This is a genomic window from Aquabacterium sp. (assembly GCF_029946005.1).
In the GTDB taxonomy this organism is placed as follows: Bacteria; Pseudomonadota; Gammaproteobacteria; order Burkholderiales; family Burkholderiaceae_C; genus Aquabacterium.
The window spans coordinates 224,514-315,791 of sequence record NZ_JAQSDR010000012.1; the positions used below are offsets into that span (position 1 = coordinate 224,514).

Below are 91,278 nucleotides of genomic sequence, written 5' to 3' on the forward strand. Positions count from 1 at the left end.
TGGTCGAAGTAGGCGACGTTGATGTTGGACCCGATCTTGACCTTGCCGCTGTCGGCGGCCAACTCGCCCAGGATGATCTTGAGCAGCGTGGTCTTGCCCGCGCCGTTCGAGCCGACCAAGCCGACCTTGTCGCCGCGCAAGAAGGTGCCGGTGAAGTTCTTGACGATGTCGCGGTCGCCATAGCGTTTGTTGACGTCTTCGAGCTCGGCCACGATCTTGCCGCCCCGGTCGCCTTGCGAGACTTCCAGCTTGACGCGGCCGATGGTGTCACGGCGTGAAGCGCGCGCGCCACGCAGGTCGTCCAGGCGCTTGATGCGGGCGGTGCTGCGCGTTCGGCGGGCTTCAACGCCCTTGCGGATCCACACTTCCTCTTGCGCCAGCAGCTTGTCGAAGCGGGCGTTGGCCAGGGCCTCGTCGGCCAACTGGCCGGCCTTCAGCAGCTCATAGGCGGCGAAGTTGCCGGGGTAGGAACGCAGGATGCCGCGGTCGAGTTCGATGATGCGGGTGCAGACGTTGTCCAGGAAGGCGCGGTCGTGGCTGATCAGCAGGATGCTGCCCTTGAAGGCCACCAGCAGTTCTTCCAGCCAAGTGATGGCGTTCAAGTCCAAATGGTTGGTGGGTTCGTCCAGCAGCAGCACGTCGGGAGATGCGACCAAGGCTTGCGCCAAAGCCACGCGTTTCTTCATGCCGCCCGATAAGTCGCTGATCATCAGCTCGGCGGGCAGGCCCAGGTGCTGCAGGATCTGCTCGACCCGCTGCTCCCAGTTCCAGCCATCACGGGCTTCGATCTGGGTCATCAGGGCATCGAGGTCGTCGCCGTCTTGGTGGGCTTCGAAGCGGTCGCGCAGCTCGCGGATGTCGCCCAGGCCGAGGCTCACGGCATCGAACACATTGATGCCATCGGCGAATTGTGGCTCCTGTGCCACGTAGGCCAGGCGCACGCCGTTCTGGAATTGCACCACGCCGTCGTCGAGCTTCTCCATCCCGGCAATGATTTTCAACAGGGACGACTTGCCCGTGCCATTGCGCCCAATCAGGCCCACCCGTTCACCGGGTTCGAGGGCAAACGCCGTGTGGTCCAGCAGGGCCACGTGGCCAAAAGCCAGGCAGGCGTTGTTCAAGGTCAGGAGGGCCATTCGTTTGGGTGCTTGAGGGTTCGTGAAGTCGGCATTGTCAGGCCTGCGCCCGCACAATGTGCGGCCATGCTGCCTTTTCTCCCGGATCCTCGCTACCGTGCCCGCCTGTTTTCGGCCCTTTGGGGCTTGGCGGGCGCCCTGGTGCTGGCCGCCGGTTGGTGGTTGTGGCACTTTCCGGCCGACCGCTGGTCGCATGAATCCCATGTGGTGGAATTGACCGATGCCCAGGCGCTGGCCTCGCCACGCGCCACGCCACCCGACGATCTCGACAATTGGGTGAGCGTGAGGTTGCCGCACCGTTGGTCGCAAACGCACCGCGAGCTGACGGGCAGCTTGTGGTACCGGTTGCGCCTCCCCTTGTCGGCATTGCCTGCGCAGACCTGGGCCGTGTACGTTCCCAAGGTGAGCATGAACGCCGAAGTCTGGGTCAACGGCGTGTCGCTGGGGGCCGTGGGTTCGATGGAGCCGCCGCTCACCGCCAACTGGTACACCCCTTTGATGTTCACCGTGCCGCCCAGCCTGTGGCAGGTCGGTGACAACGCGGTCGAGGTGCGGGTCAGCGGTGACAGCGTCAGCCGCTCGGGCTTGGCGCCCGTGTGGATCGGTTCGGCGCGAACCATCTCCAGGATGCACAACCAGCGCTGGTGGGTGCAGGTGATGGGCGTGCACGCGGCCAATGTTGGCTTGATGATGATGGGCCTGTTCCTGGTGGTGCTGTGGATGCGAGACCGTAGCCAGAGTGCGTTTGGCTACATTGGCCAGGCGGCGATCCTGTGGGGCTTGGGCTCGTCGGCCAACATCGTGCCCGATCCTTTTCTGCCCATGGCGGTCTGGGATCAACTCAGTTTTGTGGCGATCGTGTGGGCACAGTTGTCCATGTGCCTTTTTTTCCTGCGCTTTTCGGAGCGCCATTGGGTCTGGGCCGAACGGTTCATCCTTGGCTTCGCGCTGCTGGCGCCCATGGTGGTGATGGTGATCCCCTCGCAACTGCTGGTGGGCCTGATTTACCTGGCCATCTACCTGGTGGCTTTGGTGGGCTTTGCCCTGGCCTTGTGGCATGCCTACGGCACACAGCGCCCGGACCGCAACCTGTTTGCCTTCGGCTCCCTGGTGTCCATCCCCGCCGCAGCCCATGATGTGGCACTGCAGTTGAATCAACTTCCTTTGGAATCGGTGTACATGCTGCCGTATGGCGGCCCGGTGATGGTCGGCTGCATGGCTTTCATCGTGGCCGGTGACCATGCGCGCTCACGGCAAGCGCTGGCCCACTTGAACCAAGACCTGATGGCCGGCATCCACCGACGTGAAGCGGAACTGCGCGACAGCTTTCAGCGCGTGTCATCGTTGGAGCAAGCGCAGGCGGTGTCAGCCGAACGTGCCCGCATCCTGCGTGACATGCACGATGGCGTGGGGGCCCACCTGACCACGGCCTTGCGCCAGCTCAACCCCGTCACACCACAAGCGGTGGACCTGCGCATGGTGACCCGCATCCTGCGCGAGGCACTGGACCAGTTGAAGCTGTCCATCGATGCGATGTCCATGCCGCCCGGTGACGTGGTCGGCCTGCTGGCCAGCCTGCGCTTTCGCATGACGCCCCGCTTCAAGGCGGCTGGCTTGTCTTTGTACTGGGACGTTGATGAGTTGCCAGAATGGCCGGGCGGTACGCAGGCGGCATTGCGCCAGTTGCAGTACATCCTGTTCGAGGCCCTGTCCAATGTGCTGCAGCATGCTGGCGCACAAGAGGTCACGCTGCGGGCCCGCCATGATGGCGACCAATTGCAGTTGGTCTTGCATGATGATGGCCGTGGCGTCTCAGGGGCGGGGCCGCACGCCGAGGGTCATGGCTCGCAGACCATGCGCAGCCGGGCTGGCACGATTGGCGCGGGCATCGAGTTCTTGAGCCCGCCGCAAGGTGGCTATGAAGTGCGGTTGAGTTTGCCCATGAGGAGGCCTGATGAGCCAGGACAGTGAAAACGGATTGACGGTGGTGGTGGTTGAAGACAATCCCCTCACCTGTGAGTTCCTGGTGTCGTGCATCAACGCGCACCCGCAACTGACGGTGGCGGCCTCTTTTGTCACGCTGGCCTCGGCCCGCCAGTGGTTTGCCAAGCATCAGTCCGACCTGTTGCTGGTGGACCTGGGCCTGCCCGATGGCAGCGGCCTGACCCTGATGCGCGAGGTGCATGCGCGTTGGCCGCAGTGCGACATGCTGGTGGTGTCGATGTTCGGTGACGAGGTCAACGTGGTGGCCAGCATTGAGGCGGGCGCCGTGGGCTATGTGCACAAGGACGATGAGGCGGCCGACATCGCCGAGACCCTGCTGGCGGTCAAGCGTGGCGCCTCGCCCATCTCGCCCATGATCGCGCGCCACTTGCTGCTGCGCATGCGGCCTGCCACGCCCGAGCCGGAGCCCGCCGCGGTGAGCCTGTCGCCGCGTGAGCAAGAGGTGCTGCAGCACATTGCGCGCGGGCTGGCCTATGCCGAGATCGCGCGCCTGCAGGGCGTGACCGTGCACACCGTGCAGACCCACATCAAGAAGCTGTATGGCAAGCTGGCCGTGCACTCGCGCAGCGAAGCGGTGTTCGAGGCCAACCGCCTGGGCCTGCTCAACGACACGCTCAGGCGTTGAGCTTGATCAGGCCTTGAGCTGGCCTTCCAGCGCATCCATGAAGCGCGCGGCCACGTCAAAGCCCGCTTGCTGCGTGATCTCCTGAAAACACGTCGGGCTGGTCACATTGATTTCGGTGAGCTTGTCGCCAATGATGTCCAGGCCCACCAGCAGCAGCCCGCGCGCGGCCAGGATCGGGCCCAATGTGCGTGCGATGTGCCAGTCGCTTTCGCTCAAGGGCTGGGCCACGCCCTTGCCACCGGCCGCCAGGTTGCCGCGCACCTCGCCGCCTTGCGGGATGCGCGCGAGTGCAAAGGGCACAGGCTCGCCATCGATGACCAGCACGCGCTTGTCGCCTTGGGCAATGGCGGGCAAGAAGGCTTGGACCATGATGGTTTGCGTGCCATCGCGGGTCAGTGTTTCAGCAATGCTGCCCAGGTTCAGGCCATCGGCGGGCACGCGGAAAATGCCCGCACCGCCCATGCCATCCAGGGGCTTGAGGATGATGTCCTTGTGCGCGGCGTGGAAAGCGCGCACCGCCTTAATGCTGCGCGTGACCAGCGTGGGCGCCGTGAACTGTGGGAACTCCAGGATGGCCAGCTTTTCAGGGTGTTCGCGCAGCGCATGGGGGCGGTTGAACACGCGGGCGCCTTCGCGCTCGGCCTGGGTCAGCAGGTGGGTGGTGTACAGGTACTCGGCGTCGAAAGGCGGGTCCTTGCGCATCACCACCGCGTTCATGGCGGCCAGCCGCACGACGCTTTCTTGCCGCACCTTGAACCAGTGTTCGGCATGGCCGGTCAGTTCGATCTGTCGGGACGCTGCCTGCACCTGACCGCCGTGTTGCCAGACCAGGTCGGGCTGTTCGCAGGCCCAGACCTGGTGGCCCCGGCGCGCAGCCTCTCGCATCATGGCGAAGGTGCTGTCCTTGTGGGTCTTGAAGCTGTCCAGCGGGTCGGCGAGGAAGAGAATGTTCATGGCGAATCTGCGATGTCGGGGGCGGGGGCCCGCCAGTGTTGCACCAATAAGGCAATGATGCCGGCGACCAGGCCCCAGAAGGCCGAACTGACCCCCAGCAGGGTCATGCCCGACAAGGTCACCAGGAAGGTGATCAGGGCGGGTTCACGGTGGCGGTCGTCCCGCAGGGCGGTGGCCAGGCCACCGCCGATGGTGCCCAGCAGCGCCAGCCCTGCCACGCCCATGACCAGCGCTGGCGGGAAAGCCGCCAGCACGCCGGCCACGGCCCCGCCCAACAGGCCCATGGCGATGTAGAACAGCCCGGACATGAGGGCAGCGGTGTAGCGCTTGCGCGCATCGCTGTGCGCGTGTGGGCTGAGCACGATGGCGGCGGTGATCGCGGCCAGGTTGAAGGTATAGCCACCAAAGGGTGCGAGCAGCACGGTGGTCACGCCCGACCACGTCATGAGTGGCGACACCTGGGGCTGGTAGCCTGCCGCGCGAATCGCCGACACCCCCGGCACCGCCTGCGAGGCCATGGTCACAATGAACAGCGGCAGCCCCATGCTCATGACCGCGTTCCAGGACCACCGCGGCATCACCAGCACCGGCGTGGCCAGTTGCCAGCGCAGCTCGGCGGTGTTGAGTTGGCCTTGCAGACCTGCAACCACCATGCCCATCACCAGCACGCCCAGCACCGCATAGCGCGTCCACCAGCGGCGGCCCACCACGTAAGCGCCGAACATGGTCAGCACCAGCGTGGGTTGCAGTGTGGTGTGCGAGAACGCCAGCAGCGCGAACTTGGCCAGGATGCCCGCTAGCAGGGCCGATGCCAGCGACACGGGAATACGCCTCATCATGCGTTCAAAGAGGCGGGTCACACCCGACAGCCACATCAGCACACCGCAGACCAGGAAAGCCCCCACGGCTTCAGGCAGGCTGACGCCACTGGCTGCCGCCGCGATCACGGCCGCGCCAGGGGTGGACCAGGTGATCAGGATCGGTGTTCTGGCCCAAAGCGACAGGCCCAGCGTGCTCAGGCCCATGCCCAGCCCCAGGGCCCCCACCCACGAGCTGATCTGCGCCGGTGTGGCCCCCAGTGACTGGGCCGCGTGGAAGATCAGCGCGATGGTGCTGGTGAAGCCCACCAGCGTGGCCACAAACCCCGCCGAGACCGCCGCCAGCGACGTGTCCTGGCGAATGCGGTTCAGCGATGACAGCAGGGTGCTCAGATCTCGACCTTGGAGCCCATCTCGATCACGCGATTGGTGGGCAGGCTCAGGAAGTCCGCAGCCCCCGAGGCATTGCGGTGCATGCTGGCGAACAGCTTCTCGCGCCAGGGCGCCATGCCGCTGCCAATGGTCGGGATGACGATGTCGCGAGACAGGAAGTAGCTGGTTTCCATCTCGTCCAGGTTGACGCCGTAGCGCTTGAGCAGGCTGAGCGCCTTGGGCACGTCGGGTTCGTTCTTGAAACCGAAATGCAGCATTACCTGCCAGCAATCGTGGCCCAGGGTCTCGATCTGGACGCGTTTGTCCAAGCCGATCCAGGGCACTTCGTGGGCCTTCACGGTGACGAACAGATTCTGTTCATGCAGCACCTTGTTGTGCTTGAGGTTGTGCAGCAGCGCGTTGGGCGTGGTGCCCGCATCGGCATTGAGGAACACGGCCGTGCCCTGCACGCGCGTGGGTGGGCTGGAGAACACCGCGTCCAGGAAAGGCTCCAGGTCGATGGCATCACTGCGCAGGCGTTCGCTGAGCAGCGCGCGGCCTTGCTTCCACGTCATCATCAACATGAACATGATGCCGCCGATCAGCAGCGGGAACCAGCCGCCATCAATCACCTTGATGACATTGGCGCTGAAGAACAGCACGTCGATCACAAAGAAGAACGTGGTCGCGGCGATGCACAAGGGCAGGGCCAGCCTCCAGGCGAAACGAATCACGAAGAAGGTCATCACCGTGGTGATGAGCATGTCGATGGTCACGGTGATGCCATAGGCGGCCGCGAGTTTGCCGCTCGAGCCAAAGAAGACCACGGCCATGACGATGCAACCGTACAGCGTCCAGTTGACGAAAGGGATGTAGATCTGCCCGGTTGATTCGACCGAGGTGTGCATGATGCGCAGGCGCGGCAGGTAGCCCAGCTGGATGACCTGTTTGGTGACTGAAAACGCCGCCGAGATCAAGGCCTGCGAGGCGATCACCGTGGCGAAGGTGGCCAGGATCACCAGCGGATACAGCGCCCAATGCGGGGCCATTTCAAAGAAGGGATTGCTGGCGTTCTCGGGGTGCTTCAACAGCATGGCGCCCTGGCCAAAATAGTTCAGCACCAAGGCCGGCATGGCCAACAGGAACCACGCCAATCGGATGGGTTTTTTGCCAAAGTGGCCCATGTCGGCATACAGCGCCTCGGCCCCGGTCGCGCACAAGACCACGGCGCCCAGTGCCACGAACGCCATCTTGGGATGTTCGTAGATGAAGATCAAGGCGTGGTGCGGGCTCATGGCCCACAGGATCGAGGGGTTGTCGACGATGTGAATCAGGCCCAGCACCGCCAGCACCAGGAACCACACCGCCGTGATCGGCCCGAAAAACTTGCCGATGCCACCTGTGCCGTGCTTTTGCACCATGAACAGCAGCGTCAGCACCACCAGGGTCACCGGCACCACGAAGCGCTCCAGGCCGGGTGCCGCCACTTCCATGCCTTCCACCGCAGACAGCACCGAGATGGCCGGTGTGATCACCCCGTCACCAAAGAAAATTGCCGTGCCAAAAATGCCCAAGCCCAGGAGCATCTGCCGCAGTTTGGGGTGCTGTTTGACCGCCGTGGAGGCCAGCGCCAGCATGGCGATCAACCCCCCTTCGCCATTGTTGTCCGCCCTCAGGATCAAGGTCACGTACTTGAGCGAGACGATGACCGTCAGCGTCCAGAACATGATCGACAAAATGCCGTAGATGCTGGTTTCGTTCAGCGGCAGGTGTCCGTGGGCGAACACCTCCTTGAGCGCGTACAGGGGGCTGGTACCGATGTCGCCATAGACGATACCGATGGCCCCCAAAGTCAGCGCTGCCAGTTGTGAGCGGCTGAGGGGGGCGTTGGAGCTGGTTTGCACGAGTGGTGGACGCGAATCGACGAGGGGCCCATTCTGCCCGCTTATTGCCTGCTTATTCGTAGACTTCCGCGTTGGGGTCTGTTGCTTCCAGCTCATAACTGGCCGCCAGCATGGCCAAACGGCCAATCACGCCATACATGTAGAACCGGTTGGGCGCGCTGGCCCCCGGCTTGGCGCCCAGTTTGGGCATCTGGGTGGGTTCGGCAAAGGCCAGCGGCACGAAGCTGGAGCCGGGGGCGTTCAGGTTCTCGTCGATGCCACGGTCCGAGTGCACGCGGTAGAAACCACCCACCACGTAGCGGTCGATCATGTACACCACGGGTTCGGCCGCCGAGTTGTTCATCTGCTCATAGGTGGGCACGCCCTCCTGGATGATCACGCGGTTGACTTCCTGGCCATCCTTCACCACCGACATCTTGTTGCGCGTGCGGCGGTTCAGGTCGGTCAACTCTTTCGCATCGCGCACGGTCATGATGCCCATGCCATAGGTGCCGTTGTCGGCCTTGACGATGACGAAGGGCTTCTCGTTGATGCCGTATTCCTTGTATTTGCGGCGGATTTTGTTCAGGAGTGCATCGACCTGGGTTTGCAGGCACTCGCCACCAGTGCCATCCTGGAAATCAACCTCGTCGCACACCGAGTACATCGGGTTGATCAGCCAGGGGTCCATGCCCAGCAGCTTGGAGAATTTCTTGGCCACCTCTTCGTAGGCCTCGAAATGCTGGCTCTTGCGGCGCACGGCCCAGCCCGCGTGCAAGGGCGGCAGCAGGTATTGCTCATGCAGGTCGGTCAGGATCTCCGGGATGCCGGCTGACAGATCGTTGTTGAGCAGGATGGTGCAGGGGTCGAAGTGCTTCAGGCCCAGTCGGCGCTTGGTGCGGATCAGCGGCTCAAGCGTCAGGTGACCGCCATCTGGCAGGGGCAACTCGACCGGCTCGGTCATGGTCTCGTCCAGGCTGCCCAGGCGCACGTTCAGGCCGGCGTGGCTGAAGATCTGCACCAGGCGCTCGACATTGGCCAGGTAATGCTGGTTGCGCGTGTGCCCCTCGGGGATCAGCAGCAGGTTCTTGGCCTCAGGGCAGATCTTCTCGATGGCGGCCATGGCGGCCTGCACGGCCAGGGGCATCATTTCCTGGGTCAGGTTGTTGAAACCGCCCGGGTACAGGTTGGTGTCCACCGGGGCCAGCTTGAAACCGGCGTTGCGCAAATCCACCGAGGTGTAGAAGGGCGGCGTGTGCTCCATCCATTCCAGCCGGAACCAGCGCTCGATCGCCGGCATGGATTCGAGCATGCGCTGCTCCAGCTCATTGATGGGACCGGTGAGCGCGGTGATCAGGTGTGGAACCATGGGGCGTGTGTTGCTTTGGCGATTGGGGAAGACCCCCATTCTAGAAACATGCGGACCCGTTCTGGGCGCCCAAATGCAAAAAGGGCGGCTTAAGAAGCCGCCCCTTGACTATCACGGTGATTGAATCAAATCACTTGTGATAGGCCGTTTCGCCGTGGGCCGAGATGTCCAGGCCTTCGCGCTCTTCTTCTTCCGAGACGCGCAGACCGATCACCAGGTCAACGATCTTGAAGGCGATGATCGACACGACGGCAGACCACACCACGGTCAAGCCAACAGCCTTGGCCTGGATGATGACCTGGTTGACGATGGAGTAGTCGGCCGGGGCCACCATGCCCACGGTCACCCAATCAGCGACGGCGCTGGGGCCACCCAGGTTGGGCGAGTTGAACACGCCAGTCAACAGGGCACCCAGGATGCCGCCCACGCCGTGGACGCCGAACACGTCGAGCGAGTCATCCGCGCCCAGCAGCTTCTTCAGACCCGTCACGCCCCACAGGCAGATCAGGCCAGCCAGCAGGCCGATGATCAGCGCGCCGCCGATGCCGACGTTGCCAGCAGCAGGCGTGATGGCGACCAGGCCAGCAACGGCACCCGAAGCAGCACCCAGCATCGAAGCCTTGCCCTTGAGCAGCGACTCACCCAGGATCCAGCCAATCACCGCGGCAGCCGTGGCGGCCAGGGTGTTGATGAAGGCCAGGGCGGCGAAGCCGTTGGCTTCCAGGGCGGAGCCGGCGTTGAAGCCGAACCAGCCCACCCACAGCAGGGCCGAGCCCACCATGGTCAACGTCAGCGAGTGAGGCGTGAACGCTTCCTTGCCGTAGCCGATGCGCTTGCCGATCATGTAGGCACCGACCAGACCGGCGACAGCGGCGTTGATGTGCACCACGGTACCGCCCGCGAAGTCGAGGGCGCCCCATTGCCAGAGCAGGCCGGCCTTGCCGGTCATCTCGGCGGCAACATCAGCGCTGGCGTAAGCGTCAGGGCCCATCCAGAACCAGACCATGTGGGCCATGGGGGCGTAGCTGAAGGTGAACCACAGCACCATGAACAGCAGCACGGCCGAGAACTTGGCGCGCTCTGCGAATGCGCCGACGATCAGGGCGCAGGTGATGCCAGCGAACGTGGCCTGGAAGGCTGCGAACACGATTTCAGGGATGTAGACACCCTTGCTGAACGTGGCGGCGTTGGCGAAGGTGCCCGCCGTGTTGTCCCAGACGCCCTTCATCATCAGCCGGTCAAGCCCGCCGATGAAGGCATTGCCCTCGGTGAACGCCAGGCTGTAGCCGTAGACGAACCACAGGACGACGATGACGGAGAACGTCACCATGACCTGCATCAGCACGGACAGCATGTTCTTGCTGCGCACTAGGCCACCATAGAACAGGGCCAGGCCGGGGATGACCATCAGGATGACCAAAATGGTACAGACCATCATCCAGGCCGTGTCGCCCTTGTTGGGCACAGGCGTGGGTGCGGCCGCTGCCGGAGCAGCTTCAGCAGCCGCTGGGGCTGCATCAGATGCCGCAGGGGCTGCGGCCGAGGGGGCTTCCGCCACGGCGGTGGCGGCGACGGGTTCGGAGGCCGTGGTGTCTTGGGCGTGGGAGACGCCAAATACACCTAGAGCCGCGAGCCCCAGTGCGAGCGACGCAAGGAGTTTTCTCATGAAATGCCTCTTGGAAAATCAAAAATAGGCCACGGAGACGCGCCACAAGGCGCCCCCAGGGGTGTCGTCAGAAAGAAGGGACGGATGCCCCTGGCCTCACAGGGCGTCGGTACCGGTCTCGCCGGTGCGGATGCGGATGACCTGCTCAAGCGAAGTCACGAAGATCTTGCCGTCACCGATCTTGCCGGTGCGGGCAGAAGCCTCGATGGCTTCGATCACGCGGTCGAGGATGGATTCGTCCACCGCGGCTTCGATCTTGACCTTGGGTAAAAAATCGACCACATATTCCGCGCCGCGATACAGCTCGGTGTGGCCTTTCTGGCGTCCGAAGCCTTTGACTTCGGTCACGGTGATACCTTGCACGCCGATGGCGGACAAGGCCTCCCGCACTTCATCAAGCTTGAAGGGCTTGACGATGGCTGTCACCATTTTCATGGGTGGTTCTCCGGTAAGGGTTGTCTGGTGAAAGGATTCGGCAACCATGTCTGCATGATCTGTGCCAACGCGCCAAAACAGGGAGTCGGGACTGCACTTGTCAGGAAGACGCACCAGTGTGAGTTCTTTCGGGCTTTTTCGCACCTTATCGGTGCCCATGTTGTGGCTGCAGCACATGGTGAACTGTCGTGCACAACTATTGTGCGCAGGCCGTGGCGTGGCGTGTACAGCGCCCCCATTGGGGGAAGGGCAGTCAGGGGGAGGCTCGGCACAATCGGCGCGCACTGGGCGATTCCCGTGGGTCCGCCGGTCCCCGAGCCGGTGCACCGCCCGCCGGTCTCTTGCGAGTGCCATGTCTCTAGCCATCGTTCACAGCCGTGCCCTGGATGGGCTCAACGCGCCCGAGGTCACCGTGGAGGTCCACCTGGCCAATGGACTGCCTTGCTTCACCCTGGTGGGCCTGGCCGACACCGAAGTCAAGGAAGCCCGCGAGCGGGTCAGGGCGGCGCTCAGCAACAGCGGCCTGGAGTTTCCCTTCAACAAACGCATCACCGTGAACCTGGCCCCGGCCGATCTGCCCAAGGAGTCAGGCCGTTTCGACTTGCCGATCGCGGTGGGCATCCTGGCCGCGATGGGCCACATCGACGCCCGGCAGTTGGCCGACCTGGAGTTCGCTGGCGAGTTGTCCTTGGGCGGTGAGTTGCGTCCTGTGCGCGGCGCGCTGCCCATGGCGCTGGCATTGCGGCGACGGGTGCAGGGTGGTTTGCTCCAGCGCGGCCTGGTGTTGCCGAAAGCCAGCGCCCGCGAGGCGGCCCTGGTGTCAGGCGTGCCCTTGTTTGAAGCCGGGCACTTGATGGAGGTGGTGCAAGCCCTGGTGGCCGATGATGCGGCCCGGGTGCCTTTGAAGCAGGCTCAGGCCGAGGTCATGGCGGCAGCGCCTGCGGGCGGACCCGACTTGCGCGATGTGAAGGGCCAGTCCGCCGCCAAGCGGGCGCTGGAAGTGGCCGCAGCGGGCAATCACAGCTTGTTGATGGTGGGGCCGCCTGGCACGGGCAAGTCCATGCTGGCGCAGCGTTTTGCAGGGTTGTTGCCGCCTTTGACGCAAGATGAAGCCCTGGAGTCGGCCGCCGTGCTGAGCCTGGCGGGGCGTTTTGAGGCCAGTGGATGGCGCCGACGCGTTTTCAGAAGCCCGCACCACACGGCCTCACCGGTGGCCTTGGTGGGCGGCGGGTCACCACCCAAGCCGGGTGAGATCTCCTTGTCTCATCACGGGGTGCTGTTTCTCGACGAGTTGCCCGAGTTTCCCCGCGCTGCCCTGGAAGCGCTGCGTGAGCCGCTGGAGACTGGTCACATCACCATCTCGCGCGCGGCCCGCCGGCATGATTTTCCGGCGCGTTTTCAATTGGTTGCTGCCATGAACCCTTGCCCCTGCGGGCACTTGGGCAGCCCGCTCAAGGCTTGCCGCTGCACGCCTGACCAAGTCACCCGCTACCAGGGCAAGCTCAGCGGCCCCTTGCTGGACCGGGTCGATGTGCAGGTGGAGGTGCCCGCGGTGTCGCCCACCATCCTGGCGCAGGCCCCGGATGGCGAGTCCTCAGCGCAGGTGGCCGAGCGCGTGGCCCGAGCGCGTCAACGTCAACTGGACAGGCAAGGCTGCGTCAACGCTGTGCTGGACGGCGCGGGGCTGGACAACCTGGCCATGCCTGAACCCGCGGCCATGGCCTTCCTGCAAAACGCCAGTGCGCGCCTGGGTTGGTCGGGGCGGGGCTTTCACCGGGTCTTGCGGCTGGCCCGCACCATCGCTGACCTGGCCGAATCCGACACCATCGGGCTGGCGCACGTGGCCGAAGCGATCCAATACCGACGGGTGGTTCAAGCGCCTTGATCAAAAATCCTCGTTTTGGAGGATCATGTGGCGCTTGATGATCTGGCACCAAGGAACACTCACATGAAAACAGCGTTGATCACGGGCGGCAACAGCGGCATTGGCAAGGAAACCACGCGTGCGCTGGTGGGCCTGGGCTGGCGGGTTTTGATCGCAGCGCGAGATGCGGCCAAAAGCCGAGCGCTGGTGGAGTCGATCCGCGCCGAGAATCCCCGTGCTCAGATTGACTGGTTGTCGGTCGATTTGTCAGACTTCAATGGCATCGAGGCCTTCGCCGCCGAGGTGTCACACCGCCTGCCGGTGATCGACGCGTTGGTGTTGAACGCAGGCCTGTACACGCGGCAACTGACCACCAACCACGCCGGCATCGAACTGATGTTCGCCACCACGCACCTGGGGCACTTTTTGCTGACGCATCACCTGTTGCCCAATGTGCGGGCCTCCAGCGATGGGCGCATTGTGGTGAGCAGCTCGGTGGCGCAATGGATGGGTGGACGAATGGATCTGGACACCATGCGCAGCCCTTCCCGCAGTCAGTTCCTGCAGCTGGCGCCGTTCAAGGCCTATGGCCGCTCCAAGCTGGCCAACATGCTGTTTGTGCGTGAACTGGCCCAGCGCCTGCAAGGCACGTCGATCAAGGTCAATGGCTTTCACCCAGGCGGCATCAAGAGCGATTTCTGGCGCGACACGCCGGGCTGGGTCACCGCGTTGGTCGATCCTTTCCTGGTGTCGGAAGCCAAAGGTGCCAAGACCCAGATCTACCTGGCATCGCACGACGGCCTGCGCACCTCAGGTGAATACTGGTCGAATTGCCGGGTGCGCCAAGGCAGCCCTGCCAACCGTGATCCGGCCTTGGGCCGCCAGCTTTGGCAGTACAGTGAACAGTTGTTCGGCATCACCGATTTCGGCCAAGCGGCCACGGTGATCACTCAAATGAAAGCCGGTTGAGCATGATGACAAGTAAACAATCCTGGGCCGCGCTGCTGTTGGCGGCGGTGTGCTCGGTCAGCGTGGCGCAAGAGCCCCTGGTCCAGGTGAACGATGCCTGGGTTCGGAAAGCGGTCAAGGGCCAAAGTGGCACGGGGGGCTTCATGACGCTGACCAGCAGCGTGCCGCTCACGCTGGTGGGCTTTCGCTCGCCGGTGTCGGCCTCCGCTGAACTCCACGAAATGAGCATGCAAGGCGATGTGATGCGCATGCGTGCCATCGACGCCTTGCCCTTGCCTGCCGGAAAGGCCGTGGCATTGCAGCCGGGGGGGCATCACCTGATGCTGATGGGGCTCACGCGGCCCTTGTCAGTGGGAGATCATCTTCTGTTGACCTTGAAGCTGCGCGACGGCAAGGGACAGATGATCAAGCAAACCATCCGGGTGCCGGTGCTGGCCACTGCGCCAGCCGCGACCGCCAGCTCGCCTCACTGATCTTCCAGGCGACGAGGGGGGTAAGTGTCCCAGCCATGGCAGCCGGGGCACTGCCAGAAGTAATGCTGGCTTTCAAAGCCGCAAGCCGCGCAGCGATAACGTTGCAAGGGCTTGGCCGCCGTGGCCAAGGCATCCTGCAGGCGTTCAATTTCGATCACCGTCAAGGGCACGCCGGTGCTCAGACTTTCGCGGATCACGCCTTGCGCGGCCGACAGCGAAGGCTGATCGCTCAGGTGGTTGATCAGGCGCTGGCGGCGCAGGGTTGGCTCGTCTTGCAGGCGATTGAGCGCGGCCAGCAGGTCCACCGAGGGCGCCTGCTTGTACAAGGCTTCCAGCCTGGCCAGCGCTTCGGCCACGCCACCGCTGGCTTGCGCGTTGGTCGCGTAGTCTTGTGCCACCAATGAGAACGCCTGCGGCTGCAGCGCCATCAACTCGTCCCACACCTTCAAGGCAGCGGCATGCTGACCCTGACGCACGAGGCGGTGCCCCTGCATGACCAGCGGACGCGCGGCCTGAGGTGCCGCTTCACGGGCGCGCACCAGGGCCTGTTCGGCTTCATCATGGCGGCCCCTGGCATCGGCCTCATGCGCCACTTCACACCAGTGGTGGGCCACACGCTGGGCGAACGATCCGGTGCCAGCGGCCTCCAATTGGCGGGCCACCTCGATGGCCGGGTGCCAGTTCCGTGAACGCTCGTGGAGCGTGAGCAAGGCCAGGCGAGAGTCGGTGCTGAAAGCGGTGCCTTCCAGTGCTTTGAATGCGGCTTCGGCGCGGTCGAACAAGCCTGCCTTCAGGAAGTCCTGGGCCAGGGCGTGTTGGGCACGTTCGCGGTCATCCCGGCGCAAATCACCCCTCGCCAACAGGTGCTCGTGAACGCGGATGGCGCGCTCGTATTCGCCGCGACGGCGAAACAGGTTGCCCAGTGCAAAGTGCAGGTCAGAGGTGTTCGGGTCTTGTTGGACCGCTTCGATGAACGCATCGATGGCCTTGTCCTGTTGCTCGTTGAGCAAGAGGTTCAGGCCTTTGAAATAGGCTTGTGGCGAGGCACTGTCTTCACGCTTGATTTGGCGCAGGTCCAGGCGCGAGGCCACCCAGCCCAGCAGAAAAAAGCCGGGCAGGGCCAGCAGAAGCCATTGCAGGTCAAATTCCATGGGGATGCATGCGGCTTTGGGTGATCACTTGCCGGGCTTGCGCGGCGCGGGCATGTCCGGGGGGTGCGGCAACTCGGCGGGCATGGTGGAGTGGCCGCCAGAGCGGCTATTGGCGTGTGTGGCAACCGGGGCCTGAACCACGGTTTTCTCTGGCAGCAAGTGCAGGCGTTGGCGTGCATCGCGGCGATGCCGCCACCAACTGGGCACCATGGCCAGCACGCCGACGGCACAGCCCAGGCCAAACACCGCCAGGACAATGAACACCATCGGGGCCTGCGAGCGGTAGCCCCAGAACCATTGCAACTCAACGAGGTGCATGTTGTTCAGGGCGAAGGCAAACAGGACGAAGAACACCAGGCCACGCAACAACCAGGTCAATAAACGCATGGGTTGGCCTCAGGCTTTCCGGATGAGGGCCTCGGCCTCGGTGGCCGGGGTGATGTCTGCCGTGGAGGGCCCGCCTCGGGCGTCGACTGCTTCTCGCAGCGCCTTGCCGGGCTTGAAGTGCGGCACCAGCTTTTCGGGGATCAGCACTTGCTCGCCCGAGCGCGGATTGCGGCCCATGCGGGGAGGGCGGCGATTGATGGAAAAACTGCCAAAACCCCGGATCTCGATACGGTGACCATGGGCCAGCGCTTCGGACATCGCGTCAAGGATGGTCTTGACGGCGAACTCGGCGTCGCGCTGAGTCAACTGGCCAAAGCGCTCGGCCAAGCGGGCCACTAGATCGGAACGGGTCATGAGGGTGTCACGTCAAAAGATCGGGGGCTGTGATGAAAACACGCGGGTCGGGAAAGACAGCAGGGTGTGCTCATCACAACCCCCACCGGGGCCGCTTTGAGAAAAGACTCAAAGCGACTCGGTGGGGATGGATGGTCTCAGAAAAACGGGATCAGCCGTTGTTCTGGTCCAACTTGGCCTTGAGCAAAGCGCCCAGGCTGGTGGTGCCGGAGCCTTCCTTGGCATCGGCGACGTTCAGACGTTGCAGAGCTTCTTGCTGCTCGGCGCTGTCCTTGGCCTTGATCGACAACTGCAGCGAACGGGTCTTGCGGTCGACGTTGATGATGACGGCGGAGACTTCGTCGCCTTCCTTCAGCACGTTGCGGGCATCTTCCACACGCTCGCGGGCGATTTCGGAAGCACGCAGGTAACCGGTGACGCCTTCGGTCAGTTCGATCTCGGCGCCCTTGGCGTCGACGGTCTTGACCTTGCCGGACACGGTCATGCCACGGTCATTGACCGAGGTGTAGTTCGTGAACGGATCGGAATCCATCTGCTTGATGCCCAGGGAAATGCGCTCGCGCTCGACGTCGATGGCCAACACGATGGCTTCGACTTCCTGGCCCTTCTTGTAGTTGCGCACGGCGGCTTCGCCGGGCTCGTCCCAAGACAGGTCGGACAGGTGAACCAGGCCATCGATGCCAGCGGCCAAGCCAACGAACACGCCGAAGTCGGTGATCGACTTGACGGGGCCCTTGACCTTGTCGCCGCGCTTGAAGTTGACAGCGAAGTCGTCCCATGGGTTCGGCTTGCACTGCTTCATGCCCAGGGAGATGCGACGCTTGTCTTCGTCGATTTCCAGGACCATGACTTCCACTTCGTCGCCCATGTTGACGATCTTGTTGGGCGCCACGTTCTTGTTGGTCCAGTCCATTTCGGAGACGTGCACCAGGCCTTCGATGCCGGGTTCGATCTCAACGAACGCGCCGTAGTCAGCGATGTTCGTGACCTTGCCGAACAGGCGGGTCGAGGCGGGGTAACGACGCGAAACGCCAACCCAAGGATCGTCGCCCATTTGCTTCAGGCCCAGCGAGACGCGGTTCTTTTCGGCGTCGAACTTCAAGACCTTGGCGGTCAGTTCTTGACCAACCGTCACCACTTCGGATGGGTGACGGACACGGCGCCAGGCCATGTCGGTGATGTGCAGCAGGCCGTCGATGCCGCCCAGGTCCACGAAGGCACCGTATTCGGTGATGTTCTTGACCACGCCATTGATGATGGCGCCTTCGCGCAGCGTTTCCATCAGCTTGGCGCGTTCTTCGCCCATCGAAGCTTCAACCACAGCACGGCGTGACAGCACGACGTTGTTGCGCTTGCGGTCCAGCTTGATGACCTTGAATTCCATGGTCTTGCCTTCGTAAGGACTCATGTCCTTGACGGGGCGGGTGTCCAGCAGCGAGCCGGGCAGGAAGGCGCGGATGCCATTGACCAGAACGGTCAGGCCGCCCTTGACCTTGCCATTGACGGTGCCGATGACGAAGTCGCCGGAGTCCAGCGCGGTTTCCAGGGACATCCACGAAGCCAGGCGCTTGGCCTTGTCGCGCGACAAGATGGTGTCACCGTAGCCGTTTTCGACAGCATCGACGGCCACGGAGACGAAGTCGCCCACTTGGACTTCGAGCTCGCCTTGGTCGTTCTTGAATTCTTCGATTGGCACGTAGGCTTCGGACTTGAGGCCAGCGTTGACCACGACGAAGCTGTGTTCGATGCGCACCACTTCAGCAGTGATGACTTCGCCCGTGCGCATGTTGGAGCTCTTCAGAGACTCCTCGAACATGGCGGCGAAAGAATCTGCGCCCGAATAGGCGGCGGTTTGTGCTTGAGACATTGAGGATTTCCTGTGCCGGCTTGGGGCCAGCGGTGCGGCTTCATCGACAGGAACGACGAAGCACGGTTGGGTTGAGAACATGACACCCGGGCTTGCTCTGTACAAAGGCAAACCCTGGCGAAAACCAAACCTTCACCGGGCGGCGAAGGCTGAGTGTCACAGCCTTAAATAGGCTTCACTTCATTGACAACATTGGCTTTGATGTGAGGCCACCCGTCGACCCACCATCCCAACACTGTTTCGGCCGATTGGTCGCTGGTCAGTGCGGAGTTGTCGAGTTTTCGGGCATCTGGTGCAGGAACGAGGGGCGACACGGCGCGGGTGCGATCCCGCAGGTCGCGCGACTCCAGGTCCGCGCATATCTCGTCAAGGTTAGCAGAAAACCCCTTTGAAATCAATTGCTTATGCCGGCGCTCGGCCCGTTCTATGACGCTGGCCGTCAAAAACACCTTGAGCGCGGCATCGGGAAAGATCACGGTGCCCATGTCGCGGCCATCGGCCACCAAGCCGGGCAGGGCCCTGAAACTGTGCTGCAAATCGACCAAAGCCTGGCGCACGCCCGGGATGGCGGAAATGCGCGAGGCCATTTGCCCAGAGGCTTCCTGGCGCAAGTCTTCACTCACTTCTTTGCCATTCAGCCACACATTGTGCTGTTCGAAATGCAGGGGAATGTGGGTGCCGATCTGGCGCGCAATCTTGGTCACGGCCTCTTGGTCATCAGGGTCAATGCCTTTTTCAACCACCATCAGCCCAGTGACGCGGTAGAGCGAGCCGGAATCCAGGAACTGATAGCCCAGGCGGCTGGCCAAGTTGCTGGCCAACGTGCCCTTGCCCGAGGCGGAGGGGCCATCGACCGTGATGACGGGGATGAGGGCGGGGTGGGTGTCGGCGACCTGGAACAGCGCTTCGAAATAATCCGGGAAGGTTTTGCCCACACAGCGGGGGTCTTCGATCCGCACGGAAATGGGCCGACCAGGCGTGGCGGTAGGGGCCAGCGGGTTGAGCGCCGCCAGCGAAAAGCACATCGCCATGCGGTGGTCGTCGTAGGTGTGGATGCTGGCGTGCTGCCAGGCGGTGGGCGGCGTCACCTCGATGAAGTCTTCCCCTTCGACCACGGTGGCGCCCAGTTTGCGCAATTCGATCGCCATCGCCGAGATGCGGTCGGTTTCCTTCACGCGCCAGCTGGCGATGTTGCGCAGGCGGGTCGTGCCGTGGGCGTACAGGGCCATCACGGCCAGGGTCATGGCCGCGTCGGGGATGTGGTTGCAGTCCAGGTCGATGGCTTTGAGCGGCCAGGCGCCCCGGCCCACTTCCAGCCAGTTGGGGCCGCTGGTGATCTGGGCGCCCATGGCCTGCGCGGCCTCGACGAAGCGGATGTCACCCTGGATGGAGTCTGCGCCCACGCCTTCGATGCGCAGCGGTTCGTCGGTCGCCGCCAGCGCGCCCGCCGCGATGAAGTAGGACGCCGACGAGGCGTCGGCTTCGACGTGGATCTCGCCAGGCGACTGGTAGCGGCTGCCCTGCGGGATGATGAAACGCTCCCAACCTTGCCGCTGCACCTGGATGCCAAAGCGCGCCAAGAGGTTCAGCGTGATCTCGATGTAAGGCTTGGAGATGAGATCGCCCTCGACCTCAATGGTCAGGTCTTGCTGCTGCGACACCAGCGGCAAGGCCAGCAGCAAGGCGGTCAAAAATTGGCTGGACACATCGCCGCGCACGCGGATGGCTTGACCCAGGTTCAAGCGCCCACCGGCCACGCGCAGGGGTGGGTAGCCTTCTTGGCCCAGGCACTCGATGTGGCAGCCCAAGGGCCGAAGCGCGTTGACCAGGTCACCGATCGGGCGCTCGTGCATGCGCGGCACGCCGCTGAGGGTGTAGGTGCCGCCGTGGCCGGCAGACAGCAGGGCGAGGACTGCGGTCAGAGGGCGGATGGCCGTGCCGGCATTGCCCATGAACAGGTCGGCGTTGAGCACCGACAGGCGCCCTGCCAGACCTTTGATGCGCACCGTGTCGCCGGATTGCTCCAGTTCGCAGCCCAGCAGGCGCAATGCGTCCAGCATGACGCGGGTGTCATCTGAGGCCAGCAAATCGTGGACGACCGTGGTGCCTTCGCTCAGGCCCGCCAGCAACAGCACACGGTTGGAGATGCTTTTGGAGCCCGGAAGGCGCACGGCGCCACTGATGCCCAGCAGGGGAGGAAGGTCAAGAAATTCGGTGGTGTACATGGAGGGGGAAAGTCAGCCAGCGCTCATTCAACGCTGCGTCTGCGGGCCACTTCGGCCGGGTGAGCTTTGCAGGGTCCACTGGCTGCGGGCGTCGGAGGCCGACTGGATCTGACCCTCCAGCGCAGAGCCGTTCCAGTTGCGCATCTCGTGCTCCATGGCGTCCAGAGCAGCGCGGAAAGCCATGGACTGGCGGAGCACTTCCTCGCGGTTGGACAGCAGGATGTCGCGCCAGATGGTGGGGTCGCTGGCGGCGATGCGGGTGAAGTCCCGAAAGCCCGGGCCCGCCAAAGACAGGAACTCGCGGCCCGAGGGTTGCTCGGCCATGGCATTCAGGTAGGCAAAGGCCAGCAGGTGAGGCAGGTGGCTGACGGCCGCAAAGGCCGCGTCATGGTTCTCCGGGGTCATCTTGAGCACCTGGCAACCCACGGCGGACCACACATCGGTGGCCTTTTGCAGCAAGACGGGGTCGGTCTGGGCCAGCGGTGTCAGGATGACCTTGCGGCCTTGGTAAAGCGAGGCGTCCGAGTGCTCAATGCCCGCGACTTCACGGCCTGCAATGGGGTGCGCGGGCACGAACGAAGGCAGGCGCTCTTTCAGCACGCGGCGGGCCGCATCCACCACGTCGCGTTTGGTGCTGCCCACGTCCATGAACAACACACCCGGATCCACCAGGTGACGGATGGCCTTGAAGGTGCTTTCGCTGGCCGCCACGGGCACGGCGATCAGCACGATGTCGGAGCCGGCCACCGCCAGCAGGGCCGATTCAGCGGCGACGTCGATCACGCCCAGGCGGCGTGCTTTTTCGACGGTGGAGGGCGACTTGCTGTAGCCAACCACACGCTTGACCAGGCCCGCCTTTTTCAAGGCGAGCGCGAACGAACCGCCCATCAGGCCGCATCCGATCAGTCCCAGTTGATTGAACATCGTCATGGTCTCAGTGCACGTCGAGCGGGTAGGTGCCCAGCACCTTGAAGAACGAACATTGCGCGCGCAATTCGCTCATCGCCGCAGCAACGTTGTCTTGGGCCGGGTGGCCAGCCAAGTCCATGTAGAAAACATACTCCCACTGGCCCGAGCGGGCCGGGCGGGATTCGAAACGGGTCATCGACACACCGTGGCGCTTCAAAGGCACCAGCATGTCATGCACGGCGCCCGGGCGGTTGTCCACCGACACGATCAGGCTGGTGCAGTCATGCCCCGTGGGCGCGCTGGCGGGCAGCGACTCGGGCAGGGAAACGATGACGAAGCGGGTGCGGTTTTGAGCCTCGTCCTGCACGCCCGCCTGCAGCACGTGCAGACCATAGCTCGACGCGGCACGCAGGCTGGCCAGCGCGGCGATGCTGGCGTCTTCACCCGCCAGGCGCGCACCTTCGGCATTGCTGGACACCGGGCGGCGCTCGGCACCGGGCAGGTTCTGGCTGAGCCAGCCCTGGCATTGGGCCAGCGCCTGAGGATGGGCGCACACGGTGGTGATGCCCGTGCGCGAGGGCTCTTTGCGCAACAGGTTGTGGCTGACCAGCAAGCTGGTCTCGCCAATGATGGTCACCGGTGATTGCAGCAGCAAGTCAAGCGAGCGGGCCACCACGCCTTCGGTGGAGTTTTCAACCGGCACCACGCCAAAATCGGCCGACCCGGCCACGGTGGCGCGGAATACCTCGTCGATGGACGGGCAGGGCATCGCTTCGATGGACGAGCCAAAGTAGTCCAGCGCGGCCTGTTCACTGAAGGTGCCAATCGGGCCCAGGAAGGCCACTTTCAACTTCGCTTCCAGCGAGCGGCACGCCGACATGATCTCGCGCCAGATGGGCGCGATGCTGTCGGGCTGGATGGGGCCGGGGTTCAGGTTCTTGAGCTTGTCGATGACCTGGGCCTCGCGGTCGGGGCGGAACACCGGCGAGCTGTCGATCTTCTTGACCTCGCCCACAGCCTGGGCGAGTTGCGCGCGCTGATTCAGCAACTGCAGCAACTGCTGATCGACCGCGTCAATGCGTGTGCGCAAGTCACCCAGTTGTTCTTCAACCGGACGTTGATCAGGGCTTGGGTGATCAGCCATGGCGCTGGGCAAACTCTTTCAGGTAGGCGACCAGGGCATCGACACCGGCCAAGGGCAAGGCGTTGTAGATGGACGCTCGCAGGCCGCCGACGCTCTTGTGACCCTTGAGCTGCAGCAAGCCCTGCGTTTTGGCACCGGCCAGGAAGGGCTCGTACAGTGCCTCAGCGGGCAAGAAAAACGGTGCGTTCATGCGCGAGCGCGCATTGACCGCCACGTGCGTGCTGTAAAAGCCTGAGGCATCCAGGTAGCCATACAGGCGATCGGCCTTGGCGATGTTGCGCGCCTCGATGGCGTCCAGGCCTTGCAAGGCACCTTCGTGCTGGCGTTTGATCCACTGGAACACCAGGCCGGCCAAATAAATGGCGTAGGTGGGCGGGGTGTTGTACATCGAATCGTGGTCGGCCACGATCTTGTAGTCAAAGGCCGAGGGCGTGATCGGCAGAGCGTGGCCGAGCAGGTCTTCGCGAACGATGACCAGGGTCAGGCCGGCAGGCCCGATGTTCTTTTGCGCCCCGGCGTAAGCCAGGCCCACGCGCGACCAGTCGATTGGGCGCGAGGCGATGTGCGAAGAGCAGTCGATCACCAGTGGTGCATCGCAGCCCAGGGCTTTCAAATCGGGCAGCTCGTGCAACTCGATGCCGTTGATGGTCTCGTTGCTGCACACGTGCACGTAGGCGGCGTTGCGGCTGAGCTGCCACGAAGCAGGATCGGGCACGGTGGTGTGGCCGTCTGCCTCGTTGCTGGCGATCACGTTCACTTGGCCGTACTTGCGGGCTTCCTTTTGCGACTTGAGTGACCAGGAGCCGGTCACCACATAGTCCATGTGCCCCCCCCGCGATGACAGGTTCATCGGCACGATGGCGTTCTCGGCGATGGCACCGCCCTGCATGAATAGCACTTTGTAGTTGGCGGGGATGGCCAGGATCTCGCGCAGGTCGCTTTCGGCCTGCTGAGCAATGGAGATGAACTCCTTGCCCCGGTGGCTCATCTCCATCACGCTCATGCCCGACCCATGCCAGTCCAGCATCTCGCTCGCGGCCTGTTGCAAGACTTCTTCAGGCAGCGCCGCCGGACCGGCGGAAAAATTGAAAGGTCGGGTCATCTCGGTCAACGCCTGGGCGGCGTCCTTCTCACTTACTTACTTGCTGACGGCGGGCTTGGGCGCAGGCTTGGCGGCCTTGGCCGGCGCGGCTGCGGGGGCTGGCGCCTGACCGCTCAGCTTGCCACCAGAAGCCGTGTCCAGGATGGCGCGCAGGTTGTTTTGCACGGTTTGCAGCTTGGGATCAAGCTGAGGGCGAACATCCAGTACCACCTTTTCCAGGAAGCTGCTGCCGATCAGGTCGGGCAGGGCCGCTTGGTACTTCTTCAGCACGGCCGAGTCGAGGATGGTGATCAGTTGCTTCAACTCGTCTTCGCTGAACTTTTCTTCCAGGGCAGGGGCCACGGAAGAGGCGCTCAGCTTGTTGGCGCTGGCCTTGAACAGGGGCACGGCACCGTCCAGGTACTTCTTGATTTCTGCATCGACCTGCTTGGCCGTGGCCTCGCGCTTTTCAGGTGCCACGGCTTGCGACAAGACTTGCTTGGCACCGCCAACCAGCTGACGTGCCGGCTGTTCGGCCAGGTTTTGTGCGGCGTTGTCGATCAAAGGCTGCTGCGTGACCATCAGCTTTTGAACCAATTCCTTCTTGCTTTGGGCGGATGCCGACAGCGGCACAGCCAGCAGGGAGGTGGTCAGAGCGGTTGCCAGAGCCAGTTTGGTGAATTTCATCGTTGTACCTTTGATTTCGGGGCAGCCAAGCTGCGGGATCATTGGGCAGACCCATCGCCTTCGGGGGCGGCGGTGTCCGGAGTCTCATCTTCACCGCCTTCGGCCGCATCGGCCTGGGCGTCATTCTCGACAATGCGTTGCAAGCCAATCAGCTTGGCGCCTTCGTCCAGCGCGATCAGGGTCACGCCTTGCGTGGCGCGGCCCAGTTCGCGGATCTCCGACACGCGGGTGCGCACCAGAACACCCTTGTCCGTGATCAGCATGATCTCGTCCTCCGGGCGCACCAGGGTGGCCGCGACCACCTTGCCATTGCGCTCGGTTTGCTGGATGGCGATCATGCCCTTCGTGCCCCGGCCATGGCGTGTGTACTCGACGATGCTAGTGCGTTTGCCATAACCGTTCTCGGACGCGGTCAATACGCTTTGCGTTTCGTCCTCGGCCACGAGCATGGCGATCACGCTCTGGCCTTCTTCGAGCATCATGCCGCGCACGCCACGGGCGTTGCGGCCCATTGGGCGCACATCGTCTTCGTCGAAGCGCACGGCCTTGCCGCCATCGCTGAACAACATCACGTCGTGCTTGCCGTCGGTCAGGGCGGCGCCCACCAGGATGTCGCCTTCGTCCAGATCCACCGAGATGATGCCGGCCTTGCGAGGATTGCTGAACTCGGTCAGCGCGGTCTTCTTGACGGTGCCCAGGCGTGTGGACATGAACACGAAGTGATCTTCAGGGAAGCTGCGGAACTCGCCGGTCAGGGGCAGCACCACATTGATCTTCTCTTCAGGCTGCAGCGGGAACATGTTGACGATGGGGCGACCGCGCGAGTTGCGCGAACCGCTCGGCACTTCCCAGACCTTCAACCAATACACGCGGCCACGGTTGCTGAAGCACAGCATGTAGTCGTGCGTGTTGGCGATGAAGAGCTGGTCGATCCAGTCGTCGTCTTTGGTGGCCGTGGCCTGCTTGCCGCGGCCGCCGCGCTTTTGCGCGCGGTACTCGGCCAGCGGCTGGCTCTTGATGTAGCCGGTGTGGCTGAGCGTGACCACCATGTCGGTCGGGGTGATCAGGTCTTCGGTGCCCAACTCTTGTGCGTTGTGCTCAATCACGCTGCGGCGCGCGCCAACCTTGGTTTGACCAAACTCCTGGCGCACCAGGGTGAGCTCTTCCGAGATGATGAAGGTCACGCGTTCGGGCTTGGCCAGGATGTCCAGCAGGTCGGCAATTTGAGCCATGACCTCTTTGTACTCGCCGATGATCTTGTCTTGTTCCAGACCGGTCAGGCGTTGCAGGCGCATCTGCAAGATTTCGCCAGCCTGATCGTCGGACAGGCGGTACAAGCCGTCGGCCTGCATGCCATAAAGCGGCAGCAAACCTTCGGGGCGGAAAGCTTCTCGGCCGCCGGGCGTGTTGCCCTCGGCACGTGACAGCATGTCGCGCACCATCGACGAATCCCAGCTCTTGCTCATCAGCGCGGCCTTGGCCACGGGTGGCGTCGGCGAGGTCTTGATGGTCTCGATGAACTCGTCAATGTTGGCCAGCGCCACGGCCAGGCCTTCCAGCACGTGGCCGCGTTCGCGCGCCTTGCGCAGCTCGAACACCGTGCGGCGCGTGACGACTTCGCGGCGGTGTTCCAGGAAGATCGCGAGCAGGTCCTTCAGGTTGCACAGCTTGGGTTGCCCGTCGATCAGGGCGACCATGTTGATGCCGAAGGTGTCCTGCAACTGCGTCTGCTTGTACAGGTTGTTCAGCACGACCTCGGGCACTTCGCCGCGCTTCAAATCAATCACCACCCGCATGCCGGACTTGTCGGACTCGTCCTGGATGTGGCTGATGCCCTCGATCTTCTTCTCGTTGACCAGCTCGGCGATGCGCTCCAGCAGGCTCTTCTTGTTGACCTGGTAGGGGATCTCGTCAACGATGATCGACTGGCGGTTGCCCTTGTCGATGTCTTCGAAGTGAACCTTGGCGCGCATCACCACGCGGCCACGGCCGGTGCGGTAGCCATCGCGCACGCCGCTCAGGCCATAGATGATGCCGGCGGTCGGGAAGTCGGGCGCCGGGATGATCTCCATCAGCTCGTCGATGGTGGCTTGCGGGTTCTTCAGCAAGTGAAGGCAGGCATCCACGACCTCGTTGAGGTTGTGCGGCGGGATGTTGGTGGCCATGCCCACGGCAATGCCCGACGAGCCGTTGACCAGCAGGTTGGGCACGCGGGTGGGCATCACCAGCGGTTCTTTTTCGGAGCCGTCGTAGTTGGGCCCGAAGTCGACCGTTTCCTTGTCCAGGTCGGCCAGCAACTCGTGCGCGATCTTGGACAGGCGGATTTCGGTGTACCGCATGGCGGCGGCGTTGTCGCCGTCAACCGAGCCGAAGTTGCCCTGGCCATCGACCAGCATGTGGCGCAGCGAAAAATCTTGTGCCATCCGCACGATGGTGTCGTACACCGCCGAGTCGCCGTGCGGGTGGTACTTGCCGATCACGTCGCCCACGATGCGGGCGGACTTTTTATAAGGCCGGTTCCAGTCGTTGTTGAGCTCGTGCATCGCGAACAGAACGCGACGGTGCACGGGTTTCAATCCATCTCGCGCGTCGGGCAGGGCGCGGCCCACGATCACGCTCATGGCGTAGTCGAGGTACGAACGCCGCATCTCCTCTTCGAGGCTGATGGGCAGGGTTTCCTTGGCGAATTGGGTCATGCGAGGCGTCTATCCAGGCGGAAGGTAACTTCGGGATTGTAATTGGCCGCTCTTGTAGTCCCAGCGCAACATCTCGCAACGTGTTTCGCTCTCTTTGAAGGGATGGCTTGAGTGAAATATTGGCTATGGCACAATCGAAACCGTTTTCTCGTTCTAGGGACATCCCTTGTTTTTTGTCAAGCGATTGACCTTCAAGGCCCTGGTAAGAGTTCAATCATTTCTGCCCGAATGGGCTTCCGCGGCGTTGCGCTGCGTCTATTTTTTGAGGATCTGCATGAACAAACTCAATAACGTTGCGGCTCTGTTCGCCTTGGTCGCCATGACGGCCTCGATGGGTGCTTCAGCTCAAAATGTCAACAACTGGGTTTCGTCCGACGGCAAGCCCGTGAAGAACGGCACCAACGAACTGTGCTGGCGTAACAATTTCTGGACACCTGAAACCGGTATCCAGGGTTGTGATGGCGTGCCTCCTCCTCCTGCCGCTCCCGTGGCTGCGGCTGCCCCTGCTGCCGAAGCAGCTCCTGCGCCCGCTGTGGTGCCCGTGCCCGTGCCCCAGACTGAAAAAGTCAGCTTCGCTGCTGATGCCTTCTTCGACTTCGACAAGGCTGTGCTCAAGCCCGAAGGCAAGGCCAAGCTGGACGACCTGGCCGACAAGGTCAAGGGTCTGAACCTGGAAGTCATCATTGCCGTGGGTCACACCGACTCCAAGGGGACTGATGCCTACAACCAGAAGCTGTCGGTTCGCCGCGCTGATGCCGTCAAGGCCTATCTGACGACCAAGGGCTTCGAAGCCAGCCGCGTCTACACCGAAGGCAAGGGCGAAGCCCAACCTGTGGCCGACAACAAGTCCGACGCCGGCCGTGCCAAGAATCGCCGCGTTGAAATCGAAGTCGTGGGCACCCGCACCAAGTAATTGGCTCTGCCTCGACAACTTGTTTGTCATGCTAAAAACCCCGCTCCGGCGGGGTTTTTTCATGGGTGGGCACGGCACAATACACCCCATCAGGGGAGCCCATCAGTGTGATTGCCTCGCGGGGTAAAACACCGCAAACTGCCTGGCACAGGGAGTGTCATTGAATGGAGTGGTTCCAATGGATCACGTTCACGTTGACCCCGTCTCTTCCACCTTGTCCCGGCGTGCCACCGTTGCTTTGATGGTGGCCATGGCCTTGGCGGCCATGGTCGGTTTGGTGGCGTGGGGTCCGGTAGGTTTGGTGCCTCACATGCACCACTTTGTGGATGAAGGCCGGTGGATGGGCGTGCCCAATGGCATCAATGTCCTGAGCCATGTGCCGCTGATCCCGATTGGCTTATGGGGCATCTGGCGTGTCAGCCGTTTGCCCTCAAACGAACCCTTGCGCTGGATCTGGGGCTGGTTCTTCTTGTGCCAGATGCTGGCCACCTTGGGCGGCATGTTCTACCATCTGGCGCCAAGCGATTCGGCCTTCATCTGGGACCAGGTGCCTAAGTCGGCGGCTTGCTCCCTGTTCGCTTTTGCTTTCCTGGCCGAGCGGATTGATCGCCGCTGTGGCGAGTCTGCGGCCATTGCCACCGCCTTGATCGCTTCATTGCTCGGCGGCATCTGGTGGCTTTACAGCCTTCACCACGAAGGCGTGGGCGATTTGCGCCCCTTGATCTGGCTGGAGATGCTGCCAGTGTTGTTGGTGGCCACTGGTGCCTGGACGCTCAGTGGGCATCTGCTTTCAAGGCAGGACTGGATGCGCTCGCAGATCAGCTTTGTCGTGGCGCAAACGGTGGACTGGACCGATGGGGCCGTGTTCGACCTGACGCACCAGGCCATTGGCGGCCATTCCGTGCGACACCTGGCGCTGGCCGCCTGTGTGGGCTGGGTGGCCTATCGCCTGGGGCAAGAAACGGTTCGCCCCAACAAAACGACCGCCTCGAAGGCGGTCGTTGAACCCAGCACGCTGGAAGTGGCGTGAGCCTGGTCAGCCGCAGGGCGGGTTGATCAAACCAGCGCCACGTCCTTGCCACTGAGCCGTTTGGCCAGTTGGGTGGCCATGCGGTTGACGATGCCATAGATCGACAGCTGCGGGTTGGCGCCGATGCTGGTCGGGAACACCGACCCATCGTGCACCGACAGGTTCTTGATCTGCCAATGCACCCCGTCCGGCTTGACCACACCTTGCTGCTCGGTGCCACCCATGCGGCATCCGCCCATGATGTGCGCGCTGCCAGCGCCGGTCAGTTGCGACTTCATGTCGAGCTTCTCGATGCCTGCCTTGGCTTCGGCCCAACTGGTGTAGTGCGTGGCCTGTTCATGCAGAGGCAGGACGGATTTGGCGCCGGCCGCGAACTGGATCTCGGCCATGGACAAGAAGGCGCGGCGGAAGCCGTCCAGCACGTAGTCGGTCAGGGGGTAGTGCAGGACGGGTGAGCCGTCCAGCTTCAGGAACACTTCGCCACCGGAGGCGTCGGCGTGGAAGCCATCGCGGACCAAGGCCAGCATCATCTGGGTGTTGGGATAGTGTTTGAAGCGCTCGGCCAGGGTGGCGCCCATGCCGCCCAGCAGCTTGGAGGTCAGCCCGGGATGGATGGGTGTGGCCTCCAGCTTGTAGCCGATGGGGCCGTCAATGGCCTGTGTGTACAGGAAATGATCGGAGTAGATGGACTGAGGCGCGCCGGCCCAGCCTTCGATCTTCTGCTCGAACACGGCCGATGAAAACGCCACCGGGTGCACGAAGGTGCGCTTGCCCAGCAGGTCGTGGGGATCGGGGGCCTTGGAGCGCTTGAGCAGGGCGGGCGAGTTGATGGCACCGCCTGACACCACGTAGTGCTTGGCCGTGATGTGCATGACCTTGTCATTCACACGATCGCCATTGATGGTCACGCCGACGCACTGCAGGGACTTGACCTCGCCGTTGTCGATCTCGAATTTTTCGGCGCGGGTTTGGTGGAACAGGCGCGCCCCGGCTTCGAGGGCGGCGGGGATGGTGGTCACCAGCATGGACTGCTTGGCGTTGGTGGGGCAACCCATGCCGCAGGAGCCCAGGTTCCAGCAGCCCTTGACGTTGCGGGGAATGACGTGGGCGGCGATGCCCAGCTTGGTGGCGCCGGTGCGCAGGATTTCGTTGTTGGCGTTGGGCGCGGCTTCCCAGGCGGTCATGTTCAGCCGTTGCTCGGCCTGCGTGAACCAGGGCGCCAGGGCTTCGACGTTGAAGTCCTTCAGACCGAAGTGTTCTTGCCAGTACTTCAGGGTGGTGGGCGGCGTGCGGAATGAGCTGGTCCAGTTGACCACGGTGGTGCCACCGACGCAGCGGCCTTGCAGCAAGGTGAGGCCCTTGTCCAGCGTGGCGCGGGTGCCGCCTTCCTGGTAGAGGTCGGCATAGGCTTCAGACTCTTTTTGGTTGAAATCGGAGCTGGTTTTGAGTGGACCTTCTTCGATCAGCACGACATCCAGTCCGGCCTTGGTCAGCAACTCGGCGGTGATGCCGGCGCCAGCGCCCGTGCCAACGATGACGACATCGCAGTTGATTTTTTCAGGCAGGCCCAAAGCGCCATCGGTGGTCTTCCAGCCGCGCTCGATGCCGGCGCGGAACGGGTCAGGCAATTTGCTCATATGTCGAGGGGGCCGGGGTAGCCGGTCAGTGCCCAGTTGTCGGGGTTCGTGAAAAAGGCGATGCAGGTGAGGTCACGCACGGCGTGGTAACTCAGCATCGTGGTGGGCAGCTTGTGGATGCGCATGCTCTCCAGGGCTTCCGAGATTTCTTCGGTGCTGGCCTTGGCCCAGGAACTGCTCAAGCCCGTCACCATCAGCCGCGTGGGCGCATTGACCAGCAAGCCGAGCAGTGCAGCCAGTTCGCCTTGGGCGCTGGCGGGCATGGTCTGGATGACCTGGTTCAGTCGAAGTATCTGGCCTTCGAGCTTGGCTTCACGGGCGGCGGGGTCGGTGGGCAGCATGTCGGCCAGGACCGCGCGAGCCACGGCTTTGAGCACCTGCTTGCCGGAGTCGGTCAAGGCGCCATTGTTGATGCCGCGATTCCAGAAAACAGCGCCGCCCAAGGCAGCGCCGACGGCACCCAGAGCGAGGGCAGACTTGAGCAGCCAGCGCCGCTTGGGCGAGCTGGGTGGGGTGGTGTCGTTCGAGGTCATCCGAATATTGTGCCTTGTGGCCCAGCTTCCCCAACCCCGTGGATCACCGGCGTTCCCACCGCTTTGCGCCGAATCTGACAGGCAGTGTGTGCAAAGTTGCCACATCTCAAGGGAATACCCTTGTCTGACTATGTTGCAAAATGAATGCAGTGTTTCAAGCTTGCGTCTTGAGTGATGTCAAGCCGATGAAATGTCCTGTTTATCAAGTGAGAGGCTCGCAAATGGCAATGTCCAAACCCTGGTTGGCGCAGTACGAAGCTGGTGTCCCTGCTGAGATCAATCCCGGTGAGTACAACTCACTGGTCGATTTGCTGGACCAGGCATTCCGAGAGCATGCTCGCCGCGACATGGCGGCTTTCATGGAGGTGCGCTGGACATTCGCGCAGGTCGATGAGATGTCGCGTGCCATGGCCGCTTGGTTACAGGCGCAGGGCTTGTCCAAGGGCGCACGCGTGGCGCTGATGATGCCCAACGTGCCGCAGTACGTGGTGGCGATCGCCGCTGTGTTGCGCGCTGGTTATGTGGTGGTCAACGTCAATCCGCTGTACACGCCGCGTGAGCTGGAGCACCAGTTGAAGGACTCTGGCGCCGAGGCCATCGTCATCCTGGAAAACTTCGCGGTGACCTTGCAGGACGTCATCGCTCGCACGCCAGTCAAGCACGTGGTGCTCGCCGCCATGGGCGACATGCTGCCGGGTCTGAAGGGCCCGCTGGTCAACTTCGTGGTGCGCCATGTCAAGAAAATGGTGCCGGCTTTCAGCCTGCCCAATGGGGGCCCGATCAGGGTCACGCCATTCAAGAAGGTGTTGTCGCAAGGCGCGTCAAGCAAGTACACCCGCCCCACCTTGACGCCCAATGATGTCGCCTTCCTGCAATACACAGGGGGCACCACTGGCGTGTCCAAGGGCGCGACGCTGTTGCACCGCAATGTGGTAGCCAACATCCTGCAGAACGAAGCCTGGTTCAAGCCCGAGTTGGCCAAGCTGGGCAACCAACCGCTGGTGGCCGTTTGTGCCTTGCCGCTGTATCACATCTTCTCGTTGACGGTGTGCTACTTCATGGGGGCCCGAATGGGCAGCATGAACATCCTGATTCCGAACCCGCGTGACCTTCCCGGCGTGATCAAGACGCTAGGCAACTACCGGGTCAACCAGTTCCCTGCGGTGAATACGCTGTTCAACGCGCTAGCCAACCACCCTGACTTCGGCAAGCTGGACTTCTCCGGTCTGAAGGTGTCGATGGGTGGGGGCATGGCCGTCCAGAAGTCCACCGCCGAAAAATGGGCCCAGGTGACAGGGTGCGCCATCGTCGAGGGTTACGGTCTGTCCGAGACTTCCCCGGTGGCCACCGCCAATCGTCTGGACAACATGGAGTTCAATGGCTCGATCGGCTATCCGCTGCCTTCCACCGAGGTGGCGATCCTGGACGACGACGGCAACCACTTGGGCTTTGGCGAGCCGGGCGAGATCTGCGTGCGTGGTCCGCAGGTGATGGACGGCTATTGGCAGCGTCCTGATGAGACCGCCAAGGTCATGACCACCGATGGCTTCTTTCGCACGGGCGACATCGGTGTGATGGACACCACCGGCCAGACCAAGATCGTGGACCGCAAGAAGGACATGATCCTGGTGTCGGGCTTCAATGTGTATCCGACCGAGGTGGAGCAAGTCGTGAGCATGCACCCTGGTGTGTTGGAGTGTGCGGCTGTGGGCGTGCCCGACGAGAAGGCGGGCGAAGCGGTGAAGGTGTTCGTGGTGCGCAAGGACCCGACCTTGACCGAAGCCTCGGTGGCCGAGTTCTGCAAGGAGCAACTCACTGGATACAAGCGCCCCAAGTACATCGAGTTCCGCAATGATCTGCCCAAGACCAATGTGGGCAAGATCCTGCGCCGCGAACTACGCGACGAGAAAAAGGCCGCCTGAGCCTTGCTGCGATGAAGCGGGTCACTCTTCCTGAAGGAAGAGGGCCTGCAGATCGCTCAGGAAGTCAAAGCCTTTTTCGGTGGGCCAGGCCCGCTGAAGATCTCGTGCCAGCAGGCCCTTGGCCTCGGCCTCTTGCATGGCCTGCTGGATGGCGGTGATCGGCAGGCCGGTGCGCTCGGTGAAGCGCGCCAGCTCGAAGCCGTCCTTCAGGCGCAGTGCGTTGAGCATGTACTCGAAAGGGCGCGCCTTGAGGCTGATTTCATGTTCATTCGAGCAAGCCTGGCCTTGCAACGCCTGCGTCATGTAAGCCTGCGGTTCGCGCCAGCGCACTTGCCGCACGACGCGGTCCGGGAAGCTGATCTTGGAATGCGCGCCTGCGCCGATGCCCAGGTAGTCGCCGAACTGCCAGTAGTTCAGGTTGTGCATGGCGCGGTGGCCTTTGCGCGCATAGGCCGAAATCTCGTAACGCTCCAGCCCTGCGAGGCCGGTGGCTTCGATGAGGCGGTCCAGCATGTCGAAGGCGGTGTCATCGTCCGGCAGGTCCTTGGGGGGCTGTGTGGCGAAGCGCGTGTTCGGCTCCATCGTCAGGTGGTACAGCGACAAATGCGGCGGCGTGAAGGCCAGTGCCTGCTGCAGGTCGGCGTCGAGGTCGGCCTGGCTCTGGCCGGGCAGGGCGTACATCAGGTCGAGGTTGAAGGTGTCGAAGCAGGCTTGGGCCTCTTCGACCGCGGCGATGGCTTGCGCGCGGTTGTGCACGCGGCCCAGAGCCTTGAGCTTGGCATCGTCAAAGCTTTGCACGCCGATGGACAGCCGATTCACGCCAGCCTGGCGGAAGGCCTTGAATCGGTCTTTCTCGAAGGTGCCAGGGTTGGCTTCCAGCGTGACTTCGCAGTCGGGGTCGTAGGCCAGGCGGGCGCGGATGTCGGCCAGCAGTCGGTCAATGCCCTCGGGCGAGAACAAGCTGGGCGTGCCGCCTCCGATGAAGATGCTGTGGATGCGGCGGCCCCAGATCTGCGGCAGGGAGGCTTCCAGGTCGGCGCACAGGGCGTCGAGGTACTGGGCTTCCAGCGCTGGCGACAGGCCTGCCTTGGGACTCGCCATGTTGCCCTGCTGCGCTGGCAGCAAAGGGATTTTGGGAGTGGCGATTTCATGCGAGTTGAAGTCGCAATAAGGGCACTTCTTCAGGCACCAGGGCAGGTGCACATACAGCGACAGGGGCGGCAAGGCTTGCAGCGCGCCGGGACGGTGCAAGGTGATCACTTCAGCAGGCCCCAGCGGGCGGTCATCAACTCGCGCAGGCGCTCGCAGGCCAGGGCGCGGTGGCTGACCGTGTTCTTGACCTCGGGCGCCAATTGCGCGGCCGACTGCTTGTACTGCGGCAGCCACAGCAGCGGGTCGTAGCCGAAGCCGTGTTCACCTTGCGGTGCCTCCAGCAGGAGGCCGTTCCAGTGGCCTTCTGCGATCAGCGGTTCAGGATCTTCGGCGTGGCGCACCGCGACCAGCAGGCAAGTGAAGTGCGCGCGGCGGTCGGCCTGGCCTTGCATCTGCTTGAGCAGCCAAGCGTTGTTGGCGGGGTCGATCAACTCGCGGCCGACGGTGTCTTCGATCTGGCCATGGTCGCAGGCGTAGCGCGCCGAGCGCACACCGGGCGCACCCTGCAGAGCCTGCACGCACAGGCCGGAGTCATCCGCGATGGCGGGGCCTTGGCCCAGTTGCGCCGCATGACGCGCTTTGGCCAGGGCGTTTTCCACGAACGTGACGTGCGGCTCTTCGGCCTCTGGGATGCCCAGGCTGCCTTGCGTGACCAGCTCCAGCCCCAGCGGGCCGATCAGGGCCTGCAGCTCGCGCAGCTTCTTGCCGTTGTTGGAGGCCAGGATCAGTTTCATGGTTGGGCCAACGCCTCGGCTTGCAAGGTCACCAAGCGTTGGATGCCTTGGTCGGCCAGGCCCAGCAGGCTGTCCATCTCGGCTCGTGTGAAGGCCACGCCTTCGGCCGTGCCTTGCACTTCGATGAAATGGCCTGCGCCAGTCATGACGACGTTCATGTCGGTGTCGCAGTCCACGTCTTCCACGTACGCGAGGTCGAGCAGGGGCGTGCCTTGCACGATGCCGACACTGATGGCGGCCACCGGTTCGCGGATGGGCGTGGCCGTGATCTTGCCGTGCGCCAGCAGCCAGGTGACGGCATCGTGCGCGGCCACGTAGGCGCCCGTGATGGCGGCGGTGCGGGTGCCGCCATCGGCCTGGATGACGTCGCAGTCGAGGTGGATGGTGCGTTCGCCCAGCAGCTTGAGGTCGAACACGGCGCGCAGCGAGCGGCCGATCAGGCGCTGGATTTCTTGCGTGCGGCCATTCTGCTTGCCACGCGCGGCTTCTCGGTCATTGCGGGTGTGGGTCGAGCGGGGCAGCATGCCGTATTCGGCGGTGACCCAACCTTCGCCACTGCCGCGCTTGTGTGGCGGCACGCGCTCTTCGACCGAGGCGGTGCATAGCACCTTGGTGTCACCAAAGGCGATCAGCACAGAGCCTTCGGCGTGCTTGGTGTAGCGGCGGGTGATGGTGACGGGACGCAGGGCGTCCACGGCCCGGTCTTGCGTGCGTTGATAGGCAGCCATGGGGGCTCCAGGTAAGCGGGCGTGAAGACGACGGCCGCTTGAACTGGCTTAAGCGGCTGTCAGGGTTTTTGGCCGCCCCGGGCCGAGCGCTTGATCGCCTCGTTGATCTCGCGGATCGAACGTTCGATTTCAGCCTCGTCCAGGTCGTCGGCATCGACATTGTCGCCTGGACCCATGCCGCTGCCCACGCTGGCCTGGATGGTGGACGCGAAAACCTGGTCGCCCAGGTTGTCGGTCGAGGTGGAAGTGCCGCCAGCGACATCATCGTTGCTGGCCGACTCCCACTCCATGGCGATGATGGTGACGTTGTCGCACTTGGGGCCGCCATTGCGCAGCGCTTCTTCGACCAACTCGGGCACGGCGTCGGAGATGGCGCGCGTGGTGAGGTGGCGGGTGATGACTTCGTCATCGACCGTGCCCCACAGGCCGTCGGAACACAGCAGGATGCGGTCACCTTCTTGCAGCAGCAAGGGGCCGGCGGTGTCAACCACCGGTTTGCCGGGGCTGCCCAGGCAGGTGAACAGCACGTTGCGGTTGTAGCGGTCGTTCAGCGGCACGACCGAGTTCAGCGTTTGCTGCAACTCGGAGTAGGAATGGTCGCGGGTGCGGGCGATGAGCTTGTCGCCGCGCACGAAGTACAGGCGCGAATCACCGCAGTGGGCCCAGTAGGCCGCGTTGCCCTGCATGATGCAGGCGACGATGGTGGTGCGGGGCGTGTCGATCAGGCCTTTTTCACTGGCGTAGCGCAGCAACTGGTGGTGGCCGGCCATGACGGCATCCTGCAGAAAGCGCAGGGGATCGGTCAGGGTGGGGCGGGCGTCGCGCTGGTACAGCGCGGCCATGGTCTGCAAGGCCAGTTGCGAGGCGACTTCGCCTTCGGGGTGGCCGCCCATGCCGTCGGCGAGGGCGAACAGGCCCGAATCCCGCGTGTAGCAGTAGCCCATGCGGTCTTCGTTTTTCTCACGGCCGCCCTTGCGGCTGATCTGGTAGACGGAGAATCTCATGCCTGCCTTATGCCTTCGCACCTGATTTGAGGTTTTCAAGCTGGAGCTTGACGCGTTCGGAGAATGTCAGCTTGGAGTAGCGGCGCTCGGTCTCGCGGGCGAGCTCTTTTTGCAGAGCAAACACGCTTTGCGGGCGCGCCAGCGGGTCGAGCGACATGCACCACTCGGTCACTTCCAGAAGGTTATCTGAATACACGTTGCGCAGCCTGGACAAGGACAGGTTCAAACGGTCTTTTTCGAGGCGTTGTGGCGCATCGTTGGGGGGATACCCTTGCATGCAGGCGTAAATGCACGCGCCAATGGCGTAGATGTCGGTCCAGGGGCCCAGCGAGCCGTCGCGGCGGTACATCTCGGGGGCGGCGAAGCCGGGCGTGTACATCGGGCGGATGAAATTGCCCTCTTTGGACAGCACTTCGCGGGCGGCACCGAAATCGAGCAGCACGGCCTTGTTTTCGTTGGTGACGAAGACGTTGGCGGGCTTGATGTCCAGGTGCAGCATCTTGTGCTGGTGGACGATGCGCAGGCCGCGCAGCATTTCATCGAAAAGCGAGCGAATGGTGGATTCGCGGAAGACTTTGTCGCGCTTCAAATCGCGCGCCGTGACGATGAAATCCTGCAAGGTATCTCCTTGCAAGTAATTCATCACCATGTAAACGGTTTCGTTTTCGCGGAAGAAATTCAACACCGACACCACACTTGGGTGCGAAATCTGCGCCAAAGAGCGGCCTTCTTCGAAAAAGCTTTTCAGGCCCAAACGGTACAGGGGCTGCTTGTCGGGTTTGACGCGCGGGATCAACTCTCCCAGGGCACGTTCTGCGAGGGAGGAGGGGAGGTATTCCTTGAGCGCCACGAGCCGGTGTTCGGGGTCTTCAGCGAGGTAAACCACACCGAAACCGCCGGCAGCCAGTTTCTTGACGACCTGGTAACCCCCCACGACGGTGCCAGAAGGCAGCGGAGCGGGTTTTTGCTTTGACATAATCGGGTTTTGTGTCTGGTGTCAAGTATCTATGTCAGTCTACTCCATGACCGGCTTTGCCAGCGCGGTCGCGTCGGTTCCGGAACACAGCGGCGACGCCTCTGATGATGCGGAATCGTCCAGCGCGACACGCTCGGCGGCGAGCACCGCAAGCAAGTCCCCAACCGGTGGGGTCGGGGCCGAGTTGCGCTCGGTCAACAGCCGATTCCTGGATCTGAGTTTCAAGCTGTCTGACGAGTTTCGGGCCTTGGAGCCTGCCTTGCGTGATTTGCTGACAGCTTCATTTCGGCGCGGCAAGATCGAACTGAAGATGCAACCGCAACGGCCGGTCGAAACGGCTTGGCCGCAACCGCAGGCCGATCAGTTGCACAGCCTGGCTCGGCTGGAGGGCATGGTGCAGAACTGGCTGCCCAAAGCCACCCCGCTCTCCGTGAACGAAATCATGAATTGGTGCCGCACCGCCGGCCCGATCGCCAAGCTGGAAGACGTGGCGCTGGACGCCTGCCGCCAAAGCATCGAGGGGCTGCTGGAGGCGCGCCAGCGCGAGGGCAAGCGCTTGGTGGCCATCCTGGTGGAGAAGCTCAACGGGCTGAAGGCCCTGGCGGAGCAGGCGACGCCGCTGGTGCCCCAGGCCGTGCAGCGCCAGCAAGAGCGTTTCGTGCAGCGTTACAAGGAGGCGCTGGAGGCGGTGGGCGGCAGCATCACCGAAGAGGCGGCCCAGGAACGGGCCTTGAGCGAAGCGGCGGCCTATGCCCTGCGCATTGATGTCGATGAAGAGTTGACGCGCCTGAAGGCGCACCTGGACGAGATCGCGCGCCTGCTGAAAAAGGGCGGCGAAGTGGGCAAACGCCTGGATTTCCTGATTCAGGAGTTGCACCGCGAGGCCAACACTTTGGGCTCCAAGGCGGCGGCGCTGGAGTTGACTCAGATCTCGGTCGAGATGAAGGTGCTGATCGAGCAAATGCGTGAACAGGTTCAGAACATCGAATGAGCGCCGATAACGTGTCGAATGAAGCAGCTGTCGCCGGAGGTGACGAAATGGACTACCCGGGCAATCTTTTCGTGGTGTCGGCCCCCAGCGGGACGGGCAAATCCAGCTTGGTCAAGGCCTTGCTGGAGCTGGATTCGCGCTTGCTGGTGTCGATTTCGCACACGACGCGGCCGCCACGCGGCCAGGAGCAAGACGGCCGCGAATACCTGTTCATCGAGGAAACCGAGTTCCGCGGAATGATTTCGCACGGCGATTTCTTCGAGTGGGCCGAGGTGCATGGCAACCTGTACGGCACCTCGCGCCACGCGATCGAGGAGCGCATCAAAGGCGGCGAGGATGTGGTGCTGGAGATTGACTGGCAGGGCGCCCTGCAGATCAAGAAGATCTTTCCCAACGCGGTGCTGATTTTCATCCTGCCGCCCAGCTACGAAGAGCTCTTGCAGCGCCTGCACCGCCGGGGCGAAGACACCTCGGATGTGATCGAAATCCGCATGAGCAACGCCAAGGTGGAGGTTGAACAGGCCCAATTCTTTGATTACGTGGTGGTCAACAGCCTGTTTGAAACGGCTTTGTTTGATTTAAAAGCCATTGTTCACGCGCAGAGGTTAAAATACGCGGCTCAGCGTCGCAACAAGTCCGTCGTGTTCCGCGCGCTCAACCTGGTTTGATCCTGCTCAGACCCATTTTCAGAGGTTCCACCATGGCCCGCATCACCGTCGAAGACTGCCTGATCAAGATTCCCAACCGCTTCCAGTTGGTGCTGGCCGCGACTTACCGTGCCCGCATGCTGAGCCAAGGTCACACGCCCAAGATTGAATCGCGCAACAAGCCCGGCGTGACCGCCCTGCGCGAAATCGCAGCAGGCCAAGTCGGCATCGAAATGCTGCGCAAAGTTCCGACCTGAGATTTTTCCGGCTGGTTTTCACCAGCTTGACGAGCAACGGCCCGCCTTCGTGGGCCGTTTCTATTTCAGCGATTGACACGCTTGGTGTCTGGCCCGCTCGTTCCGCGCTAAAGTAGTTTGCATGACCCAGGCCACTTCCGACGCTGCCGCAGCATCTTTCGCGGCGCTGACCCACAAACTCGACTATCTGGACGAGGCGGACGCACGCCGCGTGCGCGACGCCTACCGCTTCGCCGACGAAGCTCACCTGGGGCAGTTCCGCGCCAGTGGCGAGCCTTACATCACCCACCCGATTGCCGTGGCCGGCCTGTGCGCCGACTGGAAGCTGGACGCGCAGGCCATCATGGCCGCGCTGATGCACGACGCCATGGAAGACTGCGGCGTCACCAAGATCGAATTGATTGAACGCTTTGGCGCGCCCACGGCCGAGTTGGTCGATGGCCTGACCAAGCTGGACAAGCTGCAGTTCTCGACCAAGGAAGAATCGCAGGCCGAGTCTTTCCGCAAGATGCTGCTGGCCATGGCGCGCGATGTGCGCGTCATCCTGATCAAGCTGGCCGACCGCCTGCACAACATGCGCACGATGGCGGCCATGGTGGCGCATAAGCGCACCCGCATCGCCAAGGAAACGCTCGACATCTACGTGCCGATCGCGCACCGGCTGGGCCTGAACCAGACTTACCGCGAGTTGCAGGAGTTGTCTTTCCAGTACATCAACCCTTGGCGTTATGGGGTGCTGACGAAAGCGGTGAAGAAGACGCGCGGCAACCGGCGTGATCTGGTTGATCGCATTCAGCGTGAAGTGGAGCAGGCCTTTGGTGGCGCCGACATGGTGGTTGAGGTCTACGGCCGCGAGAAAACCATTTTCTCGATCTATCACAAGATGATCGAGAAGAACCTGACCTTCGCCCAGGTCAGCGACATCTTCGGCTTCCGGATCGTGACACGCGAATTGCTGGACTGCTACCGCGCCCTGGGCGTGCTGCACCAGTTGTACAAGCCCCTGCCGGGCCGTTTCAAGGACTACATCGCCATCCCCAAGGCCAATGGCTACCAGTCGCTGCACACCACGCTGGTGAACCCGGTGGGCACGGCGGTGGAGTTCCAGCTGCGATCGCAGGCCATGCATGCCGTGGCCGAAAAGGGCATCGCGGCGCACTGGATGTACAAGACGCAAGAGGGCGCAGGTGCGGAGGCTTCGCCGCAGCAGGCGGCCGTGTGGCTGCAGTCCTTGATCGACATCCAGCACGAGACGCGCGATTCGGCTGAGTTCCTGGAGCATTTGAAGATCGACCTGTTCCCCGAATCGGTCTACGTGTTCACGCCCAAGTCGCGCATCCTGGCCCTGCCGCGCGGCGCCACCTCGGTGGACTTCGCCTATGCCATCCACAGCGACGTGGGCGACCACTGCGTGGCGGTCAAGATCAATGGCGAGGCGGCGGCCTTGCGCACCGAGTTGCGCAGCGGCGACGTGGTCGAGATCATCACGGCACCCAGCGCGCGACCCAATCCGGGCTGGCTGAATTTCGTGAGCACGGGCCGGGCCCGTTCCAAGATCCGCCACTACCTGAAGAACATGGAGACGGAAGAGTCTTTGGAGCTGGGCGAGAAGCTGCTGACGCAGGCGTTGCGGGCCGAGGGCCTGGCCATGCCGCCGGGGGACGAGACCAGCGAAGGCGCCAGCGGTGCCACGTGGCAGGCCCTGATCCGCTGGGGTGGCAATCGCAGCAAAGATGATTTGTGCGTGGACATCGGCCTGGGTCGCAAGATCAGCAACATGGTGGCCAAGCGCCTGGCGCAGCTCATGGCCGAGTCTGGCGAAAAACCCGATGCCCTGACCCTGACCCTGGGGCGTTTTGCCGATTCCGAATCGCCCTCGCATGGCGGCGTGGTGATCGATGGCAGCGAAGGTGCCACGATGCAGTTGGCGCCGTGCTGTCGCCCGATCCCGGGCGACCCGATCGCTGGCTACCTTGGCCGTGGCGAAGGCCTCGTGGTGCACACGCAGTTGTGCGGCGTGGGCCGTCGCCTGTTCGATCGCGACAGCGAGCGCTGGATCGACGTGAGCTGGGCCGACGAGCCCACGCGGCCTTTCGAGACCGCGGTTCAGGTGTTGGTGGCCAATGGCAAGGGCGTGCTGGCGCAGGTGGCGCAGTCCATCAGCAGCGCCGAAACCGACATCACCCACATCGAGATGGGCGACGAGCGCCTGGGCGAAACCGCCGAGTTGAAGCTGACCTTGGCCGTGCGCGATGTGGAGCACTTGAACGACGTGCTGCGCACGCTCAAGCGCTGCCCGGTGGTGCTCAAGGCGGGCCGAATCATCCCTGGGGCGTAGCAGGCGCGGGGTAGCTGACCTTCAGCACCTCGACCTGTTCCAGCCCGCCCGGTGTCATCAACTGGATTTCGTCACCCACGCGTGATTTGAGCAGGGCCCGCGCAATGGGTGAGACCCAACTGACTTCGCCCTGCAGGTTGTCGACCTCGTCGATGCCCTTGATGGTGACGGTGCGTTCCACATCATCCTGATTCACGTAGGTGACGGTGGCGCCGAAGAAAACCTGATCGTGACCATGGTGCACCGAAGGGTCGGCCACTTCGGCGATGTCCAGGCGCTTGGTCAGGAAGCGGATGCGGCGGTCGATCTCGCGCAGGCGCTTTTTGCCATAGATGTAGTCACCGTTTTCGGAGCGGTCGCCGTTGGAGGCGGCCCAGTGCACGATCTCGACGATCTTGGGGCGTTCGACGTCGATCAGCGCCAGCAGTTCGTCGCGCAGGCGCTGGTAGCCCTGTGGGGTCAAATAGTTCTTGGTGCCGGCAGGAATGGGCGACGGGGCAAGTTCCTCCTCGTCGTCGTGGTCGGTTTCCTTGGTGAAGGCCTTGTTCATGGGGGGCGATTGTGCCCAATGCTTCACGTCGGGCCGTGGTTTGATGGGTGAAGGGCCTACCGCTGAAGGGTGGATCCCGCAAAAATGAAACCACTGAAGAAAGTGGTCAACGCATGTCGCAAGTCATCCACCTGGGCCCAGGCGCCCGCATGCTCACCACCCGCGAGGTGGCCAGCCGTTTGGGCGTGTCGCTGCGCACCGTGCAGTTGTGGGTCGAGGCCGACATTTTGCCGGCGGCGCGCACGCCCGGGGGGCATCGGCGCATTCCTTACAACGCGGTCGAGGCGCTGGCATTGAGCACCGGTTTGGGCGGTGATCCTTTGGCCGAGCAGGCGCGTCGGCAGGGCAATCCGGCGGCAGTGTTGCCGCGGGCCAGTGCGTTGGACAAGGTGCGCCGGGAGGCTCGCCACCATGACGTCTTGCTGGTCGCTGACGACTCGGAGTGGCAGACGCAATGCGCGTCGGCCCTGGAGGTGTATAGCTCGGCGGTGAGTTTGCGCTTTGCCGAAACCGGCTACCTGGCCCTGTTGCAGATGGGCCAGCGCCCTCCTGATTTGCTGATCACCAACCTGGAGTTGCCCGGCATGGATGGTTTTGCCATGCTGCGCACGCTGGAACGCTGCGAGATGGTCACGGGCATGGCGGTGCTGGCTTTGACGGCCTTGAAGGCGGACGAGATTGCCGCGCGAGGTGGCCTGCCCGGCTGGGTGGAGTTGTTCTCGTGGCCGGTGTCCCCAGAAGCCCTGGCGGTGAGGGTGGGGCGCTGGATGCTCACCCAAAGGCCTCTGCCCGGCGTTCACCCCGACGTTTGACGCCCCCCCCGAAGCGAGGGGAAACGGCGTTCACCCGCAGGAAAGCACCTGCGTCACGCCCGCTGGAATGGCCTCAAGATTCGCTTGTTTTCCGTTGGATGGAATGTGGGCAGTGCAATGAGGTTTGTGTCATGAGTGCGGGTGGTTCATCGAAGGTGTCGGGCAGCAAGTTGGTGCGCCGCCTCATGGCGGTGGTGTACCTGGGGTTGTTCGCGGCCGTGGCCCTGGTGTGGCGCAGCCCGTCCATGAGCCATTGGCTGGACCCGGTTGTGCTGAGTCAGTTGGGCCGCGACTTGCTGGCCTCGCCTCTTGGGCCTTTGGCCGTGCTGGGTGGCTATGTGCTGGCGGTGGTGTTGGCCATGCCCATCCTGCTGATGATTTCGGTGGGCACGCTGGTGTTCGGGCCGTGGCTGGGCATGGTGTATTCGCTGGTGGGCATGCTCAGTGGCGCGGTGGTCACGTATGGCGTGGGGCGCTTGAGCGGGGCTTATCTGCTGGACCGTTTTGGTGATCCCCAGGTGCAGCATTTGGCGAGCCGTTTGAAGGATCGCAGTTTGCTCGCCATCATCTTTTTGCGCGCTTTTCCGGTGGCGCCTTTCCTGGTCATCAATGTGACGGCGGGCGCGCTGCGGGTGCGCTTTCGCGACTATGTGCTCGGCACGGTGCTGGGCGTGCTGCCTGGCACGATCTTGCTGTCCTTGTTCATGGACCGGTTGGTGGCGGCCTGGCGCAATCCGGGCATGGGCACCTACGTGGGGGTGGCCTTGTTCCTGGTGGCGCTGGTGACGGCCGCCAGGGCCTTGCGCAAGCGCTTGGTGTTGGCGTTGGCGGCGGAGCCGAAGGCGGGGTGAGCCGCTGCCAGGTCCGGGCTGCTACAAGGACTGCGTCGCGGCCGGTGACTCGATGGGCGTGTTGTCAAACACCACCTCAACGCGGATCAATGACTTGACCTGTTGACCCTGCACTTCGCCGGGCTGAAAGTGCGCTTGCAGGAATGAGTCCCGCGCGGCATCTTCCAGGGGCTTGGGCAAGGATGGACCGTCAATGCGCACGCGGCGCACGACACCGTTCTCATCGATGAACAAGGCCAGGATGGTGGTGTAGCGTCCGGGCTCCGTGATCTGTTCGGGAAAGGGCACGATCACTGGCGTGCTGGACTTGGGCGGCATGCTCAGCAAGGGACGGGGAAAGTAGTTGTCGCCGGGGTCGGCGAGGGGGGCTGGCGACGCCACTTCAGCGTTGGCCACAGTTTGGTCTTCAGAGATCGGGGCTGTCGGCGCCACGGTGTCTGCGGGCGGCGGGGGCACATCCGTGATGGCTTGGGGGGCAGGGATGGGGGCCTCCATGCTGGGGATGGTTGGGGGCACCTCAGGTGGTGTTGCAGCGCGTGGGTTCAGGCGAGCCTGCATGACGACGCTGGCAACCGCGGTCTTGGGCGCCTGGTGGGCTGTTGGTTGAACAGGTGACGAGGACACCATCAAGGTCAGCGCCGCAGCGTGAATCACCACCACATGGGCGGCGATGACACACACTGATTGGCGCTTCTTGTTCATCATCAGTTCATCAGTTCATCAGTTCATCAGTTCACGCCACGAGGTGCGGTTGGCGCCTGCCGCGGCATTGGTGCTGGTGGTGGGAGGGCTGCTGGTGGTGATCTTGGCGTTGCTGCCCGGGATGATCAGCAAGGACTTGCCGTTGGTCAGCTCGATCCAGGTCAGGCCCACGCCGAGGAACTTGTCGAGGCTGGTGCCGACCACATCGCCGGTGGCGCTGGACGGTGCCGAGCCGGTGCTGATGTCAAAGGTGTAGTTCCAGCCCGAGCCGCCCGAGGGGCTGCACACGCTGCTGCCCGGAATGGCGGAGATGGCGGCCAGGGTGGTGTACTGCAACTGCATGTCCACCGACACCCGCTCGCCCGACGTAGGCATGTCCACGCGCCATCCCTTCTGGGTGGCCCAGTTGACGGCGTTCTTGCTGGAGGTACGCGTTTTCGTCGTGGCGTTGGTCAGGGTTTGGGTCACCATGTCCGTGCGCTGGCGAACGTCGCCCAGGCCCGTGGCAGCCAGGCTGTCCTTGATTGCATAGAAGGACTGGGTAGTTGTGTCGACGATGTCGCCCAGGCCCAGGTAGCGGCCCGTGGCCACCAGGATGACCGGGTAGTCCACCGAGTTGTAGGTCACGACGGCGGTTTCAGGCCGGGTGGTGATGGGCTGAGGCGTGGTGGCGTTGATCTGAAACTTGGCCAACAGCATGGCCTTGCCGTGGGGTGCGACGAGGTTGTCAATGTCGAAGCGCCAGAGGTTACCGAGCATGTCGCCCCCATAGAAACGGGTGGAGGTGTTGTCGGTGTTGTCTTCGATCCAGGCGTTTAGTTTGCCCAGGCCGCTCGGGTTTGTGCTCGTGCCAGCAGGCGTGGTGCCCGAGGTCATCGTGGGGATGCCGCTGGGGATGTCGGTCACGGGTAAGCCTGTGTTGGCATTGAGGACGTACAGGCGGCCGTTGCCGTCACCCGTGGTGTTGTTGTAGCCGGAGGTCAGCACGACCACCCAGGTGCCATTGGCTCGCTTGGTGATGATGGGCGTGCCATAGGTCAGGCCCATGTTGGCATCGGTGAACTCCCACAGGATCTTGGGGTCGAGCGGGTTGGTGACGTCCAAAGCGTAGTAGGACTTGCCGCCCGCGTTCAGGCCGCCCACCAGAATGGTCTTCCAAGTGGAGCCGACGCGGATGTCGCCTACCGTGGGGGTGCCATCCACGAAGAAATGATGGCGGTCGGCGTAGTTGGTGTCGGCCAGCCGGTACAGCTCTGGCATCACGGCGGAAGGGATGAAGCTCCACAGCTCGGTGCCGGCTGAGACCGCGCCGGTGCCGGTGGTGGTGGTGGCGGCAAAGGCGTGCAGCATGCCGTCGTTGGCCGCCGAGAACACCACGGGTCGGCGGTTGGCGTGTGTGCTCACGAACTCGGAGTAACCGGTGTCCACGTAGTGGAAAGGCGGCTTGCTCATGTACACGGGGGATGCGTTGATCACATCACCCAGCATGGATTCGCGTGCGCGGTAGACGACGGCGGTCTTGGTCTCGCTGCCGTCGGTGTAGCTGTAGCTGCTCATGGCGCTATCACCGCGCAAGAAGTTGACCAGATTGGTCCCCAGGTTGGCCTGGGTCTTGGGCGTGGCCTCCAGGTTATTGCACTGGGTGGGGGTCAGCGTTTTGCCGCAGTAGTTGGTGAACAGGCCGCCCAATCCATCCGCGCTGAGATTGGTGTAGGTGAAATCACGGCGTGTGGGAGTGGCGGCGCCGGGTTGTGCGTAGTAAATGTTCCGATCAGCGGGGTTGAGCTTGGCAATCTCTTTCTTGGCGTTCCAGATTTCAACCGTGGTGTTGATCTCGCCCGTGTCGCCGTTCAATGAATAGGCCACCAGTTCGCCAGTCCAAGCCACAGTGGTGTACTTGGCGACAAAAACTTGGTTGTCCGTGCCCTTGACGGGTTTGAGGGAGCTGGTGGCGGCCGATGAAGAGGCACCATCGGTGCGCTCGACGTTGGACAAGGCGGCTCCGATGGCTTCGCTCACGGCGCTGGGGTCGGAGGCCGACCAGTACTGGCCGCGGCCGTTGACGGCGGCATGCCACAGGTCGTCCACGTGGGTGACGCCGCTGGAGCTACTTTCAGAGACAGGCCATTTGAGCGTGCCGTCGGCCCGAGACAGTTCATAGTAGCTGCCGGTGCGCAGGCTGGGGTTGAGGTAGTCCTTGCGGTAGGGCAGGATGCCATTCATGCCCAGGCCGAGCGTGAAGGTGGTCATGTGCTGGGTTTCGGCACTGTCCAGGCCGATGGGGGTCACCTCGTTGTTGCAAACGTCCGTGCCCAGGGCACCCACGCAGTTGCCCAAGGTGCTGGTGCGCAGGTCGGTGGCGTAGAAATACTCGGCCACGTCGGCCAGGCTGTTGCTGGAGCCACCGGTGGTGCTTGGGGTCACGGTGGGCGTGCCGGCCACGGTGGCATCGACGATGTTGGCCACGCTGGCGGCACCATTGCTCACGGAAGAAGCAGGTAAGCTGGGGACGTCGTAGGGTGAGCTTTTGCAGGTGCCGGTTGCCGATTTCAGCACGGGGCCGACAGTGGTGTCACTTTTGGGGAGGGTGGCCGTGCCTGTGGTGGTGGCAGCGCTCCACGTGGTCGTGCTGGTGGTGACTGCACCATCCACTCCGTTGATCCGCTTCTGGGTGGTGTCGTAGGTTCCGGTGAGGGTCTGGTTGTTGGTGATGGTCTCGACCAGAGTGCGGGTGGTCTGGGTGGCGGTGGTGGTGTACCGGCGCTTGCTGCCGCCGCAGCCCACGTAGTTGCTGGCCGGGGTGTTGCCGCTGATGGTGACCGTGGTCTTGTCGTAGGCCGAGTCTTGTGTTCGGGTGATGGTGTAGGGGCTGACGGTGGTCAGGACGCTGTCCATCCCATCCCAGTAGGGCTTGACCTCGGTGCCATCCTGGTTGCCGACCATGGTGCCATTCAAGTCAAGCGGGCCGTAGCTTGTGGTTTCGTCGCCCGTATTCCAATAGCCGTCCGTGGACAGGATGCTGTAATTGCGTTGGCAGGCGTACTCCATCGGGTCGGTCGTTTGACCGGGTGCCTTGTTGGCAAAATAGCGGCCTACTTTGGAAAGTGCTCCGCGCAAGGGGGTCGAGTTGCCCGTGTCGGCTCTGTAGAGGTTGGAGTAGAAGGAGGTCTTCTGGGTGCCCTCAAAGGCCGAGGTGGGCAGGAACTTGGTGCTTGGCGCAGCACTGGTGGAGCTGATGGTGGTGAAGCCCACGCGGTATTTGCCGTCGATGGGATTGAAGGCGCGGCCAGCGGCCGATCGCATCATCAGAACGCGCTTGCGGTAGTAGGCATACCAGTCGGCATAGCGTTGAGCATCTGTCGATGTGCTGGTGATGGTGATCAGTGTGAAGGCGGTTGAGGAGTTGGGCCTGGACAGGCATTCATTGGCGAATCCGCCATCGGAGACTTTGTCGAGGCCGGCGGTCGTGTACTTCCAGCCCATGGCAGGCCTGCTGCCGGTGTAGTCATAGTAGGTGCTGCCATTCAGGTCGGTGACGTTGGTTTGCACGCCCACCTTCCAGGTGGCAGTGGGGCTGCCGCCGCCAGCCATGCCGGTCACGGTGACCAGCAGGGTGGGGTTGTTCCAGCTCTTGACATTGCCCACCATCCACTGCGTGTCATTGGTGGTGTTGACGATGCCCACTCGGCTGCCCACGGTGAAACTGCCTGAGGAGGCGCTGCTCACGCTGAAGGTTCGGTCGCCCGTGCCGATGGACACGGGGGTGTTCAGGTTCTTGGAGTTGGTCACCGTGACCTGGAAGCCGTCGGTGGGGGCGTACTGGAAGGACGCCGCTGGGTAAGGCGTGCCATCCGGGTTGAGTGGTCGGTTGGCGCTGTAGTCGTAGTTGGGGTTGTAGGCGATGCCGTTGCACTGAACGGACTTGAAGCCGTAGGCGGTGCTGTCAGCCATGTCATCGGGCATGAAGTCCGAGGACATGCTGCCCGAATCATCCAGGATGAACATCACATTGGGTTTGGCGCTGATGTCCGAAGTGGTGGCCAGCGGTGTGTTCGAGATGTCGGTGGATGCTGCGCGCACGCCCGGGTTCAGCGTGGCCAGCCCGATCAGCATGGCCACCAGGGCCCGGTTCATCGAGAAAAACCCGGAGTGGGTGCGATGGTGGTTTTGCATGCTTGCTTCCTTCCGCGCCGTGAGGCAAGGGCACATCAGATGTGCACAATCGTTTCGACGAAGCTGGTCGTGTTGCGTGGGCCGATCACACGGACCACGATTCGGTAGTAGACGCCCGACACATTGGTGAAGCGTTCGTAGTCGGAGTAATCCAGCTTGCCGCGTTTGGAGGCCTGGCTGCTGCTCGACACCAGAGGTCGTGCGCAGGAGGTGGTGGTGGCGTTGGGATCGCCGACGGCATCGCACAGACGAAAGATCACATAGCGGACCTTGTTCTCGTTGATGGTGAGCTCAGCGGCGGGCAGGACGGTGCAGTCGGCCTCTGCAGTGCCGGGGGCATATTGGCAGCCGTTGCCGTCCCAGTCAATGAGCTTGCGCACGCCCGTCGACTGCTGGCCGGTGACGTCCAGGTTTTCGTAGGCCGTGGCGTAGTAGCCATTGGCACTGATGTTGAGGCTGCCCGGGAGGGCATTGTTGAGGCGGTCTGTGATGGCCTTCTTGGTGGCGCGGTCGGCCGCGGCGGTGGCATCTTGCTTGAAGCCCAGGTTGCCCATCACCACGGAGCTGGTGTCCACCGATCGGACCAGGGCCACGGTGGCCAGTGACAAGGCGGCCAATGACAGCAGGGCGAACAGCAGCGAGACGCCGCGGTGCTTGAAGGATGGGTGGGTGGTCATGGTGAGTCTCTTCACGAGTTCCAGAGCATGTTGCGCAAGGGGACCACGGTGTCGTAGACCTTGTAGCGGTACTTGTTCCAGTCGGTACCCAGGTGTGTCAGAGAGAGTGACAGGCACTGGTGGTCTGTGTGGCAGGTCGTGGCGCCGGTCACGGTCACGCCGGTGGTGCCCAGGTCCCATTCGAGGGTGTTGCTGGTCGCGTTACCGCCGCCTTCGTTGTCCTTCTCGAACTGGGCGCTGCGGGCTACCAGGATCACGCGAATCGACAAGACCTGTTGCCATCCCGCTGCCGTGGAGGGGGTGTCGTTGTCATACGTGTCGACCACTTTGTCGGCGTTGGTGTCCTTGCCATACATGGCCCGGAGCATGACCACTTGAGGCTGAGCGTCCTCGGCTGTGGTCCACATGCCACCGGCCCTTGAGAGGGTGCTGGTCTGCAGCGCCTGGGTGGCGGTGTCGACGGAGAAACGGCGCAAGGACAGGGCGCCCACATCAAGCAGATAGCTGCCAGCGGCGGGGTAGCCCGCAGCAGGCAGCAGGTTGGCCGATGCTGGCTGGTTCCAGTCGGCATCGCTGGCCTCGGCGTGGGGAATGTTGATGGTGGTCAGCAGGTTGGTGGCACCTTGATTGACCTGGACTACGCTGCACCAGTCGGTGGCGCTGGGTGTGGGAGGCACCGCGATCAGCAGGTCATTCTCGACCACGCCCACGGCTGACTGAACCACAAAGTAGCTGCCGTCGGGGGCATGGTTTTCTGTGATTTTGATGGGCACCGAGAACGAGCTCTTGGTGCTTTTGAGCACCGTGATGACGTTGGAGCCATCGGTGCCGTTTTCAATGACCACTGGGGCCAGCGTGAAATTGGCGATGGGGTTGGCATCGACCTTGTACTTGACCATGCAACCCAGCGCGGCCGGGTTGGCGCTGACGCCGTAGCCAGCCATCTGCACTTCGCGCTGGATGGCGTACAGGCCCAGGGCGCCGCTGATTTGCGCATCAGCGCCACTGGTGATCGTGCGCTTGCGGCCCTCCGACACGACCAGCACCTGCGCGATGGCCACGATGGTGAGCATGCCCAGGACCACGCCCACCATCAGTTCGATGAGGGTGAAGCCTTGCTGGCGGAGATGAGGGAAGGTGGCTGCACGCATGGTCATGTCAACTGATGGAGGTTTCAGACTGGTACTTGTGCGAACCGCCATCGGGCAGCGACCAGGTGATCAGGATCGTGATGTCGCCTGAAGCCACGCTCACGGTGGCTGTGCCATTCGGCAAGGCCTGGGTGACCTTGGCCATCCAGGCTTTGCAACGCGCATAGCCATTGCAGTTGGCGGTGGTGTAGCTGTCCAGGTTGGCCTTGTCGGACCACATCAGTCCGGTCAATTCAGTGGCCAGGTAGGACGCGTCGGTGCGCACTTTCGCGGCACCTTGCGTCTGGTTCATGTTGGCTTGCAGGCCCACCAAGGCCAGCACGCCCACACTGAACAGCAAGACGCTCACAAGGACCTCGATCAGCATGAAGCCTCGAACAGCGCGAGCACGTGCGCGGATCTTTGGGGATGTGGATGGGCGCATGGTTCAGCTCGCAGGGCAGAAGCGGGGGTCGGTGGTACTGATCACGGCCTCATCGCAGACGAGGGTGCGGCCACCGCTTGAGATCACGATCTTGTACTTGCGATGGTCATCGCCGGTGGTGCCGTCATTGACCTGGATCTGGCCAATGGGTCCGGCATTGGCCACCTGGCCAAACGCATTGAAGGTGATGCTGGTGGCAACAGCGATGCCATCACGCTGCTTGGCCGAGACGGTCACGCCACTGCCGCCATCGCCAATCGGTCTGGCCGCCACGGTTTGTGGCGCGGTGGTGGTGGACGGGGCCACCGAGCATTTGCTGGTGGGGTCGGTCAGGCTGACCACCCACGAGCCGCCGGTGGCACTGGTGGTGCAGTCATCGCTCAGCACTTTGGGATCGGCCGTGGTCACCATCCAGAAAGTGACGTTCTGATTGCGCCGCACGGCTTCGGCCCGTGCCTTTTGCAGGCCTTCTTGAATGGACTCGGCCGTGTTGCGGATGCGCGCATTGACCATCCAGGCGCCCATGCTGGGCATGGCCGACGCCATCAGGATGCCGAGCACCGCCAAAGTGACGGCCACCTCGACCATGGAGAAGCCGCGCTGGCCTTGCTTGCTTTGTTTGACCTGGCAGTAACCCATTGAAAACCCCTTGAACACACGAATGGGACCATTCACGTGACTGATTCTAGGAAGGGGCTTTCTGGGACGTGCGGGAATAATTGGCAGTAAAAAGACCCAATTCGACGGACGGTCGGTGGGCCCGACAGACGGTTTCTCAGCGAGGGCTGGACACCATTTTGAGCACGTCCACGTAGGACGGTGAGGGCGGAACAACGCCCCTTTCACGCAACACCTGGTGCAATGCCGGCAAGCGGAAGTGGGGCACCGAGGCCATGAAATGGTGCTCGATGTGGAAGTTGACGCGGATGGGCGCCACCGTCATGCGGGCCAGGAAACCGGCGCGCGTGCTGCGTGTGTTGCGCAGCATGTTGCCGCTGCGCTCGGTGCAGGCGTGCTCCGCCATGGAGCGCAGGCGCATGAAGGCGCCGAAGGTGGTGAGGTAGGCCACCCACCAGGCGGAATAGACCCACAGGTGTCCAGCCCAGGCCAGCGCCGTGGCCAGCAGCGCGTGCAGCACGATGAAGCCGCTCATGCGCCTCCAGCCTTCAGCCGCGTAGTCATGCCAGCGTCGGCCGTTGCGCGGCAGTTTGACAATGTCGGCGGCCACCGTCCACTTGAGCACGCCGATGTCCATCAGCACCTGGCCCACGATGCGGCGCAGGCCGCTGAGCCCGCTGAGATCGCGCAGGAACTTGCGGCGCACCGACGATCTCGATGCCGGGAAAGGCTGGATCAGGCTCAGGTCGGGATCGCCGTCTTGGTTGGTGTGGGCGTGGTGCTTGAGGTGATGCTCGCGGTAGCGCGCCACATCGACCCAGATCCAGCGGCCTGCCAGCCAGTCAGCGGCATGGTTGTTCAGCCAGCGGGTTTTGAACAAGGTGCCATGCGCACCTTCGTGCAGCAGGATGGCCAACGCCAGTTGGCGCCCACCCAGCACGATCACTGCCAGCAAGTAGGTCAGGGGGTGCGGCCACCAGATCAAGGCAGCGAAGCACAAGGCAATCACGCTCCAGGTGAAGGCCAGGGCCGACCAGCCCGCCAGGTCGGAGCGGGCAGTGAACTGTGCGATCTCTTCGCGGCTGAGGACATCAGAGGGGCGCAGACGTGGTGACTTGGCGTGGCTCATGGTGGTGGGATTTGGCTTGATCAGTGGGGCAATGATGGTGAGGCGGCCTTGCCTGAGGTGGGCATTGGCGCATCGACCTGGGCATGGAACTGGCGCCAGATGCCATGCCCCAGCAGATCGAATTCCTGCACCGCGTCCATGAAACGTTGGCGGTTTTGAATATCGACCAGCGGTGCTGGCAGCAAGGGGTCGAACACCACTTGCCGGATCGCCTTGCGGCCCAACAAGTAGGACTCGCGCGCGGCGTCTTCAATGGGCAGTTGCTGGGCGCGCGCGGTCCATTGCGACAGTTGTTCCTGGATTTGGCTGTAGGCCTCGTTCAACGCGTGGCCATGCCACAGGTGAGGGATGCGGGCCTCACGCTCCGGGTCAAATCCTGTGGCGATGAACACGCAGGCTTCGCGCTCCAGGCCCAGGGTGTGCAGTCGCTGGCGCACCGCCTCGATGCCGCCTTGCAGGTTGTCGGGGCGCACGAACAGGCCCCGCTCCAGTTCACGCAGGCCCACCATTTGGAGAGCGCGGTCTCGATGGCGCAGGGCGACGCGGTCGCTGCGGCCCAAGGCCCCGCAATGCACGGCGATGTGCCCACCCTGCCAGGGCCTGACGCGCTGGCTGGCACTGCGCCAGGTGGCCACGTCGGCCGCCAGTTCGTTGGCGCTGGCGCTGAGTTGGTAGACCCCACGGCCCACCGATTCGATCAGGCCGTCTGCGGACAGGCGGGCCAAGGCCACCCGAAGGTTGTTGGCGGGGAGACCGAACAAGGCGGCTGCGGCCAGCAGGTGCCGAACGGGCAGGTGATCACTGTCGGCGGCCAGCAGCAGGTCGAGGATCAGGGTTTTGGCGGTGATGCTCATGAATATTACAAACAATCAATGTTTATGATTTTGTTTGTAATGTATTCGGGGCGCAAGCTGGCGTCAAGCGGGGCAGCCGTCCCCGCGCTGCGCTCAGCCGCCAGCTACATCAGCGCCCTGCGCTCGCCGCTGCGCCGTGCGCCACCGCCAGCGCTGTCATGTTGACAATGCGCCTCACCGTGGCCGAAGGCGTCAGGATGTGCACGGGCGCCGCTGCGCCCAGCAGGATCGGGCCCACCGTCACGCCTTGCCCGCCGGTCATCTTGAGCACGTTGAACAAGATGTTCGCCGCGTCCAGGTTGGGGCAGATCAAGATGTTGGCCGAACCGTCCAGGGTACTTTCGGGCAGCAGCTTGCTGCGCACGCTTTCGCTCAAAGCCGCGTCGCCCTGCATCTCGCCATCGGCCGGGATGTGCGGCATGCGGGCCACGAACAAGTCACGCGCCAGGCGCATCTTGCGGGCCGAAGGCCGCGTGCTGGAGCCGAACATCGAGTGAGACAAGAAGGCCACGCGTGGCGGCAAACCAAAGCGCCGCACCTCTTCCACCGCCAGCACGGCGATGTCGGCCAGTTGCTCGGCCGTGGGCTCTTCATTGACGAAGGTGTCGGCGATGAACAGCGAATGATTCTCCAGGATCAGCGCGTTCAGCGCGGCCAGTCCGTGCGCGCCGGGGCGCAGGCCGATCACTTCGCGGACCTGCTCAAGGTGCAGGTCGTAGCGGCCGATCACACCGCAGATCATGCCGTCGGCATCGCCCAGCTTGACCATCATCGTGGCGATCAGGGAGTTGGATCGGCGCACCACCACCTTGGCCAGCTCGGGCGTGATGCCGTCACGGGCGCGCAGTGCGTGATAAGCCTCGTAGTACTGGCGGAAGCGGTCATCCTTGCCGGGATTGACCACCTCGCAATTCACGCCGGCCTTCAAGCGCAGGCCCGCGCGCAGCACGCGCTCCTCAATGACCTCGGGGCGGCCCACCAGGATGGGGTGTGCGATGCCTTCATCGATGGCCACCTGGGCGGCGCGCAGCACGCGCTCATCTTCGCCTTCGGCAAAGGCGATGCGCTTGGGTGCGGCCTTGGCGCCCATGAACACCGGGCGCATGAACAGGCCGGTGTTGCTGACGAACTGCGACAGCGAATCACGGTAAGCGGCGATGTCGGTGATGGGCCGCGTGGCCACGCCCGATGCGGCGGCTGCTTCGGCCACGGCCGGCGCGATGCGCAAGATCAGGCGCGAGTCAAACGGCGTGGGAATCAGGTAGTCCGAACCAAAACGCATCTCGCGGCCGGGGTAGGCGGCGGCCACTTCGTCGCTGGTCTCGGCCTTGGCCAAATCGGCGATCTGGCGCACGCAGGCCAACTTCATCTCATCCGTGATCTTGGTCGCACCGCAGTCCAGCGCACCCCGGAAGATGTACGGAAAGCACAAGACGTTATTGACCTGGTTGGGGTAGTCCGAACGGCCCGTGGCGATGATGCAATCGGGGCGCGCGGCCTTGGCGATCTCGGGCCGGATCTCGGGCTCGGGATTGGCCAGGGCCAGGATGATGGGGTCGCGCGCCATGGTCTTGACCATCTCGGCCGAGACCACGCCGGCGGCTGAGCAGCCCAGGAACACGTCGGCGCCGTTCATCACGTCGGCCAGGGTGCGGGCGTTGGTGGGTTGCGCATAGCGGCGCTTGGATTCGTCCAGCTTGTCGCCGCGCTCGGTGTGGATCACGCCTTTGGAGTCGCACACGAACACATTGGCGCGGTTCACGCCCAGGCCCACCATCAGGTCCAGGCAGGCAATGGCGGCGGCGCCCGCGCCTGACACGGCGATCTTCACCTCACCGATCTGTTTGCCAACCAGCTCCAGCCCATTCAGCAGCGCGGCGCTGGAGATGATGGCCGTGCCGTGCTGGTCATCGTGGAAGATGGGGATGTTCAAGCGCTCCTTCAGCTTTTGCTCGATGTAGAAGCACTCGGGCGCCTTGATGTCTTCGAGGTTGATGCCGCCCAGCGTGGGCTCCAGCGCGGCGATGATGTCCACCAATTTGTCCGGATCGCGCTCGGCCAATTCGATGTCGAACACGTCGATGCCTGCAAATTTCTTGAACAGGCAGCCCTTGCCCTCCATCACCGGCTTGGAGGCCAGCGGGCCGATGTCACCCAGGCCCAGCACGGCGGTGCCGTTGGTGATCACGCCGACCAGGTTGCCGCGCGAGGTGTAGTCAAACGCCAGGCTGGGGTCCTTCTCGATCGCCAAACAGGGATAAGCCACGCCCGGCGAATACGCCAGCGACAGGTCGCGCTGGTTGGTCAGCGGCTTGGTGGGCGTGACGGCAATCTTGCCTCGCGAAGGCAGGCGGTGGTATTCCAGCGCAGCATCGCTCAGGGATTGTTCGGCGTCGGACAGGGTAGGCTTCGAGTCGCTCATGGCAGCAGGCATTCAGGGCACGGCAAGGGCGGCCATGGTAAGCCAATTGCCCGGCGACTTGACGCCGTCCGTCGTGAGGCATTCCCCTTCCTGGGGGCAACCCTTGCTGAAACACCCCCGCAGGGTTCCTTGCGTGCTCAAGTTGTGCGCCCAAAGGCCGATGTCCCCTGGATGTTGCCCATGACCTGTCCATGACCGAGCTTTCCGTCCCTTTGAAGGGCAAACCTGCGCCGCCGCCGCTTCCTCCGAGCGACTGGCGTCGGCGTTTGACGACCATGTGGCGGGAAGCTTCTGCCAGTGAGCATGTGGATGGGCACAACGCCCGGCACTTCCGGGCGCGCCAGATCCTGGCCGTTGTGGGCCTGCTGCCCATGGTGTTCATGGGAAACCTCATCGCCACGGTCACCATCGCAGCCACCTTCTGGGGGCAGATGCCTGCTTGGGCGCTGTGCCTGTGGGTGGTGCTGGCCGTGCTGAGCCTGGTGCTGCTCGACCGGGGCATGCGTCGCCTGCTGAGCGGCAAAGCCAAGCCGGTGGCCACCAAAGGTGGCCTGCACATGGTCACCTGGAGCGTGGCCACATTCGCCGTCATCTGGGCGGCCATCCCGGTGATGATGTTCCCGATCGCCGACCACCTGGGTCAGTTGCTGATCTCGTCGGTCCTGGTGGGCATGATGTGTGGCGGTGGGCTGATCCTCAGTTCCATCCCAATTGCAGCCTGCGCCTATGTCCTGGTGATGGCGGGCGCCACGGCCATGGCCTTGCAGCTGTCCATCTACGTCAACAACGTCTCGATCCTGGGGCTGTTAGGCATCTGGTCGGTGACGGTGATGGGCGTGACCATGGCCAACGCGCGCATGTTTTTCAGCCGCTTGCGGACCGAGGCCGAAGCTGATCGCCAGCGGCAACTGATCGACCTGTTGCTGCGTGACTTTGAAGAGCACGCCAGTGATTGGCTTTGGGAGATCTCGCACACCGGGCATTTCCGCCACGTGTCCGCGCGCCTGGCGCAGTCGTTCGGCTTGTCGACCCATCAGTTGCTCAAGCACTCGTTCACCGACTTGGTGTCGACCATGCTGCCCGCCGAGTCGGATGAGGCCGCCTCGGCTTTCGATCAGCTGCAATCCCATTTGCGCTTGGGTCGACCTTTCCGCGATCTGGAATTGCCGGTGCAGGTCGAGGGCGAGTTGCGCTGGTGGTCGTTGATGGCCAAGCCGCTGTTTGATGACCGGGGGCGTGCTGCGGGCTGGCGGGGCGTGGGCGCCGATGTGACGCAGGGGCGCATGGCCCGCGACGAAATGGCGCGCTTGGCCAATGTGGACGCCTTGACGGGGCTGGCCAACCGGCACTGCTTCAGTCTGGAACTGGCGCGGGTGTGTGAGTCCGTCGAGACTTCCGAACGTGGCTGCGCCTTGCTGTTCGTGGACCTGGACAACTTCAAGGGCATCAATGATTCGCTGGGCCACGCCGTGGGCGATCAATTGCTGCGCAGCGTGGCCGCCCGCATCAAGGCCTGTGTGGCACCTGGCGATCTGTTGGCGCGCCTGGGTGGCGACGAGTTCGCCTTGCTGAGCTGGCAGGCTGGCGATGAGGCCTCGGCCGCCCAGTTGGGCGATCGCGTGCTGGCGGCGTTGGCCACCCCCTGTCAGCTGGAGGATGTGCGTGTGGAAGTGCGTGCCAGTATCGGCATGGCACTGGCGCCACGCGACGGCACCAGTCCCCAGGCCTTGCTGCAAAGCGCCGACCTGGCGTTGTACGCGGCCAAAGCCGGCGGGCGCAACACGCACCGCTTCTTTGTTCCATTCATGGGTGAGAGCGCGCGGTCCCGTGCTCGCCTGCAGCAGGAATTGGGCGTGGCCCTGGCCGATGAGCAGTTTGCCGTGCACTACCAGCCGCAGGTCAGTACCCGCACGGGCGAGGTGGTGGGCTTCGAGGCCCTGGTGCGTTGGCAGCATCAGGAGCGCGGCTTGATCGGGCCCAATGAGTTCATCCCCGTGGCCGAGGAAACCGGCCAGATCGTGCCCCTGGGCACCTGGGTGCTGCGGCAAGCCTGCAAGGTGGCCATGCAGTGGCCGGGGTCGATCCGCGTGGCGGTCAACCTGTCCGCGGTGCAGTTTCGCAGCCATTCGGTGGTGGACATCGTGGAGCGGGCCCTGGCTGACAGCGGGCTGCCCCCCGAACGCCTGGAACTGGAGATCACCGAATCGGCTTTGATTGATGACCACGAGGGGGCGCAAGCCACCCTGGCCGCCTTGCGCAGCCGGGGCATCCGCGTGGCCCTGGACGACTTTGGCACTGGCTATTCTTCACTGGCGTATTTACGACGTTTTCCGATGGACCAGCTCAAGATCGACGGCATGTTCGTGCGCTCGCTGGACAGCGACCCGGACGCGCAGGCCGTGGTGACTGCCATCATCAGCCTCGCCAAGGCCTTGCGCCTGGAGACCACCGCCGAAGGCGTGGAGCTGCCCGAGCAGATGGTGATGTTGCGCGCGCTGGGTTGCGATCTGGTGCAGGGCTTCTGGATGGCCCGGCCCATGCCCGCCACCGATATCGCGGCATTTTTGGCCGACATGGAACCAGTCTGCGAAAACTGACTCTACCGAGCTGTCGTGCCTGGCCCTTGGGGCGGGTGATACATTGACACGTTCGCGAGGCGCCAGCTTTGGTGGCCCGCTTCTACCCATATCTGACCAGAGGATCTTTCAACATGAAGTGGATGCGACTCATCGCTCAATGGCTGCTATCGGTGACCTTGATGGCGGCAGGCCATGCTCACGCGCAATCGCAAGGCGACTATGTGCTGGGTGCCGGAGACATCATCCGCATCACGGTGTTCCAAAACGTGGACCTGACACTGGATGCCCGCATCTCTGAAGCCGGCACCATCTCCTACCCTCTGCTGGGCACGGTCAAGCTGGGTGGTTTGTCGGTGTCTGATGCCGAGAAGAAGCTCGCCGATGGCTTGAAAAATGGCAACTTCCTCAAGCAACCCCAGGTCTCCATCTTGCTGACCGCAGTCAAGAGTAACCAGGTGTCGGTGCTGGGTTTGGTCAACCGCCCAGGACGTTACCCCCTGGAGTCAGGCTCCAACCGTTTGAGTGATCTGCTGGCCCAGGCTGGTGGCATCATCGCCATTCAAGGTTCGGACAAAGTGGTGGTGTCGGGCAAGCGCAATGGCAAGCCCTTCCGCAAGGAAATCGACTTCCCCTTGGTGTTCGCCGCTTCCGGCACGACGGAAGACTTCCCCCTGGAAAACAACGACGCCATCTGGGTCGACCGTGCTCCCATGGTCTACATCTATGGCGAAGTGCTGCGCGGTGGTGCCATGCGCCTGGAACGCGACATGACCTTGCTGCAGGCCCTGGCCTCGGTGGGTGGCTTGACGCAACGTGGCACCGCCAAGGGCATCAAGGTGCACCGTCGCGATGTCGCAGGCACGGTGCAAATCCTGGAGCCCGGCATGAATGACAAGCTCCTGGCCAATGACGTCATCTACGTCAAGGAAAGCTTGTTCTGATCAAGCCTTCTTTTCCCACACCACGGCGAAGAAGCCGTCGGTGTGGTGCCGGTGGGGCCACAACCTGAGGTGGCCCTCCGGGGTTGTCAGCGATTCGGCCTGCGCAACCCCACCTTGCTCCAGCACCAGGCGTGCATCGAGCTGCACAAACTCAGGATGTTCTGCCGTGAAGGCATCGGCCACCACTTCGTTCTCAGCGGGCATCAGGCTGCACGTGGCATAGACCAGGCGGCCGCCGGGTTTCAGCAAACGAGCCGCGCTGTGCAGGATGGCTTTCTGCTTGATCTGCATCTCTTCAACGCCCTTAGGGCTCTGACGCCATTTCAGGTCCGGGTTGCGGCGAAGCGTGCCCAGGCCGGTGCAGGGTGCATCGACCAGCACTCGGTCAATCTTGCCGGTCAGGCGCTTGATGCGGTCGTCACGCTCGTGCGCGATCTGAGTCGGGTACACATTGGACAGGCCGCTGCGCGCCAACCGGGGCTTGAGCGCTTCCAGGCGGTGGCCGGAGATGTCAAAGGCATACAGCCGACCGGTGTTGCGCATCATGGCGCCCAGGGCCAGCGTCTTGCCGCCCGCGCCTGCGCAGAAGTCCACCACCATTTCGCCGCGTTTGGCGCCGGTCATCAGGGCCAGTAATTGGCTGCCTTCGTCCTGCACCTCAACGTGGCCTCCGGTGTAGAGGTCCATTTTCTGCAGGGCGGGCTTGCCCTCGATGCGGATGCCCCAAGGCGAGAACGGGGTTTCGGTGGCTGGAATTTCGGCGGCGGTCAGGGCTTCCAGCACGGCTTCGCGCTTGGATTTGATGGGATTGACGCGAAGGTCCAGTGGCGCCCCCGCTGACATGGTTTCGACGAAAGCCCAGAATTCTTCCGGGCCGAGTTGCTCGCGCAGGCGGTTGGCCAACCAGTCGGGCAGGTTGTGGCGCAGTTTGTCGGGCAGGGTCGTGCGGTCGATTTTCTTGATGCGGTCCAGCCAGGCGGCTTCGTCCGGGTTGATGCCCAGTTTCAGCACATGCTCCTGGCCTTGCCAGGCCAGCAGCGTCAGGCGGCGGTCCATCGGGCCAAAGCCCGACTGGGCCAAATGCTGCCACAGCAGCTTCTGGCGCAGCACGGCGTAGGCCGTCTCGGCCAGGGCGTGGCGTTCGCGCTGGCCCAGGTTTTTGTTCTTGCGGAAAAACATCGATACCAGGGTGTCGGCCGGGGCGTCGAGCTTGAGGATGTCACGCAGCAGAGCGCCGGTGAGGTCGAGGAGGGCTTGGGGATGCATGGGGGGATTATCCCGCGAGTGAGCCTTGCTTGCGTTGATCGCCCGCCAAAGCGGTGATTTGTCACCCCCCTTGTTGGAAAACACTGAGTTGCCAGGGCCCCAATCCGGCCCAGGCTTCGCACCATGAAGCGAGATGCCCTGCCCATGTTGCCACCCGCACCTTCCGAAGTCGTCTCCGATGGCGTGCCGCTGTCCGGCCGCTATGCGGGCCGCATTGACTGCATTGATTGGCAAGCCTTGCAAGGGCCGCACGCGCGCTCCTGGCTGTGGCGTCGCTTGCACCACAAACGATGGCAGTACGTTGGCATGGGCAATGACGAGGTGTTCGTCGGCGTGGCCATCGTGGACCTGGGGTGGATGTGCACCGCGTTCGCGTACGCCTTTGACCGGTTGCGCGGCGAGATGGTGGCCAATTGGCGGCAGGACGGGTTGGCAGGCTGGCAGGGCGGCGTGTCTGACCACCCCGTGCAAGGCGGCCAAGCCTGGTTCAAAGGGCCTTTCGCGCGCTTGCTGCTTCAGCATGGCGCCTCTGACGAAGATGGTGAGGCGGCGGGCAGTGACATCCTGGAGCTGAGTGTGCGCACACGGGCCATGAAAGTGCAGGTGGACCTGTCACTGGCCCATGCGGCGCCTTTTTTACTGGGCATCGGCCCGGTGGCGGGCGGCGTGGCGCATGCCACGCAGAAGTCACCGGCCCTGCCGGTGAGCGGTTGGCTGAATGTGCGGGGGCGGCGCTTTGATCTGTCCAACGCCGTGGCCTGCCTCGACAGCTCCAACGGCCTGCTGGCGCGCGACACCGAGTGGCGCTGGGCCTGCGCGCACAGTGCCGAAGTGGGGTTCAATCTGCAGCAAGGCTATTTCGGCGTGAACGAAAACGCCCTGTGGCTGGATGGGCAGCTGATTCCCTTGGGGGCCGCGCACTTTGAATTCAATCCCAAGCGTCCGATGGCCCCCTGGCGCATCAGCACCGATGATGGTTTGCTGGACCTGATGTTCACCCCGGAAGGTTCCCGCCGAGAAGACCGCGATGTCTGGATGGCCTCCAGCCATTACGTGCAACCGGTGGGAACCTTCAGCGGCACTGTCAAGGCCTCGCGAGCCGCCGCGCCTCGTTCGATCGACGGCCTCCTCGGCGTGACCGAAGATCACCGGTCAAAGTGGTGATGGCGGCCTCAGGTTCGGCGTTCCAGGGCACGCTTGAGCAGGTAGCCGCCGGCCACCAGGCCACCCGCCGTCACCAGCATGGTGCTGGTGGGCATGGCGCGGACCATGTTGGCCGCGATGTCGCCAGCCTTGGGGGCCGCCAGCGCCAGCCGACGCCTGGTCATTTGCGCGCCCAGTTCTCGCAATTGGTCGGCCAACAACAGTTCGGCCTCGGGCAAGAGCACGGTTTCCTCGTCGGCGACGTGGTGGATGACGTGGCGCATCAGGCTCATGAAGGTGCTGTCGTAGTGCGTGGCCGTGGGCTGCATGTCGCGCAACTGGCCGATCAGGCTGCGCATCTCGTTGTGTTCGGGCACGCTCTTGGCCAGCACTGCCTCGTTGGTGGTGGCGGCACGCAGGGCAGGGTAGAAAATTTCCTCTTCCAGTTGGGCATGGATTTCCAGGGCGAGGCTCACCGTGTTCACCAGGGCTTGCTTGGTGCCGGGATCGGCGTCGGCCTTGTACTTATGAAAGGTGCTCAACACATGGGTGTGATCCATGCGGATCATGTTGGTGATCGTGGGCGAGAAGTGGCTCATCAATGTGCTCATGGCGGTCTCCGGGTGTGTGGAAGGCATGTGCCATGAAGGGCAATTGGCATTCCCCCACCCATCCGCGTGGTTGCAGAATTTGACAATACCCATTGCCAGATCGTAAACTGCCCACATTCGTTTTCACATAGAGTCGCGGAGACTTTCGATGGTTGAACATTTTGATGTCCTGATCGTGGGCGCCGGTTTGTCCGGCATTGGCGCTGCGCGCCACTTGCAGGCCCATTGCCCCGACAAGCGCTACGCCATCCTGGAAGGCCGCGACACCACCGGCGGCACCTGGGACTTGTTCCGCTACCCGGGCATCCGCTCCGATTCGGACATGTACACCCTGGGCTACAACTTCAAGCCCTGGACGGAGCCACAGGTCATCGCCGATGGTGACCGCATCCGCAACTACATCCGCGAAACGGCCCGCGAGAACAACATTGAAAGCAACATCCGTTGCGGCCACAAAGTGCTCTCGGCCGATTGGCGCAGTGAAGCCGCCACCTGGACGCTGACGGTGCAAAAGAGCTCAGGCGAGACCGTGCAGATGACGTGCGGCTGGTTGATGATGTGCTCGGGTTACTACAACTACGAAGAAGGCTTCACGCCCGAGTTCAAGGGCCGTGACGAGTTCAAGGGCCCGATTCTGCACCCCCAGTTCTGGCCTGAAAAGCTGGACTACAGCGGCAAGCGCGTGGTCGTGATTGGTTCCGGTGCCACCGCCATCACCCTGATCCCGTCGATGACCGACAAGGCCCAGCACGTGACCATGCTGCAGCGCACGCCCAGCTATGTGATCTCGGTGCCGCAGTTCGACCCGATGGTGCGCTTTTTGCTGAAGTTCTTGCCCGAGATGACGGTCTACAAGATCAGCCGTGCCCGCAACAACTTCATCACGCAGTCGATCTTCAAGCTGTCTCGCAAGTACCCCAACTTCATGCGCAAGGCCTTGCTCAAGCAGGTGAAGATGCAGGTGGGCCCGAACTTCGACATGAAGCACTTCACGCCGCCTTACAACCCCTGGGATCAGCGCCTGTGCGCCGTCCCCAATGGCGACATGTTCAAGGTGCTGCGCAAGGGCAAGGCCTCGGTGGTGACGGACCACATCGATCGGTTCACTGACAAGGGCATCTTGCTGAAATCTGGCAAGGTGCTGGAGGCCGACATCATCGTCACGGCCACGGGACTCAACATGCGCTTGTTCGGCGGCATGCAGATGAGTGTGGATGGCAAGGACATCGAGATGAACAAGCACATCTCGTACAAAGGCTTGATGTTCAGCGACATCCCCAACCTGTCCAACACCTTTGGCTACACCAATGCCTCGTGGACGCTGAAGGCCGATCTGATCGCCGAGTATGTGTGCCGCTTGCTCAAGCACATGGACAAGACGGGCACGCGCATCGCGGTGCCTGAGCGCAATGACCCGAACGTCAAGGCCGGCCCGCTGCTGGACATGAGCTCGAACTACGTGGCCCGTGCCGAGCACCATTTGCCCAAGGGCGCCGACCGTGCGCCGTGGAAGCTTTACCAGAACTACAAGCTTGACACGGAACAGCTGCACAACGGCGCGCTGGAAGATGGCGTGATGGCGTTCCGCAAGGCGGGTGCGGCCAGCGTCACGCCGAGTGCGCCGCGCAAGGCGGCTTGAGCCCAAGGCCTTTTTAGTCATCAGCGAGGCCCTCAAATCCGGTCGGGGGCCACGCTGGGAACGCCGTTTGCTAGCTGTTGGGACTTGCCTCTGCCAGTCCTGAGCCTTAGATGCCCATTCAGCAATCCACCAAACGAACCCTCGGAATCATCCTTTTGACGATGCTCGCCACCCTTGCCGTGGTGCTCATCGCTATCAACTTCAAAGGCAACGAAACCAACGTCGAGCGCCGCATCGACCGCATTCACGCACTGGGCGATGCGGGCTTCATGAATGAACTTGGCGTGATGTTGGGGCCACCTTTCGTGGGTGGCAACCGCACGCAAGTGTTGATCAATGGCGATGAAATCTTCCGCGCCATGCTCGCCGATATCCGGTCGGCTCAAAAATCCATCACCTTTGAAACCTACATCTATTGGTCTGGTGCCATTGGGCAGCAGTTCGCTGGTGCATTGGCCGAGCGAGCCCAGCATGGCGTGAAGGTTCATGTGCTGCTGGACTGGGTGGGCAGCGCCAAAATGGAAGATGACCTGCTGGATGAGATGCGCGGCGCTGGCGTGCAAATCCGCCGCTTTCACCCGCCCCATTGGACGCACCTTGGCCGCATGAACAATCGAACCCACCGCAAGCTTCTCGTGGTGGACGGCCGCGTTGGGTTCACCGGTGGGGTCGGCATTGCACCGCCCTGGACTGGCCATGCACAGGATCCCGATCATTGGCGCGACACCCATTTCCGCATCGAAGGGCCTGTGGTGGCGCAGATGCAATCTGTGTTTCTTGACAACTGGATCAAAGTCAGCGGAGAGGTGCTGCACGGGCCGACCTATTTCCCCGCCCTCCAGGCGCGGGGCGATGCCTGGGCACAGATGTTCAGCAGCTCGCCCGCTGGCGGCAGCGAGAACATGCAGCTGATGTACCTTTTGTCCATCGCGGCGGCGTCGCACTCCATTGATCTCTCGGCCGCGTATTTCGTGCCGGACGAGCTGTCATCAAGCGCGCTCGTGGCCGCGATGAAGCGGGGCGTGAAGCTGCGCATCATCGTGCCCGGCGAATACATCGACAGCGATGCCGTGCGCCATGCATCGCGTGCCAAATGGGGGCCGCTGTTGGCGGCTGGTGCGGTCATTGCCGAATACCAGCCCACCATGTACCACTGCAAGGTGATGATCGTGGACCAACGCATGGTGTCGGTGGGCTCGACCAATTTCGACAACCGCTCCTTCAGTTTGAATGACGAGGCCACGCTCAACATCATGGACGCGGGCTTTGCCGCGCAGCAGACCAAGGTGTTTGAACAGGACTTGGCCCAGGCGCGCCAGATCACGCTGGCGCAGTGGGAGCAAAGGCCTTGGCATGAGCGCTTGATGGAGCGCGTTGCCTCGTTGATGGGTTCGCAGCTTTAAGCACAAGGCGGGGCAGGTGGCTCAGCGCTGGGCCATGTCGCGCATCGCTTCAGCCAGGTTCAACCATGCGGCGAACTCTTCAGCTCGGATGGCATCGCGCTGGCGATCAAGCTTTACCGCAGCGCCTTGGAATGATTTCATCGTGACGCCGACATGGTGAAGGGTCGAACTCACCCGTATGGCGCATTGGTTGTCAAAGCCTGTCGGCACCTTGCACTTCGCGCCCCGATGCGGGTCTCGCGTGGCATTCGCGGACCGGTCGTCTACGGCCTCCCGGCGCAGCCCCTGGCTGGGCAGCAGCGCGGTGGGGTACCACGCCATCTCGGCGAAGTAGCGCATGAATGGGGCGGCCCCGGCCTTCAGACCAAGACCGCCTGCACTGGCCGCCGCATCGACAAGGGCATCGCGGGGCCACGCCCGAAGCGCACCACCAAGTCGGGCCGCTGAGTGCCCGTGGCGATGCCAAGCCACGCCGCGAACTGCGGCCTGATCGTGCCGACCTCGACGGGCTGATTCAGGAACGCATTGCGAATGCCCAGAGCTGTGGCCTGCAATGCGAAACGCTCGTAGCAACGGCCTGCCTCCACCCAATGCGCCTTGTCACTGCGCTCGGAGACGAACACCGCGATGCCGGCCGAATTGCGAATCTGCCGCACGTAGCGTTCGTTCTCGGACTTTGGTGTGAAGAACAGGCCCATCATCCGGCTGCCCAGCCAGCGAGGCAGCGCGGGGTTGCCCGTGGCGCCAGCGAACAGGCCATCGCCGGTGCGAAGCGCCTCGTCGGCGCCGAAGCGGATCCATGCCTTGAGTTCTGCGACGAACGCAGCGTCGTGCATCTGCGCCGTGTTTCCGGCGACAACATATTCCAGCACGCTCTCCATGGCCGGACGCGCGGTCAACAGCCGCACGCTGACGCCATCTCCGGTGCCCGCCTTTTCCAACTGGCGCAGCTCGGCCGGTGAAATTGGTTGGCCGTCGTAGTCGCCGCGGGTGCATTGCCGCTCGGAGATGGCTTGAAACAAGGGCGAAATGCGCTTTTGCGTCGCCTCAAGGTTCACCACAATGACCCCGTCGCCGCTGGGATCGAATCGTGGGTCGGCATGGAGTCCGGTGGCCAGCGCGGCGTGCACCATGTTCTCGGCCGCGCAACCCAGCGATACGAAAACATGATGGTCGTCGGGATCGACCACTGGGCATCGGCGCGTGAAATCGGGGGCAATGGAGATCGCCTTCTCGGCAACCTGGAAGCGCCAGCATTGAGTGTTGTGGCTCGAAGGGGCCAGAACGGCTTGGCGCACCAGCTCATGCATTTTGGGTGCGACTGTTCCGGAGGACGGTGCCCCTGGACGTCTCAAGGCGCGAGCGATGTCCTGCTCGGCGTCGCCCGATGAACAGGCCACGAACGATGGCGTGGCAGTGGCGCAGGCAGCTGCCATCAGCAACTGCCGCCTGGTTGTGATTCGGGACGTGCTGATGAGATGCTTGGCCATGGGTTGCTCTGTGCCCACGATGCCCAATCCCGCCAAACCAGTCTGTTCGTCACCGCACACTGCAGGAACGCTGGGCAGTCGTCCACTTGAGGCGGAATGGCCGAGTTTCGAACCTTCCGAGCAAGGCCCCTCGACCTTGAGGGGACGGACATGTCGCGGCAGAGGGCAAGTGGCGGACCTTCACGCAGCGACCGTTCCCGCCGGCAGGCTTGTGCGCGATGATGCTGTCCCTGGCCCTGGAGAGCCGCGCCGCCCTCGACGCGATGAACGAGGCCGCCGCCGCCCATGGCGCTAAGGCCGATGTGAACCCGATGGAGGACCACGGCTTCATGGTCACCCGCGACTTGGCCGATCCCGATGGTCACATGTGGGCGGCGCTCTGGATGGGCCCGGCGGCGATGCCCGCAGCCGCAGCTTGAGCACCATGGGGCGCTTGACCCGCCTCATGGACGAGAGCGAGGACGCGACGCCGGTCACGGTCCGACCCTGTACGAGGGCGGGCTGCCCAGCACTCGGCGGCTTGAGTTGATCTCAGCGAAGCCGCTCAGCAGCGGCGCGGTTGCCATGCATTACCGGCGTGCGCGCTGACTCGGATCAGGGCGTTTGGCTGGCAACCCGTTCGCTGTTGCTTGTGGAGCGGCTCCCCTTGAGGTGCATTTCTACATCATCGGGGTGGTCTCCGACCTCGGCCACCGCGTCGCGGATTTGCTCCGCTGTAGCGTTGAATTTTTGAGCCCACGTGGTCAAGGCTTGATCACTGCTCACGTCGATGCGTTCGATATTTTCTGTGGACATGCCGGTTGTTCAGCGGGCTGAAGATTGTTCAAGTGCGCCACCGCAGAACGCCGACTTCTGAAGCCGGGGAGGCTTTCAAGAGAAGTAGGCAGACAAGCGGCCTTTCACCATTTCCGCTGCTTCAGCCATCATTCGATCAATCAGCTCCTTGACGGAAGGAATATCGTCGATCAGACCCACCGTCAGACCGCAGCTCCACGCACCGGCATCAACCTCGCCTTGCTGCATCACCCTGGGGTACACGCCAGCCACCATCGCGATGATGTCGGTGATCTGGAGATCGCCGCCCTTTTCGTTCTCGACCTGGAGTAGCCGATCAACGCTGTCGTTGTGCAAAACGCGTTCGGTATTCCGAAGCGGCCTCATGATCAACCTGGTATCGCGTTCTGTCGCGGCAACCAGTGCATCCTTCACACGTTGGTGCACCGGCGTGTCGCGGGTTGCCAAGAATCGCGTGCCCATGTTGACGCCTTCAGCGCCCAATGCGAGACACGCGACCAGGCCTCTGGCATCCGCCACGCCACCGGAGGCCACAATCGGAACACTCAACCGAGAGGCCGCCAGCGGCAGCAGGATCATGTTGGGAATGTCATCCTCGCCAGGGTGTCCCCCGCATTCAAAGCCATCCACGCTGACCGCGTCGCAGCCAATCGTTTGCGCTTTGATGGCATGGCGGATGGACGTGCACTTGTGAATGACTTTGATGCCCGCGCCTTTGAGCAGCGGCATGAACTCCTCGGGGCTGCGTCCCGCTGTCTCCACGATCCGCACGCCGCCTTCTTTGAGGGCGCCGATGTACTCGGCATAGGGCGGCATGGCAAAGGCCGGCAAGAAGGTGAGGTTCACCGCAAATGGCTGATCGGTCATCTCCTGGCAGCGACGAATTTCTTTGAGGAGGTCTTCCGGGGTGCGCTGCGTCAGTGCCGTGATGGTGCCAAGGCCCCCTGCGTTGGACACCGCTGATGCCAGCTCGGCGTAGCCGACATGGTGCATGCCGCCTTGCATGATGGGATAGCGGATGCCGAAGAGTTCAGTGATGCGAGTTTTCATGGCTTTCCAGGAGGGGTTAGACAGGACGTACTAAGAAGCGGCGAAGCCCGCGCTTGATGGCCGTGTAGGTTCGCCGGTCGAACCCGGCCAGTTGCTCAGCCCTTGTCATGGCCGCAGACAACACGTCGTTCTCCTGAAGTGCTGCTGAAACCACCCCTCGCGCGGCACATTCGTCACCGCCCCAGGCGTCGCCTGTCAGGGCCAACTCATACAGGGCGCCTGGCGCTGGCAGCAATCGAATCACTTCGAGCAAGGGGTCCGTGAACGCGAGGCCCAGCTTGACCTCAGAGAAACAAAACCGCCCGCGGTCGGCTCGCATGTAGCGAAAATCAGCGGCACAAGCCAATACCGCGCCACCTGCATAGGCATGCCCATTGATCGCAGCAACGACAGGCATGTTGAGCAGACTGAGTCGGATGAAGAAGTCTTCCAGTTGGCCAATGAATGGCTTCACATCAGCTTGCTGCATCACCCAAGGCACATCCAGTCCAGAACTGAAGAACTTGGGGTCGTCGCTGGTGATCACCAAGCCCGTGTTCCCCTGCGTGTTCTCCAGTTCGTCCAGGGCAGCTGACCATTCACCTACGGCGTCGCCGTTGAACACATTGCCTTGGCCGCCATCGTTCCACGTCAACACTTGGACTTTGTCAACGCGGGTGAGCTTTAAATTTGCCATCAAGTACAACCTGAGATAGGGGAGCGCTCATTGTTCTCGGCGGGTCGGTGGATGCCTAGTTCAGCCAATGCCAGAATGCATTCATTTCACGCCAACGCCCTGGGTCATTTCTCGTGAGCCATCCACTTCTTCCTGCCGCGCCGCAGTTGCCGGGCGCCTACGTCAACCTGCTGACCGAACTGGCGCTGCAGAAAGGCGTGTCAACGCGGCTTCTGCTTTCCGGAAGCGGCGTCTCCCTCGAGAAACTGGAGAAGCCTTATTGGTCTGTGGATTTCGATGGCTTCGAGGCCTTGCTTCAACGCGCCATCCATCTCACCGGTGAGCCCGATCTGCCGGTGAAACTGGGGCTGCGGATGACGGTCACCTGCCATGGCGCGCTGGGCTTTGCAATGCTGGTGTCGCCTGACCTGAGGGCCGCCATCCAGCTGGGGTGCGAGCTGCTGCAGCACCAATGTCGCGGCCTGCGCTTTACCCTTCATGAAGGGCCAGACAAGTCAACACTTCGCCTTGAGCAGCCGCTTGCTTCTCATCAAGTGGGCGACGCTGCTTTGATGTTCCTGATGGTGGGTTTGGGAAAGGTGGCGACATCACTGGTCGGGCGCCCCTGCCCGGCACGCGCAGAGATGACTGTTGTGAAGCCGAACTACACGCATGCTTTCCTTCGGCGGCTCTTTCGCTTCAATGCGCCATCCAACCAGTGGGTGTTCTCGACAGCCTGTCTTGGGTGGCCGCTGCCCCATGCAGACCCCATCGCCGCCCGCCTGGCTGGCGCGCAATGCAAGCGTTTCATCATCGCCAGGAATCTGCCCGCCGAAAGCCTCAGTCAAACGATACGTCAGCTGGTGATGCACACCGCTGAAGGGCAACCCAGCATAGAACAGGTGGCAAAGAAGCTGAAGGTTTCAGCCAGAACCTTGCAGCGCCAGTTGGCTTCAGAGGGCAGCAACTTCTCCGACATCGGCGAGCAAGTGCGTTGTGAGAAGGCGGCGCAGCTTTTGCGAGCTCGAAGGCAGACGGTGTCCAGCATCGCAGAAGAACTGGGTTACGCCAGCGTGGCAAATTTCAGCCGCGCCTTTCGGCGCTGGTACTCATCCACGCCATCCGAATACATCAACGTCACGCTTGATGAGGCTTCTGATGGCCCCGCCGCTGCGCCAGGAGCACCGTGATCTAAGCAGGCATTCGCCTTGTTGCTTGGCGTGTCGGCTCGTACGCTTCAAGACTGGGAGCAAGGTCGCAGGTCGCCCACTGGGGCAGCCAAAACGTTGCTTCGAGTGGCTGTCGCATATCCAGAGGTTTTGCGCAAATTGCACGTTTAACTTGTGGGCGCCATTGAACCTGGACGGCGAGCGAGCCGGGCTTTGGTGGCTGTCGAACGCGTCATCGCCGAAGAAATTTCAGCTGAAGGGCCAGCACTTCTGGAAACAGCGGATCGAAGTAGGGGTCGAAGTGGTTGGCGTCAATCTGGATGACGTGCACATTGGGATTGCCGACCCGATGAACCTTGTCGGCGACAAAAGGTGCAACCGTGTCGCCGGTTGCACCGATCATGAGCATCGGGATTTTCACGTTTTTCAGGCGCAGCCATGGCCGGTATAACGGCATGGTCAGCACCGACTTGGCAGCGACGCGGTTGTCATAGCTGGGGTCTTGGTCTTTCCAGAAGGCAAGCGCGACTTCCATGGCAGCCCAGGCCCCATCGCGGTCCATGGTGGCGAACTCGCCTTCGCGGCCCAGTGTCGGCACGTAAATCGGTGCGCCAGGTTTGATCAAGTCCAACACACCAAGAGCCACCAGCTTCATCAGCCGCAGCGGTGGCGTGGCCAGCGTGGCGGCCAGGCCGTCCAGCATGGGCACCTGGATGATGGCACCCTTCAATTCGGGATGTTCAGAAGCCAGATCGACCACATGGCCGCCACCGAAGGACGTGCCCCAAAGGGTGATCTGATGTGCAGACACCATGGGCTGCGATTTCAGGTGCGCCAGTGCGGTATCCGCGACGCGTGTACGGCGCCATGGATCGATGCCCTGTCTTGGAAAGCCGCCACTGGCTCCCCATCCGGGATAGTCGAACTCCATCACGGCGAAACCCGCCTCAACAAAGCTGTGAGCAAACGACGAGGTCAAGGCCCTCTGAATGCTGCCCCAACCGCCGAGCATGAGGATGGTGGGCAGTTCATGATCGGGGGCGGTGTCCGCTGGCACATAGAGCGTGGCGCCACAGAGGGCCCCTTCGGCCATGAAGGTGGACTTGATTTCCCGCAGGCGCACGTGGGAGGTGTCAGGGTAACGGCGAGAGTTCACTGTTTGATTCCGAATTGATGCAATGTGAAAAAGGAAGCACGCGCCACAAGGATGTGTAGCGTCATGAGCGCGTCGTCAAAACGCCATGGCCCTCGCGATCGGGTCGCCCGCACTCTCGTGCCAGGCCAAATGAGGCGTTTGCGCCTGCGTTCTTTGACTGGCGAAGGTGGCCAGGCGGGTCACCGCGTTGGCTGACGAGGCCAAGAATGCCGCTTGAAGCTGGAACACATGCCAACGGCCTGAATACAGTTCCAGGCGACAAGGCACGCCGCAGTGCGCGGCGCGTGAGGCCAGCCTGCTTGAATCAGATTCGAGTATTTCCAGGTCACCCACTTGAATCAGCATGGGCGGCAGCCCGTGCAAATCGGCATCCAACAGGTTTGGTCCTTTGGAACCCGGTGCATACCAATGCACAGCCTGCTTCAGCCATGCCGCGTTGAGCATGGGATCAAGCTCCGCAGCCGACCGGATGGTCTCACCGGACAAGCTGGTGTCGAGGAAGGGCGACAGCAGCATCAACCCGGCGGGCATGGGCTCTCCCGCATCACGCAGCTTCAAGGCCAGCGCGAGGGCCAAGCCGCCACCCGCAGAATCCCCGCAAACCACGATCTGGTGCGGCCCCAGGCCCTGCTTGCGCAAGGCGCGGTAGCAGGCCAGCGCGTCCTCGACGGCGGCGGGCTGTGGGTGCTCTGGCGCCAGGCGGTATTCCGGCACCCAGACCGTCATGCCGCTGGCGGCAAGGCGGGTCGTCAAGCTGCGGTGTGTGCGGGCACTGCCTGTGCAGAAGCCTCCGCCATGCAAGTAGAGGACGACCGCGCCGCCCTGTTGCGTCTGTTTTGGCGAGATCACTTCCGTGGAGACGCCGTCGATTTCACGCCGTGCGACATGCACTCGTCGGCTGCTGGGCATGAGGCGTGACAAGGCGCTCACGATGAAGCGCTGCGCGCCCACGCCGAAAGGCGGACGAATGAAGGCCTTGAATGTCAAGCGCAGGAGTGCCTTCAACGCGCCAGCGTTGAAGGCTTCCACCATGCCCGGCGGTGCAGCAAACCGGACCACACTCCCTGAGCCGTGAACTGGCTCGATGAAGTTGTACGCGTTGAGCGACGAATACCGTGTGAGCCATCGGTACCCAAAGGTGAAGCCAGGCCAGTTCGTGCTGTTGTGGCCGTTGGCATCGATATACCAACTTTTGCAGCCTTGCCACACCGTTGCCGCCAGGCGCCTCTGCACGGTGCCATTGAAACTGGCATAGCGTGCTGCATCGACCTCGATCGCGTTGGCGCCCGCCTTGTGCGCAGCCTTCATGCACCTCAATGCGTGGGCGATTTGGCTTTCGAGCATGTAGATGATGGAGCTGTGGCCCAAATTGGTGTTGGGCCCATAGAGCATGAAGAAGTTGGGGAAGCCCGGTACCGTCATGCCCAGATAGGCCTGGGCTCCCTTGCGCCAGGCATCGTTCAGATCCAACCCGTCCCGCCCGGTGATGGTCATCGGCGCGAGGAACTCGGTGGCCGCGAATCCTGTGCCGTAGACAATGACATCCACGACATGGTGCTGGCCATCGGCCGTCTCGATGGTATCGGAGGTGATGCTTCGGATGCCTTCCGTCACCACCTTCACGTTGGGCTTGGCCATCGTGGCCAGGTATTCGTTGGACAGCAGGATGCGCTTGCAGCCAATGGGGTAGTCGGGCGTGAGCCGCGCACGCAGATCCGGGTCGGCCACCTGCCTGCGGAGCAGCGCTTTGAAAGGCAGGCCCACAGCCAGATCCATCAGCGCCTTGACGCGGGTAAAGCCCACAGCGCGGCTTTCGTACTGTGAATAGATGCGGGCCCTGTGCAGCTTCATCGTCCACGGGGCCATTTTGAACAAGGCCTTGCGCCAGCCCGCATACGGCCCATCAGGGCGAGGAAGAATGTAGGCGGCCGAGCGTTGAAAGACGGTCAGCTTGCCCACCTGATCCGCGATCGCAGGAACGAATTGAATGGCGGAAGCGCCAGTCCCGACGACGGCGACACGCTTGCCCTTGAGGTCAAGGTTGTGGTTCCAGTGGGCAGAGTGGCAAACCTGCCCCTCGAACCGATCCATGCCCTCCAGCTTGGGGTAGACCGGGCGACTGAGCTGGCCCGTGGCCGTGATGACGAAGCGGGCGTGCAGGATCTCACCGGTGGTCAAGGTCACCGTCCACAGGGCAAGATTCTCGTGATACTGGGCCTTCGCTACTTCGGCGCCAAACCGGATGAACGGCAGCAGCCCGTACTTCTCCGCGCAATGCTGCAGGTACTGGTGGATTTCGGCTTGGGGTGCAAACACCCTGGACCAGTTCGGGTTGGGCTCGAATGAAAACGAGTACAGGTGGGATGGGACATCACAGGCCGCGCCCGGGTAGGTGTTGTCCCGCCAAACGCCACCCACATCGTGGCGCTTTTCGAGGATGAGGAAATCGCCCAGATCAGCCTTCATCAATGCGACCGCCATGCCGATCCCCGCGAAGCCGGAGCCAATGATGATCGTGTTGATGCTCTTCATATTCCAAACCTGCAACTGCGGCGAAAGGTCTCCACCATGGGCGCCCATCATGCGCAAAAGCACCGCCATTGAGAATGTTGGCAGGGGACAAAGGCTTTATGATTTGGGCCAATTCAATGGGATCGACCGGCCATGAGCTTTTGGGATTTCAGGCGCAGCGCAGCCAGCGTTCGGCTTTTGGTCGAGTTTGGCCAAGAGCAAGGGCTGGACGTCTCAAAGATCCTGGCCCGCTCCCGGCTGAAGGAAGCCGATTTGGCCGATCCAGCCATTGAACTCGATGCCAGCCAGGAACTGTGCGTGGTGAACAACCTAGTCCGCGCGTGCATGCAGCCCGGGCTGGGGCTGGAAGTGGGCATGCGCTACAACTTCGCCTCCTATGGCTTGTGGGGCCTGGGCCTGGTCAGCAGCGCGACAGCGGCTGACGCCTTGGCGCTGGCCTTGCGCTTCATTCCCCTCACGTTTGCCTTCTGCCAGATTTCTGGCGGTCTTGACGGTGAGATGTTCACCGTCACGTTCGAGGCTCCGGAGGTTGAGCCCGCGATCCAGCGCTTCTTGGTTGAGCGCGATGTGGCGGCGGCCTCGCGGCTGATGAAGGAGACGCTGGGCGCGGAGTTCGCCTTGTCTCGATTTGCGCTCAAGCACACCTTGCCGCCCGGTGCGGCCGTGCTTGCCAACCATCTGCACGTGGGCGGTGTCCGCCCTGAATTTGGTGCCGCCAGCAACAGCTTGTCATTCGACAGCAAGCTCCTGAACCTGCGACTGCCCCAAGCCAATTCGGTCACCGTGGCCATGTGCGAAAGAGCCTGTGAGGAATTGATGGAACGCCGCCGCGCCCGCTTGGGCGCTGCCGAGTGCGTGCGCCAGTACCTGGCCGCCGTACCGCTCAACATGGCGCCGGATCTGCTCCAAGCAGCGCGCACGCTGGGCCTCAGCGACAGGACCTTGAAGCGGCGGCTCCAGGATGAAGGCCTTTCGTACAGGGTGCTGCTGGCCGAAGTACGCGGCCGCCAAGCCAAGGAGTTGCTGGCGGATGACACGCTGTCGCTCACCCAGATCGCCGAGCGGATGGGCTTCAGCGACCTGTCCAGCTTCTCTCAGGCGTACAAGCGGTGGTTTGGTTTTGCGCCAAGCCTGGGCCGCAAGGCACTTCAGCCCTGCACTTTGCCCATCTGAGGCCCAAGCGCCGGGCTTTGAGCCTTGCGCGTGAAGCGAACGGACATGTCGCGGCGCAGGGCGTCTAGGTTCTCGCCCATCTTGTTCAGGCTGCGGCGCTCGTCGGTGCTCAGTGAGATTGCACGGCACGCGAAGCTGACAGGCACTTGGCCAGTTACAACGGCGGACGATGCTTTTCGCGCCAAGCCGATGGGGATGTGTCGGTCCAGCGGCGGAAAGCCCGGGTGAAGCCGCTGACCTCGGCGAAGCCCAGGAGGTAGGCGATTTCACTGACGGAGTAAGCCGTTTGCGCCAGGTACTCCAGCGCCAGCGCTTTGCGGGTTCCTTGGATGACGTCACGGTAAGTGGTGCCTGCATCGGCCAATTTGCGCTGCAAGGTTCGAGAGGCGAGGCCGAGGGCCTGGGCCACTTCCGATTGAGGTGGATCGCCAGCAGGCAATCGTTCTTGCAGCAGATTCTTCAGCTGTGCCATCAATTGAGAAGGCCCATCCTCCGCGCCTAGGCCCAATAGATAGCGGCCTGTCGCTTCCTCATTCACCCGTGCCAACTCCGCATTGCCGTGGACCAGACGCCGGCTCAAAGTGGCATCATCGACCAACAAGGCATTCTCATCACAGCCATAGATGGGGACGTGCAGAAAAGCTCGTTCAAGGGCCTCATGCCGCTGCTCGGGTCGAGGTCGTTGAAGGCGCAACTCCAGCGGTTGAAAATCGGCCCCGTAAAGCATGTGGCAAGCATGAACAACGACGAGCAACAGTGCATCAAGTGCGCACCACAAGGCCTCGGCGTCATCCGGCGTCATCAGGTCGGCGTCCACTTTGACAAGCAGTTGGCCCACGCCACCTTCGTGAACAAACCGGATTTCGCCCGCGTTGGTGACCAGCCGGAAATAGCGTGTCATGCGTTCGAACATGCTGGCCAAGTCATTGGAAGCCAAAATGGCAAAGCCAAGCGCATGGAAGGTGGACACCGCGATCTGCCGCGATACCGCCACGCCCAGCAGAGGATCGCCCGTGGACTGAATGGCAAGCTTCCAGAATTCAATCACTTGGCGAGACGGATAGCGCGCCAGCGGGTCGCCAAGCAAGGCCACGTCCAATCCGGCCTTGACCATCAAGGCATGCGCATCCACGCCTTTCTTGTCGACCGCGCGCTTGAGGGCGGCTACCCAACTCGACAAACAATTGAAGCGGCTGACTGGAATATGGTTCAAGGGGATGGCTGGACTCAGGACAGGATCAAAACGACAAGCAAAGGTGTTGCACACGGCGCGTTCAAACAAGCGACTGTCGTGCACGGGCAAGACGCCGCGCCTTGCAATGGGAAAAGATTATGCCCATCGACGCAATCCGTCACAAGCCATTGGCCCATCGACATGACCACCGTTCTTCCAACCGCATCATCGTTGCCGATCAGTGACCTGAAGCGCACCCAGCTCATCCGTCAGCAGGTCTCCGCCCTGGGTGACATGGCCCGACAACGCCACCCTTGGCTGGCCCATCAGAACGCCATCGGATTGAGCATCCAACTGGCGGCCATCGGCGGCATGGTGTTGTGCAGCTGGCTGTACCTGTCCGGGCAACTGCCCTGGTGGGGCGCCGTTCCCCTCATCGGCATGCTGGCCTCGTTGACCCACGAGATCGAGCATGACTTGATCCACCTTTTGTATTTCAAGCAACGCCCCTGGGTGCAGCATGCGCTGCTGTTGCTGGGCTGGCTGTCACGCCCTTCTACCGTCAATCCCTGGATGCGCAGGCAGATGCATTTCCACCATCACAAGAAGTCCGGGCACCCATCTGATTTCGAGGAGCGGGCCATCACCAATGGCGAAGCCTGGGGCCTCAAGCGGCTGTTCATGACCCTGGACAACATGCTGGCCATCATGCTGCGGCCGAACACGATGCGGAGCGTTGTGCGCCAATACGTCGAAGATGCCGAACAGCCTGCCAGCCGTGCCGAGTGGCGAGCCGCACTCTTTCGGAAAGCGCTGTCTTACATGCCATTGGGTCACGCCTTCTGGGCGGCATGGCATGCCTTCGTGGTCTTCCACCTGGTGGATCTGGTTGCCGCCTGGATGGGGCAGCCCATCGCCTGGTCGCCAGAGCTTCGTTCGGCCGTGTCGGTGCTCGACGCGGTGACGGTGTGCCTCATCGCCCCGAACATCCTTCGTAACTTCTGCCTGCATTTCATCAGCTCGAACATGCACTACTACGGCGATGTTGAAGCTGGCAACGTCATGCAGCAAACCCAGGTGCTGAATCACCCTGTGTTCTGGCCCATGCAGCTTTTCTGCTTCAACTTTGGCTCGACCCATGCCATCCATCACTTTGTGGTCGGCCAGCCCTTCTACCTTCGGCAGATGATCGCCTCAGAAGCCCATGAGGTGCTGCGCAGCAACGGTGTTCGGTTCAACGACCTGGGGACTTTCCGTCGCGCCAATCGACTTCAAGCAGCCGTGTGAGCCAGCGATTCCCTTCGGAGTGTGATGTGTTTGACTATGTTGTCGTCGGTGGAGGATCCGCCGGCTGTGTTCTGGCTGCCCGTTTGAGTGAAAACCCGCTCGTCCAGGTCTGCCTGCTTGAGGCGGGGCCGACACTGGGTGGCAGCTCTTCGAGCAATGCCATGTGCTACACACGCGGCCATGCGTTTGACTATGACGGGTGGGCCAGGCTTGGCAATGCCGGATGGTCGTACCAGGATGTGCTGCCTTACTTCAAGCGCGCTGAGCACCACGAGCGTGGCGCCGACGCTTTCCACGGCACGGGCGGGCCGCTCAATGTTGCCAACCTGCGGTCGCCCAATGTGTTGACCAAGGCTTTCGTGACGGCGGGTACGCAGGTCGGCATTCCCCGCAATGATGATTTCAATGGGGCCGAGCAAGAGGGTGTGGGCCTCTTCCAGGTCACGCAAAAGAACGGGCGTCGATGCAGCACGGCTTCGGGCTACCTGGGCATGGCGAAGCACCGGGGCAACCTGACCATTCTCACCGGGGCGCAAGCACGTCGTGTGCTTTTCGATGGCGACGCGGCCGTCGGGGTTGAGTACCAACGAGGGGGCACGGTCCATGTGGTTCATGCGGCGATGGAGGTCATTCTGTCGGCGGGGGCCATCCAAAGTCCGCAGCTCTTGATGCTCTCGGGCATCGGAGATCGGGTGCCGTTGCAAGCCCATGGCATCCCTGTCGTGGCGCATCTGCCCGGTGTGGGCAAGAACCTGCAGGACCACCTGGATGTGATCGTGGTCAACAGCTGCACCCAGCCTGTCTCCATCGGAATCACACCTGGCAATGTGTTGCGCTGGCCCTGGGAGCTGATGAAGTATTTTTGTGGCCGCCGTGGGCTCTTCACCAGCAATGCGGTCGAAGGTGGCGGCTTCGTGAAGAGCCGGCCCAGCGAGCCTGTCCCCGATCTTCAGTTTCACTTCAGCCCGATGAAGCTGTCGCGACACGGAATGGACATGGGCGATCTGTTTGGCGATGGCTACTCGTTGCACGTGTGTTGCCTCAGGCCGAAGAGCGTGGGGGAGATTCGCCTGGCCTCGCCCCATCCAATGGAGGCGCCGCAGATCGTGGCCAACTACCTGACGCATCCTGATGACATGGAGACGATGCTCCGTGGTGTCCGGCTGGCGCGAGACATCCTGGCCGCACCGGCCTTCGATCGCTATCGCGGCAGAGAGCTAATGCCAACCGTCCTGTGCGAAAGGGACGACAAGATCCGGCAGTTCATCCGTGAGCGTGCTGAAACGATTTACCACCCCGTGGGGACCTGCAAGATGGGTCAAGACGCCATGGCCGTGGTGGACAGCGAGTTGCGCGTTCATGGCGCGCGTCGGCTGCGGGTGGTGGATGCCTCCATCATGCCCACGCTGGTTGGTGGCAACACCAATGCCCCGACGGTGATGATCGCGGAGAAAGCGAGTGATCTTGTCCGGTGGGCCGCGCATGAAAGGCGTCACTGAGACAGCGACCGGCTTGAACCCCGCGAGCGGGGCTTGGGGCGCTTTGCGCGCCGAGCTTTAAACGGCGGCTGCCGGGCTCCTGACGCGGCGGGCCTGTCTGCCACCCTTGTGCGACTGGCCGACGCACTGGAGGTATGTTGATACTTTCAACGAGCGGTGTTGCTGATCAACGCCAATGCGTCTCACATGAGTCGGGATTGATGCGGATCAATGAGCCACGGCTCAAGGATGAGCCAATACAAGCTTAACCGCCCCCTCGCACACAACGTCCCGAAGTTTCGGCTGGTCGGTCCGCGTGAAGTCGGGCGCGAGAACTTCAACATGTTGGCTGGACGGAGTGACACCATGAAATGGACAAGCAATCTATCGCTGTTGAGAGGGGCGCTGCTTGGCATCCTGTTATGCCCGATGGCATTCCCTGGGCATGTTCAGGCGGACATGGTCAATGTGAATTTCTATTCTGATGCCGACAAGGAATGGCATGTTCTGGATGCCAACGGAAAGCTCATCTCCGATGCGCAAGGGGCTGCTTCCATGCCACAGGCTGTCTGCCTCAATGACACTTCACCGCCGAACTGTCCACCAGGGGCCGTGAAGTACGGGCATGTGTCCCCCGGTGATTGGCCCACCAGCTTGAAGCCCGTCCCTGGGGCAAAGTGGATTTGGGCGCCCAATGTCACCGGCCAAACATCTCCGGCGGCCAAGGCAGAATTCACTTTCACACGGGACTTTTATCTTTGCAGCCCCCGTGCAGATGGGACCATTCACGTCGCGGTAGATGACACCGCCGAAGTGTCTGTCAATGGCATCCCCGTGCTGACCACGACCTCAAACCAACTCACCAAGAAAACCTTTCCAAGGAAGTCACTGAACGGCGTGTTGACTTCTGGTTTCCCGATCAAGAAGAACACCATCACCATCAAGGCACGAAACTCGTACCTTGACTGGTGTGATCCTGCAAAGACCAAAGGGGCCGTCGACAACTATCAATGCAATCCGGCTGGGCTGGTCGTTGGTGCTTCATTTCCCGACGATGCGCCGTCATGCACAGGAAGCAAGGGCGAGGTCATTCCGAGTGGGCAAACAGAACGCAATTGTCCGTCCGGCCAAATTGGATCGACGGGCATTTGTGTTTGTGGCTCTCTCTTGCCCATGAACGACTGCGTAACGCCGCCTCAAACATGCGCAGATTACGCATATTCTGGCTGGTCTGCCTGTGGCGCTGACTACAAGCAGACCAGGACTGTGATGGGCAGAATCCCGGCCGGGTGCATCGGCGAGCCAGTCGCTCAACCTGTGCTGACTCGGTCCTGCTCCGATGATCCTCCCAAATGCGATTCCTTCACCTACAGCGCTTGGGGCCAATGCCAGCAGAATGGCAAGCAGACGAGGTCTGTGTTGGCAAGTTCGCCCACGGGCTGTACCGGCGGGACTCCGGTGACCAGCCAGTCTTGCCCATACACGCCTCCGCTTGTTGGCAAGGGCGATCGATGCGGATCCCTTCAGGAAGGTCTTGTCGCAAGCTGCCCTGCTGGGACAAGTTGTGGAGGCCGAAAAAAATGCACTGAAGACTGCCCCTGGTGGGACTGGTCAGGGCTCTTTTGCTCGCAAACCTGCCTCGTTTCAACAGATTGGTATTGCGACCCATGACGATGCAGGCATGCAATTGCCTGAGAGCGATGTGGGTGGGCGTGCTGGGCACCGCAGATGGCAAGCCTGGTAGAGCCAGCCGGGAAGGCGTTTTTCCCGGCGGTGGAGCTTGCGGTGTCCATTGAGCACAGCGCACAGCCTTCAACAACGCCGACGCAACTTCGCGTACCGGGGGCTGTGCGGCAAGGTCTGGAAGTAGTTAAGAAAAAAGCGGTGCTCGTCGCTTCAGCCGCTGATGGCCTTCAGGCCGCGCTGCGTAACCGACGATTGCCCAAACCAATGGAAACTGCAGTTGCCCCATCACCATGGCGACGACAGTGACGGCGTAGCTGACACCCATAACCGATACGACGCCTGCTGTTGCTGAGGTTCCGGCCAAGGTGCAGAACCCTTGCCCAACACCTTCAACAGGGTGTAGCCCTCCAAGGCCTTGACCATGGCGTCGCTGCCCAAGGCCGTCTCGGAGTCTTCAGCGCGGGAGCGCGGAGATCCAATTCACAGGAGTATTATAAAATAATCAATAAATTTGCATTGAAGATGCATAATTTATGATTATTTCTGCAAAGGTGAATTCAATGCTTGTCGAGTTCCGTACAAAGAACTTCCGCAGCCTGCGCGACGAGCAGGTGCTCAGCCTGGTGGCGTCCACCGACAAGACCTTGCTTGACACCCATGCCCTGGACACTGGCTTGAAGGCTACCCCGCGGTTGCTCAAGAGTGCAGTGGTGTACGGCGCTAATGCCAGCGGCAAGTCCAACCTCATCAAGGCCTTGCAATACATGCGTGGCGTGGTGATGGAATCGGCTGCCCGGCAACCAGGCCAGACCTTTGTGCGGCTCCAACCCTTCAAGCTTGATGCGACATCGGGCAGCCAGCCCACGGAGTTCGAGGTCACGTTCCTCATCGACGGCGTGCGCTATCAGTATGGTTTTGCCATGACTGCGCAACGCATCGTCAGCGAGCAATTGCTGGTCTACAAGGCATTCAAGCCGCAACGCTGGTTCGTGCGTCAATTCGATGCCGAAAGCGGCAAGGATGTCTATGAGTTTGGCTCCGGCTTGAAGGGCGCCAAGAACCTGTGGGAAGGGGCAACCCGGCCGAATGCCTTGTTCCTGTCAATGGCCGTTCAGCTCAACAGTGAGGCCTTGCGCCCGGTGTTCGATTGGTTCGCCAATCGGCTGGTGATCGTCAACGAGCAAACGCCCTTGTCCCCGCAGTTCTCAGTGCAGATGCTCAAGCAAGAGGCCCAACGCACGGCCATTTGTGATTTTTTGCGTGCCGCCGACATCAGCATCGCCGACATCGAGGTGGCCACCAAGCAGGCCATGGTTCACACCATCCACTTCGACCTCCCCGCAGGCAAGCGCGAGGACTCTGCCAGCGAGCAGACCGTGGACGAAGTGAAGTTCCACCACGTCACCGAGCATGGCAAGGCCGTGTTCGATTTGATGGACGAGTCCAGCGGCACCCGCAATCTGCTGTTCCTGGCGGGGCCAATACTGGACATCCTCAACAAGGGGCTCACGCTGTTGGTGGATGAGCTGGATACCAGCCTTCACACCTTGCTGGTGCAGGCGTTGGTGCGCTTGTTCCACCGGCCTGAAATCAATACCGCAGGAGCGCAGCTCGTCTTCACCACACACGACACCTCACTGCTTGACGCCTATGGCCTGTTCCGCCGAGATCAGATCTGGTTTGTTGAAAAGCGACCTGATCAAAGTTCATCGCTGTACCCCTTGCTCGACTTCAGTCCGCGAAAGAATGAAGCGCTGGAACGCGGTTACTTGCAAGGCCGCTACGGCGCGCTGCCTTTTCTGCGCAATGAGGCTTTGGGGGCGAAGCATTGATGGGGCGCGACAACCAGGCCAAAGACCGGCAGTTGCGCCGCAAAGAGACCAAGGAAGCACGGCGAGCCAGCTACGCCCGAATCCTGATCGTGACCGAAGGCAGTAAAACCGAGCCGCTGTATCTGGAAGAGATTCGCGCAGCCCATCAGTTGCATTCTGCCAACGTGGCGGTGCAGCCGGGGCAACTGGGCACCGCACCCATCCAGGTGGTGCGTTATGCCCAGCAACTTTTTGAAGAAGGCGATTTGCACAGAGGCATTCGCCCCAAAAGCTTCGACCAGGTCTATGCCGTGTTTGACCGCGACGACCACGACAGCTACTTCAATGCCCTGGATCTGGCACAAGCACTGGACGGCAAGCTGCGCAATGAAAACAGGCAACTGGTCAGCTTCAAAGCCATCGCATCCATCCCCAGTTTTGAGCTGTGGCTGTTGCTGCACCACGAGGAAGTTCATGCCCCGATTCATCGGGACGAGGTGATGGCGCGCCTGAGGCAGCACATCCCCGGCTACGAGAAGGGCATAGGTGGTACGTTCGCCATCACCCGCGGTCGGCTGGAGGTGGCGACCCAGCGGGCGCAGGCGTTGGGTGAATATTTCAACGCGCACACCGCGCCCGAACCCTTCACCGCTTTGCACGAACTGGTCATGCAGCTGACCACGTTGCGGGGCTGAAGCCGTTCAACCCGAAGCCCCATGAAAAAAAAGCCCCGCGAGCGGGGCTTGGGTGCCTTGCGGGCCCGGATTCGAGCGGTTGGCGCCGAGCTTTCAGTGGCGCGCGCGAGCAGTTCGGCGCCGAGCGACATAGCCGAGCATTGCAACCCCAAGCAACGTCATCACGGTCGTGGAGGGCTCAGGCACCGCCACTGGAGTCAGGAGATACGTAGCGTAGTTCCCGGTCGTGCCGATACCGTTCACGATGATCTGACCCTGGTCGTTGATGGCCACGGCCCTGCTCAGCGTGCCGAAGTTGCCATATTCCGGCAGGATCAACGTGTTCAAGTCGACTGCATCCAATCCATCCCAGATCACCGCGTATTTCGTGGTGCTGCCAGTCGACGCGTTGTACCAGCCCGAATGGCCAACAACCTGCCCCAGATTGTTAATGCTCCATGCCTCGCTATTGCGCAAGCCTCCCGGCGGCATGGCCAACGGGTTCAACTGGATCGGCTGTTTAGGATCGACCCATTTGACGGCAGCGCCGAACCATGTCCCGACAATGACGCCAGCATCGTTGATTGAGTACGCGGTGCTGTTGTTGCCGCCGTAGTAGCTTGTCAGGCCCCCCAAGTAACTCTGTTGGCCGTTCTGCCAGATCGTTTGGGACCCGACTGCCGTTCCAGAGCTGTTCACATCCTGAGCGGCGCCATAGCCCAGCTGTATGGGCGTTGCAGCCGGACTGTTCCAAAGGACAGCCCGGCCATCGATGACCCCGACGATTTGTCCGGCTTGGTTGATGGACGTGGCCAAGGCGCTGTAGGGATAGGTCGTGCCGGGCAGCACAGGGAGTGAGATGGCTTTGCCGCCGACCCAGGCCACCGCACTCTCGCCGGAGTAGCCCACGATGGTGCCTGCATCATTGATGGCCAGGGCACTGCTAAAAGTCGCCCCGGAAAGCCTAGGCAAGGCACTCACTGCGCCGCTGCTACTCCAGATGACGGGAAACCCATTCGAATAACCCACGGACTGGCCAAGATTGTTCAAGCCGTGGACGCTGTCGACGTAGCTTCCGAGCGTAGCAAGTTTGGTGAGATGGTAGCTGGTGGTATCGGCATGGGCTGTCGATACCGTCAACAGCGTCAGGCAGAGCAGCGATGAGGCCAGGCTGGGCAGGCCATGAACTTGGCATTGACTTGTCATTCGAATTTTCCCTGTGATAAGTCGTTGATTGTCTACCAGGGGCAATGAATGAGTGGGTCCGCTGGCCCCCCTCATTTCAGAGGGGTAACATTTGGTCCCGGAGCATTGACCGTGAGGCCAAAACAAGCGAAGCCCCATGAAAAAAGCCCCGCGCGCGGGGCTTTGGTACTTTGCGGACCGGGCTTTACGCGGCGGCTGCCGGGCTTTCAGAGGCGCGGGCCTTGCGCGAGAAGCGGACGGACATGTCGCGGCGCAGGGCGTCCAGGCCAGAACCCTTGCCCAGCGCCTTCAACAGGGCGTAGCCCTCCAAGGACGTGACCATGGCGTCGCTGCCCAAGGCCATCTCGGAGTCTTCAGCGCGGCCGATCAGCTTCTTCAGCCGAACGATGTGCGGGCGCAGCGCATCGAGCTGGGCCATGTCGCGCAACGCCTCGGCCACGTCCACATCCGCCGGGATCAGGCCGGGGTTGTCGTTCATCGCGACCAGCGTGCGGCGGCAGAAGGTTTCCGACTTCTCGCCCATCTTGTTCAGGCTGCGGCGCTCGTCGGTGCTCAGCGAGATCAGACCGGACAGCTTGCTTTCGAGCGTGGACAGCGCGTCGGCGATGGCGGCATGGTCGGCTGCGGTCAGGGTGAGGGAATGAGGTTTTGGGGCATGACCTCCTGGCGTTCGTTTTTGGTGATGAGGGCGCTTTAGGGATTGGGGTGGGCGAGGGAAATAACCATCAAGAGGGGGCTTGTGCGAGCTTCAGCTTAGAAGCGTCGCAGCTTTCGGCCAGGCCGGTTCACAGTGTCGTGGTGACGTCGGCCAATGTTCGCGCCAAGCACTTATTGCCCGATCTGTTGCACAGCAACGAGCCGCGTGTGTATGGCGACAGCGCCTACGCCAGCCAGAAGGCGTTGGTCGCATTGAAGGCCCCGCACGCGAACGACTTCACCAACCAGTGCGTGGGCCCGTGTCGAGCACGTCTTCGCGGGGGTCAAGCGGCTTTGGGGGTTCACTAAGGTTCGCTACTGAGGGCTGAGCAGGAACGCCACGCGCGCCCGTTATAGACCTCAAGCGCGCTTGAGGCCTTGAAAGCCACGCCCTGGCAGGCTCAAAATCACTACTCAGCCTCGAAGAAGCGGCCATCATTGGCCGCTTCTTGAAATCAGTGCCTTGTTCAACGTGGCCCTGATTTTTGAAAGCTGGGAAGTTTTCCGAACGAAGACCATTTTTAGCCTTCCTCAAGCCTGAAAGGTCTAGCGTGTCTTCGTAAGCAGACACACCATCACATCCCCATCAAGCTCGCTGCCTAACCTGAAGGTCAACTCAAGGAGGAGCTGACCATGTGGAAACCAGAAGCACCGATGTCCGCCGCGCCCGCACTGTTGAACCCTCAACTGCCGGTGCGTGCCTACTTTGATGAAGAACTCCTAAAGGCGGAAGAAGATCTCCTTTTCAATAAAGGTACACAGTACGCAGGCCACTCACTGCTGGTGCCCAATCGCGATGACTACTGCGTGCTACCGCACCGCGACAATGGGGTTGCGCTGATTCACAACGAACAAGGCATCCGTCTGCTTTCCAATGTCTGTCGGCACCGGCAGTCATCGATCTTGCAGGGCCGGGGTAATGCGCATCGCATCTCATGCCCATTGCACCGTTGGACATACGCCGGCACAGGCGAGCTGCTCACCGCGCCGCGCTTTGCCTCCAAACCCTGCGTGGCGCTCGAAACCTTCCCCACCGCCCAATGGAATGGCATGCACTTCACCGGTGACGATCCCTCTGATGCCCTGAAGAAAATCCCGGATCGCTACGCCAAGCTTCTGTCGTTCGAAGGCATGAAGTTTGGACACATGGAGGTGCACGAATGCAGCTACAACTGGAAGACCTTCGTGGAGTTCTACATGGAGGACTACCATGTCGCTCCCTTCCACCCCGGGCTGGGCCGGTTCGTGTCATGTGAAGAACTGGAATGGTCCTTCGGCGACCAGTGGAGCGTCCAGACGGTGGGCTTCTACAAGGAACTGGACCAGCCTGGCGACAGCGAGGTCTATCAGGCCTGGCATCAGGCAGTGCTGAATTATTACGACGGACGCCTACCGCCCGTGGGTGCCATGTGGTTCATGCTTTACCCCAACATCATGATCGAGTGGTATCCGCTTGTCACGGTGGTTTCGACGGTCTACCCTCTCGGTCCGCTGTCGTGCCGCAATGTTGTTGAGTACTACCACCCCGCCGACCTTTCGCAATGGCCAGACGGCGGCGAGATGGCTTCACTTGCAGCAAGGGCCTACCTGGAAACCGCCGTTGAAGACAACGAGATCGGAGAGCGCATGCAGGCGGGCCGGTATGCGCTGATGCGACGTGGAACCTCAGAGTGCGGCCCGTATCACGAAAAGCTCGAAGCAGGCATGGAGCACTTTCACAGATACATCCGAGGAAAACTTAAGGGCATTGGCGGGATGTCATGAACGAGTAGATCTCTTGCGCTAGTCTCGGTTTGGTTCGAGGTACCGCTCTCTTCGCCGTCTCACGGCCGCGCCCGGTACAGGCGCAGGGTCGGGAGAGGTGCCTCATCATGAATTCCCAGACATACGCTTGGCTTGTCCTGTCCGCCAGCGTACTCGCTGAAGTGCTTGGCACGCTTGCACTGCGGTATGCCGAGGGCTTCACCAGACTTTGGCCTTCTGCCGCCGTGGTGGCCTGCTACTCCTGCGCCATCTGGTTGATGTCCGTCGCGGTCAAACACCTCGAAATGGGCTTGACCTATGCTGTGTGGGCCGGTGCCGGCACGGCCCTTACTGCTTTGCTTGGCATCATCTGGTTTCAAGAAACCATCTCGGTGTTGCGCTTCGCAGGACTGGGCTGCATCGTGGTGGGCGTGATAGCTCTCAATCTCAGTGCACGGTAAGTAAGCTCCCAATGTCTGCGGACGCCCTGCGGGCGCTTCTGCGTCAACGCGCCCGCGACTTGGGCAAGACGTTCAAAGCCCTTGCCATCGACGCCGGACTGGCCCGAACCTACCTGTACAAGCTGGCCGACGGCGTAACACTCGACCCCTCGGTCGGCACCCTTGTGCGATTGGCCGACGCGCTGGAGGTATCGCCCATAGCGCTGCTTCGGCACTATGTGCATTTGGACATGCCAGAACAACGAGCGAAGCGCCCTGGCGTGAACACCAGCAGATCCCAAGGACTATCAGTGCTGGACGATGCTGTTGTCTTCAATGCGGACATCACGATTCCTGATCACGCCGTCGTTCGCGGCGGAGAAGCCTTTCGCAAGGTGTGGGAGATCCAGAACGTCGGCCGTGTGGCCTGGCTGGCTCGGCGACTGGTGAGGGCAGACCAGCAATATGTCATCTCCCGGGCAAAGACAGATGGTGCGCTTGAGCCGCTGGTGCAGGCGCATTTGCGATCCGTGAACCTGGAAGTTCAAATCCCCGACACACTCCCCGGCGAATGCGTTCGGGTGGAAGTGGATTTCGCAGCGCCACGAGAGAATTGTTCGGTGGCATCGATCTGGCGGATTCACGACAAGGATGGCAGGCCTTGCTATGACGCCTCGTTTTTCCTTCAGGTCATCGTGACCGTGATTGACCAGTAGGGGCAAAGACACGGGCGGGTGGCTTAGTGTTAACAAGCCCTGGCTTCAAACATTGTCGTTGGGTCGACAACGGGCCTGTCCATTTTTTGATAGCCCGCTTGCTCAACCATGGTCAAGCCGATCCACAGCAAGGCATATGACAAGGACTGACCGCGGATATTGGCATTGACCGACTACGGGCCGACCACGACGCGGCCGTTGATTTGGTCCTTGTCCTCGGGCCAGACGACCGAGACGGTGCCAGCTTGCACACCATCTCTCAGAGAGCATGCGCGCGTCGTATTTCAAGGCATCGGTCTTGTCGACGGTACAGGTGTAGCTGGGCATCGATTTCTCCCTGGGTATTTAGGTGGAGGCTGGGGCTCTCGCCAGCGCTCGTCGGGCGGTGCAAACGCAGGATGCCAGCTCGATGATCGAGGGGGGCTACATTGCCCCCCGATTAAAACGAATGGGAGGTGCTGCCATGAGCAGACCATTCATTGTCTTTGGCGACCACACCGATCACGGCGGTGTTGTCATCGAGGCCTCGGTCATGTCAAAGCCGCTGGTGGTACGGTGAGCATTGCGGCGACCTACAAGCCAAGAGAGAGGGCTTACCTCATGCATTACAGCTCGAAGGTCTCAACGGGCAAGATCACCGCCGATCAGGTGCCTGCCATGGAGGGGGTCAACATCGATTGGGTCCACGACTCAGCAGACGAATCAAAGAAGGCCGCCACTGCGATGGTCAAGGGCTATGGGATTGTCTTTCCACCGGCGCTCATCTCTCGCCACACAGAGCGGGCTGCCGTCGACATGACGATTGGCGGCATGGTGGGCAAGAAAATCAAAGATGCTTCCGACAAAGACGTTGACATCAAAAAGCTGAGCGATCTCCATGCCGTTGGTGCAACCTATGGTGTTGAAAAACTCGTTTCGGATCCTCCTCACTGGTCAGATGATGGACATTAAATTCGCACTCTCTGTCAGCCTGCTTTGGGCGTCAGCCTCGGCCTGTGCATCAGGCAGCGACATCCAGCACGGAATCATCAAGCTCGATGGAGCTGGACATGCCAGCCTGATCGTGGCTGCGCCACTGGTCGCAGGCCAGACGGTGTATTTTCAGTATCCTGATGCCAAGCAGCAGCCCGTTTGCTGCAAGCGCCTGACCGCCCAAGAGTTCGCCAAGGCTGATGGTGCGGACACCTTGGCGACCAACGAGGTCACTGGCAATCCACCTGTGATCTACCACGCGCGCCTGCCCAAGTTGTGGGCCGAGATGCCGTTTGTGGGCGCGGCCACCATTGGCCAGAGCTTGCGCGCAGAAGGTGCCGGGCGGCAGTTGTTCGCGACAACCAGGCAAGGGCATGTCACCAGCGTGGAGACATGCACCAGCCAGGAAGGCGTGCATTTGATGGCCACGCATCTGTACCTCGGTCTTGGGTATGAAGTCGAGCAGCCGACTTGCAGGTAGTGGCTGCCAAAACTGCCGAGTCGAAGCAGCAAGCCTCTGAACCCGGGCCGCAAGGCAAAATGCCTTGCGCTTGGGGATGGTGAACCCGAACCGCAAGGCGATGCACCCTTGCGACTTGGGGATCTGATGCTTGTGCGCAAGGCTCCGAGCCTTGCGCGCAAGGTGGTGGAACCCCAAGCGCCAGTCTTTTTGCCTTGCCGCGCAAGGCTTTGAACCCGAAGCGCAAGGTGCCTGAGCCTTGGCCGCCACAAGTTGAGCCTTGCGCGCAAGGCTCTGCAACCCGAAGCCCCATGAAAAAAGCCCCGCGAGCGGGGCTTTGATGCTTGCGGGCCGGGCTTTACGCGGCGGCTGCCGGGCTTTCAGAGGCGCGGGCCTTGCGCGAGAAGCGGACGGACATGTCGCGGCGCAGGGCGTCCAGGCCAGAACCCTTGCCCAGCGCCTTCAACAGGGCGTAGCCCTCCAAGGACGTGACCATGGCGTCGCTGCCCAAGGCCATCTCGGAGTCTTCAGCGCGGCCGATCAGCTTCTTCAGCCGAACGATGTGCGGGCGCAGCGCATCGAGCTGGGCCATGTCGCGCAACGCCTCGGCCACGTCCACATCCGCCGGGATCAGGCCGGGGTTGTCGTTCATCGCGACCAGCGTGCGGCGGCAGAAGGTTTCCGACTTCTCGCCCATCTTGTTCAGGCTGCGGCGCTCGTCGGTGCTCAGCGAGATCAGACCGGACAGCTTGCTTTCGAGCGTGGACAGCGCGTCGGCGATGGCAGCGTGGTCGGCTGGGGTCAGGGTGAGGGAAATGAGGTTTTGAGGCATGGCTTCCTGGGTTTCGTTTTGTTGATAAGGCCGTGACTCTAGGAGGTTAGGTGAGTTGATGCCATCGCCATTAAGGGGGCACAGAACATTGAGCAGTACGCTTTTTTTTACTGAGGGAAAGCTAGCTTCCACAGGGAGGCGGGAGTTGCTAAATGTCAAGTCCCGGCTGGTTATAAACGCGCTTCTTGAATAATTCAGGTTTTTTCT

Annotated in this window: 78 protein-coding genes and 3 pseudogenes (1 of these 81 cut by a window edge); 34 read left to right on the plus strand and 47 right to left on the minus strand. The window is 62.4% G+C overall.

Features of this window, described 5'->3' with window-relative positions:
- Positions 1 to 1,136 carry the 5' portion of an ATP-binding cassette domain-containing protein gene (locus PSV38_RS09290; protein ID WP_300546804.1) on the minus strand. The gene continues 763 nt to the left of window position 1, outside the view, so only the first 1,136 of its 1,899 coding nucleotides appear in the window; the start codon lies at positions 1,134 to 1,136; the stop codon falls past the left edge of the window.
- A gap of 66 nt (positions 1,137 to 1,202) precedes the next feature.
- Here PSV38_RS09290 and PSV38_RS09295 point away from each other — a divergent pair, with 66 nt between their 5' ends.
- Together PSV38_RS09295 and PSV38_RS09300 are read left to right on the plus strand one after the other, a co-directional pair.
- The gene (locus tag PSV38_RS09295) at positions 1,203 to 3,107 is read left to right on the plus strand and encodes an ATP-binding protein (RefSeq protein ID WP_300546805.1); all 1,905 of its coding nucleotides are present in this window, start codon (positions 1,203 to 1,205) and stop codon (positions 3,105 to 3,107) included.
- Positions 3,091 to 3,765, plus strand: a complete 675-nt coding sequence (locus PSV38_RS09300; protein WP_300546807.1) for a response regulator transcription factor — start codon at positions 3,091 to 3,093, stop codon at positions 3,763 to 3,765. The genes PSV38_RS09295 and PSV38_RS09300 overlap by 17 nt, the downstream gene beginning before the upstream one ends.
- A 6-nt stretch (positions 3,766 to 3,771) precedes the next feature.
- Here PSV38_RS09300 and gshB read toward each other — a convergent pair whose 3' ends face one another.
- The 6 genes from gshB to PSV38_RS09330 form a co-directional block, all read right to left on the minus strand.
- The gene (gene gshB / locus PSV38_RS09305; RefSeq protein WP_300546809.1) at positions 3,772 to 4,719 is read right to left on the minus strand and encodes a glutathione synthase; all 948 of its coding nucleotides are present in this window, start codon (positions 4,717 to 4,719) and stop codon (positions 3,772 to 3,774) included.
- Complete coding sequence (locus PSV38_RS09310) at positions 4,716 to 5,930, minus strand: benzoate/H(+) symporter BenE family transporter (protein WP_366526652.1); 1,215 nt, start codon at positions 5,928 to 5,930, stop codon at positions 4,716 to 4,718. Before PSV38_RS09310 ends, gshB begins: the two co-directional genes overlap by 4 nt.
- On the minus strand, positions 5,927 to 7,813 hold the full coding sequence (locus PSV38_RS09315) for a potassium transporter Kup (protein WP_300546810.1): 1,887 nt from the start codon (positions 7,811 to 7,813) through the stop codon (positions 5,927 to 5,929). The genes PSV38_RS09310 and PSV38_RS09315 overlap by 4 nt, the downstream gene beginning before the upstream one ends.
- Before the next feature lie 52 nt (positions 7,814 to 7,865).
- Complete coding sequence (gshA, locus tag PSV38_RS09320; protein WP_300546811.1) at positions 7,866 to 9,161, minus strand: glutamate--cysteine ligase; 1,296 nt, start codon at positions 9,159 to 9,161, stop codon at positions 7,866 to 7,868.
- A gap of 130 nt (positions 9,162 to 9,291) precedes the next feature.
- Entirely contained in the window at positions 9,292 to 10,827 is a 1,536-nt protein-coding gene (gene amt / locus PSV38_RS09325; RefSeq protein WP_300546812.1) for an ammonium transporter, read from the minus strand.
- Positions 10,828 to 10,923: 96 nt separating this feature from the next.
- A complete protein-coding gene (locus PSV38_RS09330) occupies positions 10,924 to 11,262 on the minus strand; it encodes a P-II family nitrogen regulator (RefSeq protein WP_230182375.1) in 339 nt (112 codons plus the stop codon).
- A gap of 352 nt (positions 11,263 to 11,614) precedes the next feature.
- Here PSV38_RS09330 and PSV38_RS09335 point away from each other — a divergent pair, with 352 nt between their 5' ends.
- From PSV38_RS09335 to PSV38_RS09345, 3 genes are all read left to right on the plus strand, one after another.
- Complete coding sequence (locus PSV38_RS09335) at positions 11,615 to 13,147, plus strand: YifB family Mg chelatase-like AAA ATPase (protein ID WP_300546815.1); 1,533 nt, start codon at positions 11,615 to 11,617, stop codon at positions 13,145 to 13,147.
- A 63-nt stretch (positions 13,148 to 13,210) separates the two neighbouring features.
- Positions 13,211 to 14,095: an SDR family oxidoreductase gene (locus PSV38_RS09340; protein WP_300546817.1), complete on the plus strand. Its 885-nt coding sequence runs from the start codon at positions 13,211 to 13,213 to the stop codon at positions 14,093 to 14,095.
- A gap of 5 nt (positions 14,096 to 14,100) precedes the next feature.
- Positions 14,101 to 14,568 carry a copper chaperone PCu(A)C gene (locus PSV38_RS09345; protein WP_300546818.1) on the plus strand — a complete coding sequence of 156 codons (468 nt, stop codon included), beginning with the start codon at positions 14,101 to 14,103 and terminating at the stop codon, positions 14,566 to 14,568.
- Here the strand turns inward: PSV38_RS09345 and lapB are convergent.
- The 10 genes from lapB to gyrA form a co-directional block, all read right to left on the minus strand.
- Positions 14,562 to 15,719: a lipopolysaccharide assembly protein LapB gene (gene lapB / locus PSV38_RS09350; protein WP_300546819.1), complete on the minus strand. Its 1,158-nt coding sequence runs from the start codon at positions 15,717 to 15,719 to the stop codon at positions 14,562 to 14,564. The genes PSV38_RS09345 and lapB overlap by 7 nt on opposite strands.
- Positions 15,720 to 15,743: 24 nt before the next feature.
- Positions 15,744 to 16,106 (minus strand): lipopolysaccharide assembly LapA domain-containing protein, encoded by a 363-nt coding sequence (locus PSV38_RS09355; protein ID WP_300546821.1) that lies wholly within the window; start codon positions 16,104 to 16,106, stop codon positions 15,744 to 15,746.
- Between the two features lie 9 nt (positions 16,107 to 16,115).
- Positions 16,116 to 16,460, minus strand: a complete 345-nt coding sequence (locus PSV38_RS09360) for an integration host factor subunit beta (RefSeq protein ID WP_300546823.1) — start codon at positions 16,458 to 16,460, stop codon at positions 16,116 to 16,118.
- A 151-nt stretch (positions 16,461 to 16,611) separates the two neighbouring features.
- Positions 16,612 to 18,327, minus strand: coding sequence for a 30S ribosomal protein S1 (gene rpsA / locus PSV38_RS09365; protein ID WP_300546825.1), 1,716 nt, complete (start codon positions 18,325 to 18,327; stop codon positions 16,612 to 16,614).
- A 164-nt stretch (positions 18,328 to 18,491) separates the two neighbouring features.
- Positions 18,492 to 20,552 (minus strand): bifunctional 3-phosphoshikimate 1-carboxyvinyltransferase/cytidylate kinase, encoded by a 2,061-nt coding sequence (locus tag PSV38_RS09370; protein WP_300546827.1) that lies wholly within the window; start codon positions 20,550 to 20,552, stop codon positions 18,492 to 18,494.
- A 27-nt stretch (positions 20,553 to 20,579) separates the two neighbouring features.
- A complete protein-coding gene (locus PSV38_RS09375; RefSeq protein WP_300546939.1) occupies positions 20,580 to 21,476 on the minus strand; it encodes a prephenate dehydrogenase/arogenate dehydrogenase family protein in 897 nt (298 codons plus the stop codon).
- 10 nt (positions 21,477 to 21,486) lie between these two features.
- On the minus strand, positions 21,487 to 22,605 hold the full coding sequence (gene pheA, locus PSV38_RS09380; RefSeq protein ID WP_300546829.1) for a prephenate dehydratase: 1,119 nt from the start codon (positions 22,603 to 22,605) through the stop codon (positions 21,487 to 21,489).
- The gene (gene serC / locus PSV38_RS09385) at positions 22,598 to 23,707 is read right to left on the minus strand and encodes a 3-phosphoserine/phosphohydroxythreonine transaminase (RefSeq protein ID WP_300546831.1); all 1,110 of its coding nucleotides are present in this window, start codon (positions 23,705 to 23,707) and stop codon (positions 22,598 to 22,600) included. Before serC ends, pheA begins: the two co-directional genes overlap by 8 nt.
- Positions 23,708 to 23,743: 36 nt before the next feature.
- Positions 23,744 to 24,373, minus strand: coding sequence for a hypothetical protein (locus PSV38_RS09390; RefSeq protein WP_300546832.1), 630 nt, complete (start codon positions 24,371 to 24,373; stop codon positions 23,744 to 23,746).
- Positions 24,374 to 24,411: 38 nt separating this feature from the next.
- Positions 24,412 to 27,069, minus strand: coding sequence for a DNA gyrase subunit A (gene gyrA, locus PSV38_RS09395; protein WP_300546834.1), 2,658 nt, complete (start codon positions 27,067 to 27,069; stop codon positions 24,412 to 24,414).
- A gap of 274 nt (positions 27,070 to 27,343) precedes the next feature.
- Between gyrA and ompA the strand changes: the two genes are divergently transcribed.
- Positions 27,344 to 27,982 carry an outer membrane protein OmpA gene (gene ompA / locus PSV38_RS09400; RefSeq protein WP_300546836.1) on the plus strand — a complete coding sequence of 213 codons (639 nt, stop codon included), beginning with the start codon at positions 27,344 to 27,346 and terminating at the stop codon, positions 27,980 to 27,982.
- A gap of 178 nt (positions 27,983 to 28,160) precedes the next feature.
- Positions 28,161 to 29,012, plus strand: coding sequence for a hypothetical protein (locus PSV38_RS09405; protein ID WP_300546837.1), 852 nt, complete (start codon positions 28,161 to 28,163; stop codon positions 29,010 to 29,012).
- 26 nt (positions 29,013 to 29,038) lie between these two features.
- Here PSV38_RS09405 and PSV38_RS09410 read toward each other — a convergent pair whose 3' ends face one another.
- Positions 29,039 to 30,649 carry a GMC family oxidoreductase gene (locus PSV38_RS09410; protein WP_300546838.1) on the minus strand — a complete coding sequence of 537 codons (1,611 nt, stop codon included), beginning with the start codon at positions 30,647 to 30,649 and terminating at the stop codon, positions 29,039 to 29,041.
- Complete coding sequence (locus PSV38_RS09415; protein WP_300546840.1) at positions 30,646 to 31,182, minus strand: hypothetical protein; 537 nt, start codon at positions 31,180 to 31,182, stop codon at positions 30,646 to 30,648. The genes PSV38_RS09410 and PSV38_RS09415 overlap by 4 nt, the downstream gene beginning before the upstream one ends.
- Positions 31,183 to 31,409: 227 nt before the next feature.
- Between PSV38_RS09415 and PSV38_RS09420 the strand changes: the two genes are divergently transcribed.
- Positions 31,410 to 33,104, plus strand: a complete 1,695-nt coding sequence (locus tag PSV38_RS09420) for a long-chain-fatty-acid--CoA ligase (protein WP_300546941.1) — start codon at positions 31,410 to 31,412, stop codon at positions 33,102 to 33,104.
- Between the two features lie 21 nt (positions 33,105 to 33,125).
- On the opposite strand, the gene hemW is transcribed toward PSV38_RS09420, so the two are convergent.
- Genes hemW through PSV38_RS09445 form a run of 5 tightly spaced genes read right to left on the minus strand, consistent with a single transcriptional unit; the run spans position 33,126 to position 37,698 of the window.
- Entirely contained in the window at positions 33,126 to 34,355 is a 1,230-nt protein-coding gene (hemW, locus tag PSV38_RS09425; RefSeq protein ID WP_300546842.1) for a radical SAM family heme chaperone HemW, read from the minus strand.
- Positions 34,356 to 34,360: 5 nt separating this feature from the next.
- Positions 34,361 to 34,990, minus strand: a complete 630-nt coding sequence (gene rdgB / locus PSV38_RS09430) for an RdgB/HAM1 family non-canonical purine NTP pyrophosphatase (protein WP_300546843.1) — start codon at positions 34,988 to 34,990, stop codon at positions 34,361 to 34,363.
- Positions 34,987 to 35,718 carry a ribonuclease PH gene (gene rph, locus PSV38_RS09435; protein ID WP_300546845.1) on the minus strand — a complete coding sequence of 244 codons (732 nt, stop codon included), beginning with the start codon at positions 35,716 to 35,718 and terminating at the stop codon, positions 34,987 to 34,989. Before rph ends, rdgB begins: the two co-directional genes overlap by 4 nt.
- Positions 35,719 to 35,777: 59 nt before the next feature.
- On the minus strand, positions 35,778 to 36,722 hold the full coding sequence (locus tag PSV38_RS09440; protein WP_300546847.1) for a PP2C family serine/threonine-protein phosphatase: 945 nt from the start codon (positions 36,720 to 36,722) through the stop codon (positions 35,778 to 35,780).
- Between the two features lie 7 nt (positions 36,723 to 36,729).
- The gene (locus PSV38_RS09445; protein ID WP_300546849.1) at positions 36,730 to 37,698 is read right to left on the minus strand and encodes a serine/threonine-protein kinase; all 969 of its coding nucleotides are present in this window, start codon (positions 37,696 to 37,698) and stop codon (positions 36,730 to 36,732) included.
- A 31-nt stretch (positions 37,699 to 37,729) separates the two neighbouring features.
- Between PSV38_RS09445 and PSV38_RS09450 the strand changes: the two genes are divergently transcribed.
- The 4 genes from PSV38_RS09450 (at position 37,730) to PSV38_RS09465 (ending at position 41,931) form a co-directional block, all read left to right on the plus strand.
- Positions 37,730 to 38,689, plus strand: coding sequence for a YicC/YloC family endoribonuclease (locus PSV38_RS09450; RefSeq protein WP_300546851.1), 960 nt, complete (start codon positions 37,730 to 37,732; stop codon positions 38,687 to 38,689).
- A 47-nt stretch (positions 38,690 to 38,736) separates the two neighbouring features.
- Positions 38,737 to 39,357, plus strand: coding sequence for a guanylate kinase (gmk, locus tag PSV38_RS09455; RefSeq protein ID WP_300546943.1), 621 nt, complete (start codon positions 38,737 to 38,739; stop codon positions 39,355 to 39,357).
- A 32-nt stretch (positions 39,358 to 39,389) separates the two neighbouring features.
- Entirely contained in the window at positions 39,390 to 39,593 is a 204-nt protein-coding gene (rpoZ, locus tag PSV38_RS09460) for a DNA-directed RNA polymerase subunit omega (protein ID WP_300546853.1), read from the plus strand.
- A 121-nt stretch (positions 39,594 to 39,714) separates the two neighbouring features.
- Positions 39,715 to 41,931, plus strand: coding sequence for a bifunctional (p)ppGpp synthetase/guanosine-3',5'-bis(diphosphate) 3'-pyrophosphohydrolase (locus PSV38_RS09465; RefSeq protein WP_300546855.1), 2,217 nt, complete (start codon positions 39,715 to 39,717; stop codon positions 41,929 to 41,931).
- On the opposite strand, the gene greB is transcribed toward PSV38_RS09465, so the two are convergent.
- A complete protein-coding gene (gene greB / locus PSV38_RS09470; protein ID WP_300546856.1) occupies positions 41,915 to 42,481 on the minus strand; it encodes a transcription elongation factor GreB in 567 nt (188 codons plus the stop codon). The genes PSV38_RS09465 and greB overlap by 17 nt on opposite strands.
- A 113-nt stretch (positions 42,482 to 42,594) precedes the next feature.
- Between greB and PSV38_RS09475 the strand changes: the two genes are divergently transcribed.
- Entirely contained in the window at positions 42,595 to 43,293 is a 699-nt protein-coding gene (locus tag PSV38_RS09475) for an excisionase family DNA-binding protein (RefSeq protein ID WP_300546857.1), read from the plus strand.
- A 131-nt stretch (positions 43,294 to 43,424) separates the two neighbouring features.
- A complete protein-coding gene (locus PSV38_RS09480) occupies positions 43,425 to 44,144 on the plus strand; it encodes a VTT domain-containing protein (protein ID WP_300546859.1) in 720 nt (239 codons plus the stop codon).
- Between the two features lie 21 nt (positions 44,145 to 44,165).
- Here PSV38_RS09480 and PSV38_RS09485 read toward each other — a convergent pair whose 3' ends face one another.
- The 9 genes from PSV38_RS09485 to PSV38_RS09525 all read right to left on the minus strand — a co-directional run bounded on the left by PSV38_RS09485 (position 44,166) and on the right by PSV38_RS09525 (position 56,294).
- The gene (locus tag PSV38_RS09485) at positions 44,166 to 44,846 is read right to left on the minus strand and encodes an energy transducer TonB (RefSeq protein WP_300546860.1); all 681 of its coding nucleotides are present in this window, start codon (positions 44,844 to 44,846) and stop codon (positions 44,166 to 44,168) included.
- Between the two features lie 18 nt (positions 44,847 to 44,864).
- A complete protein-coding gene (locus tag PSV38_RS09490) occupies positions 44,865 to 49,019 on the minus strand; it encodes a PilC/PilY family type IV pilus protein (RefSeq protein WP_300546861.1) in 4,155 nt (1,384 codons plus the stop codon).
- Between the two features lie 35 nt (positions 49,020 to 49,054).
- The gene (locus tag PSV38_RS09495) at positions 49,055 to 49,696 is read right to left on the minus strand and encodes a pilus assembly protein PilX (RefSeq protein WP_300546863.1); all 642 of its coding nucleotides are present in this window, start codon (positions 49,694 to 49,696) and stop codon (positions 49,055 to 49,057) included.
- An 11-nt stretch (positions 49,697 to 49,707) separates the two neighbouring features.
- Positions 49,708 to 50,847: a PilW family protein gene (locus PSV38_RS09500; protein WP_300546865.1), complete on the minus strand. Its 1,140-nt coding sequence runs from the start codon at positions 50,845 to 50,847 to the stop codon at positions 49,708 to 49,710.
- A 7-nt stretch (positions 50,848 to 50,854) separates the two neighbouring features.
- Positions 50,855 to 51,271 carry a pilus assembly protein PilV gene (locus PSV38_RS09505; RefSeq protein WP_300546866.1) on the minus strand — a complete coding sequence of 139 codons (417 nt, stop codon included), beginning with the start codon at positions 51,269 to 51,271 and terminating at the stop codon, positions 50,855 to 50,857.
- Between the two features lie 3 nt (positions 51,272 to 51,274).
- Complete coding sequence (locus tag PSV38_RS09510; RefSeq protein WP_300546868.1) at positions 51,275 to 51,946, minus strand: GspH/FimT family pseudopilin; 672 nt, start codon at positions 51,944 to 51,946, stop codon at positions 51,275 to 51,277.
- A gap of 100 nt (positions 51,947 to 52,046) precedes the next feature.
- Positions 52,047 to 53,018 (minus strand): fatty acid desaturase family protein, encoded by a 972-nt coding sequence (locus PSV38_RS09515; protein ID WP_300546869.1) that lies wholly within the window; start codon positions 53,016 to 53,018, stop codon positions 52,047 to 52,049.
- Between the two features lie 20 nt (positions 53,019 to 53,038).
- Positions 53,039 to 53,872, minus strand: coding sequence for a PaaX family transcriptional regulator C-terminal domain-containing protein (locus PSV38_RS09520; RefSeq protein ID WP_300546871.1), 834 nt, complete (start codon positions 53,870 to 53,872; stop codon positions 53,039 to 53,041).
- A 109-nt stretch (positions 53,873 to 53,981) separates the two neighbouring features.
- Positions 53,982 to 56,294 carry an NADP-dependent malic enzyme gene (locus PSV38_RS09525; protein ID WP_300546873.1) on the minus strand — a complete coding sequence of 771 codons (2,313 nt, stop codon included), beginning with the start codon at positions 56,292 to 56,294 and terminating at the stop codon, positions 53,982 to 53,984.
- Between the two features lie 191 nt (positions 56,295 to 56,485).
- On the opposite strand from PSV38_RS09525, the gene PSV38_RS09530 reads away from it, so the two are divergent.
- A complete protein-coding gene (locus PSV38_RS09530) occupies positions 56,486 to 58,891 on the plus strand; it encodes an EAL domain-containing protein (protein WP_300546875.1) in 2,406 nt (801 codons plus the stop codon).
- 113 nt (positions 58,892 to 59,004) lie between these two features.
- Positions 59,005 to 59,814: a polysaccharide export protein EpsE gene (epsE, locus tag PSV38_RS09535; protein WP_300546877.1), complete on the plus strand. Its 810-nt coding sequence runs from the start codon at positions 59,005 to 59,007 to the stop codon at positions 59,812 to 59,814.
- On the opposite strand, the gene PSV38_RS09540 is transcribed toward epsE, so the two are convergent.
- Positions 59,815 to 61,080: an RsmB/NOP family class I SAM-dependent RNA methyltransferase gene (locus PSV38_RS09540; protein ID WP_300546879.1), complete on the minus strand. Its 1,266-nt coding sequence runs from the start codon at positions 61,078 to 61,080 to the stop codon at positions 59,815 to 59,817.
- A 123-nt stretch (positions 61,081 to 61,203) separates the two neighbouring features.
- Here PSV38_RS09540 and PSV38_RS09545 point away from each other — a divergent pair, with 123 nt between their 5' ends.
- The gene (locus PSV38_RS09545) at positions 61,204 to 62,244 is read left to right on the plus strand and encodes a DUF2804 domain-containing protein (RefSeq protein WP_300546881.1); all 1,041 of its coding nucleotides are present in this window, start codon (positions 61,204 to 61,206) and stop codon (positions 62,242 to 62,244) included.
- A gap of 8 nt (positions 62,245 to 62,252) precedes the next feature.
- On the opposite strand, the gene PSV38_RS09550 is transcribed toward PSV38_RS09545, so the two are convergent.
- Complete coding sequence (locus PSV38_RS09550; RefSeq protein ID WP_300546883.1) at positions 62,253 to 62,834, minus strand: hemerythrin domain-containing protein; 582 nt, start codon at positions 62,832 to 62,834, stop codon at positions 62,253 to 62,255.
- A gap of 148 nt (positions 62,835 to 62,982) precedes the next feature.
- Between PSV38_RS09550 and PSV38_RS09555 the strand changes: the two genes are divergently transcribed.
- A complete protein-coding gene (locus PSV38_RS09555) occupies positions 62,983 to 64,473 on the plus strand; it encodes an NAD(P)/FAD-dependent oxidoreductase (protein WP_300546885.1) in 1,491 nt (496 codons plus the stop codon).
- Positions 64,474 to 64,634: 161 nt separating this feature from the next.
- Complete coding sequence (locus tag PSV38_RS09560) at positions 64,635 to 65,876, plus strand: phospholipase D-like domain-containing protein (protein WP_300546887.1); 1,242 nt, start codon at positions 64,635 to 64,637, stop codon at positions 65,874 to 65,876.
- Between the two features lie 21 nt (positions 65,877 to 65,897).
- Here PSV38_RS09560 and PSV38_RS09565 read toward each other — a convergent pair whose 3' ends face one another.
- Together PSV38_RS09565 and PSV38_RS09570 are read right to left on the minus strand one after the other, a co-directional pair.
- Positions 65,898 to 66,215, minus strand: a complete 318-nt coding sequence (locus tag PSV38_RS09565) for a T6SS effector amidase Tae4 family protein (RefSeq protein WP_300546888.1) — start codon at positions 66,213 to 66,215, stop codon at positions 65,898 to 65,900.
- A gap of 20 nt (positions 66,216 to 66,235) precedes the next feature.
- Positions 66,236 to 67,366, minus strand: coding sequence for a Tat pathway signal protein (locus PSV38_RS09570; RefSeq protein WP_300546889.1), 1,131 nt, complete (start codon positions 67,364 to 67,366; stop codon positions 66,236 to 66,238).
- A gap of 218 nt (positions 67,367 to 67,584) precedes the next feature.
- On the opposite strand from PSV38_RS09570, the gene PSV38_RS09575 reads away from it, so the two are divergent.
- Positions 67,585 to 67,785, plus strand: coding sequence for a hypothetical protein (locus PSV38_RS09575; protein WP_300546890.1), 201 nt, complete (start codon positions 67,585 to 67,587; stop codon positions 67,783 to 67,785).
- 175 nt (positions 67,786 to 67,960) lie between these two features.
- Here PSV38_RS09575 and PSV38_RS09580 read toward each other — a convergent pair whose 3' ends face one another.
- From PSV38_RS09580 to PSV38_RS09590, 3 genes are all read right to left on the minus strand, one after another.
- Positions 67,961 to 68,161, minus strand: coding sequence for a DUF3606 domain-containing protein (locus PSV38_RS09580; RefSeq protein ID WP_300546891.1), 201 nt, complete (start codon positions 68,159 to 68,161; stop codon positions 67,961 to 67,963).
- Positions 68,162 to 68,236: 75 nt separating this feature from the next.
- Positions 68,237 to 69,211, minus strand: coding sequence for a nitronate monooxygenase family protein (locus PSV38_RS09585; RefSeq protein ID WP_300546892.1), 975 nt, complete (start codon positions 69,209 to 69,211; stop codon positions 68,237 to 68,239).
- Positions 69,212 to 69,227: 16 nt separating this feature from the next.
- Positions 69,228 to 69,887 carry an enoyl-CoA hydratase/isomerase family protein gene (locus PSV38_RS09590; RefSeq protein ID WP_300546894.1) on the minus strand — a complete coding sequence of 220 codons (660 nt, stop codon included), beginning with the start codon at positions 69,885 to 69,887 and terminating at the stop codon, positions 69,228 to 69,230.
- Positions 69,888 to 70,084: 197 nt separating this feature from the next.
- Between PSV38_RS09590 and PSV38_RS09595 the strand changes: the two are divergent.
- Together PSV38_RS09595 and PSV38_RS09600 are read left to right on the plus strand one after the other, a co-directional pair.
- Positions 70,085 to 70,609 (plus strand): annotated as a pseudogene (locus PSV38_RS09595) (AraC family transcriptional regulator ligand-binding domain-containing protein); the annotation flags it as partial.
- A gap of 123 nt (positions 70,610 to 70,732) precedes the next feature.
- Positions 70,733 to 71,197 (plus strand): annotated as a pseudogene (locus PSV38_RS09600) (helix-turn-helix domain-containing protein); the annotation flags it as partial.
- A 70-nt stretch (positions 71,198 to 71,267) separates the two neighbouring features.
- On the opposite strand, the gene PSV38_RS09605 reads toward PSV38_RS09600, so the two are convergent.
- Together PSV38_RS09605 and PSV38_RS09610 are read right to left on the minus strand one after the other, a co-directional pair.
- On the minus strand, positions 71,268 to 72,191 hold the full coding sequence (locus tag PSV38_RS09605) for an alpha/beta hydrolase (protein ID WP_300546895.1): 924 nt from the start codon (positions 72,189 to 72,191) through the stop codon (positions 71,268 to 71,270).
- Between the two features lie 75 nt (positions 72,192 to 72,266).
- Positions 72,267 to 74,723 carry an alpha/beta hydrolase fold domain-containing protein gene (locus tag PSV38_RS09610; protein WP_300546897.1) on the minus strand — a complete coding sequence of 819 codons (2,457 nt, stop codon included), beginning with the start codon at positions 74,721 to 74,723 and terminating at the stop codon, positions 72,267 to 72,269.
- Positions 74,724 to 74,855: 132 nt separating this feature from the next.
- Here PSV38_RS09610 and PSV38_RS09615 point away from each other — a divergent pair, with 132 nt between their 5' ends.
- Positions 74,856 to 75,896 (plus strand): AraC family transcriptional regulator, encoded by a 1,041-nt coding sequence (locus tag PSV38_RS09615; protein ID WP_300546898.1) that lies wholly within the window; start codon positions 74,856 to 74,858, stop codon positions 75,894 to 75,896.
- Between the two features lie 154 nt (positions 75,897 to 76,050).
- Here PSV38_RS09615 and PSV38_RS09620 read toward each other — a convergent pair whose 3' ends face one another.
- On the minus strand, positions 76,051 to 77,109 hold the full coding sequence (locus PSV38_RS09620; RefSeq protein WP_300546900.1) for an AraC family transcriptional regulator: 1,059 nt from the start codon (positions 77,107 to 77,109) through the stop codon (positions 76,051 to 76,053).
- 162 nt (positions 77,110 to 77,271) lie between these two features.
- Here PSV38_RS09620 and PSV38_RS09625 point away from each other — a divergent pair, with 162 nt between their 5' ends.
- The 5 genes from PSV38_RS09625 to PSV38_RS09645 all read left to right on the plus strand — a co-directional run bounded on the left by PSV38_RS09625 (position 77,272) and on the right by PSV38_RS09645 (position 84,027).
- Positions 77,272 to 78,357 carry a fatty acid desaturase gene (locus tag PSV38_RS09625; RefSeq protein ID WP_300546902.1) on the plus strand — a complete coding sequence of 362 codons (1,086 nt, stop codon included), beginning with the start codon at positions 77,272 to 77,274 and terminating at the stop codon, positions 78,355 to 78,357.
- Between the two features lie 26 nt (positions 78,358 to 78,383).
- Positions 78,384 to 79,856: an FAD-dependent oxidoreductase gene (locus PSV38_RS09630; RefSeq protein ID WP_300546903.1), complete on the plus strand. Its 1,473-nt coding sequence runs from the start codon at positions 78,384 to 78,386 to the stop codon at positions 79,854 to 79,856.
- A gap of 345 nt (positions 79,857 to 80,201) precedes the next feature.
- Positions 80,202 to 81,506: a hypothetical protein gene (locus tag PSV38_RS09635; RefSeq protein ID WP_300546905.1), complete on the plus strand. Its 1,305-nt coding sequence runs from the start codon at positions 80,202 to 80,204 to the stop codon at positions 81,504 to 81,506.
- Positions 81,507 to 82,081: 575 nt separating this feature from the next.
- Entirely contained in the window at positions 82,082 to 83,353 is a 1,272-nt protein-coding gene (locus PSV38_RS09640; RefSeq protein ID WP_300546906.1) for an ATP-binding protein, read from the plus strand.
- Positions 83,353 to 84,027 carry an RloB family protein gene (locus PSV38_RS09645; protein WP_300546908.1) on the plus strand — a complete coding sequence of 225 codons (675 nt, stop codon included), beginning with the start codon at positions 83,353 to 83,355 and terminating at the stop codon, positions 84,025 to 84,027. Before PSV38_RS09640 ends, PSV38_RS09645 begins: the two co-directional genes overlap by 1 nt.
- 93 nt (positions 84,028 to 84,120) lie before the next feature.
- Here the strand turns inward: PSV38_RS09645 and PSV38_RS09650 are convergent, their stop codons facing one another.
- Together PSV38_RS09650 and PSV38_RS09655 are read right to left on the minus strand one after the other, a co-directional pair.
- Positions 84,121 to 85,212, minus strand: a complete 1,092-nt coding sequence (locus PSV38_RS09650; protein WP_300546910.1) for a PEP-CTERM sorting domain-containing protein — start codon at positions 85,210 to 85,212, stop codon at positions 84,121 to 84,123.
- Between the two features lie 184 nt (positions 85,213 to 85,396).
- Entirely contained in the window at positions 85,397 to 85,735 is a 339-nt protein-coding gene (locus PSV38_RS09655) for a hypothetical protein (protein WP_300546912.1), read from the minus strand.
- Positions 85,736 to 85,998: 263 nt separating this feature from the next.
- On the opposite strand from PSV38_RS09655, the pseudogene PSV38_RS09660 reads away from it, so the two are divergent.
- The 6 genes and pseudogenes from PSV38_RS09660 to PSV38_RS09685 all read left to right on the plus strand — a co-directional run.
- Positions 85,999 to 86,227 (plus strand): annotated as a pseudogene (locus tag PSV38_RS09660) (IS5/IS1182 family transposase); the annotation flags it as partial.
- A 314-nt stretch (positions 86,228 to 86,541) separates the two neighbouring features.
- Positions 86,542 to 87,672, plus strand: a complete 1,131-nt coding sequence (locus PSV38_RS09665) for an aromatic ring-hydroxylating dioxygenase subunit alpha (RefSeq protein ID WP_300546914.1) — start codon at positions 86,542 to 86,544, stop codon at positions 87,670 to 87,672.
- A gap of 107 nt (positions 87,673 to 87,779) precedes the next feature.
- Positions 87,780 to 88,112, plus strand: coding sequence for a multidrug efflux SMR transporter (locus PSV38_RS09670; protein ID WP_300546916.1), 333 nt, complete (start codon positions 87,780 to 87,782; stop codon positions 88,110 to 88,112).
- 11 nt (positions 88,113 to 88,123) lie between these two features.
- Entirely contained in the window at positions 88,124 to 88,807 is a 684-nt protein-coding gene (locus tag PSV38_RS09675; RefSeq protein ID WP_300546918.1) for an NBR1-Ig-like domain-containing protein, read from the plus strand.
- Between the two features lie 600 nt (positions 88,808 to 89,407).
- Positions 89,408 to 89,758 carry a hypothetical protein gene (locus PSV38_RS09680; RefSeq protein ID WP_300546920.1) on the plus strand — a complete coding sequence of 117 codons (351 nt, stop codon included), beginning with the start codon at positions 89,408 to 89,410 and terminating at the stop codon, positions 89,756 to 89,758.
- The gene (locus tag PSV38_RS09685; RefSeq protein WP_300546922.1) at positions 89,748 to 90,260 is read left to right on the plus strand and encodes a hypothetical protein; all 513 of its coding nucleotides are present in this window, start codon (positions 89,748 to 89,750) and stop codon (positions 90,258 to 90,260) included. The genes PSV38_RS09680 and PSV38_RS09685 overlap by 11 nt, the downstream gene beginning before the upstream one ends.
- A gap of 337 nt (positions 90,261 to 90,597) precedes the next feature.
- Here the strand turns inward: PSV38_RS09685 and PSV38_RS09690 are convergent, their stop codons facing one another.
- Positions 90,598 to 91,071: a hypothetical protein gene (locus tag PSV38_RS09690; protein ID WP_300546924.1), complete on the minus strand. Its 474-nt coding sequence runs from the start codon at positions 91,069 to 91,071 to the stop codon at positions 90,598 to 90,600.
- Positions 91,072 to 91,278: the final 207 nt, after the last annotated feature.

What these genes read in the sequence shown, in the direction of transcription:
- PSV38_RS09580 (WP_300546891.1), bottom strand. Translation starts at nt 68,161, where the DNA reads ATGTCCACAGAAAATATCGAACGCATCGACGTGAGCAGTGATCAAGCC.
- pheA (WP_300546829.1), bottom strand. Translation starts at nt 22,605, where the DNA reads ATGGCTGATCACCCAAGCCCTGATCAACGTCCGGTTGAAGAACAACTG.
- PSV38_RS09375 (WP_300546939.1), bottom strand. Translation starts at nt 21,476, where the DNA reads ATGTTCAATCAACTGGGACTGATCGGATGCGGCCTGATGGGCGGTTCG.
- rpsA (WP_300546825.1), bottom strand. Translation starts at nt 18,327, where the DNA reads ATGTCTCAAGCACAAACCGCCGCCTATTCGGGCGCAGATTCTTTCGCC.
- PSV38_RS09570 (WP_300546889.1), bottom strand. Translation starts at nt 67,366, where the DNA reads ATGGCCAAGCATCTCATCAGCACGTCCCGAATCACAACCAGGCGGCAG.
- PSV38_RS09675 (WP_300546918.1), top strand. Translation starts at nt 88,124, where the DNA reads ATGTCTGCGGACGCCCTGCGGGCGCTTCTGCGTCAACGCGCCCGCGAC.
- rph (WP_300546845.1), bottom strand. Translation starts at nt 35,718, where the DNA reads ATGGCTGCCTATCAACGCACGCAAGACCGGGCCGTGGACGCCCTGCGT.
- PSV38_RS09440 (WP_300546847.1), bottom strand. Translation starts at nt 36,722, where the DNA reads ATGAGATTCTCCGTCTACCAGATCAGCCGCAAGGGCGGCCGTGAGAAA.
- PSV38_RS09465 (WP_300546855.1), top strand. Translation starts at nt 39,715, where the DNA reads ATGACCCAGGCCACTTCCGACGCTGCCGCAGCATCTTTCGCGGCGCTG.
- PSV38_RS09685 (WP_300546922.1), top strand. Translation starts at nt 89,748, where the DNA reads ATGGACATTAAATTCGCACTCTCTGTCAGCCTGCTTTGGGCGTCAGCC.
- PSV38_RS09585 (WP_300546892.1), bottom strand. Translation starts at nt 69,211, where the DNA reads ATGAAAACTCGCATCACTGAACTCTTCGGCATCCGCTATCCCATCATG.
- PSV38_RS09690 (WP_300546924.1), bottom strand. Translation starts at nt 91,071, where the DNA reads ATGCCTCAAAACCTCATTTCCCTCACCCTGACCCCAGCCGACCACGCT.
- PSV38_RS09345 (WP_300546818.1), top strand. Translation starts at nt 14,101, where the DNA reads ATGACAAGTAAACAATCCTGGGCCGCGCTGCTGTTGGCGGCGGTGTGC.
- PSV38_RS09545 (WP_300546881.1), top strand. Translation starts at nt 61,204, where the DNA reads ATGAAGCGAGATGCCCTGCCCATGTTGCCACCCGCACCTTCCGAAGTC.
- PSV38_RS09680 (WP_300546920.1), top strand. Translation starts at nt 89,408, where the DNA reads ATGCATTACAGCTCGAAGGTCTCAACGGGCAAGATCACCGCCGATCAG.
- ompA (WP_300546836.1), top strand. Translation starts at nt 27,344, where the DNA reads ATGAACAAACTCAATAACGTTGCGGCTCTGTTCGCCTTGGTCGCCATG.
- PSV38_RS09645 (WP_300546908.1), top strand. Translation starts at nt 83,353, where the DNA reads ATGGGGCGCGACAACCAGGCCAAAGACCGGCAGTTGCGCCGCAAAGAG.
- PSV38_RS09655 (WP_300546912.1), bottom strand. Translation starts at nt 85,735, where the DNA reads ATGGGCGAGAAGTCGGAAACCTTCTGCCGCCGCACGCTGGTCGCGATG.
- PSV38_RS09410 (WP_300546838.1), bottom strand. Translation starts at nt 30,649, where the DNA reads ATGAGCAAATTGCCTGACCCGTTCCGCGCCGGCATCGAGCGCGGCTGG.
- gshB (WP_300546809.1), bottom strand. Translation starts at nt 4,719, where the DNA reads ATGAACATTCTCTTCCTCGCCGACCCGCTGGACAGCTTCAAGACCCAC.
- PSV38_RS09615 (WP_300546898.1), top strand. Translation starts at nt 74,856, where the DNA reads ATGAGCTTTTGGGATTTCAGGCGCAGCGCAGCCAGCGTTCGGCTTTTG.
- PSV38_RS09355 (WP_300546821.1), bottom strand. Translation starts at nt 16,106, where the DNA reads ATGCGTTTATTGACCTGGTTGTTGCGTGGCCTGGTGTTCTTCGTCCTG.
- PSV38_RS09590 (WP_300546894.1), bottom strand. Translation starts at nt 69,887, where the DNA reads ATGGCAAATTTAAAGCTCACCCGCGTTGACAAAGTCCAAGTGTTGACG.
- PSV38_RS09575 (WP_300546890.1), top strand. Translation starts at nt 67,585, where the DNA reads ATGATGCTGTCCCTGGCCCTGGAGAGCCGCGCCGCCCTCGACGCGATG.
- PSV38_RS09420 (WP_300546941.1), top strand. Translation starts at nt 31,410, where the DNA reads ATGTCCAAACCCTGGTTGGCGCAGTACGAAGCTGGTGTCCCTGCTGAG.
- PSV38_RS09525 (WP_300546873.1), bottom strand. Translation starts at nt 56,294, where the DNA reads ATGAGCGACTCGAAGCCTACCCTGTCCGACGCCGAACAATCCCTGAGC.
- PSV38_RS09530 (WP_300546875.1), top strand. Translation starts at nt 56,486, where the DNA reads ATGACCGAGCTTTCCGTCCCTTTGAAGGGCAAACCTGCGCCGCCGCCG.
- greB (WP_300546856.1), bottom strand. Translation starts at nt 42,481, where the DNA reads ATGAACAAGGCCTTCACCAAGGAAACCGACCACGACGACGAGGAGGAA.
- PSV38_RS09505 (WP_300546866.1), bottom strand. Translation starts at nt 51,271, where the DNA reads ATGCGCCCATCCACATCCCCAAAGATCCGCGCACGTGCTCGCGCTGTT.
- gshA (WP_300546811.1), bottom strand. Translation starts at nt 9,161, where the DNA reads ATGGTTCCACACCTGATCACCGCGCTCACCGGTCCCATCAATGAGCTG.
- PSV38_RS09370 (WP_300546827.1), bottom strand. Translation starts at nt 20,552, where the DNA reads ATGTACACCACCGAATTTCTTGACCTTCCTCCCCTGCTGGGCATCAGT.
- gyrA (WP_300546834.1), bottom strand. Translation starts at nt 27,069, where the DNA reads ATGACCCAATTCGCCAAGGAAACCCTGCCCATCAGCCTCGAAGAGGAG.
- rpoZ (WP_300546853.1), top strand. Translation starts at nt 39,390, where the DNA reads ATGGCCCGCATCACCGTCGAAGACTGCCTGATCAAGATTCCCAACCGC.
- PSV38_RS09650 (WP_300546910.1), bottom strand. Translation starts at nt 85,212, where the DNA reads ATGACAAGTCAATGCCAAGTTCATGGCCTGCCCAGCCTGGCCTCATCG.
- PSV38_RS09360 (WP_300546823.1), bottom strand. Translation starts at nt 16,460, where the DNA reads ATGACCCGTTCCGATCTAGTGGCCCGCTTGGCCGAGCGCTTTGGCCAG.
- PSV38_RS09565 (WP_300546888.1), bottom strand. Translation starts at nt 66,215, where the DNA reads ATGCGCTACTTCGCCGAGATGGCGTGGTACCCCACCGCGCTGCTGCCC.
- PSV38_RS09520 (WP_300546871.1), bottom strand. Translation starts at nt 53,872, where the DNA reads ATGAGCATCACCGCCAAAACCCTGATCCTCGACCTGCTGCTGGCCGCC.
- PSV38_RS09550 (WP_300546883.1), bottom strand. Translation starts at nt 62,834, where the DNA reads ATGAGCACATTGATGAGCCACTTCTCGCCCACGATCACCAACATGATC.
- PSV38_RS09665 (WP_300546914.1), top strand. Translation starts at nt 86,542, where the DNA reads ATGTGGAAACCAGAAGCACCGATGTCCGCCGCGCCCGCACTGTTGAAC.
- PSV38_RS09555 (WP_300546885.1), top strand. Translation starts at nt 62,983, where the DNA reads ATGGTTGAACATTTTGATGTCCTGATCGTGGGCGCCGGTTTGTCCGGC.
- gmk (WP_300546943.1), top strand. Translation starts at nt 38,737, where the DNA reads ATGGACTACCCGGGCAATCTTTTCGTGGTGTCGGCCCCCAGCGGGACG.
- PSV38_RS09500 (WP_300546865.1), bottom strand. Translation starts at nt 50,847, where the DNA reads ATGCGTGCAGCCACCTTCCCTCATCTCCGCCAGCAAGGCTTCACCCTC.
- serC (WP_300546831.1), bottom strand. Translation starts at nt 23,707, where the DNA reads ATGACCCGACCTTTCAATTTTTCCGCCGGTCCGGCGGCGCTGCCTGAA.
- PSV38_RS09340 (WP_300546817.1), top strand. Translation starts at nt 13,211, where the DNA reads ATGAAAACAGCGTTGATCACGGGCGGCAACAGCGGCATTGGCAAGGAA.
- PSV38_RS09515 (WP_300546869.1), bottom strand. Translation starts at nt 53,018, where the DNA reads ATGAGCCACGCCAAGTCACCACGTCTGCGCCCCTCTGATGTCCTCAGC.
- PSV38_RS09610 (WP_300546897.1), bottom strand. Translation starts at nt 74,723, where the DNA reads ATGAAGAGCATCAACACGATCATCATTGGCTCCGGCTTCGCGGGGATC.
- PSV38_RS09480 (WP_300546859.1), top strand. Translation starts at nt 43,425, where the DNA reads ATGAGTGCGGGTGGTTCATCGAAGGTGTCGGGCAGCAAGTTGGTGCGC.
- PSV38_RS09625 (WP_300546902.1), top strand. Translation starts at nt 77,272, where the DNA reads ATGACCACCGTTCTTCCAACCGCATCATCGTTGCCGATCAGTGACCTG.
- PSV38_RS09490 (WP_300546861.1), bottom strand. Translation starts at nt 49,019, where the DNA reads ATGCAAAACCACCATCGCACCCACTCCGGGTTTTTCTCGATGAACCGG.
- PSV38_RS09475 (WP_300546857.1), top strand. Translation starts at nt 42,595, where the DNA reads ATGTCGCAAGTCATCCACCTGGGCCCAGGCGCCCGCATGCTCACCACC.
- PSV38_RS09560 (WP_300546887.1), top strand. Translation starts at nt 64,635, where the DNA reads ATGCTCGCCACCCTTGCCGTGGTGCTCATCGCTATCAACTTCAAAGGC.
- amt (WP_300546812.1), bottom strand. Translation starts at nt 10,827, where the DNA reads ATGAGAAAACTCCTTGCGTCGCTCGCACTGGGGCTCGCGGCTCTAGGT.
- PSV38_RS09495 (WP_300546863.1), bottom strand. Translation starts at nt 49,696, where the DNA reads ATGACCACCCACCCATCCTTCAAGCACCGCGGCGTCTCGCTGCTGTTC.
- PSV38_RS09540 (WP_300546879.1), bottom strand. Translation starts at nt 61,080, where the DNA reads ATGCATCCCCAAGCCCTCCTCGACCTCACCGGCGCTCTGCTGCGTGAC.
- PSV38_RS09640 (WP_300546906.1), top strand. Translation starts at nt 82,082, where the DNA reads ATGCTTGTCGAGTTCCGTACAAAGAACTTCCGCAGCCTGCGCGACGAG.
- PSV38_RS09670 (WP_300546916.1), top strand. Translation starts at nt 87,780, where the DNA reads ATGAATTCCCAGACATACGCTTGGCTTGTCCTGTCCGCCAGCGTACTC.
- PSV38_RS09450 (WP_300546851.1), top strand. Translation starts at nt 37,730, where the DNA reads ATGTCAGTCTACTCCATGACCGGCTTTGCCAGCGCGGTCGCGTCGGTT.
- PSV38_RS09295 (WP_300546805.1), top strand. Translation starts at nt 1,203, where the DNA reads ATGCTGCCTTTTCTCCCGGATCCTCGCTACCGTGCCCGCCTGTTTTCG.
- PSV38_RS09330 (WP_230182375.1), bottom strand. Translation starts at nt 11,262, where the DNA reads ATGAAAATGGTGACAGCCATCGTCAAGCCCTTCAAGCTTGATGAAGTG.
- PSV38_RS09390 (WP_300546832.1), bottom strand. Translation starts at nt 24,373, where the DNA reads ATGAAATTCACCAAACTGGCTCTGGCAACCGCTCTGACCACCTCCCTG.
- PSV38_RS09415 (WP_300546840.1), bottom strand. Translation starts at nt 31,182, where the DNA reads ATGACCTCGAACGACACCACCCCACCCAGCTCGCCCAAGCGGCGCTGG.
- PSV38_RS09635 (WP_300546905.1), top strand. Translation starts at nt 80,202, where the DNA reads ATGAAATGGACAAGCAATCTATCGCTGTTGAGAGGGGCGCTGCTTGGC.
- epsE (WP_300546877.1), top strand. Translation starts at nt 59,005, where the DNA reads ATGAAGTGGATGCGACTCATCGCTCAATGGCTGCTATCGGTGACCTTG.
- PSV38_RS09300 (WP_300546807.1), top strand. Translation starts at nt 3,091, where the DNA reads ATGAGCCAGGACAGTGAAAACGGATTGACGGTGGTGGTGGTTGAAGAC.
- rdgB (WP_300546843.1), bottom strand. Translation starts at nt 34,990, where the DNA reads ATGAAACTGATCCTGGCCTCCAACAACGGCAAGAAGCTGCGCGAGCTG.
- PSV38_RS09485 (WP_300546860.1), bottom strand. Translation starts at nt 44,846, where the DNA reads ATGAACAAGAAGCGCCAATCAGTGTGTGTCATCGCCGCCCATGTGGTG.
- PSV38_RS09445 (WP_300546849.1), bottom strand. Translation starts at nt 37,698, where the DNA reads ATGTCAAAGCAAAAACCCGCTCCGCTGCCTTCTGGCACCGTCGTGGGG.
- lapB (WP_300546819.1), bottom strand. Translation starts at nt 15,719, where the DNA reads ATGGAATTTGACCTGCAATGGCTTCTGCTGGCCCTGCCCGGCTTTTTT.
- PSV38_RS09335 (WP_300546815.1), top strand. Translation starts at nt 11,615, where the DNA reads ATGTCTCTAGCCATCGTTCACAGCCGTGCCCTGGATGGGCTCAACGCG.
- PSV38_RS09405 (WP_300546837.1), top strand. Translation starts at nt 28,161, where the DNA reads ATGGATCACGTTCACGTTGACCCCGTCTCTTCCACCTTGTCCCGGCGT.